Origin of the sequence: Rodentibacter genomosp. 1, from assembly GCF_001999285.1 — a bacterium.
Lineage (GTDB): Bacteria > Pseudomonadota > Gammaproteobacteria > Enterobacterales > Pasteurellaceae > Rodentibacter.
Window position 1 is genome coordinate 1 of record NZ_MLHN01000008.1, and the last position, 115,343, is coordinate 115,343.

121 protein-coding genes, 4 pseudogenes, 1 riboswitch and 1 other annotated feature (1 of these 127 running past the window's edge) are annotated in these 115,343 nt (G+C 41.8%); of the genes and pseudogenes, 94 read left to right on the plus strand and 31 right to left on the minus strand.

What is annotated here, in order from left to right; all coding sequences use genetic code 11:
• Window positions 1-159 precede the first annotated feature (159 nt).
• From BKK54_RS04090 to BKK54_RS04120, 7 genes are all read left to right on the plus strand, one after another.
• Entirely contained in the window at window positions 160-1,992 is a 1,833-nt protein-coding gene (locus BKK54_RS04090; RefSeq protein ID WP_077541776.1) for an ATP-binding protein, read from the plus strand.
• A gap of 102 nt (window positions 1,993-2,094) precedes the next feature.
• Window positions 2,095-3,948, plus strand: coding sequence for a tRNA(Met) cytidine acetyltransferase TmcA (locus BKK54_RS04095; protein WP_077541778.1), 1,854 nt, complete (start codon window positions 2,095-2,097; stop codon window positions 3,946-3,948).
• Window positions 3,945-4,124 carry a DUF5363 family protein gene (locus BKK54_RS04100; protein WP_077541780.1) on the plus strand — a complete coding sequence of 60 codons (180 nt, stop codon included), beginning with the start codon at window positions 3,945-3,947 and terminating at the stop codon, window positions 4,122-4,124. The genes BKK54_RS04095 and BKK54_RS04100 overlap by 4 nt, the downstream gene beginning before the upstream one ends.
• Window positions 4,125-4,214: 90 nt before the next feature.
• Window positions 4,215-7,655 carry a transcription-repair coupling factor gene (gene mfd / locus BKK54_RS04105; protein WP_077541782.1) on the plus strand — a complete coding sequence of 1,147 codons (3,441 nt, stop codon included), beginning with the start codon at window positions 4,215-4,217 and terminating at the stop codon, window positions 7,653-7,655.
• Between the two features lie 313 nt (window positions 7,656-7,968).
• Window positions 7,969-8,970, plus strand: coding sequence for an arabinose ABC transporter substrate-binding protein (locus BKK54_RS04110; protein ID WP_279626081.1), 1,002 nt, complete (start codon window positions 7,969-7,971; stop codon window positions 8,968-8,970).
• Between the two features lie 38 nt (window positions 8,971-9,008).
• On the plus strand, window positions 9,009-10,526 hold the full coding sequence (araG, locus tag BKK54_RS04115; RefSeq protein ID WP_077541783.1) for an L-arabinose ABC transporter ATP-binding protein AraG: 1,518 nt from the start codon (window positions 9,009-9,011) through the stop codon (window positions 10,524-10,526).
• 198 nt (window positions 10,527-10,724) lie between these two features.
• Entirely contained in the window at window positions 10,725-11,054 is a 330-nt protein-coding gene (locus BKK54_RS04120; RefSeq protein ID WP_077542048.1) for a phage protein Gp27 family protein, read from the plus strand.
• 168 nt (window positions 11,055-11,222) lie between these two features.
• Here the strand turns inward: BKK54_RS04120 and BKK54_RS12000 are convergent, their stop codons facing one another.
• Window positions 11,223-11,882, minus strand: a complete 660-nt coding sequence (locus BKK54_RS12000; protein ID WP_244153102.1) for a helix-turn-helix domain-containing protein — start codon at window positions 11,880-11,882, stop codon at window positions 11,223-11,225.
• 243 nt (window positions 11,883-12,125) lie between these two features.
• Here BKK54_RS12000 and BKK54_RS04130 point away from each other — a divergent pair, with 243 nt between their 5' ends.
• From BKK54_RS04130 to BKK54_RS04240, 25 genes and pseudogenes are all read left to right on the plus strand, one after another.
• Window positions 12,126-12,356 (plus strand): helix-turn-helix domain-containing protein, encoded by a 231-nt coding sequence (locus tag BKK54_RS04130; RefSeq protein WP_077541785.1) that lies wholly within the window; start codon window positions 12,126-12,128, stop codon window positions 12,354-12,356.
• Window positions 12,347-13,671, plus strand: a pseudogene (locus BKK54_RS04135) (transposase domain-containing protein); the annotation flags it as partial. The gene BKK54_RS04130 and the pseudogene BKK54_RS04135, both read left to right, overlap by 10 nt.
• A 126-nt stretch (window positions 13,672-13,797) precedes the next feature.
• Window positions 13,798-14,316 carry a Mu transposase C-terminal domain-containing protein gene (locus BKK54_RS12005; RefSeq protein ID WP_244153110.1) on the plus strand — a complete coding sequence of 173 codons (519 nt, stop codon included), beginning with the start codon at window positions 13,798-13,800 and terminating at the stop codon, window positions 14,314-14,316.
• A 64-nt stretch (window positions 14,317-14,380) separates the two neighbouring features.
• On the plus strand, window positions 14,381-15,298 hold the full coding sequence (locus BKK54_RS04140) for an AAA family ATPase (protein ID WP_077541787.1): 918 nt from the start codon (window positions 14,381-14,383) through the stop codon (window positions 15,296-15,298).
• 10 nt (window positions 15,299-15,308) lie between these two features.
• Entirely contained in the window at window positions 15,309-15,626 is a 318-nt protein-coding gene (locus BKK54_RS04145; RefSeq protein ID WP_077541789.1) for a hypothetical protein, read from the plus strand.
• A gap of 14 nt (window positions 15,627-15,640) precedes the next feature.
• On the plus strand, window positions 15,641-16,159 hold the full coding sequence (locus BKK54_RS04150; protein WP_077541791.1) for a host-nuclease inhibitor Gam family protein: 519 nt from the start codon (window positions 15,641-15,643) through the stop codon (window positions 16,157-16,159).
• On the plus strand, window positions 16,156-16,452 hold the full coding sequence (locus BKK54_RS04155) for a hypothetical protein (RefSeq protein ID WP_077541793.1): 297 nt from the start codon (window positions 16,156-16,158) through the stop codon (window positions 16,450-16,452). Before BKK54_RS04150 ends, BKK54_RS04155 begins: the two co-directional genes overlap by 4 nt.
• Before the next feature lie 178 nt (window positions 16,453-16,630).
• The gene (locus BKK54_RS04160) at window positions 16,631-16,843 is read left to right on the plus strand and encodes an ANR family transcriptional regulator (protein ID WP_077541795.1); all 213 of its coding nucleotides are present in this window, start codon (window positions 16,631-16,633) and stop codon (window positions 16,841-16,843) included.
• An 8-nt stretch (window positions 16,844-16,851) separates the two neighbouring features.
• Window positions 16,852-17,070, plus strand: coding sequence for a hypothetical protein (locus BKK54_RS04165; protein WP_077541797.1), 219 nt, complete (start codon window positions 16,852-16,854; stop codon window positions 17,068-17,070).
• 76 nt (window positions 17,071-17,146) lie between these two features.
• Window positions 17,147-17,380 (plus strand): hypothetical protein, encoded by a 234-nt coding sequence (locus BKK54_RS04170; RefSeq protein WP_077541799.1) that lies wholly within the window; start codon window positions 17,147-17,149, stop codon window positions 17,378-17,380.
• Window positions 17,380-17,937: a gp16 family protein gene (locus BKK54_RS04175; protein ID WP_077541801.1), complete on the plus strand. Its 558-nt coding sequence runs from the start codon at window positions 17,380-17,382 to the stop codon at window positions 17,935-17,937. The genes BKK54_RS04170 and BKK54_RS04175 overlap by 1 nt, the downstream gene beginning before the upstream one ends.
• The gene (locus BKK54_RS04180) at window positions 17,934-18,488 is read left to right on the plus strand and encodes a hypothetical protein (protein ID WP_077541803.1); all 555 of its coding nucleotides are present in this window, start codon (window positions 17,934-17,936) and stop codon (window positions 18,486-18,488) included. Before BKK54_RS04175 ends, BKK54_RS04180 begins: the two co-directional genes overlap by 4 nt.
• A gap of 203 nt (window positions 18,489-18,691) precedes the next feature.
• Window positions 18,692-19,126, plus strand: coding sequence for a Mor transcription activator family protein (locus BKK54_RS04185; RefSeq protein ID WP_077541805.1), 435 nt, complete (start codon window positions 18,692-18,694; stop codon window positions 19,124-19,126).
• Window positions 19,127-19,206: 80 nt separating this feature from the next.
• Entirely contained in the window at window positions 19,207-19,749 is a 543-nt protein-coding gene (locus tag BKK54_RS04190; RefSeq protein WP_077541807.1) for an N-acetylmuramoyl-L-alanine amidase, read from the plus strand.
• A 13-nt stretch (window positions 19,750-19,762) separates the two neighbouring features.
• Window positions 19,763-19,999 (plus strand): DUF2644 domain-containing protein, encoded by a 237-nt coding sequence (locus tag BKK54_RS04195; RefSeq protein ID WP_077541809.1) that lies wholly within the window; start codon window positions 19,763-19,765, stop codon window positions 19,997-19,999.
• On the plus strand, window positions 19,996-20,250 hold the full coding sequence (locus BKK54_RS04200; protein ID WP_077541811.1) for a DUF2681 domain-containing protein: 255 nt from the start codon (window positions 19,996-19,998) through the stop codon (window positions 20,248-20,250). The genes BKK54_RS04195 and BKK54_RS04200 overlap by 4 nt, the downstream gene beginning before the upstream one ends.
• A complete protein-coding gene (locus BKK54_RS12145) occupies window positions 20,243-20,368 on the plus strand; it encodes a hypothetical protein (RefSeq protein ID WP_279626082.1) in 126 nt (41 codons plus the stop codon). The genes BKK54_RS04200 and BKK54_RS12145 overlap by 8 nt, the downstream gene beginning before the upstream one ends.
• Window positions 20,368-20,574 carry a TraR/DksA family transcriptional regulator gene (locus BKK54_RS04205; protein WP_077542049.1) on the plus strand — a complete coding sequence of 69 codons (207 nt, stop codon included), beginning with the start codon at window positions 20,368-20,370 and terminating at the stop codon, window positions 20,572-20,574. Before BKK54_RS12145 ends, BKK54_RS04205 begins: the two co-directional genes overlap by 1 nt.
• Window positions 20,575-20,591: 17 nt before the next feature.
• Complete coding sequence (locus BKK54_RS04210; protein WP_244153104.1) at window positions 20,592-20,921, plus strand: DUF2730 domain-containing protein; 330 nt, start codon at window positions 20,592-20,594, stop codon at window positions 20,919-20,921.
• Window positions 20,922-20,926: 5 nt separating this feature from the next.
• Complete coding sequence (locus tag BKK54_RS04215; protein WP_077542050.1) at window positions 20,927-21,223, plus strand: VpaChn25_0724 family phage protein; 297 nt, start codon at window positions 20,927-20,929, stop codon at window positions 21,221-21,223.
• Window positions 21,224-21,256: 33 nt separating this feature from the next.
• On the plus strand, window positions 21,257-21,826 hold the full coding sequence (locus BKK54_RS04220) for a DUF3486 family protein (protein ID WP_077541815.1): 570 nt from the start codon (window positions 21,257-21,259) through the stop codon (window positions 21,824-21,826).
• Window positions 21,826-23,352 carry a terminase large subunit domain-containing protein gene (locus BKK54_RS04225; RefSeq protein WP_077541817.1) on the plus strand — a complete coding sequence of 509 codons (1,527 nt, stop codon included), beginning with the start codon at window positions 21,826-21,828 and terminating at the stop codon, window positions 23,350-23,352. The genes BKK54_RS04220 and BKK54_RS04225 overlap by 1 nt, the downstream gene beginning before the upstream one ends.
• Before the next feature lie 11 nt (window positions 23,353-23,363).
• Window positions 23,364-24,926 (plus strand): DUF935 domain-containing protein, encoded by a 1,563-nt coding sequence (locus BKK54_RS04230; RefSeq protein WP_077541819.1) that lies wholly within the window; start codon window positions 23,364-23,366, stop codon window positions 24,924-24,926.
• Window positions 24,913-26,253 (plus strand): phage head morphogenesis protein, encoded by a 1,341-nt coding sequence (locus BKK54_RS04235; RefSeq protein WP_077541821.1) that lies wholly within the window; start codon window positions 24,913-24,915, stop codon window positions 26,251-26,253. Before BKK54_RS04230 ends, BKK54_RS04235 begins: the two co-directional genes overlap by 14 nt.
• 157 nt (window positions 26,254-26,410) lie before the next feature.
• Complete coding sequence (locus tag BKK54_RS04240; protein ID WP_077541823.1) at window positions 26,411-26,614, plus strand: hypothetical protein; 204 nt, start codon at window positions 26,411-26,413, stop codon at window positions 26,612-26,614.
• Here BKK54_RS04240 and BKK54_RS11615 read toward each other — a convergent pair.
• Complete coding sequence (locus BKK54_RS11615) at window positions 26,571-26,774, minus strand: hypothetical protein (RefSeq protein ID WP_143541418.1); 204 nt, start codon at window positions 26,772-26,774, stop codon at window positions 26,571-26,573. The genes BKK54_RS04240 and BKK54_RS11615 overlap by 44 nt on opposite strands.
• A 46-nt stretch (window positions 26,775-26,820) precedes the next feature.
• Here BKK54_RS11615 and BKK54_RS04245 point away from each other — a divergent pair, with 46 nt between their 5' ends.
• The 27 genes and pseudogenes from BKK54_RS04245 (at window position 26,821) to araA (ending at window position 50,409) form a co-directional block, all read left to right on the plus strand.
• The gene (locus tag BKK54_RS04245; protein WP_077541825.1) at window positions 26,821-27,255 is read left to right on the plus strand and encodes a phage virion morphogenesis protein; all 435 of its coding nucleotides are present in this window, start codon (window positions 26,821-26,823) and stop codon (window positions 27,253-27,255) included.
• A 230-nt stretch (window positions 27,256-27,485) separates the two neighbouring features.
• Entirely contained in the window at window positions 27,486-28,553 is a 1,068-nt protein-coding gene (locus BKK54_RS04250; RefSeq protein ID WP_077541827.1) for a phage protease, read from the plus strand.
• Window positions 28,553-29,479, plus strand: coding sequence for a Mu-like prophage major head subunit gpT family protein (locus tag BKK54_RS04255; protein WP_077541829.1), 927 nt, complete (start codon window positions 28,553-28,555; stop codon window positions 29,477-29,479). Before BKK54_RS04250 ends, BKK54_RS04255 begins: the two co-directional genes overlap by 1 nt.
• An 84-nt stretch (window positions 29,480-29,563) precedes the next feature.
• Window positions 29,564-29,950 carry an HI1506-related protein gene (locus BKK54_RS04260; protein WP_077541831.1) on the plus strand — a complete coding sequence of 129 codons (387 nt, stop codon included), beginning with the start codon at window positions 29,564-29,566 and terminating at the stop codon, window positions 29,948-29,950.
• Window positions 29,951-29,952: 2 nt separating this feature from the next.
• Complete coding sequence (locus BKK54_RS04265; protein WP_143541419.1) at window positions 29,953-30,378, plus strand: gp436 family protein; 426 nt, start codon at window positions 29,953-29,955, stop codon at window positions 30,376-30,378.
• Entirely contained in the window at window positions 30,378-30,929 is a 552-nt protein-coding gene (locus BKK54_RS04270) for a DUF1834 family protein (protein ID WP_077541832.1), read from the plus strand. The genes BKK54_RS04265 and BKK54_RS04270 overlap by 1 nt, the downstream gene beginning before the upstream one ends.
• A gap of 12 nt (window positions 30,930-30,941) precedes the next feature.
• Window positions 30,942-31,133, plus strand: coding sequence for a DUF2635 domain-containing protein (locus tag BKK54_RS04275; protein ID WP_077541834.1), 192 nt, complete (start codon window positions 30,942-30,944; stop codon window positions 31,131-31,133).
• Window positions 31,133-32,596: a phage tail sheath subtilisin-like domain-containing protein gene (locus BKK54_RS04280; protein ID WP_077541836.1), complete on the plus strand. Its 1,464-nt coding sequence runs from the start codon at window positions 31,133-31,135 to the stop codon at window positions 32,594-32,596. Before BKK54_RS04275 ends, BKK54_RS04280 begins: the two co-directional genes overlap by 1 nt.
• 10 nt (window positions 32,597-32,606) lie before the next feature.
• Window positions 32,607-32,960 carry a phage tail tube protein gene (locus tag BKK54_RS04285; RefSeq protein WP_077541838.1) on the plus strand — a complete coding sequence of 118 codons (354 nt, stop codon included), beginning with the start codon at window positions 32,607-32,609 and terminating at the stop codon, window positions 32,958-32,960.
• A 10-nt stretch (window positions 32,961-32,970) separates the two neighbouring features.
• Window positions 32,971-33,354 carry a phage tail assembly protein gene (locus tag BKK54_RS04290; RefSeq protein WP_077541840.1) on the plus strand — a complete coding sequence of 128 codons (384 nt, stop codon included), beginning with the start codon at window positions 32,971-32,973 and terminating at the stop codon, window positions 33,352-33,354.
• An 80-nt stretch (window positions 33,355-33,434) separates the two neighbouring features.
• Window positions 33,435-35,320, plus strand: a pseudogene (locus BKK54_RS04295) (tape measure protein).
• A 3-nt stretch (window positions 35,321-35,323) separates the two neighbouring features.
• Window positions 35,324-36,688: a DNA circularization protein gene (locus tag BKK54_RS04300; RefSeq protein ID WP_077541842.1), complete on the plus strand. Its 1,365-nt coding sequence runs from the start codon at window positions 35,324-35,326 to the stop codon at window positions 36,686-36,688.
• On the plus strand, window positions 36,688-37,446 hold the full coding sequence (locus BKK54_RS04305; protein WP_077541844.1) for a phage baseplate assembly protein: 759 nt from the start codon (window positions 36,688-36,690) through the stop codon (window positions 37,444-37,446). The genes BKK54_RS04300 and BKK54_RS04305 overlap by 1 nt, the downstream gene beginning before the upstream one ends.
• A gap of 12 nt (window positions 37,447-37,458) precedes the next feature.
• The gene (locus tag BKK54_RS04310; RefSeq protein WP_077541846.1) at window positions 37,459-37,920 is read left to right on the plus strand and encodes a phage baseplate assembly protein; all 462 of its coding nucleotides are present in this window, start codon (window positions 37,459-37,461) and stop codon (window positions 37,918-37,920) included.
• A gap of 26 nt (window positions 37,921-37,946) precedes the next feature.
• A complete protein-coding gene (locus tag BKK54_RS04315; protein WP_077541849.1) occupies window positions 37,947-38,495 on the plus strand; it encodes a phage baseplate assembly protein V in 549 nt (182 codons plus the stop codon).
• 8 nt (window positions 38,496-38,503) lie between these two features.
• Window positions 38,504-38,911 carry a phage GP46 family protein gene (locus BKK54_RS04320; RefSeq protein ID WP_077541851.1) on the plus strand — a complete coding sequence of 136 codons (408 nt, stop codon included), beginning with the start codon at window positions 38,504-38,506 and terminating at the stop codon, window positions 38,909-38,911.
• On the plus strand, window positions 38,911-39,978 hold the full coding sequence (locus BKK54_RS04325) for a baseplate J/gp47 family protein (RefSeq protein WP_077541853.1): 1,068 nt from the start codon (window positions 38,911-38,913) through the stop codon (window positions 39,976-39,978). Before BKK54_RS04320 ends, BKK54_RS04325 begins: the two co-directional genes overlap by 1 nt.
• Entirely contained in the window at window positions 39,969-40,535 is a 567-nt protein-coding gene (locus tag BKK54_RS04330) for a putative phage tail protein (RefSeq protein ID WP_077541855.1), read from the plus strand. Before BKK54_RS04325 ends, BKK54_RS04330 begins: the two co-directional genes overlap by 10 nt.
• Entirely contained in the window at window positions 40,536-42,968 is a 2,433-nt protein-coding gene (locus BKK54_RS04335; RefSeq protein ID WP_077541857.1) for a phosphodiester glycosidase family protein, read from the plus strand.
• Window positions 42,958-43,545: a DUF4376 domain-containing protein gene (locus tag BKK54_RS04340; protein ID WP_158074611.1), complete on the plus strand. Its 588-nt coding sequence runs from the start codon at window positions 42,958-42,960 to the stop codon at window positions 43,543-43,545. The genes BKK54_RS04335 and BKK54_RS04340 overlap by 11 nt, the downstream gene beginning before the upstream one ends.
• Complete coding sequence (locus BKK54_RS04345) at window positions 43,538-43,972, plus strand: hypothetical protein (protein WP_077541861.1); 435 nt, start codon at window positions 43,538-43,540, stop codon at window positions 43,970-43,972. Before BKK54_RS04340 ends, BKK54_RS04345 begins: the two co-directional genes overlap by 8 nt.
• Before the next feature lie 133 nt (window positions 43,973-44,105).
• A complete protein-coding gene (locus BKK54_RS12260; protein ID WP_040596477.1) occupies window positions 44,106-44,225 on the plus strand; it encodes a Com family DNA-binding transcriptional regulator in 120 nt (39 codons plus the stop codon).
• A gap of 55 nt (window positions 44,226-44,280) precedes the next feature.
• Complete coding sequence (locus tag BKK54_RS04355) at window positions 44,281-45,126, plus strand: hypothetical protein (RefSeq protein ID WP_077541862.1); 846 nt, start codon at window positions 44,281-44,283, stop codon at window positions 45,124-45,126.
• 60 nt (window positions 45,127-45,186) lie between these two features.
• Window positions 45,187-46,185, plus strand: a complete 999-nt coding sequence (araH, locus tag BKK54_RS04360; RefSeq protein ID WP_279626085.1) for an L-arabinose ABC transporter permease AraH — start codon at window positions 45,187-45,189, stop codon at window positions 46,183-46,185.
• A 135-nt stretch (window positions 46,186-46,320) separates the two neighbouring features.
• The gene (araC, locus tag BKK54_RS04365) at window positions 46,321-47,178 is read left to right on the plus strand and encodes an arabinose operon transcriptional regulator AraC (protein WP_077541866.1); all 858 of its coding nucleotides are present in this window, start codon (window positions 46,321-46,323) and stop codon (window positions 47,176-47,178) included.
• A 132-nt stretch (window positions 47,179-47,310) separates the two neighbouring features.
• A complete protein-coding gene (locus BKK54_RS04370; RefSeq protein ID WP_077541868.1) occupies window positions 47,311-48,912 on the plus strand; it encodes a xylulokinase in 1,602 nt (533 codons plus the stop codon).
• Window positions 48,913-48,921: 9 nt separating this feature from the next.
• Window positions 48,922-50,409, plus strand: a complete 1,488-nt coding sequence (gene araA / locus BKK54_RS04375; protein ID WP_077541870.1) for an L-arabinose isomerase — start codon at window positions 48,922-48,924, stop codon at window positions 50,407-50,409.
• 68 nt (window positions 50,410-50,477) lie between these two features.
• Here araA and mnmC read toward each other — a convergent pair whose 3' ends face one another.
• Complete coding sequence (mnmC, locus tag BKK54_RS04380; RefSeq protein WP_077541872.1) at window positions 50,478-52,487, minus strand: bifunctional tRNA (5-methylaminomethyl-2-thiouridine)(34)-methyltransferase MnmD/FAD-dependent 5-carboxymethylaminomethyl-2-thiouridine(34) oxidoreductase MnmC; 2,010 nt, start codon at window positions 52,485-52,487, stop codon at window positions 50,478-50,480.
• A gap of 188 nt (window positions 52,488-52,675) precedes the next feature.
• Here mnmC and fabB point away from each other — a divergent pair, with 188 nt between their 5' ends.
• A complete protein-coding gene (fabB, locus tag BKK54_RS04385) occupies window positions 52,676-53,896 on the plus strand; it encodes a beta-ketoacyl-ACP synthase I (protein WP_077541874.1) in 1,221 nt (406 codons plus the stop codon).
• 135 nt (window positions 53,897-54,031) lie between these two features.
• On the opposite strand, the gene prlC is transcribed toward fabB, so the two are convergent.
• Complete coding sequence (gene prlC / locus BKK54_RS04390; protein WP_077541876.1) at window positions 54,032-56,071, minus strand: oligopeptidase A; 2,040 nt, start codon at window positions 56,069-56,071, stop codon at window positions 54,032-54,034.
• A gap of 115 nt (window positions 56,072-56,186) precedes the next feature.
• Here prlC and BKK54_RS04395 point away from each other — a divergent pair, with 115 nt between their 5' ends.
• Entirely contained in the window at window positions 56,187-56,591 is a 405-nt protein-coding gene (locus BKK54_RS04395; protein ID WP_077541878.1) for a YbaN family protein, read from the plus strand.
• On the plus strand, window positions 56,584-58,149 hold the full coding sequence (locus BKK54_RS04400; protein ID WP_077541879.1) for a peptide ABC transporter substrate-binding protein: 1,566 nt from the start codon (window positions 56,584-56,586) through the stop codon (window positions 58,147-58,149). Before BKK54_RS04395 ends, BKK54_RS04400 begins: the two co-directional genes overlap by 8 nt.
• 41 nt (window positions 58,150-58,190) lie before the next feature.
• Here BKK54_RS04400 and fur read toward each other — a convergent pair whose 3' ends face one another.
• The 3 genes from fur to BKK54_RS04415 all read right to left on the minus strand — a co-directional run bounded on the left by fur (window position 58,191) and on the right by BKK54_RS04415 (window position 60,075).
• Entirely contained in the window at window positions 58,191-58,643 is a 453-nt protein-coding gene (fur, locus tag BKK54_RS04405; protein WP_077541881.1) for a ferric iron uptake transcriptional regulator, read from the minus strand.
• Window positions 58,644-58,663: 20 nt separating this feature from the next.
• The gene (gene fldA, locus BKK54_RS04410) at window positions 58,664-59,188 is read right to left on the minus strand and encodes a flavodoxin FldA (protein WP_077541883.1); all 525 of its coding nucleotides are present in this window, start codon (window positions 59,186-59,188) and stop codon (window positions 58,664-58,666) included.
• A 101-nt stretch (window positions 59,189-59,289) separates the two neighbouring features.
• Window positions 59,290-60,075, minus strand: coding sequence for an alpha/beta fold hydrolase (locus BKK54_RS04415; RefSeq protein ID WP_077541885.1), 786 nt, complete (start codon window positions 60,073-60,075; stop codon window positions 59,290-59,292).
• Window positions 60,076-60,144: 69 nt separating this feature from the next.
• Between BKK54_RS04415 and seqA the strand changes: the two genes are divergently transcribed.
• From seqA to lpxM, 7 genes are read left to right on the plus strand one after another with little or no spacing between them, the layout of a single operon-like run.
• Complete coding sequence (gene seqA / locus BKK54_RS04420; RefSeq protein WP_077541887.1) at window positions 60,145-60,795, plus strand: replication initiation negative regulator SeqA; 651 nt, start codon at window positions 60,145-60,147, stop codon at window positions 60,793-60,795.
• Entirely contained in the window at window positions 60,764-62,161 is a 1,398-nt protein-coding gene (gene menE, locus BKK54_RS04425) for an o-succinylbenzoate--CoA ligase (RefSeq protein WP_077541889.1), read from the plus strand. Before seqA ends, menE begins: the two co-directional genes overlap by 32 nt.
• A 7-nt stretch (window positions 62,162-62,168) precedes the next feature.
• Entirely contained in the window at window positions 62,169-65,513 is a 3,345-nt protein-coding gene (mscK, locus tag BKK54_RS04430) for a mechanosensitive channel MscK (protein WP_077541891.1), read from the plus strand.
• A gap of 17 nt (window positions 65,514-65,530) precedes the next feature.
• On the plus strand, window positions 65,531-66,604 hold the full coding sequence (aroC, locus tag BKK54_RS04435; RefSeq protein WP_077541894.1) for a chorismate synthase: 1,074 nt from the start codon (window positions 65,531-65,533) through the stop codon (window positions 66,602-66,604).
• Window positions 66,605-66,617: 13 nt separating this feature from the next.
• Window positions 66,618-67,478, plus strand: a complete 861-nt coding sequence (gene mepA, locus BKK54_RS04440) for a penicillin-insensitive murein endopeptidase (protein ID WP_077541896.1) — start codon at window positions 66,618-66,620, stop codon at window positions 67,476-67,478.
• Between the two features lie 29 nt (window positions 67,479-67,507).
• Window positions 67,508-68,275 carry a TSUP family transporter gene (locus BKK54_RS04445; RefSeq protein WP_077541898.1) on the plus strand — a complete coding sequence of 256 codons (768 nt, stop codon included), beginning with the start codon at window positions 67,508-67,510 and terminating at the stop codon, window positions 68,273-68,275.
• Between the two features lie 30 nt (window positions 68,276-68,305).
• Window positions 68,306-69,262, plus strand: coding sequence for a lauroyl-Kdo(2)-lipid IV(A) myristoyltransferase (lpxM, locus tag BKK54_RS04450; protein ID WP_077541900.1), 957 nt, complete (start codon window positions 68,306-68,308; stop codon window positions 69,260-69,262).
• A gap of 97 nt (window positions 69,263-69,359) precedes the next feature.
• Here the strand turns inward: lpxM and BKK54_RS04455 are convergent, their stop codons facing one another.
• Window positions 69,360-69,803, minus strand: a complete 444-nt coding sequence (locus BKK54_RS04455) for a LexA family protein (RefSeq protein ID WP_077542052.1) — start codon at window positions 69,801-69,803, stop codon at window positions 69,360-69,362.
• Window positions 69,804-70,068: 265 nt separating this feature from the next.
• Between BKK54_RS04455 and sstT the strand changes: the two genes are divergently transcribed.
• From sstT to BKK54_RS04490, 7 genes and pseudogenes are all read left to right on the plus strand, one after another.
• Window positions 70,069-71,313, plus strand: a complete 1,245-nt coding sequence (gene sstT / locus BKK54_RS04460) for a serine/threonine transporter SstT (RefSeq protein ID WP_077541902.1) — start codon at window positions 70,069-70,071, stop codon at window positions 71,311-71,313.
• 119 nt (window positions 71,314-71,432) lie between these two features.
• Window positions 71,433-72,348, plus strand: a pseudogene (locus BKK54_RS04465) (SPFH domain-containing protein).
• Window positions 72,349-72,577: 229 nt separating this feature from the next.
• Complete coding sequence (locus tag BKK54_RS04470; RefSeq protein WP_077541904.1) at window positions 72,578-73,033, plus strand: NfeD family protein; 456 nt, start codon at window positions 72,578-72,580, stop codon at window positions 73,031-73,033.
• Complete coding sequence (locus tag BKK54_RS04475; RefSeq protein WP_077541906.1) at window positions 73,030-73,641, plus strand: NAD(P)H-dependent oxidoreductase; 612 nt, start codon at window positions 73,030-73,032, stop codon at window positions 73,639-73,641. The genes BKK54_RS04470 and BKK54_RS04475 overlap by 4 nt, the downstream gene beginning before the upstream one ends.
• Window positions 73,638-74,192, plus strand: coding sequence for a TorD/DmsD family molecular chaperone (locus tag BKK54_RS04480; RefSeq protein ID WP_077541908.1), 555 nt, complete (start codon window positions 73,638-73,640; stop codon window positions 74,190-74,192). Before BKK54_RS04475 ends, BKK54_RS04480 begins: the two co-directional genes overlap by 4 nt.
• 56 nt (window positions 74,193-74,248) lie before the next feature.
• Entirely contained in the window at window positions 74,249-74,536 is a 288-nt protein-coding gene (locus BKK54_RS04485) for a hypothetical protein (RefSeq protein ID WP_158074612.1), read from the plus strand.
• A gap of 91 nt (window positions 74,537-74,627) precedes the next feature.
• Window positions 74,628-75,635: a DUF1266 domain-containing protein gene (locus BKK54_RS04490; protein ID WP_158074613.1), complete on the plus strand. Its 1,008-nt coding sequence runs from the start codon at window positions 74,628-74,630 to the stop codon at window positions 75,633-75,635.
• A 44-nt stretch (window positions 75,636-75,679) separates the two neighbouring features.
• Here the strand turns inward: BKK54_RS04490 and BKK54_RS04495 are convergent, their stop codons facing one another.
• A complete protein-coding gene (locus BKK54_RS04495) occupies window positions 75,680-76,447 on the minus strand; it encodes a TOBE domain-containing protein (RefSeq protein ID WP_077541914.1) in 768 nt (255 codons plus the stop codon).
• Window positions 76,448-76,571: 124 nt separating this feature from the next.
• Here BKK54_RS04495 and modA point away from each other — a divergent pair, with 124 nt between their 5' ends.
• The 4 genes from modA to BKK54_RS04515 all read left to right on the plus strand — a co-directional run bounded on the left by modA (window position 76,572) and on the right by BKK54_RS04515 (window position 80,627).
• Window positions 76,572-77,336 (plus strand): molybdate ABC transporter substrate-binding protein, encoded by a 765-nt coding sequence (gene modA, locus BKK54_RS04500; RefSeq protein WP_077541916.1) that lies wholly within the window; start codon window positions 76,572-76,574, stop codon window positions 77,334-77,336.
• A gap of 90 nt (window positions 77,337-77,426) precedes the next feature.
• Complete coding sequence (gene modB, locus BKK54_RS04505) at window positions 77,427-78,155, plus strand: molybdate ABC transporter permease subunit (protein WP_077541918.1); 729 nt, start codon at window positions 77,427-77,429, stop codon at window positions 78,153-78,155.
• Window positions 78,142-79,197 carry a molybdenum ABC transporter ATP-binding protein ModC gene (gene modC, locus BKK54_RS04510; protein ID WP_077541920.1) on the plus strand — a complete coding sequence of 352 codons (1,056 nt, stop codon included), beginning with the start codon at window positions 78,142-78,144 and terminating at the stop codon, window positions 79,195-79,197. Before modB ends, modC begins: the two co-directional genes overlap by 14 nt.
• A gap of 101 nt (window positions 79,198-79,298) precedes the next feature.
• Window positions 79,299-80,627: an L-cystine transporter gene (locus BKK54_RS04515; RefSeq protein WP_077542053.1), complete on the plus strand. Its 1,329-nt coding sequence runs from the start codon at window positions 79,299-79,301 to the stop codon at window positions 80,625-80,627.
• 180 nt (window positions 80,628-80,807) lie between these two features.
• Here the strand turns inward: BKK54_RS04515 and rnb are convergent, their stop codons facing one another.
• The 6 genes from rnb to queC all read right to left on the minus strand — a co-directional run bounded on the left by rnb (window position 80,808) and on the right by queC (window position 86,340).
• Window positions 80,808-82,787, minus strand: coding sequence for an exoribonuclease II (gene rnb / locus BKK54_RS04520; protein ID WP_077541922.1), 1,980 nt, complete (start codon window positions 82,785-82,787; stop codon window positions 80,808-80,810).
• A gap of 63 nt (window positions 82,788-82,850) precedes the next feature.
• The gene (locus BKK54_RS04525; protein WP_077541924.1) at window positions 82,851-83,639 is read right to left on the minus strand and encodes an enoyl-ACP reductase FabI; all 789 of its coding nucleotides are present in this window, start codon (window positions 83,637-83,639) and stop codon (window positions 82,851-82,853) included.
• 92 nt (window positions 83,640-83,731) lie between these two features.
• Complete coding sequence (locus BKK54_RS04530; protein WP_077541926.1) at window positions 83,732-84,487, minus strand: Nif3-like dinuclear metal center hexameric protein; 756 nt, start codon at window positions 84,485-84,487, stop codon at window positions 83,732-83,734.
• A gap of 113 nt (window positions 84,488-84,600) precedes the next feature.
• Window positions 84,601-85,230: a 7-carboxy-7-deazaguanine synthase QueE gene (locus BKK54_RS04535; RefSeq protein WP_077541928.1), complete on the minus strand. Its 630-nt coding sequence runs from the start codon at window positions 85,228-85,230 to the stop codon at window positions 84,601-84,603.
• A gap of 5 nt (window positions 85,231-85,235) precedes the next feature.
• Window positions 85,236-85,661, minus strand: a complete 426-nt coding sequence (gene queD / locus BKK54_RS04540; RefSeq protein ID WP_077541930.1) for a 6-carboxytetrahydropterin synthase QueD — start codon at window positions 85,659-85,661, stop codon at window positions 85,236-85,238.
• Window positions 85,654-86,340, minus strand: coding sequence for a 7-cyano-7-deazaguanine synthase QueC (queC, locus tag BKK54_RS04545; RefSeq protein WP_077541932.1), 687 nt, complete (start codon window positions 86,338-86,340; stop codon window positions 85,654-85,656). Before queC ends, queD begins: the two co-directional genes overlap by 8 nt.
• A gap of 4 nt (window positions 86,341-86,344) precedes the next feature.
• A riboswitch (PreQ1 riboswitch) is annotated at window positions 86,345-86,389 on the minus strand.
• 168 nt (window positions 86,390-86,557) lie between these two features.
• Window positions 86,558-86,689: a sequence feature (His leader region), on the plus strand.
• A 36-nt stretch (window positions 86,690-86,725) separates the two neighbouring features.
• Between queC and hisG the strand changes: the two genes are divergently transcribed.
• The 12 genes and pseudogenes from hisG to BKK54_RS11620 all read left to right on the plus strand — a co-directional run bounded on the left by hisG (window position 86,726) and on the right by BKK54_RS11620 (window position 96,545).
• A complete protein-coding gene (gene hisG / locus BKK54_RS04550; RefSeq protein ID WP_077541934.1) occupies window positions 86,726-87,637 on the plus strand; it encodes an ATP phosphoribosyltransferase in 912 nt (303 codons plus the stop codon).
• Between the two features lie 95 nt (window positions 87,638-87,732).
• The gene (hisD, locus tag BKK54_RS04555) at window positions 87,733-89,019 is read left to right on the plus strand and encodes a histidinol dehydrogenase (RefSeq protein WP_077541936.1); all 1,287 of its coding nucleotides are present in this window, start codon (window positions 87,733-87,735) and stop codon (window positions 89,017-89,019) included.
• Window positions 89,020-89,130: 111 nt separating this feature from the next.
• Window positions 89,131-90,186 carry a histidinol-phosphate transaminase gene (gene hisC, locus BKK54_RS04560; RefSeq protein ID WP_077541938.1) on the plus strand — a complete coding sequence of 352 codons (1,056 nt, stop codon included), beginning with the start codon at window positions 89,131-89,133 and terminating at the stop codon, window positions 90,184-90,186.
• Between the two features lie 204 nt (window positions 90,187-90,390).
• A complete protein-coding gene (hisB, locus tag BKK54_RS04565) occupies window positions 90,391-91,479 on the plus strand; it encodes a bifunctional histidinol-phosphatase/imidazoleglycerol-phosphate dehydratase HisB (RefSeq protein WP_077541940.1) in 1,089 nt (362 codons plus the stop codon).
• Window positions 91,480-91,503: 24 nt separating this feature from the next.
• Window positions 91,504-92,349, plus strand: coding sequence for a DUF817 domain-containing protein (locus tag BKK54_RS04570; protein WP_077541942.1), 846 nt, complete (start codon window positions 91,504-91,506; stop codon window positions 92,347-92,349).
• A gap of 37 nt (window positions 92,350-92,386) precedes the next feature.
• Window positions 92,387-92,977 (plus strand): imidazole glycerol phosphate synthase subunit HisH, encoded by a 591-nt coding sequence (gene hisH / locus BKK54_RS04575; protein ID WP_077541944.1) that lies wholly within the window; start codon window positions 92,387-92,389, stop codon window positions 92,975-92,977.
• A gap of 121 nt (window positions 92,978-93,098) precedes the next feature.
• Window positions 93,099-93,542, plus strand: a pseudogene (locus BKK54_RS04580) (transposase).
• A gap of 71 nt (window positions 93,543-93,613) precedes the next feature.
• On the plus strand, window positions 93,614-94,363 hold the full coding sequence (gene hisA / locus BKK54_RS04585; RefSeq protein WP_077541946.1) for a 1-(5-phosphoribosyl)-5-[(5-phosphoribosylamino)methylideneamino]imidazole-4-carboxamide isomerase: 750 nt from the start codon (window positions 93,614-93,616) through the stop codon (window positions 94,361-94,363).
• Complete coding sequence (gene hisF / locus BKK54_RS04590) at window positions 94,345-95,118, plus strand: imidazole glycerol phosphate synthase subunit HisF (RefSeq protein ID WP_077541948.1); 774 nt, start codon at window positions 94,345-94,347, stop codon at window positions 95,116-95,118. The genes hisA and hisF overlap by 19 nt, the downstream gene beginning before the upstream one ends.
• A gap of 81 nt (window positions 95,119-95,199) precedes the next feature.
• Window positions 95,200-95,709 (plus strand): DUF2726 domain-containing protein, encoded by a 510-nt coding sequence (locus BKK54_RS04595; RefSeq protein ID WP_158074614.1) that lies wholly within the window; start codon window positions 95,200-95,202, stop codon window positions 95,707-95,709.
• Complete coding sequence (gene hisIE / locus BKK54_RS04600; RefSeq protein ID WP_077541950.1) at window positions 95,693-96,334, plus strand: bifunctional phosphoribosyl-AMP cyclohydrolase/phosphoribosyl-ATP diphosphatase HisIE; 642 nt, start codon at window positions 95,693-95,695, stop codon at window positions 96,332-96,334. The genes BKK54_RS04595 and hisIE overlap by 17 nt, the downstream gene beginning before the upstream one ends.
• A 67-nt stretch (window positions 96,335-96,401) precedes the next feature.
• Window positions 96,402-96,545 carry a hypothetical protein gene (locus BKK54_RS11620; protein WP_143541424.1) on the plus strand — a complete coding sequence of 48 codons (144 nt, stop codon included), beginning with the start codon at window positions 96,402-96,404 and terminating at the stop codon, window positions 96,543-96,545.
• 118 nt (window positions 96,546-96,663) lie between these two features.
• Here BKK54_RS11620 and BKK54_RS04605 read toward each other — a convergent pair whose 3' ends face one another.
• The 6 genes from BKK54_RS04605 to melR form a co-directional block, all read right to left on the minus strand.
• A complete protein-coding gene (locus BKK54_RS04605; RefSeq protein ID WP_077541952.1) occupies window positions 96,664-98,118 on the minus strand; it encodes a glycoside hydrolase family 32 protein in 1,455 nt (484 codons plus the stop codon).
• Between the two features lie 7 nt (window positions 98,119-98,125).
• Window positions 98,126-98,737, minus strand: a complete 612-nt coding sequence (locus tag BKK54_RS04610; protein ID WP_077541954.1) for a glutathione S-transferase N-terminal domain-containing protein — start codon at window positions 98,735-98,737, stop codon at window positions 98,126-98,128.
• Between the two features lie 65 nt (window positions 98,738-98,802).
• Window positions 98,803-99,729: an aminoimidazole riboside kinase gene (locus BKK54_RS04615; protein WP_077541956.1), complete on the minus strand. Its 927-nt coding sequence runs from the start codon at window positions 99,727-99,729 to the stop codon at window positions 98,803-98,805.
• A 138-nt stretch (window positions 99,730-99,867) separates the two neighbouring features.
• Window positions 99,868-101,055, minus strand: a complete 1,188-nt coding sequence (gene tyrS / locus BKK54_RS04620; RefSeq protein WP_077541957.1) for a tyrosine--tRNA ligase — start codon at window positions 101,053-101,055, stop codon at window positions 99,868-99,870.
• Window positions 101,056-101,276: 221 nt separating this feature from the next.
• The gene (gene sfsA, locus BKK54_RS04625) at window positions 101,277-101,993 is read right to left on the minus strand and encodes a DNA/RNA nuclease SfsA (protein WP_077541958.1); all 717 of its coding nucleotides are present in this window, start codon (window positions 101,991-101,993) and stop codon (window positions 101,277-101,279) included.
• A gap of 12 nt (window positions 101,994-102,005) precedes the next feature.
• Window positions 102,006-102,968: a transcriptional regulator MelR gene (gene melR, locus BKK54_RS04630; RefSeq protein WP_077541959.1), complete on the minus strand. Its 963-nt coding sequence runs from the start codon at window positions 102,966-102,968 to the stop codon at window positions 102,006-102,008.
• Between the two features lie 220 nt (window positions 102,969-103,188).
• Between melR and melB the strand changes: the two genes are divergently transcribed.
• Both melB and BKK54_RS04640 read left to right on the plus strand, forming a co-directional pair.
• Window positions 103,189-104,568 (plus strand): melibiose:sodium transporter MelB, encoded by a 1,380-nt coding sequence (melB, locus tag BKK54_RS04635; protein ID WP_077541960.1) that lies wholly within the window; start codon window positions 103,189-103,191, stop codon window positions 104,566-104,568.
• Window positions 104,569-104,578: 10 nt separating this feature from the next.
• Window positions 104,579-106,720, plus strand: coding sequence for an alpha-galactosidase (locus tag BKK54_RS04640; RefSeq protein WP_244153106.1), 2,142 nt, complete (start codon window positions 104,579-104,581; stop codon window positions 106,718-106,720).
• A gap of 53 nt (window positions 106,721-106,773) precedes the next feature.
• Here BKK54_RS04640 and yedF read toward each other — a convergent pair whose 3' ends face one another.
• The 10 genes from yedF to BKK54_RS04690 form a co-directional block, all read right to left on the minus strand.
• On the minus strand, window positions 106,774-107,043 hold the full coding sequence (gene yedF / locus BKK54_RS04645) for a sulfurtransferase-like selenium metabolism protein YedF (RefSeq protein WP_005696304.1): 270 nt from the start codon (window positions 107,041-107,043) through the stop codon (window positions 106,774-106,776).
• 32 nt (window positions 107,044-107,075) lie between these two features.
• Window positions 107,076-108,299 (minus strand): selenium metabolism membrane protein YedE/FdhT, encoded by a 1,224-nt coding sequence (gene yedE / locus BKK54_RS04650; RefSeq protein WP_077541962.1) that lies wholly within the window; start codon window positions 108,297-108,299, stop codon window positions 107,076-107,078.
• 356 nt (window positions 108,300-108,655) lie between these two features.
• Window positions 108,656-109,231, minus strand: a complete 576-nt coding sequence (locus BKK54_RS04655) for a lipoprotein HlpB (RefSeq protein WP_077541963.1) — start codon at window positions 109,229-109,231, stop codon at window positions 108,656-108,658.
• A 109-nt stretch (window positions 109,232-109,340) separates the two neighbouring features.
• Window positions 109,341-109,658: a c-type cytochrome gene (locus tag BKK54_RS04660; RefSeq protein ID WP_077541964.1), complete on the minus strand. Its 318-nt coding sequence runs from the start codon at window positions 109,656-109,658 to the stop codon at window positions 109,341-109,343.
• 18 nt (window positions 109,659-109,676) lie between these two features.
• Complete coding sequence (locus BKK54_RS04665) at window positions 109,677-110,159, minus strand: TlpA family protein disulfide reductase (RefSeq protein WP_077541965.1); 483 nt, start codon at window positions 110,157-110,159, stop codon at window positions 109,677-109,679.
• Window positions 110,149-110,820, minus strand: coding sequence for an ABC transporter ATP-binding protein (locus BKK54_RS04670; RefSeq protein ID WP_059365300.1), 672 nt, complete (start codon window positions 110,818-110,820; stop codon window positions 110,149-110,151). Before BKK54_RS04670 ends, BKK54_RS04665 begins: the two co-directional genes overlap by 11 nt.
• Before the next feature lie 51 nt (window positions 110,821-110,871).
• Window positions 110,872-112,005, minus strand: coding sequence for an ABC transporter permease (locus BKK54_RS04675; RefSeq protein ID WP_077541966.1), 1,134 nt, complete (start codon window positions 112,003-112,005; stop codon window positions 110,872-110,874).
• Complete coding sequence (locus BKK54_RS04680) at window positions 111,992-113,323, minus strand: ABC transporter permease (protein ID WP_077541967.1); 1,332 nt, start codon at window positions 113,321-113,323, stop codon at window positions 111,992-111,994. Before BKK54_RS04680 ends, BKK54_RS04675 begins: the two co-directional genes overlap by 14 nt.
• A 2-nt stretch (window positions 113,324-113,325) precedes the next feature.
• Window positions 113,326-114,732: a Fe-S-containing protein gene (locus BKK54_RS04685; protein WP_077541968.1), complete on the minus strand. Its 1,407-nt coding sequence runs from the start codon at window positions 114,730-114,732 to the stop codon at window positions 113,326-113,328.
• 115 nt (window positions 114,733-114,847) lie between these two features.
• Window positions 114,848-115,343, minus strand: partial view of an iron transporter gene (locus tag BKK54_RS04690; protein ID WP_077541969.1) — the 3' portion only. The gene runs 23 nt beyond the window's last position; only the last 496 of its 519 coding nucleotides appear in the window; the start codon falls outside the window, past its right edge — the gene reads right to left on this strand; the stop codon is at window positions 114,848-114,850.

Sequence of the window (115,343 nt, forward strand, 5' to 3'; positions counted from 1 at the left end):
ATTTTAACTCAGTCTTATAAACAGCGATTTTAATCAATCTTAAAAACCTCATTGAAATCGACCGCACTTTAATCTCCAATAGACATTGAATATTCGGTGATTTCTTATCCCTTCACCTATGTTAGAATACGACACAATTTTTCCTGTGATTAAAATTTTATGAGACATTTAAAATCTCTTGCTCAACGCTATATTGACTGGCTTATCCGTCTTGGACGGGTTAAATTTTCCTTACTTGGTGTTTTTTTATTAGCTGTTTTTGCTCTTTCTTTGCAAGTATTATTGAGTCTATTTATTATTGGGGATATCTACTGGATTGATATTGCTCGTTCAATTATTTTTGGATTAATGTCAGCTCCTTTTGTCATTTATTTTTTTGCAGTATTGGTTGAACGCCTTGAAACTTCCCGTAGTCAGCTTTCTCGTAGTGTTACTGAGCTTAAAAAAGAAGTTTCGGAACGTAAACAAACAGAGAATAAACTTTCTATTGCACTTGATAATTTGGAAGAAATTCATCGGGATAAAAGTAACTTAATGGCGACAATAAGCCATGAATTACGAACACCTTTAAATGGCATTATTGGGCTAAGTCGGATTCTCTTGGACGGAGATTTAACGCCAGAACAACAAAGTTATCTCAAAACAATTAATGTGAGTGCTGTCAATTTAGGGCATATTTTTAGTGATATTATTGATTTAAATAAACTGGATACTAAACGATTAGAATTAAACCTGCAACCTACCAATCTCAATGATCTTTTGAATGATATTCAAAATTTCACTGTGTTAATGGCAGAACCTAAAAATCTCAAATTTTCTTTAGAAATCTCATCAAATTTACCTGATTTACTTTATTTAGATAGTGCAAGATTAAGCCAAATTCTTTGGAATTTGATTGCTAACGCGGTGAAATTTACAGAAAAAGGAGAAATTAGACTGCACGTTTCTGCTTCAGAAAATGATACATATCATTTTAGTGTTTCTGATACAGGGAGCGGTATTGCTCAATCTGAATGGGATAACATTTTTAAAATGTATTATCAGGTGAAAGAAAATAAGAACCGTTCTTCAGGGAGTGGAATTGGACTTGCCATATCAAAAAACCTTGCATTATTAATGAAAGGGGATTTATGGGTTGAAAGCCAAATCGGAAAGGGTTCAACATTTTACCTGAATATACAGGCTAAGGAAGCGCATTCGGTAGATAGTCATACCTTTTCTCAACCATTGAATTTATCCGTTTTATTGGTTGAAGATATTGAGTTGAATGTTATCGTAGCGAAAAATGTGCTAGAAAAATTAGGACATTATGTTGATGTTGCAATGAATGGGAAAGAGGCGATTCAATTATTTGAACGAAATTTCTATGACATTGTTTTGCTTGATATTAAGTTACCGGATATGTCCGGTTTTGATATTGCGACACACTTACGCCAAAAATATGAAGAAGGGATTTATGATTTTCTCCCACCGCTTGTCGCATTTACAGCAAATGTAATGCAAGACGAAAAAGAGTATCAAGCGAGAGGAATGGATGGAGTACTGCGTAAACCGCTTGCACTGAATGAATTACAACAATGTTTTTATCATTTTTTTGGTGAGGACAATACAATTCATGCTTCTAGTGAGGATAAAAAAACAGAATTTCATCAATCATTAAATATGGAGTTAATTGGGTTATTAGGTAAAACACAAGTAGAGCAGAATTTAAGATTATTTAAACAGATGATGCCTATTTATCTACAAGAATTGAATAGGGCATTCACGACTTGTTTATCTGATTCTTCTATACAAAAAGACTTTGTAGATATTGCACACAAAATTAAAGGCGCCGCAGGCTCTGTTGGCTTAGTCACATTACAGCAACTTGCGGAGAAAATGCAATGTAGTCAGGAAGCAAACTGGAAAGATAAAATTGAAACTTGGCTCAATGAACTCAATACCCACTGGCGGACGAATGTAAAAGAGTTGGAAGATTATTTAAAGCTATAGAAAACGACCGCACTTTGAATGGAAAGTGCGGTCAAAATTTATCATATTTTGTCAGCCTTAAAATTTCGCTAAAATGCCCCGAAATAATGATAAGGATTGCTTATGCTAAATCGCCAATGCCAAGTGCTTATTTCTGATATGTTACCTGATTCTTTACCGCCACAAGTGCTAATTGTAGGGGAGCAGGGCGTTCACTTTTCTAAAGTAACAAATTTACTTGGGCAAGAATTTGAACATATTTTATTTGATGCCAGACATGGTATTCACTTAGAAGCTCTGGCTATTGCAGTCGGCACGCTAAAAATGGGGGGGACGTTCTGTTTAGTGCTTTCGGCGTGGGAAGATTTAGAAAAACGCCCTGATTTTGATAGCCTTCGTTGGAATAGTGGCACTTCTGTAATTAGAACGGCAAATTTTATTCATCATTTTAAACAATGTGTGGAACACCACCATTTTCCTATTTTGAGACAAGAAAGTGCGGTTAGTTTTCCGTCCGTTTTTCATTGTGAAGAAAAGGGCAAATCAGCCACGGTCGAACAGCAACAGATCCTTGAGCAAATCTTGCAACGGAAATGTGATCTGTATTTTCTTACGGCAAAACGCGGACGTGGAAAATCCGCCTTATTAGGGCTGCTTGTTAATCACATTGATACCCCGATTTATCTCACCGCGCCTAACAAAAATGCGGTCAATTCCTTGTATGATTTTGCAAAAGAAAGCGTTGAATTTATTGCACCGGATGAATTAAGCCAACGACTGCGACAAAATGCCGCATTTGCTGAAAATGCTTGGCTTTTGGTTGATGAGGCGGCGATGATTCCGTTGTCTTTGCTACAACAGTTTTCCCAATATTTTCGCCACATTGTTTTTAGTACAACTATTCATAGTTATGAGGGAACAGGGCGCGGCTTTGAATTAAAATTCAAACAAAAAATGCACCGTACTTTTCAACAATTTGAACTTTATCAACCTCTACGTTGGCAAAAAAATGATGTTCTTGAAGATTTCATTGAAGATCTTCTATTGCTGGAGGTTGAAGATAAATTTGAGCAAATTGCGTATAACCCGCAGGAAGAGGTTCAGATTGATGAAATCGCACAATCTCAACTTATCCGAGCACCTGAATTTTTTTATGGCTTGATGACCTTGGCACATTATCGCACTTCACCTATTGATTTACGCCGTTTGTTTGATGGTACAGGCCAACGTTTTTATTTGGCAAAATATCAACGACAGCTTATTGGTGCTATTTGGGCATTGGAAGAGGGTGGAATGGAAGATGAAACTCTGATTGAACAAATCCGACAAGGAACACGCCGTCCCAAAGGAAATCTTGTGCCACAATCTTTGTGTTTTCACGGCAATTTTCCCCAGGCTTGTAGTTTGAAATCTTTACGAATTTCCCGTATTGCCGTACAACCTCATTGGCAACAAAAAGGGATCGGGCAAAGACTGATTAGCTCAATAGATAATGCCAAGGTTGATTTTCTTTCCGTGAGTTTTGGTTATACGGAAGAATTAGCACATTTCTGGCAAAAGTGCGGTTTTATTTTGGTTCATTTAGGGGAGCATCAAGAAGCCAGTAGTGGTTGTTATTCAGCTATTGCTGTGAAAGGAATATCGGAAGAAGGTATAGCCTTTGTAAAAATTGCGCAGCGACAATTTCAACGTAATGTAGCGTTATCAACTCATCCTTTAGTTGAAACAATGTTACAGGGGGAAATTGATTGGATGCTTAATGAAGAAGATTGGCAAAGTTTAAAAAACTTTGCCTATTTTAACCGCACTCTATTTTCTTCAATGCCCGCCATTCAGCGTTTGTTAAGGGCGCAAAATAAAATCAATTTTCCACAACTTTCAAGCTATTTAACGAAAAAACAATTACCCTTTGACAAGAAAAAAAGCGTAGAATGTTTTCGTTTAGAAATTAAACAATACTTAGAGGAACTTTTATGACAACAGAAAAAACAGAGAAACCAAAAGGCTGGTTTAAACGGACATTGGAAAAGTACGATCATTTTCTAAAAACCTACGATCTTGATTCCCCTAGCTGCTGTGGTGTCCCCAAAATGCGCGAAGATGAAAACGGAAATTTATGTAAAGAAGACTCACTCTTTAAAAATAAAAAATAACCTGTTTTTTTATACAGATTCCAGCTTGAATCCCCTTTTTTAATTCAGTAAACTATGCGTCAATTTTTATCATAAATTGACGCATTATTCATGAAAACCTCTTTTTTCCAACTCGATATTCCTTCCACTCCGAATGACCATAAAATTTTAGGTAATGTCTTGCAAGGCGCTGATGCCCTTGCGATTAGCGAGATTGCCGAACAACACCAACATTTAACTGTCGTAGTCACACCCGATACCAGAAGTGCGGTTCGTTTATCCGGTATTTTATCAGAATTAAGCGAGCAAGAAGTGAAACTATTTCCTGATTGGGAAACGCTACCTTATGATACTTTTTCACCTCATCAAGATATTATTTCTTCCCGTCTAAGCGCGCTTTTTCATCTCCAAAATGCAAAAAAAGGCATTTTTTTGTTGCCGATTGCGACCTTAATGCAGCGCCTTTGCCCGCCGCAGTATTTACAACATAATGTTTTATTGATTAAAAAAGGTGATCGCATTGTTATTGATAAAATGCGTTTACAACTGGAATCAGCCGGTTATCGTGCCGTAGAGCAAGTGCTGGAGCATGGGGAATATGCCGTGCGGGGGGCATTGCTTGATCTTTTTCCGATGGGAAGTGCGGTGCCTTTTCGATTAGATTTTTTTGATGATGAAATTGACTCTATCCGCACTTTTGATGTGGATACGCAACGTACGCTGGATGAAATTCAATCCATTAATCTTCTGCCGGCACAGGAATTTCCAACGGATGACAAAGGGATTGAATTTTTCCGCACACAATTTAGAGAAACCTTTGGCGAAATTCGTCGTGATCCTGAACATATTTATCAGCAAATCAGTAAAGGTACGTTAATTTCCGGTATTGAATATTGGCAGCCGTTGTTTTTTGCAGAAATGGCAACCTTATTTGACTATCTTCCCCCCCAAACCTTGTTTGTGGATATGGAGGCAAATCAAGCACAAGGGGAGCGTTTTTATCAAGATGCAAAACAGCGTTATGAACAACGCAAAGTGGATCCAATGCGTCCTTTATTGCCACCGGAACGTTTGTGGTTAAATATTGATGAAGTAAATCGCCAATTGAAAGACTACCCGCGTATTACACTGAAAAATGAAAAAGTGCGGTCATCAGTGCGTCAGAAAAATTTACCTCTCACTTCATTGCCGACTATCACGATTCAATCACAACAAAAAGAACCTCTCGGGCAACTTCGTCAATTTATTGAACATTTTAACGGCAATATATTGTTTTCCGTGGAAACGGAAGGACGTCGGGAAACCTTGCTAGATCTGCTTCAACCACTAAAAATTAAGCCGAAACAAATTCAATCTCTCTCTCAAGCAGGGCAAGAAAAATTCAGTTTGCTCGTCAGTGCTTTTGAGCAAGGCTTTATTATCGAGGAATCTGCCCCCTTAGCTATTATTGGTGAAGCGAATTTACTGGGCGAAAGGGTACAACAGCGTCAGCGTGATAAGCGTAAAACCATTAATCCTGATACGCTTGTGCGGAATTTGGCTGAACTTAAAATCGGGCAACCGGTGGTACATTTGGATCATGGGGTCGGGCGTTATGGAGGTTTGGTAACCCTTGATGCCGGTGGAATTCAAGCAGAATATTTACTCCTGAATTATGCTAATGAATCTAAACTTTATGTGCCGGTAACTTCATTACATTTGATTAGTCGATATGTGGGCGGTTCCGATGAAAGTGCGCCGTTACATAAATTGGGTAACGAGGCTTGGGCGAAATCACGTCAAAAAGCCGCAGAAAAAATTCGTGATGTGGCGGCGGATCTATTGGATGTTTATGCACAACGTGAAGCGAAAAAAGGCTTTGCCTTTAAATATGATCGTGAAGAATTTCAACAATTTGCGGCAACCTTTCCTTTTGAAGAAACTCATGATCAAGAAATGGCGATTAATGCCGTGATTTCCGATATGTGTCAGCCAAAAGCGATGGATCGTTTAGTTTGTGGCGATGTAGGCTTTGGTAAAACAGAAGTAGCGATGCGAGCAGCATTTTTGGCGGTGATGAATCATAAACAAGTGGCGGTTTTAGTGCCTACGACATTGCTTGCCCAACAACATTATGAAAACTTTAAAGATCGTTTTGCCAATTTACCGGTGAATGTAGAAGTGCTATCGCGTTTTAAAACAGCGAAAGAACAAAAACAAATTCTGCAAAATTTGGCAGAAGGTAAAGTGGATATTTTGATCGGCACCCATAAACTGATTCAATCAGATGTGAAATTTCACGATCTTGGTTTGCTGATTATTGACGAAGAGCACCGTTTTGGCGTGGGGCAAAAAGAAAAAATTAAACAATTACGTGCCAATATCGATATTCTCACCCTCACGGCAACCCCGATCCCACGCACCCTTAATATGGCAATGAATGGTATTCGTGATCTCTCCATTATTTCCACACCGCCGGCCCGCCGTTTAAGCATTAAAACCTTCGTGCGTCAAAAAGATGATTTGGTCGTACGCGAAGCCATCTTGCGTGAAATTCTGCGTGGCGGACAGGTCTATTATTTACATAATGATGTGGCGAGTATTGAAAATACGGCAGAAAAATTGGCCGCACTTGTGCCGGAAGCTCGGGTGATTGTGGGACATGGACAAATGCGGGAGCGTGAACTAGAACGGGTGATGAGCGATTTTTATCACCAACATTACAATGTTTTGGTTTGCTCTACCATTATTGAAACGGGCATTGATGTTCCAACTGCCAATACTATTATCATCGAACGGGCGGATCATTTTGGTCTGGCACAATTACACCAACTGCGTGGTCGGGTAGGGCGTTCTCATCATCAAGCCTATGCCTATTTGCTGACGCCACCACCGAAAATGATGACAAAAGATGCGCAACGTCGCCTTGAAGCTTTGGAAAGTTTAGATAATCTTGGCGCGGGCTTTATTCTTGCCACTCATGATTTAGAAATTCGTGGTGCAGGGGAATTGTTGGGGAATGAACAAAGCGGACAAATTGAAACCATCGGTTTTTCCCTTTATATGGAATTGCTTGATGCGGCGGTGAAAGCCTTAAAAGAAGGACGTGAGCCGTCTTTAGAAGAATTAACCCGACAGCACGCTGAAATTGAACTGAGAGTTGCGGCATTATTACCGGATGAATATTTAGGCGATGTGAATATGCGTTTATCCTTCTACAAACGTATTGCCGCCGCCGAGACAAAACAAGAATTAGATGAATTAAAAGTCGAATTGATCGACCGTTTTGGCTTGTTACCGGAAGCAACAAAAAATTTACTGCAAATTGCCGAACTGCGTTTATTGATCGAGCCTTTAAAAGTACTTCGTATTGATGCCGGCACACAAGGGGGCTTTATTGAATTTTCACCGACAACACAAGTCGCACCAGAAAAATTTATTCAGCTTATTCAAAAAGAACCGATTGTTTATCGTTTTGACGAACCATTAAAATTTAAGTTTATGAAGGATCTTTCTGATAATAAAGTGCGGTTGGAATTTGTGGTAAATTTAATCAAGTTTTTAGTTGAGTAAGATTTTTTAACTGTTGTATTACATTTAAGAACTTAGCATTACAAAAATGACGCACTATTTTTATCGTGCGTCATTTTTTACTTCAGTTTTTCTTTTTGAATAAAAAGCACTATTTATAATTGAATTTATTTGTCAGGATGGATTTGCTGAATATATGGATTATTTTGCAATAAATTCATACTGTGATCCAGATCTCAGTTTAATCATTAATAAATAAAGTATTATGCAGTCATCGGACGGTAAGCTCGTTAAATAAGCTGTTTCGAAGGTGGTAACATTCATTTATTGGTGCATTTATATTGAGGATCTCGCGGTGAATAAACGAAATTTCTTAAAAACATTGATAGCTGTTTCGGTATTGGTTACGACTGGCTCTATCTCTATTTCCGGCCAGGCTGCGGAGACTACTAAGTTAGGCTTTTTGGTTAAACAGCCGGAAGAACCTTGGTTCCAAACAGAATGGGCATTTGCGGATAAAGCCGCCAAAGATCTTGGTGATGTTCAAATTATAAAAATGGCAATTCCTGACGGCGAAAAAACATTGAATGCTATAGATAATTTAGCAGCAAGCGGTGCAAAAGGTTTTGTTATTTGTACACCTGATCCTAAATTGGGACCGGCCATTATGGCAAAGGCGCGTTCTTATGATCTGAAAGTAATTACTGTTGATGATCAATTTTTAAATGCCGCTGGGGAACCTATGAATAATGTGCCGATTATCATGATGGCTGCAACGGAAATTGGTGAACGTCAAGGTTTAGAATTGTATAAAGAAATGCAAAAACGTGGTTGGAATGTCAATGAGACAGCAGTATTAGCTATCACCGCAGACGAATTGGATACTGCACGTCGCCGTACGGATGGATCTATTTCCGCGTTAATCAAAGCAGGCTTCCCTGAAAAACAAATCTATAAATCACCAACCAAAAGTAATGATATTCCGGGAGCGCTAGATGCCGCTAATGCCATGTTAGTACAGCACCCCGAAGTGAAAAATTGGTTAATTGTCGGGATGAATGATAATACCGTGTTAGGGGGCATTCGGGCTACGGAAGGACAGGGCTTTAAAGCTGAAAATGTTGTCGGTATCGGTATCAATGGGACGGATGCCGTGAGTGAACTTTCAAAGCCTAAGATGACCGGTTTTATCGGATCATTACTGCCAAGCCCCGATGTACACGGCTATCGTAGCACGGAAATGCTTTATAAATGGGTTAAAGAAGGGGTTGAGCCGCCAAAATATACACCAATTGGTGATCCTGTATTATTGACCCGAGAAAACTTTAAATTGGAACTGGAGAAAAAAGGGCTTTAATTGAATGTAATTAAAATATCAGTAAGGAGGAAATATTTATGCAAATTCCTTATTTAGAATTTGACCAAATTAGCAAATCTTTTCCTGGTGTTAAAGCATTACAAAATGTTTCGTTTAAATGTTATGAAGGAAAAGTACATGCCCTCATGGGGGAAAATGGTGCCGGTAAATCTACCTTACTGAAAATTTTAAGTGGTAATTATTTGCCGACGGAAGGGAAAATGCATATCGGGGGGCGCTCTCTTACATTTCGCACTACAAAAGATGCTTTACTCGCCGGAGTTGCCATTATTTATCAAGAATTAAATATCGTACCGGACATGACGGTTGCAGAAAATCTTTGTTTAGGGCAGCTCCCCCATTCTTTTGGGCTGGTTAATCGGAAAGAATTAGTCATCCGTACGCAAAAATACTTGGATAAATTAGCTTTAAATATTTCCCCAAATACTCCTTTGAGAGAACTTTCCATTGGTCAATGGCAAATGATTGAAATTGCAAAAGCATTGAGCCGAGGAGCGAAAATTATTGCGTTTGATGAACCGACTAGCAGCTTGTCTGCACCTGAAATCGAAAAGTTGTTTGCAGTGATTGAAGAATTGAAAGCAGAAGGAAAAGTTATTCTGTATGTTTCTCACCGAATGGAAGAAATTTTCCGTATTAGTGATGAAATTACCGTATTGAAAGACGGTCAATTTGTTGAAACATTTTCGGATCTGTCAAAGATTAATAATGACACGTTGGTACGTAGTATGGTTGGGCGTAATTTGGGCGATATTTATCATTATCGTTCAAGAGAAATTGGAAAAACACGGTTAAAACTGACCACTCTTTCAAGTAAAAAGTTGCCGGGAAATTTTAATCTTGAAGTGAAGGTGGGAGAGATTCTCGGATTATTTGGATTGGTTGGTGCCGGTCGTTCGGAGTTATTTAAAATTATTTTTGGTGCGGATCCGATGACTCAAGGAAATATTGAGTTAGACGGAAAAAGTATCAATATAACCTGCCCCAAAGATGCTATTGAGCAAGGCATAGTACTATGCCCAGAGGATCGAAAAAAAGAAGGAATTATTCCTTTGGCGAGCGTGGCAGAAAACATTAATTTAAGCGCAAGACGCTCCCATAATTTCTTTAAATTCATCATTAATGAATTTTGGGAAAAACAAAATGCAGAGAAACAATGCCGACAAATGAATGTGAAAACGCCTTCCATTAATCAACTTATTATGAATTTATCCGGTGGAAATCAACAAAAAGTCATTTTAGGGCGATGGTTGTCCGAGGATATTAAAGTACTCCTATTGGATGAGCCGACACGAGGTATTGATGTGGGAGCAAAATCCGAAATCTATGATCTGATTTTTAAACTGGCTGATGAAAAGATAGCAATCATTGTGATTTCAAGTGATTTACCTGAGGTTATCGGTTTATCCGATCGCATTGTGGTAATGAGAAATCGACAAATTACAGGTGTTGTAGAACGTGAAGAGGCAACGGAAGAGCGTGTTTTGAAACTTGCTATGGTGGAAGCCGATAGCATTGAAACCGGAGCTAAGTAATATAAGGAGAATTTTTATGACTTCAGCAACTTCTCAAACTCACAATATGAGCAGTGTAAAAACCCACTAAAACTAAGAAATAAAAAGAAACAATGGATTGGCGGAATTTTGTTGTAATAAACGGAATTAACTTGACCTTGAACAAAAATAAAAATGGAATATAATGGGATTGAGCGAAATAAAAAAAAGGGAAAGAAAATGGCAAGAAAATCGTTTATTACAGCTTTGCCGAAAGAAATAGTGGAAGCGTTGCACGAGCGAATCAGAGCGGCGGAATATGGTGACCATATGGCAATGGTGGAGTGGGTAAAGCAGCAAGGCTATCATGCTTCTAAATCGGCAATGTGCCGCTATACGTTGGAATTAAAGGCAAGAGATGGGTATGAGGGCGGAGCGGGGTCATTTAAGTTACACACCCAAATGCACAGCAAAGACAGCAACCTTGAAATGCTTTATAAAGAACTGGGTGAACTCGAATATCGCCGGCAAGAAATTTTAAACAGAATTCGGGATTTAATGGGAAAATAACCAAACACAGGGGCAACACGCCCCTTTTTTATTGCCCGAAATCCGGCAAAAAGCAAAACTGCGAAAAAATCTCCAAAAACCACTACTTGAGCCATTAAAACCACGAAAACGCACGGCACGTTTAAACGCGTTTAAATTTTGTTTAAATGGCGTTTAGCTGTGTTTAAATTAATCCCACTGCACTGTGTGGGCGTACCAGCGCACTTGCCCGATAATCATTGTAGGGTCGATTTGATCTGCGGTGAGATGAATCGGATGGTAGTCAGGGTTGTCCGATAGCACATAAAGCCCTTTAGGTAAGTCAAACTGCAAGCGACGAATGGTTAACCTATTATTGATACGCACCACATAAAGCCCTTCTTTAAGCCGCCACACGTCTTCTAACGTTGCCAGCCCACGTTTCACCTTGTCGTGGAAGAATAGCGTTATCAAAGCCCTATCACCCTTGTAAATAGTGCGTTCCATTGCATTATCTGGCATTTTGAAGAACGTGCTGTGCGCAATGCTTATCGCCATTTTTTTTAACCAATCCGTGCGGAAGTGGAAGTATTTTCGCATCACGCCGCTTTCTGTTACGGAGAGATCCGGTATTTGTTCAAACTCATCGCCCTTTTGAGTAAAGCCATCTTGGCTTACATCAAAGCCCAACGCCGCTTGCACGCTTGGCGGCATATCGCCCACATAATACTCAAACACTTTTCCTTTGACGCCTGTAATGCGTCTTCTTTGCCAATTTTCTAATTTAGCCTTTTTGGTAATTCCTTGAACAGTGGTAGGTAATCCCCCCACTCCTGTTAGTTCTTTTAATTCAAACCATTCTTGGATCATATCCACCCCTTTAGTTTTAATCTTGGATTAAAACTAAATTGAAAGAAGTTTTTACACTCAACCTATTGAAAATAAAGGGAATTAAAAGAGGTTGCATAAAAGCTCGAAAAAATAGTTTTAATCTCTTGTTGACTTTAGTTTTAATCTTGTATTAAACTCTAGATTAAACCAAAGGCTAACGCTAAGGATTTACACCAGAGTTTAACCTAAAGCAAGTTTGATTTAAATGTAGGAGTTTAATTTATGGCTAAAAAAGATTGGAGCAGAAAGCGAATTGTGTATGAGCTGCACGAGCGAAATATCACATTGCATTCGCTTTCTGTGAAATCGGGACTTGCCCCCTCCACGCTAAAAAATGCATTGCGGGTAAGTTATCCGAAAGGGGAAAAGATCATCGCTGAAGCGATTGGCGTGCCTCCTCAAGAAATTTGGGCAACACGCTATGCGGAACGGGAGAGCCGCTTATGTGGGTAGAACTGAAAGATATATTGGGAGTCGGTGGATTACCCAAAACTGTTGGGGGAATAACTAAAAAAGCTAAATTAGAGAATTGGGAGCGGAGACGAAAAGAAAGTCCAGTTGGAAAAGTATTTGAATACCACCTCCACAGCCTTCCCCCCGAAACCCAAAAGCAATTAAGGCTTAACGCCGCTTTGGCGGCAATGCCACCGCCTACAACGGCACAACCGATGGATGACCCCGAGCTGATTTATCGGCTCACCAGTGCCACCGACAAGGCAAGGGAAAAGGCGAAAAACAAAGCAGAAGCCTGTATGCAACTGCAAGCCTTTTTAGACCAAGGGTTCAATTATCAAGAGGCAGAAGCGGGGGCGGCAACCGCAAAAAACGTGTCGCAAGGTTCTTTAAAAAATTGGTATTACAAAGTGAAAGGCTACCCCGTCCACCTGTGGCAAGCGATTTTAGTGTCAGGCTCGGGCAAATCCGCCAAGCCCGGTAAAAAAGCCCACATCACCGAAGAAGCGTGGGACACCTTCCTTGCTGATTATCTCCGCCCTGAAAAGCCCGATTTACGAGCCAGTTACCGCCGCATTGAGGCAATGGCGAAAGAATACGGCTGGCAGATGGCAAGTTTTAAAACCTTCCAACGTCGCTTAATCAAAGAAGTGCCATACGAGGTGCTACTGCTTCAGCGAGAGGGCAAAAATGCGGTGGCGAAATTAGTGCCAGCGTTGCAACGCACGGTAAAAGATATTCTCGCAGGCGAATGGATCAACGGCGACGGTTATCAACACAACGTCTTTGTGAAATGGCACACGGGCGAGATTATCCGCCCAAAAACGTGGTTCTGGCAAGATGTGCGAACCCGCAAAATTCTTGCTTATCGCACCGCACTTTCGGAAAACACCGACAGCATACGTCACGCCTTAATGGACGTGATATTCCGCTACGGCATACCGAAAACCATCACGCTGGACAACACCCGAGCCGCAGCCAATAAAGCGATGACAGGCGGCGTAGCAAACCGCTACCGCTTTAAAGAAAACGAACTCGACCCGAAAGGCATTATGCCGATTTTAGGCATCGAAGTGCATTTCACTAGCGGCTTTATGGCGAAGGACACGGGCAAGCCAAGCCGATTGAACGCGCCTTCGGGCGAGGCGGCATAGGCGAGAAAGTGGATAAACGCCCCGAACTGTCGGGCTTCTACACGGGCAAAAACGTGCTAGAAAAACCCGACAACTACAACGGCGGTAAGGCTGGCGTGGAATATGACATCTTTCTGCAAGCCCTTGCAGCAGGCGTGAAAGAGTACAACGAACAACTGGAACGAGACACCGAACTTTGCCGAGGCAAGTTCAGTTTTGAACAGATTTGGGAACGGGATTACCACCCCACCAATATACGCCAAGCTACGCCAGAGCAGCTGCTGTTGCTGTTCTTGCAAGCGGAAACGGTGAGCATTAAACGTAACGGGGCATTCACCCTGAAAGCGGCAGGCAAACTGTACGGCTTAACCAACATTTACTGGGAGGAAAGTTTAATCGGCATCACCGATAAAAAAGTGGTGGCACGGTTCGACCCCGACAACCTACACGGCAATGTGTATGTGTACGACTTAGAAGGACGATACCTTGCCGAAGCGATTTGCCGAGAAGCGAAAGGCTTTGGCGACACAATCGCTTCTCGCGAGCAAGGCAGATTGTACAAGAAAGTGGTGAAATCGGCACAACAACAAGCCGAAGCCTTGCAGTTGTTAGACCAACACGAACTGGCAGCCCTCGCACCAAAAGTGGAGGTGCCAGAACCGATTGAAAAACGAGTGAAAGAAGTGCTGATTGAAGAAGAAGTGATCCACCAAAACCTCCGAATGAAAGTTCACAAAAAAGTGGAAATAGAAGAGGCAGAAGTGGAAGAAATCAGCGAATTTGAACAGGCATTTATGAATGCCGTCGCAATGAAACGCAAGATTTAAACGTAATTTAAACGTTTAAACGCCAATTTAAACATTTAAACGCACATTTAAACGAGGTTTAAAAATGAACTTAGTCAATCAAATCAAACAACACTTAACCGACAGCCAAATCACTCAAGCCCAGCTTGCCCGCGAAGCAGGCGTAAATGCAGGTGCATTGTCGGCATACCTTAACGACAACTATAAAGGCAACATTGCAGATGTGGAAGCAAAACTAACTGCTTACCTTGAGAAAAAAGCGGTGCAAGCCCGTGAGTTTGTAGAGGCACCAGCCTTTATCGAAACAGCGACTTCTCGTCAAATTTTCAAAACGCTGGAATTTGCTCAAATCGCCAACTGTATGGCGACCGTTTACGGCATGAGCGGGGTCGGTAAAACCAAAGCAATCCAAGAATTTGCCAAAAACCACGCTAACGTGTGGCTGGTAACCGCAAGCCCAAGCCGTTCAAGTTTAAGCGAAATTTTGTATGAAATCGCCCTTGAGCTAGGCATCAGCGATGCCCCACGTAGAAAAGGCACACTCTCACGCCTGATTGCTCGCAAAATCAAAGGCACAGAAGGCTTGCTGATTGTGGACGAAGCCGACCACCTTCCTTATGAGGCACTCGAAGAACTCCGTATTATGCAAGAAGAAGCCGGCATTGGCTTAGTGTTGGTAGGCAACGACAAAGTTTACACCCGCATGAAAGGTGGTATTAGCCCAAGTCACGAATATGCAAGATTGTGGAGCCGTGTGGCAAAAAACACCAGCATCCAGAAAACCAAAAAGGCAGACACACAGGCAGTTGCCGCAGCGTGGGGGTTAGAAACCGACGAAGATGCTTTAAAAGTGATGCAAAGCATTACCGAAACAGGCGGCGGCTTACGCATTTTAACCCAAACCTTGCGATTGGCAGCAATGGTGGCAAAAGGCTCAGGCAAGCTGATTGATGCCGACTTAATCATCAAAGCACGCCAAGAATTATTAGGCAAAAACGAATAAGGAAAACGGTATGAAAAAAATCTACAACGAAATGGCAGGCGAAATGATGATCCCTAAAAACGCCATTATTCACACTCAGCTAGCAATGCTTGAAATCGCCACCCTTGAATGCGAAGCACTAGGGCTTGAGGTGGAAACAGTGGAATGGTTCGACAACAGTCGCCCTCGCTTAGTGGTAAAAGACTGTGCCACCTTACGCCACTTAATGAAACAAAACAAAGCATTTAATTACGGCTCAGAAGTCAAAAACGGCACCCGTTTTTACCTCAACCAAATGATGCTCAAAGGCGTGAAAATCATTTGGAAATCCGATTCCCTTAAACATTAACCACAGGAGAAACTATGAAAAAACCAACCCGCACCAAATCAGCTACGCTCACTATTCGCGCCCAAAGTCGTGAAGAAACGGAGTTACTGATTAAAGAATTAGGTGATGCCCAGCGTGAACTGCAACGACTAACCACCGAGCAGAATGATGAAATCGGTGCCATTACCGAGCGTTATTCGCCTGCAATTCAATCGGCAAAAGAAGCAGTAGATATGCGACATAAAGCCATTCAAGCGTGGTGCGAAAGCCACCGTGATGAGCTGACCAAAAACGGAAAGCAAAAAACAGGCTATTTCAACACAGGCGAAGTGCAATGGCGACAAAGTCCACCAAGTGTGCGAGTTACCAAAGCTGATGAAGTGATTAAAAAACTACGGGCATTAGGCTTGACGCAATTTATCCGCACCAAAGAAGAAATCAACAAAGATGCGATTTTGTTAGACCCAGCCACCGCTTCTGCTGTATCGGGTATTGCGATTAAAGCAGGCGTGGAAGAATTTAACGTAAAACCATTTGAGCAGGAGGCGAGATGAGAAAGCCAAAACAAAAGCTCTGCACGATGCCGAATATCTGCCTATTTATGCTGATGATAAGCAGTATATCAGGCATGACATTGGTCTGGTTTTTCCCTGTTATCGATCAAGCACTAATTTGGAACTCCATCGTGTTTTTATGCTGGGTGGTTTATTTCGAGGTTCGTGGCTTAAAAGATTGGGGCGAACACAATCTTGAGCAATTAGTGAAGATGGCTGAAGTTTCCGCAGCAGCAGCTTACAAAATTAATCAACATGGTGGCAAAGTGATAATGAATGGTAAGGAGATGTAATGAGTGCCCCCGTAATTTGCTTAATCGTTGCCAGCGTACTATCGCTTATCGTGCTGTATTTAGAGCAAGACTAAAGCCTATTTAAAAGCCCTTTAAATCTCCCCTAACCCCTCTTTACAAAAGAGGGGGACGGATTGAGGGGCTTTCAAAATATGTTTTAACCCACAGGAGAAAACCGATGAAAACCAAACGACCATACGCCAAAAGCGTGGAAAACTTCAACCGATACCGCTTTTATGCGGAAAAAGCGGCAAAAGAAGAACAAGCCGGCAATTACAAAGAAGCCGAAACCCATTGGGATTTAGCAATGCTTTCTGCCAGCCCCGAAAACAAAGAATGGGCAATCCGCCGTCGTGATTTCTGCCAATGTATGCATCAACGTCCGTTTTAGGAGGAACAATGACAACCCAAACCTTAAATTTAGATGATGTTATGCGTGAAGTCGCTGATGTGATTAGCAATTTTGAACTGGTGCAATCTTGCGTATTAGACGGTGATATTGAAACGGCAAAAACAATGTATGCCAGAACATTAGAACAGGCAAAAAAATTCGGTCGCCGTTTAGCTTATAGTGAAATCAAAATGGAATTCGGAGCTGTGTTTGATCCGAATTGTTAAAGCAGATTTACAGCCTATTTTAACCGCACTTTGAGTAGGCTGAATAATGTGTTTTAAACTAAATAATGGAGTAAAAATGCTAAAAGAAAGTGATTTAATTGTAGATCATTATTACATAGCCAAAAATCCCAAAAAGATAAATGGATTTATTCCCAAGAGATGTATTATCAAGCTAGATAATAGTGAAGGGTATGTTGTTTATGTTGAATTAAAAGCACTTAAGAATGGAGCGAAAGGGACGCTAAAAACTGTATCTATTCCATCATTTTTAAGATGGGCAGGAAAAGATATAACAGGTAAGGAGCAATAATGACTGACAAAGCCAAACTAATCCAGCTGCTCCATATTGGCAAACAGCAGCTTAATATGGACGAATTCAGCTACCGCGAAATGGTCAAACGGCTGACCAATAAAACCAGCTCGACCAAATGCACTATCGTAGAGTTGCACAAAATCTTACATGAGCTGCAACAAAAAGGGGCTAAAGTAAAATGGTTCGCAAAACGCAGCACAAAACCGACCGCTTACAGCCCAGCCACAGGCGAGGTCAAAGTCAAAAGTGAAATTGCCCACAAAATCCGTGCTGTGTGGATTCAAATGGGCAAGCACGGCTTCTTGCGAGATGGCAGCGAAAAAGCCTTAAACACCTATATGCGTAAAGTGATGAACCAAGGCAAAACGGTGCTGGCGCTAAATGTCGGGGCGTTAAAAGGCGAGGAAGCCAGCCGATTTCTGGAAATCTTGAAAAAATGGCACAAGCGTGTAATGCTCAAAACCCTTGCTGAAAAATACGGCTGTATTGTGAGCAAAGAAACCAGCTATGATAAACTTTGTTTAGTCTTTCAACGCTATCAGGGGGTGGTATGAAATTATGCCGTTGCCCCATTTGCCACAGCGATATTCACTTGGAGGGTTTAATCGAAGACGATGCAGGGCGTGAACTGCTTGGCAAAATTAGCCAACTTACCCACGGTTGTGCACAACCGATGGTTGGTTACTTAGGCTTATTTAAGCCAGCCAAAAGTAACCTCAACAACGCCCGTGCGTTAAAAATTGTCAGCGATGTATTAGAACTTTACCCTTGCTCGTTGTTACTGGCACAGGCATTATCCGAAACGGTGGCAAGCCTGCGTAAAAAACGCCAACAAGCCTTGCAAGCGGGGCAAAAAATCGAACCGCTTACCAATCATAACTACCTCAAATCGGTGTATGAAACGCAAAAGCCGCACTTTGCTGTCATTCGCACCGATAAAAATCGGTCGGAAGCGGTCAAAGCCCAACAAGCGGAAGAGAAGAAAACGCAAGATGCGATTTTATACGTTGAACGTTTTGTACAACTCGGACAGGAAGAATTTGTGAAAAGCAGCCCCGAATATCAAATCTGGCTGCAACACAAACAGCAAAAACAAGCCCTTTAAACTCTCTTTAAACTTTCCCCAAGGCGGTTCACGCCGCCTTTTTTCTTGCCTTAAATCTCCCTTTTCAAACTTTTTTATTTTTCGCTAAGCCTTGCTATATCAGGCTTTAAGCCACTTTTTACCTTACGTTAAGAAAAATTGTGCTAGTGGGAAATTTTAGTTTTTGTACAATAGTCACATTGATAAATTGAATTGGGTACGCTATGTCGCAAACATTACAACAAACAGGCTTATTTGATGATGAACACGCCAATATTGGAGCGTTGTTCGACCATTTAGACCAAATTCCAAGTGTAGAATTAGAAAATCGCTGGCCGTCACTATTGGTGGAAGTCATAGATGTAATGCAAGCGGAGCTATTACGCCAAAATTTTGCAGAAGATAAAGCAAAAACGACCGCTTCCAAGCTCGTGGGCGTAATGGCACACTATTTTGGTGGCAAATCGTTTTATCTACCGGCCGGTGATAAAATCAAAGAAGCCTTGCGAGATGGACAAATTTACCAAGAATTTAACGGCAAGAACGTGCCGGAGCTTGTGAAAAAATATCGTTTGTCAGAAAGCACAATTTATGCGATCTTACGCCAACAACGTATGCTGCAGAGAAAGCGGCATCAAATGGATTTTAATTTTAGTTAGGTTTGATAATCCGCAAACACCACCTAAATACTTTTCCTCCTAAACTCCAGTTATCAAGGCAATGATAACTGGAGTTTTTTATGTCTTTACCTATCTACAAAATCATCGTGCATTGCTCGGCAACACGCAATGGCAAATCCCTTAAACAAGCTGGCAAAACTGCTGCACAAGTCATTGATGGCTGGCACAAAAAACGTGGCTTTAAACGTCAGCCTGCGGCACAACGTGCATTTAATCCACACCTATCCTCTATTGGTTATCACTTTGTGATTGACGTGGACGGCTTGGTCGAAAGTGGTCGTCAAGTGGGGGAAATTGGCGCACACGTTAAAGGACACAACCAAAACTCGGTAGGCATTTGCTTGGTCGGTGGCATTACCGCAAGTGGCAAAAACCACGCTGAATATACCGAAGCACAATGGCAATCACTGCATAAACTCTTGCGTGATTTAGAAGCATTCAACCCGGAAGCCCTTACTTATGGTCACCGTGATTTATCGCCCGACCTCAATGGCGATGGCACGATCACCCCAAATGAATGGCTGAAAGATTGCCCGTGTTTTGATGTGTGGGCGTGGCTGGATTCGGGAGAAGTGGTGAATGTAGAACACCTTTATAAATAAGGAGTAACAAGCAGTGCGATTTACAGAACTTTTTACCAATGCCGATGGGCGACTTTCTACCACCGCAAGCATTCAGTTTTGGGGTTTTATTGCAGCCACCGGCGTGCTGCTTTATTCCGTCTATTTAGACAAGCCCTATGTGCCTGAAATGTTCAGCACCTTTTTATTTGCGTGTGTAGGCACTGCTGCCACTAAAGGCGTGGCAAATGCTTTATCACGCCAACGAGAAAACAGGAGAGAAAGCGAATGATGCATTTAATTTTAGTAGGTGTGGGCGTGGTGACATTATGGGGCGGTTACTTGCTTTTCCGCCTACGTCAAAGCCGTAAACAGGCACAAGCCTTACAAAAGCAAAACGAACAGCTACAAGCCCAAAAAGCCGTAGCCGAAACCAAAGTGAAAAATTACCAAGTTAAACAGAAAAATGAAGAAAATCTTATTAGCCGTAGCCGTACTAGCCTGCTTGAACGGTTGTACAACGACGGCGACCTCCGTGATTAACCCAAGCTGTGCGGGCTTTAGCTTAATCAAAGCCAGTCGCCAAGATACCACCGAAACGCTCAGGCAGGTTGCCGTGCATAATGCTACCTACCGTCAAATTTGTGAGGGACAAGAGTAATGGCTGATGAATTAGATCGCACAAATGAGCGGGAAGAAGCCTTTTTGCAACAATGTCTTGCTCCACACCTTGATACTAAGCTCAGTGATGATGAAGTTGAAGCGATTGCAGAAGCTGGCAGACAATGTAGCGAATGTGGCTTACCTATTCCCAGCGCACGATTGCGTGCCAATCCTTACGCCCACCGTTGTGTGAGTTGTCAGTAAGATTGGGAGGACGGACGATGATTAGCGAATTTTGGGAATTTGTGCGAGCCAATTTTGGCGTAATTTCGACCATTATCGCCATTATTGCAGGGGCGTTTTGGCTCAAACTCGACAGCAAATACGCCAAAAAGCACGATTTAAGCCAGCTTGCCGAAATTGCCCGCAGTCACGATAACCGCTTGGCAACGCTTGAAAGCAAGGTGGAAAACCTCCCCACAGCGGTGGACGTGGAACGCCTTAAAACCTTGGTGACCGATGTAAAAGGCGATACCAAAGCCACCAGTCGCCAAGTAGACGCAATGAGCCACCAAATGGGCTTGTTATTAGAAGCAAAATTAAAGGAATGATGAAAATGTCGTTAAAAGATTTAATTAAACAAGACCAGCGTTTAGTGATTTTACGCTCGCTTGTTGACACAGGCTACGATGCCAACGAATCTATTTTAGATGATTGTCTTGCCCTTTACGGGCATAAAATCAGCCGTGATTTGGTGCGTAACCACCTCAACTGGCTAGAAGAACAAGACCTCGTGAAAATTGAACGCCTGGGTAACGGCTTTATGATTGCCAAAATTACCCAGCGTGGACTTGATGTGGCAAATGGCGAAGCTGTGGTTGATGGCGTAAAAAAGCCCTCCCCTAAAATTTAAGCTGAGTTTAAAGCCAATTTAAAGGAGGTTTAAATGAGTGAAAAAAACACCCGAGGGCGTGCCAGCAAGGTCGATTTACTACCACCGAATATCAAAACCACTCTCACAATGATGTTGCGAGATAAACAATACTCGCAAGCTGAAATCCTTGAGGAAATTAACAACATCATTGCAGACAGTGGCTTAGATGAATCAATGCAGCTTTCTAAAACGGGGCTAAATCGTTTTGCATCAAAAATGGAACGGTTCGGCAAAAAAATCCGCGAAGCCCGTGAAGTGGCAGAAGTGTGGACAAAGCAACTAGGCGAAGCCCCGCAAAGTGATATTGGCAAATTGTTGATGGAAGCGGTAAAAACAATGGCATTTGATTTAACCTTAAATGCCGATGAAGCTATTGCCAATGATCCTAAATTTTTAAATCAACTGGCTTTAATCGCCAACCGCATTGAGCAAGCCCAAAGCGTGAGCTATGAACGTGAACGTAAAGTGCGAAAAGAAGTCGCATTACAAGCCGCCGAAACCGCAGAAAAAGCCGTCGCACAAGCAGGACTTTCTGCCGATACCGTCGCACAAATCAAGCAACAAATTCTAGGAATTGCCTAATGCAAGCCTTACCCGACTTAATCCCCTTTGACCCAAACGCCTTACTGCTTGGCTATCAAAAACGCTGGGTGGCAGATACCAGTCAGCTCAAAATTGCCGAAAAATCCCGACGCACCGGTTTAACGTGGGCAGAAGCGGCTGATGACGTGATGATAGCGAGCCTTGCCAAATCGGAGGGCGGTTCAGATGTGTTTTATATCGGCTCGAACAAAGAGATGGCACGAGAATTTATTGATGCTTGTGCGATGTGGGCAGCCCAATTTAACCGTGCAGCCGGGCAAATCCAAGAAGAACTCTTTGAAGACGAAGACAAAGACATTCTCACCTATGTGATCTACTTTGCTTCAGGCTTTAAAATCAAAGCCCTTTCCTCCAACCCGAAAAACTTGCGCGGTATGCAAGGGGTGGTGTGCATTGATGAAGCGGCATTCCACGAAAAATTAGCCGAAGTGCTAAAAGCTGCCTTGGCACTCACGATGTGGGGTGCGAAAGTGCGGTTGATTTCCACCCATAATGGTGTGGATAACCTCTTCAATCAACTGATTCAAGACAGCCGTGCAGGTCGAAAAAGCTATTCGGTGCATACCATCACCCTTGATGATGCCTGTGCAGAAGGCTTATATCAGCGTATTTGCCAAGTCAGCAAACAGCCTTGGACGCCTGAAAAAGAAGCGGCGTGGAAAGCTGGTCTGTTGCGTGAAACCGCCACTGAAGACGATGCACTGGAAGAATACTACTGCGTGCCAAAAGCCAGTTCTGGGGCGTATATCCCACGCCCAATGATTGAGCGTGCAGCGACAGAAGGCAAGGTCAAACTGCGTTTTGAGTGCGACACCAAATTTATGGAATGGACAGAAGACGAACGCACGGTCATCACCAGTGAATTTTGCCTTACTCAATTACTACCGCACTTGCAAGCCTTCAACCCTGACCGCCGACACGCCTTTGGGGTGGACTTTGCCCGCAGTGCCGACTTGAGTGTGTATGCCGTTTGTGCCGTGCAACCCGACACCGCCCGGCATTTTGAACTGACACTTGAAATCAAAAACTGTCCGTACAACCAGCAAAAGCAAATAATGCTGTTTATGTTAGCAAACCTGCCTCGTTTTATTGGAGCCGCATTCGATGCCACGGGGAATGGTGGCTATTTAGCAGAGGCGGCACTTATTCGCTATGGTAGCAGTATGATCGAAGCCGTGCAGTTAAATGATAAGTGGTATCGGGAATGGATGCCGAAATATAAAGCCTTGTATGAATCGGGCTATATTCAAATTCCGAAAGATGAAGAGATCATCTTAGACCACGGGCATATTCAGGTAATTAACGGCGTGCCGAAAATTGACAAATCACGCTCAAAAGACAAATCGGGCAAACGCCACGGCGATAGTGCGGTGGCGTATTGTATGGCGGTGCGTGCGAGTTATATGACAGGCGGTGAAATTGATTTCATTCCACTGCCTGACAAACATTCCGACCGCAACAATGATGAATTTGATGACTTAATGTCCAGCGATTGGGACTGGTAAGGACAAGCCAAATGCAAAGTAAAATTTTAGATATTCACGGCAACCCATTCCGCTTTGAAGCCGATATGCAAACCGAAAGCGAAAGCCGGTTAATGCCGCTGCAATACCATTACAGCGACCACCCGGCCAGTGGGCTAACCCCTGCCAAAGCTGCACGCATTCTGCGAGCAGCCGAGCAAGGCGATTTAGTCGCACAAGCAGAGCTTGCCGAAGATATGGAGGAAAAAGATACCCATATTTTATCAGAACTGGGCAAACGCCGTGGGGCAATTACCGCTGTGGATTGGCAAATTAAGCCCCCACGCAATGCCACACCTGAAGAACAACGTGATGCGGAAATGCTGCAAGAAATGCTGGAAGATGCCGTATGGTTAGACGATTGCATTTTTGATGCCACCGATGCCATTTTAAAAGGCTTATCTTGCCAAGAAATTGAGTGGGAACAAAATTTAGTCGGTGGCTTGAAGTTGATAAAAAACGTGCATTGGCGTGACCCGGCGTGGTTTATGACCCCCGCTTATCAACGTAACAGCCTTCGCCTGCGTGATGGCACGCTTGAGGGTGCAGAAATGCAACAGTTCGGCTGGGTGAAACACGTTGCACGAGCCAAAACAGGCTATTTAAGCCGTATTGGGTTAGTTCGCACTTTAGTCTGGCCGTTCATCTTTAAAAACTATTCCGTGCGTGATTTTGCCGAGTTTTTAGAAATCTACGGCTTACCACTGCGTTTGGGCAAATACCCCGAAGGGGCAACCGACAAGGAAAAACAAACCCTACTGCGTGCGGTAATGAGTATCGGACACAACGCTGGTGGGATTATTCCGCGTGGTATGGAACTCGAATTTGAAAAAGCGGCAGACGGCTCAGACAGCACCTTTATGGCAATGATTGAGTGGGCAGAAAAATCAGCCAGCAAAGCCATTTTAGGCGGCACGCTCACCAGCCAAGCAGATGGGGCAACAAGCACCAACGCCCTTGGCAATGTGCATAATGATGTGCGGTTAGAAATTCGCAATGCCGACCTAAAACGCCTTGCAGCCACACTCACCCGTGACTTGGTGTATCCGCTCTATGCCTTAAATTGCAAATCGTTCAACGACGCACGCCGAATTCCACGTTTTGAATTTGATGTGGCAGAAAGTGAGGATTTAAACGCCTTTGCTGACGGACTAAATAAATTGGTGGATATTGGCTTCCGTATTCCGAAACAGTGGGCGCACGATAAATTGCAAGTGCCAATCGCAGCGGAAAACGAGGAAGTGTTGGCAAAATCTTTCCAAAATCCGACCGCTTATATGCACGGCAAAACAGACGGTAAAATGGCAGTATTATCGGTGCAACCCGACCCCGAAGATCTACTGGATAACTTAGAACCCACAGCAGAAGATTATCAAGCCGTTATCGACCCACTATTAAAACCAGTGGTCGAAGCCTTGCAAAAAGGCGGTTATGAGTTCGCCCAAGAAAAACTGGCAACCCTTTATGCCGAAATGAACGATGAAGGGCTGGAAACCTTGCTCACCCGCGCCATTTTTGTCAGCGATTTATTAGGACGAGCCAATGCCAAACGATAACACGCAAGAAGAAAGCAATGCCATTGATATGGGCTATGTGCTACGCCTAGAGCCAAAACTAGCTGTCGATTACCTCAAATCGAAAGGCGTGAATATCACTTGGAACTGGCACGAGCAGTTAGAATCTGCCCACGCCCGAGCTTTTACCGTGGCAAAAGCCACCAAAGCGGAAGTGTTAGACACCATTCGCTGGGCAACTGAAAAAGCCATTAGCGAAGGCACGCCTGAACGGGTTTACATTAAAGAGCTTGAACCGATGCTCAAAGTCTTGGGCTGGTGGGGCAAAGCGGTGGACGAAAACGGCAACACGGTGCAACTCGGCAGCCCACGCCGTTTACGCACTATTTTACGCACTAATAAATCCACTGCTTACCACGCAGCACGCTACGTCCAGCAAATGAAAAATGTGGACGAACAACCCTACTGGCGTTATGTGGCAGTGAAAGATAGTCGCACTCGCACTAGCCACCTTGCCTTGCACGGTAAAATTTATCGTGCAGACGATCCGATTTGGCAGACGATGTATCCGCCCAATGATTGGGGCTGTCGTTGCCGAGTGGAAGCCTTAAGCGAATTTGCCGTAAAAAGCCGAGGTTTTACTATCTCCAGCAGTCAAGGCGAAATTGAAACCGAAGAAGCGGTGGCAGGCATTGACAAGGAAACAGGCGAAGAAATCCGCACCAAGGTCAGCAAAATCAAAACCGACCAAGGCGAAATGAAAGTTGGTGCAGGTTGGAATTACAATGTGGGGTCAGCTGCATTTGGCACGGATATTGCCGTACTGCGTAAATTGCAACAGGTCAAGAACCGAGAATTGAGACAGCAGACGATTCAGGCGATAAACAATAGCGAAGCACGGCATAAAGCCTTTGCGGATTGGGTTTTTGCCCATCTTGGCAAACGTGGGGCGAGTGAGCGGTATATTTCGGCGGGTATCATTTCTCCAGATATTGCAGAAAAAGTCACACAGTTTTCCGATGGTAAAAAGTATTCTGAACGTATTTTGGTAATGACAGAAAAAAACCTAGCTCACGCTAATAGTGATAAACACCATAAATCGGGCGTAGGTTTAACCGCAGAAGAATACGCTCAAATTTCTCGTATTATTGCAAACCCAAGCCTTGTCATATGGGATATGCAAACAGGTAATTTGATTTATTTTAATCAAGATAGAACAATTAAAGTTATGGTTGATGCACCAGGCAAACTGAAAAAAACGCGTGAAAAACTTGACGCGATTATCAATGCTTATAGACAAAAAGATTTCGCTGATATTAAAGCCGCTATTAAAGGTGGGAACTATAAAATCATTCTGGGAGAATTATAAAATAGGGTAGCCTATTTGCTACCCTATCTATCGTGTGGTGGGGGTCGAACGCCACAGTGATAGGAATTATTCCTATTGGTTTACCATTAACCGACACACTATCTTTGAATGAGAATATGCTTTTATTGTGACAAAGTCAAACAAAACAGGAGGAAATATGATTGAATTTGATGCGAGTAAATTTCGTGGAATGCACGTTGGCTTTTTAACCCCAGAACAAAAAGCTGAAATCTGTGATGATTTACGTTTTAATTTACGAAATACCACAGATCCAGCTTTTACTTTACGCTCTTATTTAGAAGCCTTGTATTTATTGGCTATTTACCCTGAGAGCGAAGCAGATAGTCCAGATGTGGAGTAAGCTGTTTTTCTCTGATTTGCTCAGACAGAGCGACAAGTAAATCAGCTAGATATTCTGCTTGTTTTGAGGGTTCTGAGAAAACAGGAAGAAGATTGGCGTTTTGGCTTAATTGTGCAACAAGCCAAAATGCTAATGTTTCCGAATTTTGTTTATTTATCATTTGGATTTCCTTTTAAATTACGGGCAACCTTACCCAAGGCTATTATATGCATTTAGATTACAAATTTGACACCCGCGAAATTCAGAACAAATTTAACCGCTTGGCAAAGGTAATGGACGGTCGGGATATTACCCACAAGGTGGCGGGCGTATTACGTCAAGAAGCGGAAAAAGCCTTTGACCAAGAAAAAACGCCCGAGGGCGAAAGCTGGGAGGTTTTAAACGAAGATTACAAAAAACGCCGAGACGCGGCAGGACACACGGGCAAAATGTTGCAGATTACGGGCGATTTGGTAACAAGCCTCAATATCGACTATGGCGACAGCTTTGCGGTGATCGGTGCATCTGAACCTTACGGGCAATACCACCAAATGGGCACAGAGAAAATGCCTGCCCGTCCATTCTTAGGGTTAGGCAAAGACGGTATCGACGAAATTAAAGCGATTTTAAATCGAGAGTTGTCGAAATTAACCCAAGAATAGGCTAAAATCGCAAATATCGCCACAGAGCCACGCTAAGGGCGTTTGAAAATCAATTTATATCATTTTACGTCTCAAAAAATTTAAACTCGCTTAAACGCATTTAAACGGCATTTAAACGCTATTCTGATTTAAAGCTTTCTTAAATTCTCCACCGCTGATCCTTCAGCGGTTTTTTATTAGTCTAGTCCACCGCAAACTCCCCTGTTTCTGCTTTCAGCCAAAATAGCCTTATGAAAGCAAAAAGAACCCCTTTAGCGGTACTCACCGCCCAACTCACCAGCCCCGACGGTTGGCAGCAACTGTTACCTAAAGGCGAATTTCGCTCACGGGACGGTTCGCCCAAAGACGTAGCGCACTGGTACATCGACGAAACCATAGCGCAAACGCTTATCGAAAAAGCCCGTGGGCTTAAGCAAGATTTGCTGGTTGATTACGATCACGAAACCATACTCAAAGCCAAAAACGGCATTGATGCAGGCAACGTGGTCGCCGCTGGCTGGTTTAACGCCGATGAAATCAAATGGTTTGATGATGACGAACGCCAAGGGCTTTACATTAAGCCACGCTGGACACCGAAAGCCTATCAACAAATCAAAGACGGGGAATTTGCTTATCTGAGTGCTGTGTTTCCTTACGATGACAACGGCACGCCTCTTGAACTCCGAATGGCAGCCCTAACCAATGACCCGGGTATTACTGGTATGCAACGGTTAGCCGTGCTTTCGGCAACCCTTAACCCACAGGAGAACGTCAAAATGCCTGAATCCTTACGCAAATTACTGGCAAAACTGGGTGTAGAAATCGCAGAAGGTGTAGAGCTAACCGAAGAGCAAGCCAACACCGCTTTAAATGCCCTTGAAACCTTACAAACCGACAAAACCAAAGCCGATGAGCAAGTGGCAACTTTAAGTGCAAAAAATACTGAAGTGGATCTTTCCCAATATGTGCCAAAAGCGACTTATGACGCGGTAATGAGCCAAGTGGCGGTGTTATCAGCAAAAACCGATGATGTAGAAATCGACAACCACATTTCCAAAGCCCGTAACGAAGGGCGTGCAGTGGAAGCCGAAGTGGAATACCTCAAACAATTTGGCAAACAACAAGGTGTGGCAGCTTTGTCTGCAATGTTGGAAAAACGCCCACAAATTGCCGTGCTATCAGCGCAACAAACCCAAACCACCAAGGTGGAAAAGCACGTTGAAAAAGGCACAGCGGTGTTAAGTGCTGCCGATAAAGAAGCAGCAAAATTATTGGGTATTTCTGAACAAGATTACGCAAAAGAACTGGAGGCGAAATAATGGCAAATGTCACCCCTGATCTCGTCAAAGCCCTGTTTGTCGGCTTTGGCAAAAACTTTAAAGACGGCTTGGCAAAAGCTCCAAGCCAATATACCGAAATCGCCACCTTGGTGAAATCGACCACGGCAAGCAACACCTATGCGTGGCTCGGTCAAATGCCAGGGCTAACCGAATGGATTGGTGAACGTACTTTAACTGCGATTCAAAGTCACGGTTATTCAATCACCAATAAAAAATGGGCAAATGGCGTAGAAATTCAACGCACCGACATCGAAGACGACAACGTGGGCGTATATAGTCCGCTCATTGAAGAACTCGGTCGTTCCGCAGGTGAAAAAGCCGATGAACTCGTGTTTGGCGCATTAACCGCAGGCTTTAAAACCGCTTGCTATGACGGACAATACTTCTTCGACACCGACCACCCTGTAGGCGCAAACGTGGACGGCACCAACCCGAAATCGGTCAGCAATATCACCGATGACGGCGCGGGAGTCACCGAAGCTGAAGCGTGGTACTTGTTAGACTGCTCACGCAGCTTAAAACCGATTATCTACCAAGAACGTAAAGCCCCAACACCGGCACAGATTACCGATGCCAACGATGAAAAAGTCTTTATGAAAGACGTGTTTACCTACGGTGTCGATTCTCGCTCGAACGTGGGCTACGGCTTCTGGCAAATGGCACACGCGGTGAAAGGTAAACTCACAGCTGAGAACCTCTGGAAAGCCATTGAAGCGATGCGTGCCGTGCGTGGTGATGGCGACAAACGCTTGGCAATTCGTCCAACCCACATTGTGGTGCCACCGTCATTAGAACAAGCGGCAACCAAATTACTTGAACGTGAATTGCGTGCCGAAGACGGTGTAGCAGTCGATAACGAGTTTAAACGTATGAACCTCAAATTGATTGTGGGCGATTACCTCTAAACTCACCTGTAAGCGGTCGATTTCGGCAAAACTTTTGCAAAATTGACCGCACTTTAAACCTGATTTAAAGAGGATTTAAATGCGATGGATAAAACATTTTGTGTTGTGGTGCAAAACCGCATTAAAGAAGGCTATCGCCGTGCTGGTTTCAGTTTCCACCTTGGGGACAATTCGCTTGCAACTGTGTCGGCAAGCCATCTCGCCCAGCTTAAAGCAGACCCACGCTTGGTGGTACAAATCACCGAAACAGGCAGTCAAGATAGTGGCGAAGGGTTATCAAAAGAGCCTGCGAGTGGTGACGAACAGAAACAACTTCGTACTGAGCCACCACCAGCCGATTTAAACAGCTTCACGGCGGAACAACTCAAAGCGCAACTGACAGAACAAGGCATTGCGTTTAAGAAAAGTGCCACTAAAGCGGAATTGATTGCGTTATTTGCTCCCGCCGATGGTGGAAAAAGCGAGGCATAACCATGGTGCTATATGCCAACCGCGAAAGCCTGATTAAGCGTTACACCCTCAAGGTGCTAGAGCAAATAGCTTGGCTACCCGAAGCACAAACGCTAGACGAAGCCAAGGTGCAAGAAGCCTTGGAAGATGCCAGCCAAACCATTGACAGCTATTTGGGCGGTCGTTATGCGTTGCCTCTCAAAACCGTGCCAGCCGTGTTAGAATGCCATTGTTGTTACATTGCCCGTTATTTCCTTGAGAAAAACCGTGCCACTGACCAAGCCCGTCAGGACTATGAAGACACGCTCCGCTTTTTAGAAAAAGTTGCCAGTGGTGCGATTTCGCTCGGTTTATCCGACGATGACGAAACGGTGGAAAGCGAAAACGGGGCGATGATGGAAAGTGCCGGCAGCGTATGGGGACGTAACAACTCAAAAGGGTTTATCTAATGAGTGTGATTGCTGAAACCAACGAGGAACTGCTTGCCAAAATCAACGCCCTGTGTGGTGATTATCTGCGGGAAGTCGATACTCACCCGGGGCAATGGGACGATAGCTCGGTGCGTCGTTTAGTGCGTAATCCGCCAGCGGTGTATGTGGCGTGGCTCGGGCAACAGCCCAACAATAACCCTCACACCGTCACCGCCCGTTGGGGCGTGTTTGTGGTGGCTGAGGTACTCAACGGGCAACGGCGCAATGCGGTGGGCATTTACCAAATCGTGGAAACCCTCACCGCAGGGCTACATAAACAACGCATTGCACCCAGCGGAATGTTTGAACTGCAAACGGTGCAAAACCTCTGGTCGGATACCCAAAGCGGAATGGGGGTTGCGGTTTATGGTATGTACTTCAACGCTGTGCAACCTCTGCCGGATATGACAAGCGATGACACCTTGTGTGATTTCAAGATTTACGATCACACCTTCAACCAAGACAAAGATGAACACACGATTGACGGCAAAACCCGTTTAACGGTCGAGCTGCCCACCCAATCGGATTAAACAGGGGGCAAAATGCCAACATTTAAAATTAAGCCCAAAGCAGGGTTGCTGATTCGAGACCCAGAGACCTTTGAGCTGTTAAGCGAAAGCGGTGAAGAGAAGCCAAAAATCAGCTACTGGCTCAATCATCTTAAAAATGGCGACGTGGAACTGGTGAATGATACCACCACAAAAGCCAAAAATAGCAACAAGGAGCAAGCCTAATGTCGATTTCCTTCAATGATATTCCGTCCGCCTTGCGTGTGCCGCTCACTTATATTGAGTTTGACAATACCAAAGCCGTCAGCGGTACACCCACTGCCTTGCACAAAGTGTTGATGTTAGGCACAAAACTTGCCACAGGCACTGCCAAAGCTGGCGAAGCCGTACGTGTGTCTGCTTATGCACAGGCGAAAAGCTTATTTGGTCGTGGCTCACAGCTTGCCGAAATGGTGAAAACCTTTAAAGCCCACAATAGCGAGCTGGATTTATGGGTACTCCCTCTTGATGAATCCTCAAGTGGGGCAAAAGCCGCAGGCTCGGTCAAAATCACCGGCACAGCCACCCAATCAGGCACATTTAGCCTAATGATTGCAGGTAACAATTACAAAACTGCGGTAATCAGTGGTGATACTGCCGAAACCATTGCGGGAAAATTGCAAAAATTGGTTGAAGCCGACCAAGATGTGCCCGTGGTGCCAACCTTATCGGGCAGTACCATTACTCTCACTTGTCGCTTTAAAGGCGACTCAGGAAACGATGTGGATCTTCGCTGCAACTACTACTCGGGCGAATCCTTCCCGGAAGGGATTTCGGCAACCATTACCGAAATGAACGGCGGTTCGGTCAATCCTGATATGTCTGTGGCGATGACAGGCTTTGGTGCGGAATGGTGGAACTACATTATCAACCCATTCACCGATACGGAAAGCCTGAACCTGTTGCGCACGGAATTAGTGAAACGTTGGGGGCCATTAAAACAGATTGATGGTATCTGCTTTATGGCAAAACGTGGCACACACGCAGAACTCACGACCTTTGCAGAACAGCGCAACGATTACTTATTCAGCGTAATGGCAACCCATAAAGTACCGCAACCCGCCTACCTTTGGGCAGCGGCTTATGCCGCGGTGGTGGCAGGTTCTTTATCCATCGACCCTGCTCGCCCTGTGCAAACCTTGGTGATGGATTTATTACCGCCTGCAATGAGTGACCGTTGGGATTTATCCGAGCGTAACACCTTACTTTATAGCGGCGTGAGTACTTATACCGTAAACGCAGGCAGCCAACCGCAAGTGGAAGCAGCGATTACGATGTATCGTAAGAACGCTTTTGGCGATAACGACGAAAGCTATCTCTATGTGGAAACCATTGCTACCTTGAGTTATTTACGCTATGCCATTCGCACTCGAATTTCGCAAAAATTCCCACGCCATAAATTGGCAAACGATGGCACCCGCGTAAGCCCTGGGCAAGCGATTGTGACCCCGAAGGTGATCCGTAATGAATTGCTGGCACTTTTCACCGAATTAGAGTTCACTGGCTTGGTGGAAAACTTCGATGAATTCAACCGCACTTTATTAGTGGAACGAGATAGCAATAACCCGTGCCGCGTGAATGTGTTATCCAACGAAAACTTGGTAAACCAATTCCGCATTTATGCACACGCCATTCAGTTTATTTTGTAAGGAGTGAGAGATGGCAACACAATTTCAAGGGACGGCTATTATCCGTGTAAACGGGAAAGAATATCCGTCTGACAATGATGGCACGCTCACCCCAGGCGGCAAAGAGCGTGAAACGGTAAAAGGCTCCCGTGTGTATGGCTATTCTGAAAAGCCGACCGAAGCAATGGTAGAAGTGACAGTGTTTAACTGTGCCGAAACCGATGTAATGGCGCTACAAAACGTGACCAACGCCACGGTGGAGTTTGAAACCGATATTGGGCAGGTGTACTTGTTACCGGGCGCCTGGACTGTGGAAGCCGGCACCTTGAGTGCCGACGGTAAAATCAAGCTAAAAATGGCTGCTATTGAATGTAAACGTGTGTAGGGGAAACAAGATGAAAGTAATGCTACAAACAGGCTTAATGTTTGGCGAAGAAGCGCAGTTAGAAGTCACGATGCGTGAACCCACCACCGGTGATTTACTTGATGCCGAAATGGCGGCAGAACGTTTAGTGATGACCCCCGAAGGCGAGGCGGTACTAGCCAAATCCCCTGCGTTATTCGGTTATGAACTGCTCCGCCGTCAAATTGCTTCAGTGGGCAAAATTAACGGCCCGATTTCGATGCGCCAATTGCGTTCGCTCACGACCGAAGATTTAAACCGCATCAGCCTTTATGCGCAAAGCTGGGAGGCAGCCAAAGCAGAACAGGTGGTCTCGCGGGGGCGATTGGATACGGCAGATCAGGAAACTGGAAAAGACCTGTCTGCTGTTAGCTAAGCATTATCAGTGCAACCCTGCGTGGTTGCTTTCTCAACCTATCTTTAACTTACCACGCTATATTGGCTACATAGGAGGCAATGATGGCAAATAACTCTACCTCGTTTTTTGTCAATCTAGCGGGCAACGTCTCACAACAAGCGGCACGATTTGGCAATTCAATTGCCAATATGGCAAACAAAAATGTGAGCAGCCTTAACAAGGTCAGTCGTGCTATTTCTGCCGTATCCAAGGGCTTTAATGGACTTGGGAACATCACTATCCCCATCGTGGGTGTCGGTGTAGCTGCCGGCACGGCGATGGTGGGTAAATCTATGCTCCGCACCGCTGCCGATTTCGAGATGGCAAAAATCCGAATGAAGCAGACCTTTGGTGAGCAAGGCGAAGCCGCTGATGCGTGGCTGAAAAAATTCGCTACCGATACCCCGATGGCATTTGCCGACACCCAAGATGCAATGATGCGCTTAAAAACCGCAGGTATTGACCCGATGGGCGGTGCATTGCAAGCCTTAGTGGACTATAACGCCAAAGTGGGGGGCGATAAAGCCAACCTTGATGGCTATATTTCTGCAATCAGTAAAGGTTTCATCAAAGGCAAGCTTTCAATGGAGGAGATCAACCCTTTACTAGAACGTAACGTCAAAGTATTTGAAATCCTTGCCAAGGAAACGGGCGGCAAATACACCGCCGACCAAATGCAGAGAATGTTACAGGAAGGCAAACTCGGGCGTAAATCTATCCACGCCTTGTTGCGTGGTATGGGGCGAGATGCCGCAGGTGCAGCCAAAGAGCAGATGAAAACCTGGGACGGTTTGGTATCTAACCTTGAAGATACTTGGACATCGATGCAGGCACGCTTTATGGAACACGGAGCATTTGATGCCTTGAAAAGGGAGTTAGGCGACTTTGTTGAGTGGTTAAACGAGAAAATTGATGATGGCACGCTTGATGAATTTGCGAAAACCGTCAGCGATACGCTGATTGAAGCCCTAAAAGACCTCAAGGAAATGGCAAAAGACGTGAAGCCTATTTTGGAGCGTATCGGCTCGGTAATGAGCTGGATCTCTGAAAAAGCAGGCGGTTATGGCAATCTTGCTAAATTTATGGGGGCATTATATGTCGGCAACAAATTCTGGCGTAGCGAAAAAGTACGAACCGTTGCAGGCTGGAGCTGGTCGGCAGGTAAATGGGGTGCCAATAAGCTATTCCGCCGAAAAAAGGCGGTGCAGGTGGCTTGGCTGATGGTGTGGCGGGTGCGTTGGGGGCAACTGCAGGCGTTACCCCTGTTTATGTGACCAATTTCCCGATGGGTTTTGGTAGCAGCGGTGGTTATGGTTACGATGCCATCGAAGATGGGCGTGATAAAGACAAGAAAAGCAAAAAGAAAAACAAAACACCGAAAACGAAACGAGGACGTGGTGGCGTGCGTTCCCCTGTTGCTGCGGTGGCTACTTCCGCTACTGTGCCTAAGGTTGCACCACCTGTTGCAACCCCATCGGGTGGCGTGGGGCGTTCCGTTGGCAATGGCGTGAAATCTGTAGGGCGTGGCGCTTCAAAAGCCGTCCCTTACTTAGGCACAGGCTTGGCAGTGGCAGAAGGTGTTACGGTATTGATGGACGATACCACCGACACCAAAGAGAAATCAGAGGCGATTGGTTCTATCGCAGGTGCAACTGCAGGGGCGATTGTAGGGCAAGCCCTGATTCCAATTCCCGTGGTAGGGGCGGCAGTCGGTTCTTATGTAGGAGGTTGGTTGGGCGAATGGCTAGGCTCCGAGGTGGGCGAATATCTTTCAGACCCAGAGCCGATTAAAAACGAGCTGAACGGTAAAATCCAAGTGGAAGTAAAAGCCTCCGACCAACTGATTGCCACTGCAACACAAGCCAAAATGCAAACCAACCAGCAACGAGATCAGGTTGAAATGGCAGTACAAATGGGTACCTTAGGCTTTGGGGGAATGTGGTAGCGTATGGCAAAAATAACGGGTAAAGGCAGCTTCCGCGGCGTGCCTTTTTTAATCGAAGAAGAACAAGGTTTAGACGGCGGTCGGCGTATTGTCTCACACGAATATCCGTTGCGAGATAACGGCTTAACCGAAGATATGGGTAAACGCCTGCGTCGTTATCAAGTCGGCTGCTTAGTGATTGGCGACGACCATTTAGACCAAGCAGAAAAGCTGATTGAGGCATTAGAAGCCAGCGGTGCAGGCACACTCAAACACCCGTATTTCGGCACGATTGAAGTGCGGGTAGATGATTACCGTGCTAAGCATTCAACCTCGCATCAGCGTGTTACTCGCTTTGATATTACCTTTCTGCCAGCGGAAGAAAGCAATGCCCCCGAAATTGCTGAAGATACCGCCTATTCGGTGTTGTCGGAATATAGTGCCACCTTAGATGGGATTGCCAGTGAATTTGCTGAAATGGTGGAAGATGTATCGGGCTTTATTGAGTCGATGGTAGATAACCCACTTTTCCGGTTGGCGGATACCACGGCAGCCTTTATTGAGAATATTTTCGATGGCGTGGCGAATACGGTGAGTGGTTTAACCGAGGTGAAAGATAAAGCCTTATCTATTAAAAACCGTTTGAGTAATTTGTTGCTTACGCCCAAAGTATTGGCAAGGGAATTGCAAGATTTAACCAAGTTAAATGTGCGAAGTGCGGTCAATTCGCAACGCCAATTTGTGCAGCATATTGTGATCACCGATTCCATCAGCGCAGCCTTGGGCGATTTAACAGCAAGCAAAAACGAAATTACCAAAAGCACCCTTGATGAGATGGTGACAGCGAAAATCAACAACGTGGCAGAAGCGGATATTTTATCCCGTCAGTTCCGAAACTTGCACGAACAAGAAATTTTTGATGCCTTGATGAATAAAACTACTTTCTTGCTGAAACGCTTGGTGCTTTCCACCCTTGCGGTGGAATATGGCAAGGCGATTTCTGATGCAGTGACCGAATCCGTGGCACAGAAAACCGTCACGGAAGAAACTATTGCCACTTTGATTGAATCGAAGGCAGACGTGCAACGCTATATTGCTGAAGTTGATGAGCAATTGGAAGCGGTGATTTTAGACAATGCCGATGCAGAGCAATGGGAAAGTTACACCGCCCTTGAGCAATATCGCCTGACCTTAATGCGAGATTTGCAAATTCGTGGGGAACGATTGGCAAATGCCCGTGAAGTCAAGCTCAACGACACTTACCCAGCCATTTTGCTGGAATATCAGCACACGGGCAATGCGAAAACGTGGAAGCGGTTAGCATTGCGTAATGGTATCTCACACCCACTTTTCTGCTTAGGTGGAACCACTTTAGAGGTGTTGCAATAATGAGCGAAACCAACAATCAAACCAATAACCAAGTAAACAAGATTGAGCTTTATCTCAACGGTAAAATTTTTTCGGGTTGGAAAAGCCTTAACGTGCAACGCTCGCTCGAATCAATGAGCGGTCGTTTTGATTTAGGCATTGCGGTACGTCCTGAAGATGATGTGTCAGTGTTAGCCACTGGTTCTGCCCTTGTATTAAAAATGGGTGGGCAAACGGTGATCACGGGCTTTTTGGACGAACTCAAGCAAAGCATCGGTGGGCAAGATAAAACCATCACCATTAGCGGTCGAGATAAAACCTGCGACTTGGTGGACTGTGCCATTGTGCATCATTCTTATCAGTTTAAAAACCAAACCGCAAAGCAGATTGCCGAAGCCATTTGTAAACCGTTTGGCATTAGTGTGGTGTGGCAGGTGCAAACGCCTGAAGCCAACGAACGAATCCCTGTGTGGCAGGTAGAGCCAGGCGAAACTGCATTTGATAACTTAAGCAAAATTGCTCGCCACAAAGGCGTATTAGTGACCAGCGATGTGGACGGCAATTTGTTGTTTACAGAGCCAAGCAGCAAACAAGTGGGCAATTTAACTTTGGGCGAAAATTTGTTGGAATTGGAACAAACCGACAGCTGGTTGGAACGCTTTTCGCTTTACCGTGTGATTGGCGATGCCGAACAAGGTGGCGCTAAAGGCGATACCAAAACCAAGAACAAAGGGGCGAAAGGCGAAACCACGGTTGCCGATGATATTTACGGAGACTAATGAGGACAAACAATGAGTGCAAGCGGTTTAAAAGTTGAAGTAAATGACGAAGCGATCAATCGTTATCGCCCGATGATTATTATCGCCGATGACAATATGACAGGCTCAAGCGGTTATCAGCGTGCCGACTGGGAACGCAAACGCCGTCAAGCCGAAGGACAAAAAGCCACAGCACGGGTGCAAGGTTGGTTTAAGCCTGATGGCACCTTGTGGCTGCCGAATGAATTAGTGGTACTTGACGCCCCCGCATTGGGGATACACAAAGCAGAACGGCTGATTATTGATTGCACCTACACGCTGGACGAAAACGGCACCATTACCGAAATGACCCTAATGCACCGTGATGCCTTTGATGAGCCAGCCGATGACACTTTAGATGATGTGAAAGATGGCAAAGGCAAGAAAGGCAAATCGAAAAAGGCGAAAAAATCCAGCAAGGATAACGTTACCGAATTTTCAGATTTTGTGGAATAAATTTAAATGCCATTTAAAGAGGATTTATGCAGGCTTTAAATCGTATGCTTGCCCCGATTAAACGAGGGTTACAACTGTTAGTCAGCCGTGCGGTGGTTTCGGTGGTCAATGATGCCTATGCACGCCAAAATTTACAACTACGGCTACAATCAGACGAAGTCGCCGATGATGTAGAACGCTTTCAAAATTATGGGCATTACTCTGTGCCAAAAGCAGGCGAAGCCATTGTGGTATCGGTCGGTGGTAAGCGTTCGCACTTGGTTGCGGTGGTGGTTGATGATAAAAGTGTTCGCCCCGCTGGCTTGCAGGCAGGCGATTCGGTGTTGTATCATTTAGAAGGCCACCAACTTCTTCTCACCGAAAATGGCGAAGCCATTCTCTCCTGTAAAAAATTCACGATTGAAACTGAAACCCTTGACTGCAAAGCCCGGTCGGTTACGTTTGATAGTCTGCAAACAACGTTCAAAGGCAATGTTGATATTATGGGAACATCAACAGCAACCGACCACAAGTCAAGCGGAATCAGTGCAAAAGACCACGACCACGAACAACGTGTGGGTAAACCTGTTCCGTAAGGAGCAGTATGTCAGATTTAGCCTTAACGTGGCACGATAGCGAAGGCGACTTAGTGTTAGGCACTGAGTCGCTTTTGCTTGATGATACCCTTACCAACGCCATTATCATTAGCCTGTTCACCGATTTGCGTGTCGAAGGTGAACGTGGCTGGTGGGGCGATTCCTTTAATGGCGGCTATCAAACAGGCTCCAAACTTTGGACGTTAAGCCGCTCCAAGCAACTTACTGAGGTGCTTGATGATGCACAACTCTACGCCACTCAAGCCTTGCAATGGCTGGTTGATGATGGCGTGGTGCAACGCTATCAAGTAACCGCTTCCAACCCTAAACCGTCGGTCTTGTTGTTAGATATTCTTGTGGTGTTGCCCGATGGCAGCACCGAGCAACGCACTTTTAGTGCTAACTGGAGTCTCTGATGGCATTTAATACCCCGACACTCTCAAGCCTGATTAAACAAGGTGAGCAGCAGTTTCAATATCGTTTCCCAACACTTAAACGCAACAATGTGATCACGGTGATTAACCGTATTTGTGCTGCATTAAGCGCGGGCGAACATATGCACCTTGATTGGCTTGCTCGTCAAATTATCCCTACCACCGCTGAAGAAAATTATTTGGTTGAATACTGCCTTTACAAAGGCATTGTACGCAAACAAGCCTCAACTGCCACGGGCTGGGTGACCATTACCGCAGCAAATGAAGCAACAATCCCAGAAGGCACGGTATTTGAAGACGCCAACAGCGGACTGACCTTTATTGCTACTCAAGACACGGTGGTAAAAGCGGGTCAATCCGATATTGCCGTGAAATGCGAAACTGTGGGGGCGGCAGGCAATTTGAAAGCGGGCGAGAGCCTCTCACTCACCACTGCTATTTTGGGCGTATTGCCTAACGCAACAGTAAAAGCAATGAGCGGCGGTGCGGATATTGAATCCCTCTCACGCCTATTGGCTCGCTTGATTTATCGGGTGCAAAATCCGCCCGCAAATGGCGCACCGCACGACTATGTGCGCTGGGCAACCGAAGTATCGGGTGTTACCCGTGCTTGGTGTTTTGAGCGTTACTTAGGCGGTGGCTCGGTGGGGGTGGCATTTGCTTGTGATGACCGAGAAGATATTTTACCCACAAGCGAAGATATTGCCCGCGTGCGTGCTTATATCACGGGGCATAAGAATGAAGCCACAGGACAATTTGAAGGAATGCCTGCTAACGTAGAGCTTTATGTGTTTGCGCCACAGTTTCAAGCGGTCAATTTTAAGATCCGTCTTGCACCTGATACACCAACGTTACGCCAAGCCGTACGCAAAAGCCTTGCGGCATACCTTGCCAACGCAGGAGTGGGCGCATTGCTTTATCTCTCACAAATTCGTGCGACCGTCTCCAATACCGCAGGCGAGGTAGATAACAGTGTGATGTATCCGACTGCCGATGTGCAACTGCTTACCGATAACATTGCAACGCTAGGGGAAATCGAATGGCTATGACCCATCAGCAGTATTTAGATGCTGCGGTGAAATTGCTTCCTGTAGGGCTTGCCTGGAAACGTGCCTTAAATAGCAACTTGGCGAAGGTGCTGGCGGTGCGGTGCGATCAACTGGTCGAAGTCAACGGCAAAGCCCACACACTGATTAAAGAACGAATGCCAGGGCAAGCCACGCTATTGCTTGAAGAATGGGAAAGTTTTTTTGGACTGCCTGAAGCAGGGCGACAAATTGAGGGCAAAAGCATTGCCGAGCGACAAGCACAGGTAAAAGAAAAAGAGGAAGAACTCGGCTCAAGCAGCAAAATCTACCTTGAAGAAGCGGCAAAGCGAGCAGGTTATCAAATTGAGATTGTGAACTACTATCCTCACCACGGTTTGCGAGATTGCTTATACCCTCTCTATGAATATGAAAACGCTTGGCGCATTTTTATCTACACAGAAAAGCTGCCGACCAAGCCGACCGAAGCAGTCGATAAAAACGAAGAGCTACAACAAATTTTAAAACGTTACTGCAACGCCGATATTGAAATGGTGTTTATTTATAAGGATAGGGCTTAAATGTACGCATTAGACAATAAATCGGGCATTGAACAGATGCCTGAAATCCCTGAAGTATTTAGTAAAAATCCACTTTGGTTTACCGAAGGACGTGATGGTAACGCCCCAAGTTACCCAGGTGCGCACTGGTTTAACATTGTGCAAGCCGAGCTTTTGAATGTATTGAAAGAAGCAGGCATTGAGCCAGAGAAAGCCGATTTAACCCAGTTGGCACAAGCGTTTCGTGTTATGGCAGGTCAAGTGGACTCTATCGCCGCTTTGCGTGAATTTGAGCCCGTGCGTGATCGTCAGATGGTGTACGTCAAAGGCTACTACGCCAACAGCACCAAAGGCGGAGGGTATTTTGTGGCGGATTTGACCGATACGGCGAGTGCGGATAATGGCGGGACGGTGATTGTGACGGCAAACGGTAACCGCTGGAAACGTATTCTTGGACACACCTTAGGCTTAGAACAATTCGGTGCAATCGGAGATGGAGAGTCAGACGACACGCAAGCCATCAAAAACGCTTTGCAAGCTGCATATGATACAGGTTGTTTATTGCATATAAGTAACAACACTTATCTGATTTCGGAATCTTTAGAATTTAAACGTCATTTTTCGATTGCAACAAGCGTTGTTTTTAAAGCGCCTGAAAATCCACGAGATGTGGCAGCTAGTGTCAATTTATATTTTTCTCGCCCTTGTCATCTTGAGCGAGTACGATTTATTTACGTCAATGTCTATTTATCTGGACAAGGGACAGAAGATTTAATTCATCACCCAACCATTGTTAAAATGTGTACGTTTAACGATAGTAAGTTGGTAATTGGTTCAGAGCATTCTATTACGCAACATTATGAAATTGCTTTCAACCATTTCAATACAACTAAAAGCCGTTTCTTTGATGCGATTGCTGTAAAAAACTGTAACCACGTCAAAATTGTACACAATAACATTCAAGAGTATGGTACGGGTATTTTTATTCGTCCGACACGCTCATTTGCGGCACAACATATCAAAATTGAAAATAATGCCATTCAGTCAGTAATGCGCCCGATTTACTTGGTCGGCACATCAATGCACCGCTTAGCAAATGTATCAGTGGTTGGCAATACCGTCACCCGTAGCTTGCGAGATAAAACTGCCGCTGTACAGGCACTCTATGTTTCTTATTGCTGTGGCTTGTATGTTGAGCGCAACACGCTTACTTCATTTGGTGATGTCATTAAAATTGATGCCTGCATTGACTCAGTCATCACTCAAAATAAAACTCAATGTTTAGATATTTATGCAGGCATTCGGGTGTTAGGTTGTGTTGCGACTCGTATTTTGGCTAACACATTCTATAACTGGGAGCCATTATCCTATGGTGTGTTGGTGCTGGATAACAAAACCAATACAAGCGTTAGAAAAAACCTCTATGGTTCTTATGATTTAACGGTGCGGGACAATTTTTTCTATGTAAATAATCGTGGGTTAAAAATCGAAAACACAACACTTGCAGATATTAAAAACAACAAGTTTTATGCGTTAAAAACGCCTGATGCTGATGCACGATTACTAACTTTTTCCAAAAGTGCCACGTTCTGCAATGAATCAGACAATTTATTTTTTGCACCTGACGGCACAGCTTTAAGATACACCAAAACGTTATCCGCTGGCACAGTACACGCAACAACCACTAAAAAAACGACTATCTCCGAGCCTATTATTACTGAGTCAGATGTGGAATTAAATAGGGCAAAAAGCTATGTGGTGACGTTTGAATTAGGACACGTCACAGATTTAAAACAACACGCGGGGGCATTCAAAACGATGTCTCAATGGATGCAAGGTAGCTCAGCTGCTCTTGCTTTCAACGCCTCGGCGTGGAATACCTCCACAAGAAAAACCGCCGATATTGTGGTTGATGGTTTTATTAATGATACCTATGGCATTGAGAATGTATGGTGGGCGAAATCTTGCTTATTTATAGATAAATTTAACGTGCTTTCTTGCCGTGATTTTACTGCGAATACCGCAGCAAGCGTGCCTTTTATGTTAGGCACTGCGGCGATGGCTGAAATGGCGTGGCAAACGGCGGTTTTCCGCTCTCCGCTGATTGTTGATGGGAATTTATACGACCCACTTAGCACAGGCATTATCAGCCAAAATGGTTACGAGCGGGATATTTCTGCACGCACGGCATTAGGACAAAAAGAGGACGGCACTTATGTGTTATTAGTGGTTGATGGCAGAACAGGCGAACGTGGCTGCACAATGAAGCAAGCCGCGGAAAAGCTATTAAGACTAGATTGCGTAAATGCATTTAACCTTGATGGTGGCGGTTCCGTAACGCTTTGGTATAAAGGGCAAATTATCAACGCACCAAGTGATGATAAGGGCGAGCGAGAAGTGCCATCAATCTTTTATGTACAAGGCGAAACTCAAGGAGAAGCAAATGTACTTTGATATTGACCGCAACAGCTTTTTGATTGAAGGGGTTGATGAAATCCCAAGTAATGCTATTAAAGTCGATGATGCACAGGCCGAAGAAATAATGCGACAACTAGAACAAGGTGCAACTATTTCTATCAACAATGGGCAACTTAAAATCACTACAAATACTTATCAGCTGAATGCATCAAAAAATGAACGGATTGAAGAAGAGCGTGAGCAAATCCGCCAAGCAATCAACGCCAAGCGAGACCAAACCGATGCAAGCGGTGTGTTTGTGGCACAAATTGGCAAATGGGTTGATTCGGACGATAAGGCTTACCAAAACATTTTAGGTTTTAAAGCCAGTCTTGACCTGCTCGGCGATATGGAGATTGAGTGGACGTGGGCAGATAATACTAGCAGCACTATCAACCGCCAAACGTTAGCCGTGATTGTGGGCGCATTGCTGCAAGCCAAACAAGCCAACCACGCCAACGCCATTAAGCATAAAGAGGCTGTGATGTTGGTTGATAATCCGTTGGAGTATGACTACTCAACTGGCTGGACTAAAACCTATGTGGATTATGTTGCTGAGGTTAGCAATGAGTAAAGTTTATCTAGCAATGTACAAAGCCAAAGGCAACTGGGTGGATAAGGTTATCCGACTATTTACAGGTAAACCGTATTCACACTGCGAGCTTGCGGTGGCAAATGGCGATAAATATCTCTGCTACTCAAGCTCGCCCCGTGACGGTGGTGTACGTGTAAAAACAATGCGACTACCAACGGATAAGTGGGATTTAATCCCGGTACACACAGATTCAGATATTGTGGACTTTTTTCAGCGCACTGGTGGCAAAAAATACGATTTTATCGGGGCAATTGGTTGCGTGTTACCGGTCCGACAAAAGGCTAGTCGCTATTACTGCTCGGAGTGGTGTTATGAGGCAATTTGGGGCGTAGCACCGAAAAAGGCGTTAAGCCCGAATAAACTAGCTGAGTTGATAAAAGGAGGGTTTACCTCGCACAAAGTTTAAAAGACGGCGATAATAACGGCACGGCAATGCGCGTTATTACCAGCTACGCAGAACATGCCTGCATATAGCCATACGCCGCCTACCTTGCGCAAGGCGGGCGGATTGTAACAAATCTTTTAATTATGGAGAATATATGCAGTCAATTAAAACAATCCGTTGCACATTTTGTAACAAATTATTGGCGAAAGTGGGTACAGTTGTTTATTTAGAAATCAAATGCCCACGTTGCAAAGTCATTAACTTTACTAAATAACTTTATTTGAGTGTCAGAATACCTTGAGTATCAGAACGCCATAGAAGGAAAAACTATGGCAAACAAAAAAACTTTTAAACAAGCCCCGCTACCGTTTATCGGGCAAAAAAGAATGTTTTTGAAACACGTGGAAATTGTGTTAAACAAACACATTGATGGAGAAGGTGAAGGTTGGACGATTGTGGACGTATTTGGTGGCAGTGGTTTATTAAGCCATACAGCCAAACAACTAAAGCCAAAAGCAACTGTAATTTATAACGATTTTGATGGCTACACCGAGCGATTAAATCACATTGACGACATCAACCGATTACGCCAAATTATCTTCAATTACTTACACGGTATTATACCAAAAAATGGACGATTAAGCAAAGAAATTAAAGCGGAAATCATCAATAAAATCAATAATTTCAATGGTTATAAAGACCTAAACTGTTTAGCTTCTTGGTTATTATTTTCTGGTCAGCAAGTTGGCAGTGTTGAGGCGTTATTTGCCAAAGATTTTTGGAATTGTGTGCGTCAAAGCGATTACCCAACGGCTGAGGGCTATTTAGATGGTATTGAAGTTATAAGTGAGTCGTTCCACAAGCTAATCCCACGCTATCAAAATCAAGAAAAGGTATTATTACTACTTGATCCGCCTTACTTATGTACGCGTCAAGAGAGTTATAAACAAGCTACTTACTTTGATTTGATTGATTTTCTACGCTTAATCAATCTAACCAAACCTCCTTATATCTTCTTCAGCAGCACGAAAAGCGAATTTATCCGATATTTGAACTATATGCAGGAGAGTAAAATCAATAACTGGGAGACATTTGAGGGTTACGAGCGAATTACGGTTAAAGCATCTACTTCCAAAGATGGGGTTTATGAGGATAATATGATTTATAAATTCTAAATTTAAACACTCTTTAAATCCCGTTTAAACATACAAATGAGCCATTAAAACAACGAAAAAATCTCAAGGTTTTATTTTCGCAGTTTTAATGGCTTTTTTTCGCAGTTTTTTTGGCTCGCTACAAGCAGATTTAATAAAATTTGGAATGCCTATGGTATGTTGTTAATTTTTGCTGTTATTTTTATTTCTGCTTGTTTATTTATTCCCAATTTTGCAACTGTTATTAATATGAAAGGTTTAGGGCTAGCCATTTCAATGAGCGGTATGGTTGCTTGCGGTATGTTATTTTGTCTTGCTGCCGGTGAAATTGATTTATCTGTCGCTTCTGTAATTGCGTGCGCTGGTGTTGTCACTGCAACAGTGATTAATCTTACTCAAAGTGTCACGTTAGGTGTTTTGTCAGGCGTTTCACTAGGAGCTTTAATCGGTTTAATAAATGGTTTTGTTATTGCGAAATTAAAAATTAATTCCTTAATTACAACATTGGCAAGTATGCAAATTGCACGTGGCTTCGGTTATATTATTTCTGACGGTAAAGCAGTAGGTATTACAAAAGAAGAATTTTTTGAATTGGGATATCAAAATTTATTTGGAATTCCCCTACCAATTCTATTTACCGTTATTTGTGTTGCTATCTTTGGTTTTTTATTAAGTAAAACTACCTACGGACGTAATACTTTGGCAATCGGTGGTAATGAGGAAGCGGCACGATTAGCCGGCATTAATGTAGATCGCACGAAATTAATTATTTTTGTTGTATCCGGAGCAATTTCTGCGCTAGCCGGTGTTATTCTTGCTGCTAGAATGACAAGCGGACAACCCATGACTTCCATTGGTTTTGAATTAGTGGCAATTTCAGCTTGCGTACTTGGCGGCGTATCTTTGAACGGTGGCGTAGCTAAAATTTCATTTATCATAGCAGGAGTATTAATTCTAGGTACCATTGAAAATGCGATGAATTTATTAAATATCTCGCCGTTTTCTCAATATGTTGTAAGAGGTCTGATTCTATTAATTGCCGTCATATTTGATAGATACAAACAGAAACTAATAAAGTAAAAATGTGAATAGGCAATAATGCGGATGGTTTATTCTCCGCATTTTGCTTTATCTTCATCTGTATTATATCTATGTTGATGAACTAATTTTTGTTAGAACAATACCTTAAGTAGTATGTGCAATTTAAAAGATAGTATGAAAATAAGAAATAAAAATAATGTTCAACAGAATCCATTATTACCCGGCTATAACTTTAACGCCTATTTAGTTGCCGGTTGTACACCGATTGAAGAAAATAGTGAGTTGGATTTTACGATTAACCGTCCTCATGGAATGAGGGGATATATCATTAATCTCACAACAAAAGGAGAGGGGCGAATATTTCAAGGGAAAGAGGCATTTCATTGCCAAGTCAGGGATTTGCTTTTATTTCCGCCAAATGCTGTTCATTATTACCATCGAGCCAATAATTCGCCAAGTTGGCACCATCAATGGATTTATTTTCGCCCGAGAGCATTTTGGCTGGATTGGGTTAAATGGACTGATACGGTTAATAATGTAGGAAGACTGACCATTCCCGATGAACAACGCTATCAAGAGATTCTCTCTTTATTTTTACAGATTGAAGCGGAATATAATTCTGATGATCCACTTTCGGAAGCTATCTCAATGTGTTTGTTGGAACAGTTATTAATTCGTTGTTTTCGATTTGACCCGGCAAATAAACAAAGAATGCTTGATCCCCGAATACTCGAAACTTGCCATTTTATTTCCGATAATATTGATAAAAACTATACGATTAATGAAATAGCCAAGCAGGCTTGTATGTCCACCTCTCGACTCACCCACTTATTTGCCCAGCAAATTGGCACAAGTATCGTAAAATGGCGGGAAGAGCAAAGAATGATTAAAGCAAAACATTTATTACATGCTTCCGGTGAACCGATTTATCATATTGCCCGCCAACTAGGTTATGATGATCAACTCTATTTTTCACGGATCTTTAAACGTTACACAGGTTTAAGCCCTTCTAGCTTTCGGGATTCAAGATAAAATTTGATCGAGTTCTCATATTTTCTTATGCGACTGTTTTGTCCATATTTGTAGCCTATCATTGTCTAACAATTAATAAAAAAAATCATTAATCTACTTCTAATCCATTTAAGGAATTTAAAGGAGGTAGTAATGAAAAAGACTAAACAAATAATTGAAGAGGGCAATGTTTCTATCGGTATTGAATTCGGTTCAACAAGGATTAAATCGGTTTTAATCGATACCAAAGGAAATATTTTAGCCAAAGGTGAATTTGAATGGGAAAATCATCTTATTGATGGTATTTGGACTTATCCCCAAGAAGAAATTTGGCAAGGATTACAACAGGCTTATGCTACGCTCTCTGCATCCGTAAAAAAACAATACGATACCGTTATTAGTCGTGCGAAAGCAATTGGCATTAGTGGCATGATGCATGGTTATATGCCATTCGATAAAGAAGGTAATCAGCTAACCTTTTTCCGCACATGGCGCAATAATATTACATCAAAATCCTCTGAAAAACTGACCGCACTTTTTCAATATAACATTCCACAACGTTGGAGTATTTCCCATCTATATCAAGCCATTTTAAATAAAGAGGAGCATGTACCGAATATTGATTTTTTAACAACGTTAGCAGGTTACATTCATTGGAAATTAACCGATGAGAAAGTCTTAGGCGTTGGTGAGGCTTCCGGGATGTTTCCTATTGATATTCAAACGCATGATTTTAATCAAAAGATGTTAGATCAATTTGAGCGGCTTATTGATGAATTAGATTATCCCTGGACGATTCGTCATATTTTACCCAAAGTAGTCAATGCCGGAGGCTATGCCGGTGTATTGACGGAATCCGGTGCTAAATTGATTGATCCAAGTGGTAGGTTACAAGCAGGCATTCCGCTTTGCCCGCCGGAAGGGGATGCCGGGACTGGTATGGTGGCAACTAACAGTATTAAGGAAAAAAGCGGAAATATTTCAGCGGGAACATCGGCTTTTGCCATGATTGTATTGGAAAAGGCACTATCAAAAGTATATGAACAATTAGATATGGTGATGACACCAAACGGTAAATTAGTTGCAATGGCACATGCTAATAATTGTACATCGGATATTAATGCTTGGGTTAGCTTATTCGGTGAATGTCTTGCTACGTTTGGGGTAAATATCAGTCAATCTAAACTTTATGAAACGCTATTTACAAAGGCGTTAGAAGGTGAGAATAACTGTGGAAATTTGCTTGCTTATGGCTTTTATTCCGGGGAACACGGTGTTGGCTTAAATGAAGGATGCCCGATGTTCTTACATCCGATGAAGGCAAATTTTAATTTAGCCAATTTCATTCGAGTTCATCTTTATACCGCCTTTGGTGCAATGAAGCTTGGCATGGATATTTTATTGCAACAGGAACAGGTCAAAATCCAACAAATTTTAGCCCACGGCGGTATTTTTAAAACAAAAGGTGTCGCCCAAAAAATTTTGGCTTCTGCACTCAATGTCCCTATTGCTGTAACAGAATCGGCGACTGAAGGGGGCGCATGGGGAATTGCATTATTAGCCAACTATCTTTCATATAATCATAAACCTCTTGAAACCTATTTAGACGAGGATATTTTTGGTGATTGCAATAAAGATATTGTTTATCCGGATATTGAGATGATGCAAGGTTATAACGTATTCATTAAACGTTATTCTCAGGGGCTTTCTATTGTTCAAGAAGCCATTAATACAAAAATTGTAACGATATCATAGGAGATTATTATGGAATTTATCAAAAATCTGGAAGTTTGGTTTGTTGTGGGTAGTCAACATTTATATGGTAATGACGCATTACAGCAGGTGAAACAAAATGCAGAGCAAATCACCGAGCATTTGAATCAACAAAATCCATTTATCAACATTAAGCTAAAAGAATTGGCTACTTCACCGGAAGAAATTTTATCAATTTGCCAAGCGGCGAATAACCAAGATCACTGCGTCGGAATTATTGCATGGATGCATACGTTTTCTCCTGCCAAAATGTGGATTGCCGGTTTAACTCAGTTAAATAAACCATTATTACAATTTCATACTCAATTTAATCAATTGATTCCTTGGAATGAGATTGACATGGATTACATGAATCTTCATCAAACCGCACATGGTGATCGTGAATTTGGTTTCTTATTATCCCGTTTACGTAAAGCTAGAACCATTGTTGTGGGACACTGGAAAAATGCGACTGTGCTAGAAAAAATTAATCGCTGGCAACGTGTTTTAGCCGCAATTTATGATCAAAAAAATTTACGTATTGCGCGTTTTGGCGACAATATGCGGCAAGTTGCTGTAACTGAAGGAGATAAAGTTGAAGCTCAAATTAAATTTGGTTATAGCGTTAACGGCTATGGTGTTTATCAATTGGTTGAAAGCATTAATACGGTTACGGATGAAGATGCAGAGGCATTGGTTAAAGAATACGAAAAAGAATACCGAATCAGTGCTAAATTACAAAAAAATGGTGAAAAACGCACCGCACTTTTTGATACAGCGAAAATTGAATTGGGTCTAAAACGTTTCTTAGATAGCGGTGGTTTCAAAGCCTTTACGGATACATTTGAAAATCTACATAACATGAAACAATTACCGGGATTGCCGGTGCAACGTTTAATGCAACAAGGCTATGGATTTGGTGCTGAAGGAGACTGGAAAACCGCAGCGTTGGTTCGGGCAATAAAAGTAATGGGGTATGGATTGCCAGAAGGCAGTTCCTTTATGGAAGATTATACCTACCATTTAGCCGAAAATAATGAAGTGGTACTTGGTGCACATATGTTGGAAGTTTGTCCTTCCATTACTGATGATAAGCCTTTTTTAGAGATAAAATCGCTTGGCATTGGCGGAAAAGAAGATCCAACCCGTTTGATTTTTACTGCAAAAACGGGGCGTGCGGTAAATGCAACCATTGTAGATATGGGAAATCGATTCCGTATGGTTGTCGCTGATTTGGATGTCGTGGAAAAACCACAAGAAATGCCTAAATTGCCGGTTGGACACGCTTTTTGGCAGCTTAAGCCTAATTTTGATATAGGGACTCAAGCTTGGATTTTAGCCGGCGGGGCGCACCATAGTGCATTTAGTTTAGATGTGGATGCCGATATGTTACGCATGTTTGCAGAATATTTTGAGATTGAATTTATTCATATCAATGACAATACAGATCTTTCTCAATTAAAAAATGAGTTGCGTTGGAATGAATTAAGTTACAAATAATTTTTTGTTCCTGTTTTCTTAAAAGAAATCCTATCTCCCATTTGGGATATAGGATTTTTTGAAAAACATTATTTCACTTCCGAACCCTTCAACCATTTTCTCACCCAAGCACGATTGGCGGATAAGTTTTGCATAATCTCTTCTCCTAAAGGCAAAGGTTCGCCATAGATGAGCGAGGCCAGCGTTTCGCCGAGCAGAGGGGCGGAGGTGAGACCTCGTGATCCTAGTGCGGCGGACAGAAAAAGATTCGGAAAATTGACCGCACTTTGAATAGCTTGTTTGCGGCGGCGGAGGTTAAAAAGATTCTGATAATTTTCACATTGTTGGGTGAAATTCGGTACGTTTCCTACCATAGGAGCAAGATCCCGTACGGAGCAACGAATCCCAACTCTCGCAAGATTGCTTGAGGTATCAACCTCTTGTGTCCAACTTTGTGCAATATTTTGCTGCAGTTTTTGTTGGTTTTCCTGTTGTTCCTGTTCGCTAAAGGTGCGATCCGTATTATCACGAATATGGCTTGCGCCAATACAGTGGCTGGTTTTGGCGTGATCGACAGGGGTAAGATAGCCATCGTAGCAAAGCACGGATTTTAATTTTCGTAAATTTTCACCGGTGGGAATTTGGCTGACTTGCCCTCGAATCGGGTAAAGGGGGAGTTTTTCCGTTTGAGAAAAATCGGTAATTTTATAGCCGTTGGCGAGAATGACGACTTCGTGTTCTATGACTTCGTGATGGGTGTTGATCAGCTGCCAACCTTGTTCCGTTTGCGAAAGTGCGGTAATTTTTTGCGAAGTTTTGATTTTCACACCGCATTTTTCAAGTAGCGAAAAGGTGTTTTGCACAAATTGACGGGGCGCAAGCCATCCGCCTTGAGCAATAAATCCCCCTCCGCAAGAAAGAGGCAACCCCACTTTTTCGCTTAATGCCTCCGCATCCAGCATTTCAAAGATTTCATTAGGCAAACCCAATTGAGAAATCTTTTCTAATTTGGCCGCACTTTTTTCGTTATAGGCACATAATGCTACGCCACAAAATTCGTGTTCAAATTCAATGCCTTGTTTCATTGCCCAATCAAGCAATTGTTTGCCATAGGAAAAAGCGTGAAGGTAAAAATGGATGGTGAGAGGATTATCATCGCTGAGCTGCGGATAAAACGCCCCCTGTTTATTGCCGGAAGCATTGAGTGCAGGTTGTTCATCTTCACAATAAAGGGTAATTTTCGCCCCTCGTTTGAGCAATGAAATAGCGGTGCATAATGAGGCGATCCCTCCGCCAATAATGGCAATATCTTGTTTTTCCATCTTTGCCGATTGAGGAAGATACCAAGGGGCGGAAAGTGCTGTCGGTTTTGGCTGGTTTTTTTGTCCGCTCAAACATTCCCGTTTTTTACCAAATCCTTTACGTTTGCTTACCTCAAACCCTACGAATTCTAACCCTTTTCTGACCGCACTTGCTGCTGTGAAGGTAGCGAATGTACCGTTAGGTTTGGTGAAGCGATACATTTGGTTGTATAAGTTTTCATTCCACATATCCGGATTTTTACTAGGCGCAAAACCGTCTAAAAACCAAGCATCAATGCCTTCGTTCATATAATCGCCAAGTCGCGGTAAATTGTCCTTCACATCACCAAACCATAAATCAAGGGTGGTTTCATCAAAATGAATGCGTTGACAGCCTTTAATCGGTGAGCGCCAGTAGCATTGCAAATGTTGGCTTAATTCGACAAATTGCGGATATGCCGAATGGGCTTGCTGAAGAGCGGTCGGTTTTAGCGGATATTTTTCAAAAGAAATAAAATAGAGGCGTTTGAGAGGTGCATTGACATATTTTTTGCGAAATTCTCGAAATAATTGGATAGTGGTAAAAAAATTTAACCCTGTACCAAAACCGGTTTCTGCAATGGTGAAGTGAGTATGTTGATGATCTTGCCAACGTTCCCATAATTGATTGCCCTGTAAAAATACATAATCCGTTTCTGCCAATCCATCGTAATTGGAAAAATAAACATCATCAAATTGGTTGGAAACGGGGGTATGTTGTTCATTAAAATGAATGTCTGCATACTGAACGGCGAGCATTTTTATTCCTTTCTTGCATTATTGAATTGACTTATAATAACGGAATTTTCCGGCTTATTGAAATTTGTTGGCGGTATGAATTTTACAGTCTCTAACTGGTCGAACAAATGAATTATTACTTGAAATATTTTTATTTCGTAGTAGTTTTGAGCCGTTATTTTGACATATGAAACAAAAAGGAAGAAGCAATGAGAAGAGCTGTCATTACAGGCTTTGGTATTATTTCCAGTATCGGTAACAATAAACAGGAAGTGCTTGCATCATTAAAAGCAGGAAAATCGGGTATTGAAATTGTGCCTGAATTTGTTGAGATGAAAATGCGTAGTCATGTTGCAGGCACGATTAAATTAGATCCAAGTGAACATATTGATCGTAAAGTATATCGTTTTATGGGTGATGCGGCAGCTTATGCTTATCTTTCCATGCGTGAGGCCATTGAAGATGCGGGGTTAACGGAAGAACAGGTTTCCAATGATCGTACAGGTTTAGTCATTGGGGCAGGAACAGGATCGGCACATAATCAATTAATTGCTTGCGATGCGGCACGTGGTCCTCGTGGTGTGAAGGCAATAGGGCCTTATGCCGTAACGAAAACCATGGCATCAAGTGTTTCTGCCTGTCTTGCAACGCCTTATAAAATTCGTGGCGTAAACTATTCTATCAGCTCTGCTTGTGCGACGTCGGCACATTGTATTGGACATGCTGTTGAGTTAATTCAGTTAGGAAAACAAGATATTGTCTTTGCAGGTGGTGCGGAAGAGTTATCTTGGGAATGTGCGACCGAGTTTGATGCAATGGGAGCGGTTTCTACCAAATACAATGATACGCCGGAAAAAGCCTCCCGTGCTTACGATGCGAACCGTGATGGCTTCGTGATTGCCGGTGGTGGTGCTGTTGTTGTAGTGGAAGAATTAGAACACGCCCTTGCTCGCGGTGCAAAAATTTATGCGGAAATCGTGGGTTATGGCGCGACTTCGGATGGCTATGATATGGTTGCACCAAGCGGTGAAGGGGCAGAACGTTGTATGAAACAAGCGATGGCGACAGTGGATACCCCAATTGATTACATTAATGTTCACGGCACTTCAACACCGGTTGGGGACGTGAAAGAATTGGGGGCAATCAAAAATGTGTTTGGTGCTAATGTGCCGGCAATTTCATCGACAAAATCTATGACCGGCCACTCTTTAGGTGCAGCAGGCGCTCACGAAGCCATTTATACCTTATTAATGTTGGATAATGATTTTATTGCGCCAAGCATTAATATTGAAACCTTAGATGAAGCGGCGGAAGGTTGCAATATTGTGACCGAAACGAGAGAAAATGCCGGTTTGCAAACGGTGATGTCAAATAGCTTCGGTTTTGGTGGTACGAATGCGACGCTAATCTTTAAACGTTACAATGGTTAATCGAGTGTACCAATAATAAAAAGAAAAATCGCACGGTAGCAATATCGTGCGATTTTTTTATGGGTAAAATGCACTGAAAAATGACCGCACTTTATCTATAAAAAAGCCCTGAATTTTCAGGGCTTTTGATTATGCTTAATTAGCGATACCTTTGTGTCTTAACAGGGCATCTAACTGGGGTTCACGCCCACGGAAACGTTTGAAAAGTTCCATTGGTTCTTCTGAACCGCCACGGGTTAAGATTTCGTCCAAGAAAGATTTTCCGGTAATTGGGTTAAAGATACCTTCTTCTTCAAAGCGTGAGTAGGCGTCGGCGGAGAGCACTTCTGCCCATAAGTAGCTGTAATAGCCTGCAGCATAGCCGCCTGCGAAAATATGGCTGAAGCTATGCGGTGTTCTTGCCCAATCAACCCCTTTAATGACCGCAACCTGTGATTTCACTGCTTTGAGGGTATCAAGAATTTGATTCATTTTTTCCGGATCAAACGTGTGATGTAAACGGAAATCGAAAATGCCAAATTCCAGTTGGCGTAAAACAAACATGGCAGCTTGGAAGTTTTTTGCTTTCAATAGTTGTACTAATTTTTCTTTTGGCAAAGGTTCGCCCGTTTCGTAGTGACAGGAAATAAATGCCAGTGCCTCTTCTTCCCAGCACCAATTTTCCATAAATTGGCTTGGTAATTCCACCGCATCCCAAGACACGCCGTTAATGCCAGCCACATCAGATACATCAATTTGTGTGAGCATATGGTGAATACCATGACCAAATTCGTGGAAAAGGGTGGTGACTTCATCGTGGGTAAATAATGCCGGTTTATCGCCAATAGGCGCATTAAAGTTACAAGTTAAATATGCCACCGGTGTTTGAATAGAACCATCAAGTTTACGTTTTCTGCCGACACAATCATCCATCCAAGCACCGCCACGTTTGTTTTCTCGGGCATAAAGGTCGAGATAAAAACTACCACGTAACTGATCGTTTTCATCAATAAGATCAAAGAAACGTACATCTTTGTGCCACGTATCCACAGCAAAACGTTCTACCGCACGGATGTTGAAAATACGTTTAATCAGTTCAAATAAACCGGATAGCACACGATCTTCAGGGAAATAAGGACGTAGTTCTTCATCATTGATGGTGTAGAGATGTTGTTTTTGCTTTTCGCTGTAGAAAGCGATATCCCAAGGTTCAAGTTCTGTGACACCAAATTCTTTTTCGCAGTAGGCTTTGAGTTCAGCCAATTCTTTTTCACCCTGTGGTTTGGCGCGTTTCGCCAAATTATCTAAGAAATCCAGCACTTGTTGTGGATTTTCCGCCATTTTAGTTGCAAGGGAAAGTTCGGTGTAAGTATTAAAACCGAGTAATTTCGCCAATTCTACACGCAAGGTGAGAATTTCTTCCATGATTTTACTGTTATCCCATTTGCCGGCATTAGGGCCTTGCTCTGATGCACGAGTGGTGTAAGCACGGTACATTTCTTCACGTAGTGCTTGGTTTTCACAGTAAGTCATGAGCGGTAAATAGCTTGGAATTTCAAGGGTAAAACGGTAGCCTTTTAAACCTTTACTTTCGGCAGATTGTTTTGCCGCTTGCAATGAAGATTCAGGCAGTCCTTTTAGTTCTGTTTCATTTTCAATCACCTTTTCCCAGCCCATTGTTGCATCAAGCACATTATTGCTGAATTGAGAACTGAGTTCGGATAATCTTGCTGAAATTTCACCATAGCGTTTTTGTTTTTCTTCCGATAAAGCAATACCGGAAAGATCAAAATCCCGTAAGGCATTTTCAATTGCCTTTTTTTGAGCCACGGAATAAGCGGCAAATTCAGGACTGTTTTTGAGTGCTAAATACGCATTATAAAGCCCTTTGTGCTGACCCACCCAGGTGCTGTATTCAGAAAGCAGAGGCAAGCAAGCCTGATAGGCTTCGCGTAACTCAGGACTGTTTTTTACTGAATTTAAATGGGAAACCGGCGACCAAGCACGACTGAGACGATCGCTTACTTCCGTTAAAGGTAAAATGAAATTTTCCCAAGTAAAGTGCGGTTGATTTAACACCTGTTCTATTGTATCACGGCAATCTTGGATAAGTGTTTTAACAGCAGGTTGAATGTGTTCCGGTTTGATTTGTGAGAAAGGCGGCAAGCCTTGAATGTTAAGTAATGGATTTGACATAATGATTTCCTTTTTGAAAACTGTTTCTTATGTGACGGCAGATTCTATAATATCAAGGTTGAAAAATCTAAAAAATCGGTAATAATGGCTCGCCTTTAAACAATTTAGGAACATTATGAAGTACATTTATATTTTATTAGGGCTTCTTTCCCTTGTGCTCGGTATTGTGGGGATTTTTCTTCCGATTTTACCTACTACGCCATTTCTTTTATTGACATTATTTTTCTTTGCGAAAGGTTCTAAGCGTTTGGAAACTTGGTTTCTTGGTACGTCTATCTATCAAAAACATTTGAAGTCTTTTAATGAACGCCGAGCGATGACGAAAAAAACAAAGCGTTCAATTTTAACATTTGCAACGTTAATATTACTAATCGGCTTCTATTTTACGCCTAGTCTGATAGGACGCAGTGTTATTGTTGTCTTGATTATTGTGAAATATTGGTTCTTCTTCTTTTGGGTTAAAACTGAAGAGGAAACTAAAATGAAAGATACACAGAAAGATGATATAAAAAATGAATAGTGCTTTATTAACAGGCTTAAAAAGTGCGGTTGTTTTCTCTGTTATTTTAGCTTTGAATGGCTGTGATAAGCTAAATAGCCAAAAATCTAATCAAGATCAAGTTGTCTCTTCTGTTTTAAAAGAAGAGCACTCTCTACAAAAAAATACAGAATATGATCGTGAGAAACTGACACGTGGAATGAAATATCAACCCATTTTAGATCCGTGGCAAGTGAAAGAGATGGAACAAATTTCTTTAATTCGTGATCTTTTTGAAGGATTAACAGCTTATGATGCACAAGGTCATATTGTATCGGGGGCGGCAGAAAGTTGGGAAACGAAAGATAATAAAAATTGGAAGTTTGTTTTACGTGAAGGGTTGGTATGGTCGAATGGGATGCCTCTAACTGCGCAAGATTTTGTGCTTTCTTGGCAAGCGCTTTCTCAATCTGAAAGCCCGCTGAGATTTTATTTATTGTATTTAAATTTGAAAGAGGCGAAAGCCGTATTAGAGAAAAAATTGCCATCTGAAAGTCTTGGCATTGTAGCTAAAAACGACCGCACTTTGTTGATCTCATTGGATAAACCTACGCCTTATTTACCTGAAATGTTGGCGCATATTGCCTTATTGCCACGATATCATGACTCAAATCTATGGGTATCAAACGGTGCTTATCGTCTTTCATCACATGATGAAAACGGGGTACATTTAATTAAAAATTCACAGTATTGGCAAAAAGAGCTAGTCTCATTTAAAACCGTGGATTATGTGCTTTATAACACAACCCCAATGTCGAAATTAGATGTGCTTTGGTCACCTGTTCAAACAACAGAGAATATTCAATACTTTCCTCAATTATGTGGCTATTTCTACGAATTTAACTTGCGAGAGGAAAAGTTAAAGAATCCTTTGATAAGAAAGGCGATTGTTTCATTGCTGTCTGTCACAGGTATCACGGATAATGAAATGCCTAATGCGATTCCGAGTTCTTACTTTTTACCAAAAGCAATGTTACATGGGATAGATTCTCGTTGGGAACCCGTGGTGGCGGAGCCGTTGTTAGCACAAGCTCGTATTACAGAGAAACAGCCATTGGTTTTGCAGATAAGTTATGATGATACATTCGTTCATCGAAACATTGCGAACCGTCTAGCTCGTCAGCTATCGGAATCAGATTTGTTACGTATTGAAAACCATGAGATGAGCTGGCAGGCTTTACAAGAAAAGCGTACGAAAGGTGAGTTCCAACTAATTCGTTCGGGCTGGTGTGGTGATTTTAACCATCCGGCAGCATTTTTAGGACTGTTTTATTCAAAAAGCCCCGATAATAAGAGCGGATATTCCAATCAACAATATGATCAGCTGTTTGAACAGGCATTAAAAAGTACATCAGAAAAAGAGCGGTCGGAAATTTACTTAAAATTAAGTGAAATTATTCAGCAAGAAAATTTGGTTCTTCCAATATTCCAATACACTACACCGGTTTATATTTCCTCTTCTTTAATGGGCTGGCAAAAGAATCCGGTTGGGACGATTTATAGTAAAGATTTATGGCGAAAAGTGAATATCGCTCAATAGTAAAATACCCGCTTCATATGAAAGCGGGCACTTTTTACAGACTATTTTTTATCATCTTTCTTTGTAATTTCTTCGCATTTTTCTATATCGCTACATTTTCCATAAAGATATAGGCTGTGAGCTTTTAATTTTATGCCATATTGTTCGCTAATTTCTTTTTGACGTTGCTCAATGAGATTATCGGAAAACTCAAAGACTTTACCACAGTCTTCACAAATAATGTGATCATGGTGTTCCGTCGGAGCAAGTTCAAAAACTGATTTATTTCCTTCAAAATTGTGGCGAATTAAAATATGTGCTTCATCAAATTGATTCAGTACACGATAAACGGTAGCAAGACCAATATCGCTACCTTGTTCTAATAAAATTTTATATACATCTTCTGCAGAAAAATGTTCGTTTTTGTGACTTTGCATTAAAGCTAAAATAGTCAAACGAGGCTCGGTAATTTTTAACCCGGCTTTTTTGAGCAATTTAATATTTTCTTCAGACATAAAGTTTCCTTTCATGATAGTTAAGCGAGCTCGGCTACACACATTTCTTCATAAATTTGTTTACACCATTTTTCCACGCGTTCAGCGGTGAGTTCAGGCTGGCGATCTTCATCAATACACAAACCGATAAAGGTTCCATCTTCTAAGAGTGCCTTAGAGGCTTCAAAAGTATAGTTTTCAGTCGGCCAGTTGCCCACAACGATAGCCCCTCGAGGTTCGACAATATCACGTACTGTACCAATTGCATCGCAGAAATAATCAGCGTAGTCTTCTTGGTCACCACAGCCGAAAATTGCGACTAATTTATCAGTAAAATCGATTTCTTCTAAGGTTGGGAAAAAATCATCCCAATCCGCTTGGGCTTCACCATAGTACCAAGTTGGAATCCCGAAAAGTAAAAAATCGTAGGCTTCAATATCCTCTTTTGAGGTTTTGGCGATATCACGAATATCTACTAATTCACTGCCTAACTGTTTTTGAATCATTTTTGCGATATTCTCGGTATTGCCTGTATCGCTGCCATAAAATAGACCCACTACTGCCATTTTTCTTTCCTTTAAATAAATACTTAATCACTATAAAACTTAGGGGCAAAGCCCTGCGAGTTGGGCGAACTATAGCATAAATCAATTCTCATTTGAATCAATTAATTCTTATTTAAAAATCGATTGATTGCTCGGATAACAAAGTCTGGTTTTTCAGCATGAACCCAGTGTCCACAGCCGTTTATCGTGAATGATGTCGCATGAGGAAATTGTACCAAAATAGTGTCGGTGTTTTCCGGTTTTATATAGGCTGAATTGCCTCCTCGAATAAATAGAGTGGGGATAGACACCTCCACATTTTGCCAATCCATTAAATGATGATATTGGTTAAAAAGCGCACTTAAGTTAAAACGAAAAAATTCAGGTGAAGTGGGATCAAAAGATTTCAGCATAAATTGTACAACGGCAGGATCTTGAATATTTTTTTCCAAAATGGGTTTGGCTTCTTGGCGATTTTGTGGTGCAGCATTTTTTACAGCGAATAAACCTTGAAATACATCTTGATGCCCGTTATGTCCATAGATGATAGGCGCAATATCAATGACGATCAATTTTTCTACAATCTCGGCATGAAGTGCGGTCAATTTCATGGCCGTTTTCCCACCCATAGAATGGCCGATCAGAATCACTTTATCTAACTTAAGATGTTGAATAAGTGCGAATACGTCTCTTGCCATCAGTTCGTAATTCATTGAGTCTGAATGAAAACTTTGTCCGTGATTGCGGAGATCAATCCGTAAAATATTGTAATCATCACTAAAGGCTCGGGCGATAACACCAAGGTTATTCATATCGCCAAATAAACCGTGGATGAACACTAAGGTAGGATGTTTACTTACTTGTTTTGGTTGATGAAATTGATAGTTTAATAATTGAGAGCTTGGCATAATTTTCGCGTGAGAATTCGTTGAGAAATCGTTATAATGGCAAGAATTTTAGCAAAGGGAGAAATAAAAATGAAGATTATTGAAGTTGATGAAGAGTTATACCAATACATTGCAAAACAAACCCAGTCTATTGGTGAAAGTGCTTCCGATATTCTTCGCCGTTTGCTGAATTTACCTGCAAATCCAAGCCGTACCTTGGATTTTGTTTCCTTTGATGAAACAAATAAAAGTGCGGTTAAATCTGATGTTGTTTTACCCAAAGAGATGAAACAGGCTAATGTACCTCAAATCCAGCCTGAGCCGACATCGAAAGATCTAACACAGTTGAAAACAGCGAGAAAACAGTCGGAGACAGCGATTAGCCGGATCTCAGATAATGTTCGTGCTTTATTAAGTTCTTCAGAATTTAAGGAAGAAACAAAAGCTGTTGTGCGTTTTTTAGCGGTTTTACGCGTGCTTTACCGCACCAATCCGGAAAGTTTTGCACAGGCGACAGAATCCTTACAAGGTCGTACCCGTGTTTACTTTGCACGTGATGAAGCAACATTGTTAATGGCGGGGAATCATACCAAGCCGAAACAAATTCCGGATACGCCCTATTGGGTTATAACTAATACGAATAGTGGTCGGAAAATGTTGATGTTAGAGGGGGCGATGCAATCCATGGATTTGCCGGAAAGCTTGATTGATGAAGTGCGAACCTATTTTGTCAGTAACTAAATTTTTTCCTTGGCAACGACTTGCCAATACACTTCAATACCGAGATAAAATCGCCTTGCGTTCATCGCAGGGTGATGTTTTTACTTGGGGAGAGATTAGGGAAAAGATCGATCAAACAGCGGTATTTTTACAATCTCGGGGGCTGACATCAGAAAGTGCAGTTGCTTTTTGTAGCAAAAATACTGAATCGATCCTTTTTCTTTATCTTGCAACAATTCAGATTGGTGCCAAAATTCTGGGGTTAAATCCTGCATTTCCAAAAGATAAAATTAATGAATTATGCCGTGAATACGACATTGATTTATGTTTATTTGATGAGGATTTATTGGATATTCCTGATGGACATTCATCGGTAGAATTTCCTCAGGCTGATTTTTTTCGCCCGGCAACTATGACCTTGACATCAGGATCGAGTGGATTGCCTAAGGCGGTCGTGCATCATATTCAATCGCATTTGGATAATGCTCGTGGCGTGTGTCAATTAATGCACTTTGATTCATCGCAATCTTGGTTATTGTCATTACCTTTATATCACGTTTCAGGGCAGGGGATTGTTTGGCGTTGGTTACTTTGTGGTGGGGAATTACATTTTCCACAAAGCGATTTTTATCAATCATTATTACAAACAACCCATGTGTCATTAGTGCCAACACAGCTTCAACGTTTGCTTGATTATCTCGTTCAGCACCCCCAATCCCATTTTAAAACCTGCCATATCTTATTAGGTGGGGCGCATATTCCACTAACGTTGACTCAATCAATTCGTGCATATGGTATCCAAGCTTACAGCGGATATGGTATGACGGAAATGGCATCAACAATTTGTGCTAAATTGTCGGATCATTTACCCGGTGTTGGGCAACCACTTTTAGGACGTGAATTTCAACTGGTGAATGAGGAAATTTGGTTGAAAGGTGCAGGGCTGGCATTAGGTTATTGGAAGATGGGGGAAATTATTCCTCTCACGAATCAACAAGGTTGGCTACAAACAAAAGATAAGGGGATTTGGCAAAATAATGAATTAGTCGTTGTGGGGCGTTTAGATAATATGTTCATTTCCGGTGGCGAAAATATTCAGCCGGAAGAAATTGAAGGTGTGATATTGCAATCAAATTGGGTGAAACAAGTATTTGTTTTGCCAAAAAAGGATTCAGAGTTTGGCGCAAGACCGATTGCTGTCCTTGAATTTTATGAACACTTCACGGAAAGTGCGGTCGAAAAACTACGCATTTTTTTACAAGAACATTTAGCACGATTTAAGCAACCGATCGCTTATTATCCATTGCCTCAAAATTTACAATCGGGGGCAATTAAAATTTCCCGTAAGGTGCTGACTCAATGGTTTAGCACAGAAAACTATGAATAGGAAGAATATGAAATTACCACGTTTTTTAACCGCACTTTCTGTAAGCCTTGTAATGGGATTGGCTTTGCCTCATTCTGTTATGGCGGAACAGGCAAAATCTTCGCCAACTGAGCAAAGTTTAAAATTGGATTTGGAGGCAGCACAAAAAATTGATGATGCGGAGCTTAAAAAAGCACGCATTGAGCAATTGCAAACCTCTCTTGATTTGCTAGAGCAAATTCAAACACAGCAAAAAACGAATGACACACTCGATGATACGCTTAATCAAGCCGATGCGGAAATTCAAAAAAATAATACGGATTTACAGAACCTTAAGAAAAATTTAGGGCAGGAGAAACCTGATAATTATAAGGAAACCTCATTAGATAATTTACAGGAAACACTGAGTAAACTTAGTGCCCAACAGCAAGATACTCAAAGCGAGTTAAATGCTGCGAATGCCTTGGTGGCGGGACAGAGTGCTGTGTCAGAACGAGCACAAACTGCATTGGCGGATAATTTAAAACGTAGCCAAACGTTAAATCAGAAACTTTCCGATAGTTCGTTAGATAGTGTATTACAACAGCAATACCAGCTGGAATTACAGCTGATTGAACTTAAAAATAATTATAGTCAAACGTTGTTAAAAAACAGTGATCAGCTTTCCTTACTTTATCAAAGCCGTTATGACTTATTGAGTGTGAAACAGCAACTTCAGCAACAGCAAATTGCGGCAGTACAAGAGGCGATTAATCAAAAAAATCTTGAACAAACGCAAGATAAAGTGGAACAGGCTCAACAACAGCAGCAAAGTGCGGTTAAAAATGATTATATTCAGAAAGTATTGGAGCTTAATGCTCAGTTAAGTCAATTTTTATTAGAACAGACGGAAAAAACAAATACCTTAACGCAAGATGAGCTTAGAATGCGTAATGTGTTAGATAATTTGACACAAACGCAACGCACCATTAATGAGCAAATTAGTGCGTTACAAGGGACATTAGTGCTTTCTCGTATTATTCAACAACAGAAACAAAAATTACCCACTAATCTAAATATTCAAGGTTTATCAAAGCAAATAGCAGATTTACGTGTACAGATTTTTGATATTACGCAACGTCGTAATGAGCTGTATGATCTTGATACTTATATTAAAAAAGTTGAGTCGGATGAAAACCAAACTTTTACGGCAGCGGAAAAAACACAGTTAATAACTTTATTAACCGAACGCCGTAAAATGGGTTCAGATCTCATTAAGTCATTAAATAACCAACTCAATTTAGCGATTTCTTTAGAATTAACCCAGCAACAAATTACACAAATTAGTGATCAAATTGGATCAAAATTGGAGCAGCAAAGTTTTTGGGTGAAAAGTAACAATCCGATTAATTTGAGTTGGTTGGAAATGTTGCCAAAATCGTTAAGTGCACAGTTTAACGGAATGGTAAAGCATTTAGGATTTCCCACTAATTATGACAATTTACCTTCTCTATTGACTTATGCATTTATCCTTTTAGTCATTGGCGGTGCAATTTTTAAATTCAAACCAAGAATTAAACAACGCTTGGCGATGATTAACGGTGAAATCAATACGCTTCGATCCGATACACAATGGCATACGCCGATGGCGTTGATATTAACTGTTTTGTTAAATTTGTCCGGCACACTTTGGTTTTTAGCAATCTGCCAATTAATTGGATTTTTCTTCTTTCGTAATCCGCAAGAATTCTGGGATTGGTCATTCCGAATGGCCGGTTATTGGTGGTTCTTTAATGTATGGTTCGCAATTTTTCGTCCAAATGGTATTTTTGTACGTCATTTTGGTTTTGCCCAAGAGGATGCGGAAAAGTTTCGCGGTGTGGTAAAACGGATTATCATTGCCGTTGTTCTGCTATTAAATACCTCGGTATTTAGCAATGTGATGGATAATGGGTTAGCCAACGATGTTTTAGGCGAATTAAATACAATTGCATCGCTTATTTTTTGTGTTGTGATTATTGCGCCTCGTTTTAATCGAGCGTTGCGTGCTTATGAAGAACACCAGTCACAACATAATAATGTCATTGTAAAAGTAATCCAAATCTTGTTACAGATCACGCCAATTGGATTTATTATCTTAGTGGCATTAGGCTACTACTATACGGTGTTGAATTTAATTCAACATCTTATTAGTTCCTATATTGCTTGGTGTGTTTGGTTTATTTTACGTCATGTAATTTATCGGGGAATTACAGTATCTTCGCGCCGTTTGGCTCATCGTCGCTTAATTGAAAAACAGAAACAAAAAGCAGAAGAATTTAACGATGGTTCACCTTCAGATGATGTGGTTGTGATGACTGATCAAGAGGAAGGATTAGCGTTAAATGAAGTTAGAAGCCAGTTATTACGTTTTGCCGATCTCTTTATTTGGACGGCGCTATTTGCAATTTTCTACTTTGTATGGTCGGATCTCATTACCGTAGCAAGCTACCTACGTGATATTACATTATGGAAACAGGTTTCTGTTGTTGATGGCGCAAATGTGACAGAAAGTATCACGCTCTTCAATTTACTGGTCGCGATGATCATTGTCGTGATTACTTATGTTTTGGTACGAAATATTTCCGGTATTTTAGAAGTGATGCTTTTCTCTCGTCTGAAATTATCGCAAGGTACGCCCTACACGATTACGACATTATTAACTTATACCATCATTGCGATTGGTGGGGCGTGGGCATTTGCTACGCTAGGGATGTCTTGGTCAAAATTACAATGGTTATTTGCCGCACTTTCCGTGGGGCTTGGTTTTGGTATGCAGGAAATTTTTGCAAACTTTGTTTCCGGTATTATCTTATTATTTGAACGCCCGATTCGAGTCGGGGATACTGTGACAATCAACGGGGTGAGTGGAACGGTTGCAAAAATCCGTATTCGTGCGATTACTTTGATTGATTTTGATCGTAAAGAAGTGATCGTACCAAATAAATCTTTTGTGACCGGTCAGGTAATTAACTGGGCGCTTTCCAGTACGATGACCCGCTTGGTTGTGACGGTTGGAGTCGCTTACGGTTCAGATTTAGAGTTAGTGAAAAAATTACTCCTCCAAGCGGCAAATGAGCAACCGGCCGTATTAAAAGATCCTGAACCGAGAGCGCTATTTTTGTCCTTTGGTGCAAGCACATTGGATCACGAATTACGTGTTTATGTGGGGCAAATATCCGATCGAACCAATACAACGGATGGGCTTAATCGCCGTATCAATGAACTCTTTGCTGAAAATAATATTGATATTGCGTTCAATCAGCTTGATGTCTTTATTAAAAATAATGATACCGGTGAAGAAATTCCGTTCGTTGATGTTAATGCAACAACATTATCTAAGAAAAAGTCGTAGAGTATGAGAGGTAAAATATGGCAGGTAATACAATAGGACAACTTTTCCGTGTAACAACTTTTGGCGAATCTCATGGTATTGCACTCGGTTGTATTGTAGATGGTGTCCCACCTAATATGACGCTGTCTGAAGCGGATATTCAGCCTGATTTAGATCGCCGTAAACCCGGTACATCTCGTTATACCACGGCACGTCGGGAAGCAGATGAAGTGCAAATTTTATCCGGTGTATTTGAAGGAAAAACCACCGGTACAAGCATTGGAATGATCATTAAAAATGCGGATCAGCGTTCTCAAGATTATGGTGAAATTAAAGATCGTTTCCGTCCCGGACACGCCGATTTTACTTATCAACAAAAATACGGCATTCGTGATTATCGTGGTGGCGGACGTTCTTCCGCACGTGAAACGGCTATGAGGGTCGCAGCCGGGGCGATTGCGAAAAAATACCTGAGGGAACAATTTGGCATTGAAGTACGGGGGTTTTTAAGTCAAATCGGCGAGGTGAAAATTGCACCACAAACGGTTGGGAAAATTAATTGGGAAACTGTGGAGAGTAACCCTTTCTTTTGCCCTGATGAAAGTGCGGTTGAAAAATTTGATGAATTAATCCGAGCGCTGAAAAAAGAAGGGGATTCCATCGGTGCGAAACTCACGGTGATTGCTGAAAATGTGCCGGTTGGTTTAGGTGAACCTGTATTTGATCGCTTGGATGCCGATTTGGCTCATGCCTTGATGGGAATTAATGCCGTGAAAGGCGTAGAAATTGGCGATGGCTTTGCGGTGGTGGGACAGCGTGGTAGTCAGCATCGTGACGAAATAACACCAAATGGTTTTGAGAGTAATCACGCAGGCGGTATTTTGGGCGGGATTAGCTCCGGTCAGCCGATTATTGCCACCATTGCATTGAAACCGACTTCAAGCATTACGATCCCCGGACGTTCTGTGAACCTTGATGGCGAAGCAGTGGAGGTGGTGACAAAGGGTCGCCATGATCCTTGCGTGGGAATTCGTGCCGTACCTATTGCGGAAGCGATGGTTGCCATTGTGTTATTGGATCACTTATTACGTTTTAAGGCACAATGTAAGTAGTAAGGCGAGTGAAATGAATAAAATCGTATTAAAAACTTCGATTATTTTAACCGCACTTTTTTCTTTAAGCGTGCAGTCTTCTCCTCAAGATTGGCAGCAAATTAAACGCCCTATTCCCAGTGAGAACGGAAAGGCACAGCCAATTGGAAGTTATTCTAACGGTTGTATTATTGGGGCTGAAGCTTTACCGGCTAAGGGTGATGGCTATCAAGTTATCCGAATGAATCGTAACCGCTATTATGGCCATCCTGAGATGATTAAATATCTCAAACGTTTGGGGGAAAGGGTGAAAGCAGCAGGATTACCAACAATGCTTGTAGGGGATATTGCTATGCCGGGCGGAGGGCGTTTCCTGACCGGACACGCTAGCCATCAAATGGGATTAGATGCGGATATTTGGTTACGCATGGGCGAAATGTCCGATGCAGATGCATTAAATTCAGATGGGAAGGGCTTGTTAGTGGTTGATAGAAAAGCACAACGGGTTGATGAGCGGGTATGGAATCATCACCATGCAACATTGATTAAGCTTGCGGCTCAGGATCATGGCGTGACCCGTATTTTTGTAAATCCGGCAATTAAGCTTAAATTATGTCAAACAGCAGGTAATGATCGTAGTTGGTTACACAAAATTCGTCCTTGGTTTGGGCATGATTCACATTTTCATGTCCGTTTAAAATGTCCTGCAGAGGCTGTTCATTGTGAAGATCAAGCACCGGTTCCGTCTGGTGATGGGTGTGGTGATGAACTTTATTCTTGGTTTGAACCTGCAAAACCAAGTACGGGCTCAAATAAGCCAAAAGTTTTACCGCCTGAACCCTTTTTATGCCAACAAATATTGACTTCGCCAAATCGAAGTGAATGGTTAGAATAATTTTATAGGCAAATCATAGAGTGCATGGTATGGAATTGGGCGTTGATATTTTAGCAATATTATTTGTTGTGGCATTTGTTGCCGCATTTATTGATGCGATTGCAGGCGGAGGCGGCTTGATTACCATTCCAGCCCTGCTTATGACGGGGATGCCACCGGCTGTGGCATTGGGGACAAATAAATTACAAGCGATGGGAGGCGCATTTTCTGCCAGTCTCTATTTTTTACGTAAAAGAGCGGTCAATTTACGGGAAGTTTGGTTTATCCTACTCTGTGTTTTCATCGGATCGGCTTTAGGCACAATCTTGATTCAATTGCTTGATGTCTCAGTTTTTAAGAAAATTTTGCCATTTTTAATTTTAGCAATTGGATTGTATTTTCTCTTTACGCCTAAATTGGGAGATAAAGATCGCAAACAACGTTTAACTTATGTGGTTTTTGGTTTTGCCATTAGCCCATTTTTAGGTTTCTATGACGGCTTTTTCGGACCGGGAACGGGCTCTATTATGGGCTTGGCGTGTATTACATTGTTAGGTTTCAATATTGCTAAAGCGACAGCCCATGCGAAGGTGATGAACTTTACCTCGAACCTTGCTTCTTTCTTGCTTTTCTTAGCCGGTGGACAAATTTTGTGGATTGTAGGAATCGTGATGATGGTGGGAGGCATGATTGGGGCAAATTTGGGCGCTAAAATGGTGATGACAAAAGGTAAAACGCTTATTCGCCCTATGGTAGTCGTTATGTCGTTTTTGATGACAGTAAAAATGGCATACGATCAAGGTTGGTTTAATATTTAAAGTGCGGTTAATTCCGCCATTGTTTTTAGTATGACAGATTCTCAGCAAAATATTCGTTTAACTGCACGAGTGGGCTATGAACCGCACTTTTCGTGGTCGTATTTAAAACCAAAATATTGGGGTATTTGGTTAGGTATTTTCCTTTTGCTTTTATTAGCATTTATACCATTTCGTTTGCGCGATAAATTTGCAGCAAAATTAGGTGTATGGATTGGGCATAAGGCAAAGAAACAGCGTAAGCGTGCTCAAATTAATTTGAGCTATTGTTTTCCGAAGTGGACAGAACAGCAGCGAGAGCACGTTATTGATGAAATGTTTGCCGTAGTCGCACAAGTGATGTTTGGCATTGGTGAAATTGCTGTTCGTTCTAAAAAACATTTGCAAAAACGCAGTGAATTTATTGGTATTGAGCATATCCGAAATGCAAAGGAGGCGGGCAATAACATTATTTTAATGGTACCGCACGGCTGGGCGATTGATGCTTCCGGTATTATTCTACATACACATGGAATGCCTATGACTTCTATGTATAACCCACATCGTAATCCTTTAGTGGATTGGTTGTGGACAATCGTCCGCCAGCGTTTTGGCGGAAAAATGCACGCCCGTCAAAATGGAATTAAGCCTTTTTTGACGAGTGTCCGTCAAGGAGAAATGGGCTATTATTTGCCCGATGAAGATTTTGGTGCAGAACAAAGTGTATTTGTTGATTTTTTTGCTACTTATAAAGCAACCCTACCGGGGCTAAATAAAATGGCAAAACTTGCTAAAGCCGTTGTGATTCCAATGTTTCCTCGCTATAACGCCAAAAGCGGTAGGTATGAAATAGAAATTCACTCTGCCATGGCGCTGAGTGATGAACCTGAAAAATCAGCTCGGGCAATGAATGAAGAAATTGAATCTTTTGTCACCCCAACCCCAGAACAATATGTTTGGATTTTACAATTATTAAGAACACGTAAAGATGGTGATGATCTTTATGATTAGTTGATGTAACAAGAGTGCGGTCAGTTTTAACCGCACTTTTTCTAGGGACTGTGGGGGGTATCGGTATTAGTGACAAAAAATTGCTACATAGCTTAGATTAAGCTGAGAATTCTAGAGTATGACGTTTTGGCTGAATTTGGTGGATTGTATTTGTTACGGTTCCAATAATCGGTAGTGACGCCCAATCTTTCGTTTTGATATTTTGCATTTGAGAATCCAAAGCCATAAAAATAAATTCATCATGATGAGTAATAAACTCATAGAGATGAAATTCATTTTCACTTTCTAGTACAACAAGATCACCAACAGAAATACGATCATTTTTTTCAACAATCAGCATATCACCTTGTTCAATCCCCCAAGCAAGCATATTGGGATTCGTTACACGAATAAAGCAAGTTTGTTGTGGACGCTTGATACAATAGAGATTTAAATCAAGTTTTTTACTGAATTTTGATCTTTTTTCAATATCGTTAAAGAATGGCATTGGATGATAAGAAAACGTCATCTTATTTTGGGTAACGGTATTTGCGTAGTTCATCATCTTGTTTTTCCTTGGTTAAGTCATGGTTTTTTGTACAGGTAAAATATACTGTTGTTCTATACAGGTTGTCAACACTGGATAGAAAAAATTTTTTTATTAAGCAAAATTTTAGAAAAAATATAATGAATAGCTAGAAATGATGAACCCATGACAAAAAATGAAAGAAAAGGTTTTCTTTTAGATAGAATTTAAGCTATCTTTAGTTTGCTTAGGTGGATCAGCCATGATCTGAAGTTTAACCATACTTTTATTTAAATTTATTATGAATACATCACGTTTATTTCATTTTCTTTTTCAAGGTAGTTTAGTCAAACGAATTGCCATTGGTCTTATCCTCGGGATCCTCATTGCGTTAGTTAACCCAAGCATTGAACAAACATTTGGTTTCGATCTTGCATCAAATATTGGTGTGTTAGGGCAAATTTTTGTCAAAGCACTTCGAGCCGTTGCGCCAATTTTGATTTTCTTCCTCGTTATGGCTGCATTGGCGAATAAAAAGGTTGGCTCAAAGAGTAATATGAAAGAGATTATTGTGCTTTATCTTTTGGGGACATTCTTAGCTGCATTAGCCGCTGTGATTGCGAGTATGCTTTTTCCTTCAGAAGTGGCATTATCGGTAAAAGAAGATGTGACTTCCGCGCCACAATCTGTTGCTCAGGTATTATTAACCTTGGTGCTTAATGTGGTCGATAACCCATTAAATGCGATTTTTAAAGCCAACTTTATTGGTGTATTGGCTTGGTCAATCGGGTTGGGATTGGCACTTCGCCATGCCTCTGACACAACAAAACAAGTGGTGGCAGATTTTGCAGAGGGCATTTCTAAAATTGTCCACGTTATTATTTCGTTTGCGCCTTTTGGGGTCTTTGGTTTGGTTTCAGAAACCTTATCTGATAAGGGGTTAGCAGCTTTAGGCGGTTATATTCATTTACTAGCGGTCTTAATTGGTGCAATGCTCTTTACTGCATTTGTTCTTAATCCGATTTTAGTTTACTGGAAAATTCGCCAGAATCCGTATCCATTGGTTTGGACTTGTGTGCGTGAAAGTGGTGTAACGGCATTTTTCACCCGCAGCTCTGCGGCAAACATTCCGGTCAATATTGGTTTAGCTAAACGTTTAAATCTTGATGAAGAAACCTATTCAGTGGCAATTCCATTGGGTGCGAATATCAATATGGCGGGTGCCGCTATTACTATTACCGTATTAACTTTAGCAGCGGTGCATACGCTAGGTATAGAAGTTTCCTTTGTCAGCGCGGTGGTATTAAGTGTGGTTGCGGCTCTCTGTGCTTGCGGTGCATCAGGTGTTGCCGGTGGCTCTTTACTACTTATCCCATTAGCCTGTAGCTTATTCGGTATTTCTGATGATGTAGCAGCGCAAATGATTGGTGTCGGTTTTGTAATCGGTATTTTGCAAGATTCGACCGAAACCGCATTGAATTCATCAACCGATGTTTTATTTACAGCAGCAGTATGTATGGAAGAAGAGCGTAAAAATAACGCATAATTCAATTTTTATAAGGCGGGCGAAAATCCGCCTTTATTTTTCTGGCTTAGATTTCGCTATACAAAGTGCGGTCTAGTTTGTTAGACTTTTTTCGTTTAAAACCAGATGGAGAACATCAAATGGATGGATTAACCCTAGCGACATTCGTCTTTCTTGCGCTCATTATTGTTATCTTATTTTCAACGATTAAAACTGTCCCACAGGGATATAAATTGGACGATTGAACGTTTTGGGCGGTATACACGCACATTAATGCCGGGTTTGAATATCGTTGTGCCTTTTGTGGATCGTGTCGGTCGCAAAATTAATATGATGGAACAAGTGTTGGATATTCCTTCACAAGAAGTCATTTCTAAAGATAATGCCAATGTTGCTATTGATGCGGTGTGCTTTGTCCAAGTCATTGATGCACGCAGTGCCGCTTATGAAGTGAATCATCTTGAACAAGCGATTATTAATTTAACCATGACAAATATTCGTACCGTACTCGGATCTATGGAATTGGACGAAATGCTATCACAACGTGATTCCATTAACGGTCGTTTGCTTGCGATTGTTGATGAAGCAACGAATCCGTGGGGGATCAAAGTAACCCGTATTGAAATTCGTGATGTTCGTCCGCCTCGTGAATTGCTCGATTCCATGAATGCGCAAATGAAAGCCGAACGGAATAAACGTGCGGAAGTGTTAGAAGCCGAGGGGATTCGACAAGCGGAAATTTTACGGGCAGAAGGGGAAAAACAAGCACGTATTTTAAAAGCTGAAGGGGAACGCCAAGAAGCTTTCTTGCAGGCGGAAGCCCGAGAACGTGCCGCAGAGGCGGAGGCAAAGGCTACACAAATGGTTTCTGAAGCCATCGCAAGTGGTGATACCAAAGCGATCAATTATTTCATTGCACAAAAATACACGGAAGCTTTAAAAGAAATTGGTGGTGCACAAAATAGCAAGGTGGTACTAATGCCGTTAGAAGCAGGCAACTTAATCGGTTCTGTGGCAGGTATTGCGGAATTATTAAAAGGCGATAAAAAAGTTTAAACGTTAATTTTCGATACTATGTAGAAAGTGCATTAAAATAAAAATTTCAAAGATAGGTAGGGACACACCGAGAGTGTCCGTTATAAAATCAAATTATTTCATTCGGACACATTGAGTGTGTCCCTACAAGCTAATCCAAAAAACAGATTTGTGCAACTGCTACATAATATCGTTAACTTTTCAAAGTGCAGTTGAAATTGACTGCACTTTTTCCATCAGAGGAGGCAATATGGCAGAATGGTTGACCGCATGGACATTATGGCATTGGTTGGTTTTAGGTTTTGTATTATTGATTGCTGAAGTGGTCGCTCCCGGCGTATTTTTACTTTGGTGGGGCTTGGCCGCTTTAGTCACAGCACTTGTGCAATTTCTTTTTCCTGCTTTTTCGCTAGTCGGATTAGCGATTTTTTATGGCGTTTTAGCTTGTATTTTATCGTTCGCTTGGTGGAAATATCAGCATAATAAAGATCGTCAGGATCAGGCTAAAACCTCCTTAAATCAGCGTGATCATGCGATGGTTGGTAAGCAGGGTATCGTGCAGGAAATCGCTATAAACGGTATTGGACGTGGTGCGTTTGGCGATACCACTTGGCGTATTCAAGGCGAACATCTCGCCATGAATGATCTTGTAAAAGTTGTGCGTGTGGAAGGTATCACGCTGATTGTTGAAAAGGTAACAGAATGAATCATCTTATTATTTTTGCACATCCGAATTCTAAAGGTAGCTTTGGGCGGGCAGTGGCGGATTGTGTGGCGAAAACCAGCCAAACCCTTGGCGTGGAAACCCAATTTCGTGATCTCTATACCTTGGATTTTAATCCGATCATTTCTTTTGAAGAGCTAAAAGCCGTGAATAGTGGCATTCTTCCCGAAGAAGTGAAATATGAACATGACCTGATTCGCCAAGCGGATTTAATCACCCTTGTTTACCCCCTTTGGTGGATGGGGTTTCCAGCGATTTTAAAGGGCTATTTAGATAGGGTGTTAAGCCATGGATTTGCTTATAAAACCGAAAATGGAGAATCCGTTGGTTTGCTGAAAGGGAAGCAAATGCAACAATTCATCACGCTTGGTAGTAATGTGGAGAAGTATAAAGAATTTGGTATTGATAAATCCCTTGATCATTGCCTCGTGAATGGTTTGTTTAATTACTGTGGCATTGAAAATGTGACCTATGAGTTATTTGGCGATCTTCATTTAATTGATGATGCAGCGCGCCGTGCAATGCTTGATGTCGTTGAGCAAAAAACACAGGAAAAATTGACCGCACTTTTAAATGGAAAAGTAGTATGAGTACTGAAAAAACACTGAATAATTTTTCTTTAGTTAGCCGTTTATTTGGCAATTTATTTTATCGTGCTCCGACCGATCCGGGACTTGCCGGTGTTTTTGATTGGTTGCAACAAAAAGGCTTAAACCAAGTGTGGGCGTTAGACGCGGATAAGGAAAGTCAAGCCGCGTTAGGTAATCTCCAGTTAAAAATTGACCTTACCTTGTTAAATGAAGAATACCAAAAATTGTTTGGATCGGAAGATCATGTCACTACAGCAATTTCAGCTTATGATATTGATTTAGCGGATTTTATCGCTTTTCGTAATGAACGCGGTATGCCGGAACTGGAAAGTGCGGATCATTTTGCGTTACTTTTGCTAACGGCTTCTTGGTTAGAAGATAATGTTGATTCCATTTCTGCCCAGCGAGCGCTTTTTGAAGCTTTTTTATTGCCTTGCGCTGCAAAATTTCTCACTCAAGTAGAAACCTATGCTACTTTGCCGTTTTATCGTTCTTTAGCCTATTTAACCCGTGAAATTTTAGCGGCGATGGCGGATGAGTTGGAAGAATAATGATGACTAAGTGGAAAAAAGTCTTTGCTTTTATACCGCTCTTTCTTTGGACGGTAATGGTTCTATTTTTATATTTCTATATGATTATTGAAAATGGGGATAAGCATGATGGGGAAGCCTATATCGCTTATTTCCTTTTGCTTTTTTACCTGACTTTTCCCTTTGGTTCTTTTGTCTTTGTTGTTTTTTCCCTCTTCGGTTTTGGTGGCAACAGTTCCTTTAATCCGGTTGTGGCTGGGCTAATGGGCATTGTTGCTATCGGTGCTTTTTATTTCCAATGGTATGTGCTTTGCCCGAAGTTATGGCGTTATTTTTGTAAGAAATTAAAACGAAATAAAAAATGATTGTTTAATAAATATTCAATTACACTGAAAATGCTTTGCTTTGTAGAATAAATATAATGTTTATTTAATGTTTAATCAAAATAAGGAAAATATGATGAGCATTGCATCAGAATTAAAATCTCAGGATTTAAAAAAGGGAAGAGTTTCGCAAGCAAAAGGTGTGGTCTTAGTGTTACTTAGCGTGGCACTCATTGCTAACACGTTTTTAAATATTGTTCCGCTTTCCGGAGAAGCATGGATCTTATGGAGTGGCATTGTTTTATTAGCCCTTTTTGGCTTAGGCAAATTATTTATGGGCTGGGTGCATATTTCTGCGGTGAAGCAAAAAATCGGCGAGCCATTTTTTGGCTTATTAACCATGCCGGAACCTAAAGTACCATTACAGAATGACGAAGAAAAATATGCATTTTTAGTGTATGGTTTTTATGAAAGCTCACAGGTTTTGCAAGATGATGGCGAGGGTGTATTGAAAAAAGATCCTCTTATTCGTCCTGAAAAGGAAGTGAAGTATAGCGATGCACTTGCCCTAAATGATTTCTATGGTATTTATAATGAGGCGGAGTCAACGGTAAAATCTTCCCTTTCCACCGCTTGGGATATTAACAGCGCAGAAGAGGCTCGAGAAACCATTAGCGGATTATGGAACGGTGCGCTTGAAGGAGCGGATACGGCAATCATGGCTTATCCACACGCTGAGGATTTAATTCAATCATTGAAAGAAGTGGGCTTTGATATAAAAGGAATTGATGCGGCGAAAATTAATGTTTCTGGTTTCGATTTGGTTCGCACAATTTGGATAGCGCGTAATAGTTATGTTGCTGGTTATATTGAGGCGGATGAAGTGCGTGCCATTTCCCGTAATGTGGCAGAGTTTACCGCAGCAAATTATGCCAACTGGAATGAATTGGGCTATTCCTACCTAGTGAGCTACCTCGCATGGTTATATGATGCCAAACCGAGCTTGGCATACAACATGTTGCAAGAGCGTGTTTATGCTGTTTCTCAATATATTTCCTCGCCGCATAGTCCGCTTGCCGGCACATCGTTGGATGAATTAAGAACCTATTTTGATTCACTTCCTGATAATGAAGAAAACTAAAAAAACAAACGGCTGATATTCAGCCGTTTTTTCTTATCAAAAATTTATTCTAATGTCGCCAAAATAATTTGTTCCGGATCGATATGCAACCAAATTTGTTGATCAATTTGCCATTGATTTGGTTGAGTGATTGTTGCACAAAATTCCATTCCGCTATCATCGAAAATTAAAATGGATTCTTCCTCATTGAGTGATTTGATGGTCACGGGAAATTGATTTGTTTGATTTTCCAAAGGCTGTGTCGTCATTTTCACCCAAGGTGCTTTACACATCAGCATCACTTCTTTTTCTGTCATTAATTTTAAACGTGAGGCACTTTTTGTAGTAATAGAGACTTGTAAGAGGACGGGTAATCCCTCAACCTTTACATCTACAATATAACGAGAATCCATCATTCGTTGACGTTCCACTTTGCCGAAGAATTGATTGCGTGCGCTACTTTGTAAAGAAAAGCGTGCAGTGGCGGTAAGTAGGCTATCGAGAGGTATGGATTCATCTTGTAAAATTTTGAAGGCATGCTCTTGGGTTTTCTCTAATAAATCATAAAGTTGGAGTAAGCGCTTGGCATAATTTGTTAAAACCGTACCACCTCCATTTTTTCCCCCTGTATTGCGTTCGAGTAACGGGCTAGGGCTGAGTTTATTCATTGCCTCAAGATGATCCCATGCACTTTTGTAACTGACTTTGGCATTTTTTGCCGCTTGATTTATTGAACCGCATTGCTGAATTTCTTTGAGTAAGCTAACCCGTTTGGGATCAATAAAAAGCATTTGTTGCAGTTTTATCGTGAGTAAAATTTCAGTATTTTTCATAAGGATTCCTTTTATAACAACGGAGCGTTATATATTTTATGATAAAACCAAATTTTCACGTATCGCTATTTTTTATTTCGATATATAATTTAGTAGATAATGATGTTTAACATAGGAGAAAATGATGAAAAAATTAACTAAAATTTCAACCGCACTTTTTGTTGTTGGCTTAAGTGTTTCTTCGATGAGTTCAGCGAAAGTCACCGTCTTTGCTGCTGCCTCAATGACCGATGCGTTGCAGCAGATTGCAGCAGATTATGCGAAACAAAACCCTAAAAATGAGGTCGTGTTTTCTTTTGCTTCCTCTTCAACCTTGGCAAAACAAGTAGAAGAGGGTGCTCCTGCGGATATTTTTGTTTCAGCCAGTAACAAATGGATGAAATATCTTTCTGAGAAAAATTTAACGGTGAAAGAAACGGAAAAAACCTTGGCGGGGAATGAATTAGTATTAATTGCTCCGCTGAAAAGTGCGGTCGATGCTGTGGAGATTTCCAAAGGTGAGTGGCTGGATGCCTTAAAAGATAGTTATTTATCCGTTGGCGATCCTGCACATGTGCCGGCAGGACAATATGCGGAAGAAGCTTTAACTAAACTGAATTTGTGGGATAAGGTTAAAGAGCGTTTAGCTCGAGTAAAAGATGTTCGTGGCGCGTTAGCTTTGGTGGAACGGGCTGAAACCCCCTATGGAATTGTGTATAGTACCGATGCGAAAGTGAGCCAAAAAGTGAAAACGGTGGGCGTATTTCCTGCGGAGAGTTATAAACCGGTGGTGTACCCGATGGCTCTTTTAAAAGAGCATGACAATGCAGATTCACGTGATTTCTTAAAATATCTTGGCTCTGATGACGCGAAAAAAGTGTTAGAAAGTTACGGTTTCTCCGTGAAATAAATTGAATGAAAGAAAGGGCAAGGTTTTGCCCTTTTTGTTAAAATCCTATGACTCTTTAAGAAAAATATTCGTGTGATAAGGAAACACAGTTTGCCTACTCAATTTCTTTCTCTATTTAATCTCAGTCCCTTAGAAATCAACGCCATTCGCCTGAGTTTAAGTGTGGCGTTTAATGCGATGCTTTGGAGTTTACCTCTGGCGGTTTTCGTTGCGTGGCTTCTCGCACGTAAAAATTTTTATGGTAAATCCTTAGTGAGTGGCATTATTCATTTGCCTTTGGTGTTGCCGCCTGTTGTGATCGGCTATTTATTGCTGGTAGCAATGGGGAGAAATGGGGTTATCGGACGGTATCTTTATCAATGGTTTGGCGTGTCTTTTGGGTTTAGTTGGAAAGGGGCGGTACTTGCCTCTGCGGTGGTGGCTTTTCCTTTAGTCGTTCGGGCGATTCGTCTTTCCCTTGAAAATATTGATGTGCGGCTTGAACAGGCAGCACAAACCTTGGGTGCCTCTCCATGGCGTGTTTTTTTTACGATCACCTTTCCTCTTTCTCTGCCGGGCGTATTAGCCGGATTGATATTAGGCTTTGCCCGTTCATTAGGAGAATTTGGCGCAACCATTACTTTTGTTTCCAATATTGACGGTGAAACTCAAACTATTCCTCTTGCGATGTACTCTTTCATTCAAACACCGGGAGCCGAAGCGCAAACAGCACGTTTGTGTATATTTGCAATTATACTTTCATTCATTTCATTACTTGCCTCAGAATGGCTGGGTAAACGTATGCAGAAACAATTAGGGCAGGGCAATGTTGCAAATTAATATTAAGAAACAACTAGGAAAATTAGCGTTAGAGGCAAATTTGCAACTTCCTATTCAAGGGGTGACGGCTATTTTCGGTTTATCCGGTGCGGGGAAAACTGCTTTAATTAATTTAGTAAGCGGGCTAACAAAGCCTGATGAAGGGTTTATTCGATTAAATGACCGCACTTTGGTTGACACTGAAACGCAACAAAACGTGCCTATTCATTTGCGTAAAATCGGTTATGTATTTCAAGATGCCCGCTTATTTCCTCATTACACAGTGAAAGGCAATTTATGTTATGGCGTGAAAAATGTTTCAAAAGAGGAATTTGATTATATTGTCGAATTACTTGGCATTAATCATTTACTGAAACGTTACCCGCTCACCCTTTCCGGGGGGGAAAAACAGCGTGTTGCCATTGGACGTGCATTACTCACCGATCCGGAAATATTATTGATGGATGAACCTCTTTCAGCCTTGGATTTACCCCGTAAACGGGAATTAATGCACTATTTAGAACGGCTTTCTCAAGAAATTCATATTCCCATTTTATATGTCACACACAGTTTAGAGGAATTATTACGACTCGCAGATCGGGTAGTATTAATGGAAAATGGGAAAGTCAGAGCCTGTGATTCAGTGGAACGAATTTGGAACAGTACGATTTTCGCCCCTTGGAAAGGGGAAAATGAACAGAGTAGCGTTTTAGCCTTACCCGTGCATTTGCATCATCCGCCTTATAAAATGACCGCACTTTCACTTGGCGGACAATCACTTTGGATTCATCAAATGAATGCGGGAGTGGGAGACTTTGTTCGCATTTGTATTTATAGCTCCGATGTGTCAATCGCCTTGCAGAAACCGCAACAAACCAGTATTCGCAATATTTTATGTGGTCAAATTGAACAAATTGATATACAGGATTCTCGTGTGGATATTGCGGTATTAATTGAAGGGCATAAGATTTGGGTAAGTATCAGCAAATGGGCACAAAATGAATTACGCTTTAGGGTGGGTATGAATGCCTATCTACAAATTAAAGCGGTTTCCGTCGTTTAAAACGATATTCCATAAAATTATAAGCTATAACAAAAAACGATTAGATCTTTTATTCGGAAGTCTATCTAATATTGCCACCGAATTTATTGGAGAATATGAATATGTTATTTCTTACTTTAGCCATTTTTGCACTGATTCTTGTGCTGTTAGGCTATCTTTACAAAAAAACACAAAAATTGGGACAAACGGTTTTTATTGGGTTAGTTCTTGGTTTAGGTTTTGGCGCATTGCTACAAAACATTGGTGATGAAGGAACGATTAAAACCGCATTAGATTGGATTAATCTTGTAGGTGGCGGCTATGTTCGTTTATTACAAATGATCGTGATGCCATTGGTCTTTGTTTCAATTTTATCGGCAATTACCCGATTAAATGAAGCTCGTTCTTTAGGGAAAATCAGTTTTAGCGTGCTTTCCGTATTACTTGTCACTACTGCAATTGCTGCGTTTATCGGTATTATTATGGTACAAATATTCGGTTTAACGGCAGAAGGCTTAGTTGCCGGTGAACGTGAGCTTGCAGCCCAAACCCGAGTATTAGGTCGTGCGGATCAAATTAATGCCTTAAGTGTGCCGGCAATGCTACTTTCTTTCATTCCAAAGAATCCTTTTGCTGAATTAACGGGGGCAAATCCAACTTCAATTATTAGTGTGGTGATTTTCTCTGCATTTTTAGGCGTAGCGGCGTTGAGTTTGCGTAAAGAAAATCAAGAATTGGGTGATCGCATTGCACAAGGTGTGGAAACACTTAATAAATTAGTGGCTCGTTTAGTGCGTTTTGTGATTCGTTTAACGCCTTATGGGGTATTTGCCTTGATGATTAAAGTGGGGGCAACTTCAAAATGGGCGGATATTTTGAATCTAGGAAGTTTTATTATCTCTTCCTATATTGCTATCTTCTTGATGTTTGTTGTTCACGGCTTATTACTTTTCTTATCCGGTATTAGTCCGATTCAGTATTATAAAAAAGTGATGCCGACATTGAGTTTTGCCTTTAGCTCTCGTTCAAGTGCTGCAACTATTCCACTTAATATTGAAACGCAAACGGATAAGCTTGGCAATAATCCGGCTATAGCCAATTTCTCAGCGACCTTTGGGGCGACAATTGGGCAAAATGGTTGTGCGGGGATTTATCCAGCGATGTTAGCGGTTATGATTGCACCTACGGTAGGTATCGATCCTTTTACGGTGAGTTATATTGCCACACTTGTTTTAGTGGTGGCGATTTCTTCTTTTGGTATTGCCGGTGTGGGCGGTGGTGCAACCTTTGCTGCGATCGTAGTGCTTTCAACCTTAGGCTTACCGCTTGAATTAGTCGGTTTATTGATTTCAATCGAACCGCTTATTGATATGGGACGTACCGCATTAAATGTAAACGGTGCAATGACAGCGGGAACATTAAGCAGTAAATGGTTGAAATTAAAAGAATAAATAATTTACCCGATAGGGTAACCACGACACAAAGATGAGTTTACTATTTACTAGTGGGGGCACACTGAGGGTGTCCGTTATATGCTACATATTGGGACAAGCATGGTCTCCCTGAATTCCCCTTTTTGTAGTGATAAATAATGTTGTAAAAAATGGCGTTGAAAAACGCCATTTTTTATGCTAGATCACCACGGAACCAACAATACTCCGTGTAGCTTCTTTCACTTCCGTGAGTTTCACCCGAACAATATCCCCGATTTTATAGATACGCTCACCTTTAATGTAGAGGGCGAGTTCATCGGTATTTACTTGGATTTCCTCTTTATTATTATGAAGGGTAGAGGCTGGAATAAACATTGAGGCACCATTTTCTAACAATTGAACCCGTAGTCCTCCCCGCATAATATCTTGCACTTCAGCATCAAATTCTGCATTTTCAGCTACTTTATCGACAAGATAGCGACAATATAACCAATCGGCAATATCACGCTCTACCAATCGATTTTGGCGGCGGGCTTCTTGTAAGCGTGCTAATACTTCGTCTTGTGGTTTTTGGCAAGACTGCTGTGTGAGTACGGCTTTGATTAAGCGGTGATTCACCATATCGGAATATTTACGAATGGGTGATGTCCAGGTGGCATATCCTGCCAAACCCAGACCAAAGTGCGGTGCTAATTCAGCCTTAAATTCAGCAAAGGTTAAATAGCGACGCAGGCGTAATTCAAGATAATCGCCTTCAATCGGTTCGATATCGTGGCGCATTTGGCAATAGCCATTCAGCGTTGATAAATTTTCCGTAGAATAACGCTCATTAAGTTCTGCTTGATTTTCTTCGTTAGCCAGATTTGCCATTAAGAAATGGTGGGCGTTTTCCAAGAATTTTTTATCAAAACCGCTATGAGTGTTGAAAATACCGGTTTGAGCCTGCTCATTTAAGAATTGTGCCGCACAAATATTCGCAATAATCATCGATTCTTCTACAATTTGATTTGCAATGCGGCGGTGTTCCGCTTTGATCTCTTGTACTTTACCATTTTCAGCCAGTACAAAAGAATAATCCGGTTTTTCTTTGAATAATAGAGAATGGGTTTTACGCCAGTTGATCCGTGCTAATGTAAATTGGTGTAAGCGATGAATTTGCTCGGTAATTTCAGTGGTTTCCGGTTGCCACGCATTGGGTATTTGTTCTAAATAATCAGAAACTTTGTTATAGGCAAGTTTGGCTTTTGATTGTATATAAGCGGAAACAAAATACGGTTTTGCCGTGATATTGCCCTGTAAATCCGTTTCAATATAGCAAACAAGGGCAGGGCGGGTTTCATTTGCCATTAATGAGCAGAGTTCATCGGAAAGCTCACGCGGCAACATGGGGATATTAAAACCGGGGAGATAATTGGTGAAACAACGTTGCTTCGCATCTTTTTCGATTTGTGAATCAAGCGCGATATAAGCTGTTGGGTCGGCAATGGCGACCACGAGTTTCCAACCGATTTGCTCACCATTTTGCTCAACAGGCTCAATGTAGAGCGCATCATCCATATCTTGTGTGCTTTCACTGTCAATGGTAACAAAATGAAGTGCAGTCAAATCTTCACGCGTTTGTTGATCAAGCATTTCATAATGCTCGGCACCTTGTACCGGATAACGCGATTGTTCGTGACGGGCAAGTGTGACCCACCAAGGTGCAAATTCGTCATCTGCACGGCAGATAAATTGGTTAATCGTGGCATAGAAAAAGCGATCATCACGCAAGGGGTGGGTTTTCAGACTAGCAACAACCCAATCGCCTTCTTGCAATTCTTCTTTTACAGACTTGGCTTGTTGTGCACCAATAGGCTGATTAATGCTTGGGTGATCGACCAACACTTGTAATTTCTTGTCTTTATTGAACCGCACTTTGGCAATAAAACGGGTCAGCATAGGTTCGATCAAAGATTCCGGTTCGGCTTGTTCTTTATCTCCTTGTTTTTCAATCGTGGCGGTAATTTTGTCGCCGTGCATCACTTTTTTCATTGCAGGCGGCGCAATAAAATAAGTTTTTTTATCACATTCTAAAAAGCCATAGGCTTTGTCGGTGCTTTTCACTACACCTTCTACACGCTCTTTGCTTTCGTGAATTTGTTGTTTGAGTTGTGCGAGTAATGGATTGTCTTGGAACATAGTTATATTTCAAAAAAGAGAAAAGGCAGACAATAAGTCTGCCCAAAATAAATGAGACGAAAATTATTCTTCGCCTAATTCGCCCATTGCGGTGATACTAAAACCGGCATCAACGTGAACGATTTCACCGGTAATACCTGAGGCGAGATCAGAACATAAAAACGCAGCGGAATTACCCACATCCTGAATGGTTACTGTACGGCGTAATGCGGCAGTTTTCTCAAAAGCAGAAAGCATTTTCTTGAAGTTTTTAATGCCTGATGCAGCTAAGGTGCGGATTGGACCTGCAGAAATCGCATTAACACGGATACCGTCTTTACCTAAATCCGCAGCCATTACACGAGTTGCCGCTTCTAATGAGGCTTTTGCCAAACACATGACATTGTAGTTAGGAATAGCACGTTCTGCCCCTAAATAAGAAAGGGTTAATAATGCAGCATTTGGATTTAAATAAGGGCGTGCGGCTTGCGCCATTGCCACAAAGCTATATGCGCTGATATCGTGAGCAATACGGTAGCCCTCACGGGTTGCGGCATTGACATAATCACCGTCCAATTGATCACCCGGCGCAAAGGCAATGGCGTGCACGAAACCGTCAAATTTATCCCAGTGTTTACTTAATTCGGCAAAGCAGTTTTGGATACTTTCATCGGTTGCCACATCTAAAGGAAGTACAATATCAGAACCAAATTCTTTGGCAAATTCTTCTACGCGCGGTTGTAATTTTTCGTTGAGATAAGTGAAAGCAAGTTCCGCACCTTGTTCTTTCATTGATTTTGCAATCCCGTAAGCAATGGAACGATTGCTTGCGAGACCGGTGACTAAAATTCGTTTACCTGTTAAGAAACCCATATTTTTTCCTATTGGTTGAATGAAAAATTGTGTGAATTATACCTGTTTTGCCTATTTTGAGCAATGAAGCGGCTTTTGGTTGAACCAGTATATTACGCCGGATTATCAATATCCTTAAACTCCACATCAAAGCCATATTCTTTTGCCAGCCATTCGCCGAGAGCCTTGATACCGTAGCGTTCGGTGGCGTGGTGACCGGCGGCAAAAAAGTGAATGCCTTGCTCTCTGGCGGAATGAATGGTTTGTTCGGAAACTTCTCCGGTGATAAACGCATCACAACCTTGTGCTGCAGCTAGGTCGATGTAACCCTGTCCCCCTCCTGTGCAGATACCGATTTTGCGTATAAAGTGCGGTCCGTTTTCGGTACAAATTAACGGTTTACGTTGAAGAACTTGTTCAATACGGGCGGCAAATTCTTCTGCTGTTATTGGTTTGTTAAATTCTCCCCAAACGGGAATACTTGTCGGGGTATTTTCTAACGGTTGTAAATTTTCAATACCGAGTAGTTTGGCAAGTTGTGCATTATTGCCAAGTTCAGGATGTACGTCCAATGGCAAATGATAGCCATATAAATTGATATCATTGACTAATAAGGTTTTGATTCGTTTACCTTTCATTCCTCGAATGCAAGGATTTTCGCTTTTCCAAAAATATCCGTGATGTACCAGCAAGGCGTCGGCTTGTTGTTCAACCGCATAATCAATTAAGGCTTGGCTGGCGGTTACACCCGTGATGATTTTTTTTATGGCTGTTTTGCCTTCTACTTGTAAGCCGTTCGGGGCATAGTCGGAAATTTGATTTGAATTGAGCGTTTGGTTGAGAAGTTGTTCAAGTTCAAGATTATTCATAAATAAAAGAGAAATGGGAAAACGATGGCGTATAGTACGAAATTAAAAAAAAAATGGCTAGTGCAAAAAGTTTGTTGGAAATATTGTACTAGCCCTGTTTTACTACTTATTTTTTATTCAATGCCCACTAGTTTATGAGTCTGTAAACTTAATTGCCATTTGGGCTTATTCGTGCGCTGATTAAGTTTGCCTAACTGAGTGATGGTTTCCAGTAAATTCATTTTGCCGTCGATCTCACAAGGGGAGAGATAATAGTGTTGTGCACGGATTTTTTGTTCTATCAGTTCACAAAAAGGTAAGACATTTTCATCTGCTACAACGCGTACTTCATCGGCAGATTCAATGCAACGTTGCTCGTATTTGTACATATAAAGACGCTTTGGACTGGTGGCAATATAGTCGATTTGTGGCGGAATTGCTTTTAAGCCGTTGGTTTCAATGGCGAGAAAATAGCCGTCTGCTTTGAATTGGTCGAGTAGCAATTCAATTTTGGGCACAATGGTGGGTTCGCCACCGGTGATGATAATATTCTTCGCGGAAAACGACCGCACTTTTGCCAAAATTTGTGAAGCAGACCAGCGTTCAAATTGATTATAAGGCGTATCGCACCAAGGGCAGGCGAGATTACATTTACCAAAACGAACAAAAATGCTGGGCATACCCGTATTGAAGCCTTCCCCTTGCAGGCTTTCAAAAATTTCCACAATATTAAAGTGCGGGTCAAAATTTGTGAGTTTTTCCACCGCACTTACTCCGAATATTCACAAAATGACGTTGGGGTTTCCCATAAACGAATTGCCGAAACAGCGAGTTTTTCATCATATTTCAAACGGTTGAAAATGAATCGTGCCATTTCTTCAGCAGTCGTGCGAAAAGGTACGGCAAAGGTTTTTGAATTTAATTCCTGCAATAATGCGGAGATTTTACTTTCCCGTTCACTGGTTTGATCGTAAATAAAGGCGTGATCCATGGGATCTAAAATGGCTTTTTTCACGGTATTTTTTAAATCGGAAAAATCCATTACCATGGCTTTTTTCGCCCCATTTTCGTGCAAGTCGCCGGTGATTTCCACTTGTAATTTGTAAGTGTGTCCATGCAGGTTTTGGCATTTACCATCGTGATTATCTAATAAATGCGCCATATCAAAACTGAATTCTTTGGAGATTTTAAACATTTTTTTCACCGCTCTTTTGTCGCAAATATTGTTGTAACCCTTTGTTGCGCAATTCACAACTCGGACAGCTGCCACAACCGCCTTCCACACCCTCATAACAAGTATGGGAATGCTGTTGAACGTAATCTAACACACCTAATTCATCAGCAAGTTGCCAAGTTTGGGCTTTAGTAAGATACATTAAAGGCGTTTTAATATTGAATTGATAATCCATGGCAAGATTGAGTGTTACATTCATCGACTTGACGAATACATCACGGCAATCGGGATAGCCGCTAAAGTCTGTTTCACATACCCCAGTGATGATGTCTTGAATCCCTTGTCCCTTTGCGTAAATTGCCGCATAAAGTAAAAATAAGGCATTTCGACCATCGACAAAGGTGTTTGGCAGTTCGTTGTTTTTTTGTTTGATTTTAGTTTGTTGATCTATTAAAGCGTTATGGGTAATGGCTTTTATAATGGAGGTATCCACTAAGGTTTGTTTTATGCCAAGATCTTGAGCTATCCACTGTGCTTTTTCTAGTTCAATGGCGTGTCGCTGACCATATTGAAAGGTGATGGTTTCAACATTTTCTTTGCCGTAATCGGCTATGGCTTGAAATAAACAGGTGGTGGAATCTTGCCCGCCGGAAAAGATCACAACTGCTTTTCGGTTGTGATTGGGATTTGAAATATTCATGATTATATACCTAGTTTTTTTGTGTAGGAGGTTTGCGAACTACAAATTTGAGTGGCGCATTTTAGAGAGTGTATTGAATTTTATCAAGTGATCTTAATTTTTTGACACAAATTGAAAAATATTCAAAATAATGCTTGCATAAAGTGTTATTTTAAGCATAAACTCAAAGGCAACTGATTTAAGAGGAATTTAATATGAAAATGAACCGCACTTACCGCCATCACCACCATACCTGAATATCTTTCAGGCATGTTTGTGTGGCTGGAAGATATAAAAATATCTTCCGAGTGCGATAACATCATAACAGAACCAAAACCCCTCGGAAGGAAACTTTCGAGGGGTTTTTTAGTTTATTTAAACTTCACAAAAAAAGCAGGAAAACAACATGACAAACACAACTTACTCATCAAATCGTTTACGCATTGCTTTACAAAAGAAAGGGCGCTTAAGCCAAGATTGTGCCGCACTTCTTAAACAGTGTGGCGTGAAAATTAACTGGAATGAACAGCGTTTGATTGCCTATGCGGAAAATATGCCGATTGAAATTCTGCGTGTGCGTGATGACGATATTCCGGGATTGATTTTCGACGGTGTGGTCGATCTCGGTATTCTCGGTGAAAATGTGCTTGAAGAGGAAGAACTTGGACGTCTTGCCATGGGAGAGTTTGTGCAATATAAAAAACTCCGCCAGCTTGATTTTGGTGGTTGCCGACTTTCACTCGCTATTGATCGTGACCGTGATTATCAAGACGTGAAGGATCTCGCTAATACTCGTATTGCTACCTCTTATCCGAATCTGCTTAAACGCTATATGACAGAACAAAATGTGCCATTTAAAAGTTGCTTACTGAATGGTTCTGTGGAGGTTGCACCTAGTGCGGGGATTGCCAATGCAATTTGCGATTTAGTCTCATCGGGGGCGACCCTTGAAGCGAACGGGTTAAAAGAGGTGGAAGTGATTTACCGCTCTAAAGCCTGTTTAATTCAGCGCTCAGAATCTCTACCAACGGAAAAACAAATTCTTGTTGATAAACTACTCACCCGTATTCAAGGCGTGCAACAAGCTGCTGAATCAAAATATATTATGCTTCACGCTCCCAAAAATAAACTCAAAGAAATTACCGCACTTTTACCGGGAGTAGAAAACCCAACTATTTTGCCCCTAGCACAGAATACGAACCAAGTGGCGATGCATGTGGTTAGCCAAGAAAACCTGTTTTGGGAAACCATGGAACAACTTAAGGCGATTGGTGCAAGCTCAATTTTGGTGTTACCGATTGAGAAAATGATGGCGTAGTACGTTACTTTTCTTTGCGTTGCTAAAGAAAGTAACGAAATAAAGACGGCAAAGAAGGGAATAAAAAACATAGAAAATATTTTGGGAATAACACGATGCAAACACTTATTTGGAACAATTTAAAAACTTCGGAAAAAATGACCGCACTTTCCCGCCCGGCGCAAAAAGTGGGAGAAAGTATTAAACAAGCGGTGGACGTTATCCGTGAAAATGTGGCACAGAATGGCGATGGCGCTTTGTTTGAATTGGCGGAGAAGTTTGACAAGGTAACCTTGCAAAAACTCACCGTATCAAAGGAAGAGATTGCGGCGGCAAGCGGTCGAATTTCGCCAGAACTTTGCCAAGCCATTCAACAGGCAAAAGCGAATATTGAAACCTTCCATCAGGCACAACAAAATCAAGAAATTGACATAGAAACCCAGCCCGGTGTGCGTTGCCAAGTGCTGACCCGCCCGATTGAACGGGTTGGACTGTATATCCCCGGTGGTTCAGCCCCACTGTTTTCCACCGTGTTAATGCTTGCCGTGCCGGCAAAAATTGCGGGCTGCAAAAAAATTGTGCTTTGTTCACCACCGCCGATCGCCGATGAAATTCTTTACACCGCTCACCTTTGTGGCGTGGAAACCATTTATGCCGTAGGTGGTGCACAGGCTATTTTTGCCATAGCACAAGGCACAGAAACGGTGGCGAAAGTGGATAAAATATTCGGACCGGGCAATGCCTTTGTTACCGAAGCCAAACGCCAAGTAATGCAACGTGGCACGGCGATTGATATGCCCGCAGGGCCTTCAGAGGTATTGGTGATTGCTGATGAATTTGCTGATCCTGATTTTGTCGCCAGTGACCTACTTTCCCAAGCAGAACATGGAGCAGATAGCCAAGTGATTTTAGTCACTAACAGTGAAACCTTAGCAAAATTGACCGCACTTTCTATTGAAAAACAGCTTGCAAACTTACCACGAAAACAAACTGCTAGCCAAGCTCTCGCTCATAGTCGAATATTGATTGCGGAAAGCATAGAACAAGCGGTTGAAATCAGTAATGATTATGCTCCCGAGCATTTGGTCGTACAAACGCAAAATGCTCGCGAATTATTGCCATTTCTAGACAACGCAGGCTCAATTTTCTTAGGTGCGTTCTCACCTGAAAGTATGGGCGATTACGCGAGTGGCACAAACCATGTTCTACCCACCTATGGCTATACCCGCACTTATTCCAGCTTAGGCTTGGCGGATTTCTGCAAACGAATGACGGTACAAGAACTCACCCCACAAGGTTTCCAAGCCCTTGCTCCAACAGTGATGGCAATGGCAAGCGCTGAACAGCTTGAGGCGCACAGACAAGCAGTGGAAGTACGGTTGGAGAAGTTGAAAGATCAATAAGAGAAGCGAAAAGACAATATGTAAAAATGCAAAGTTTCTGCGGATCGCCCTGTTACATTCTATGATTTCTGTTAGAAATTAAATTAATATTTTTCCTATAAGGTAAACACAATGAACATCAATAACTTATCCCGAAAAAACATTCAAGTACTCACCCCGTATCAATCTGCAAGGCGATTAGGGGGAAAGGGCGATATTTGGCTAAATGCGAATGAATACCCGATTTCGCCAAACTTTGATTTAACCGACCGCACTTTTAACCGCTATCCCGAACCTCAACCGCAGGCAGTAGTGGAAGGCTATGCCGCCTATGCAGGCGTATCGCCTGATAATGTGCTGGTGAGTCGGGGCGGTGATGAAAGCATTGAACTGATTATCCGTGCATTCTGTGAAGCAGATGATGCCATTTTATACTGCCCACCTACCTATGGAATGTACGCAGTGAGTGCCGAAACCTGTGGCATTGCCTGTAAAACCGTTCCGTTGACGGCAGATTTTCAACTGAATTTGGCGGAAATTGAACGACAATTAGATGGTGTGAAAGTGGTATTTGTTTGCAGTCCAAATAACCCAACGGGCAATTTGCTCAATCGGGCGGATTTGCTCGAACTTTTGCAGATGACTGCAGGGCGTGCGATTGTGGTGGTGGACGAAGCCTATATCGAATTTTGCCCTGAGGCAACAATGATGACAGCGCTGGCAAATTATCCGCATTTGGCGATTATCCGCACCCTTTCCAAAGCCTTTGCCTTGGCAGGGCTACGCTGCGGTTTCACCCTTGCTAATGCGGAATTGATCCAAGTCTTACAAAAAGTGATCGCGCCCTATCCCTTGCCTGTGCCGGTGTCGGATATTGCTGTTCAAGCCTTGCAACCACAAGGGCTAACCCAAATGCAACGCAGCGTTGCCGAACTTCTCACTAATCGTGCCGATTTGCAAAAAAAACTTGAAAACCTACCGCTTGTGGAGGTGGTTTACCCTAGCGAAGCCAACTATCTTTTGGTGAAATTTAAAGACGGGCAAAAAGTATTTCGCTCACTTTGGGAACAGGGGATTATTCTAAGAGATCAGCATAAAGCATTGAATTTAAAAGATTGTGTGAGGATTACTGTGGGGACGAAAGAGGAGAATGATAAGGTATTGGAGGCGATTGAAACAATAAAATGATACCGATCCCCTCGCCCGCTTGCGGGAGAGGGAGGAGAAATCCGTAGGATTTCGGAGGGAGAGGGGAATGATAAAATCTCTGTAAAAAATGACCGCACTTCCCCTCTCTCTGACGAAAATTGCCGAACGCAATTTCCGTCTGTCTCTCCCCCGCAAGCGGGTGAGAGGATTGATAACCACAGCAAAACATATAAGGAAAAAATGATGCAACCTACCCTTTTTATCGACCGTGATGGCACATTGATTGATGAACCGAAAACCGATTTCCAAATCGACAGCTTGGAAAAACTCAAATTTGAACCGAACGTGATACCAGCATTGCTAAAACTGCAAAAACGCTACCGCTTGGTGATGGTGAGTAATCAAGATGGCTTGGGGACGGCATCTTTCCCACAAGCAGATTTTGACAAGCCGCACAATGCAATGATGGCGTTGTTTAGCTCGCAAGGGATTGAATTTGATGAAGTGCTGATTTGCCCGCACAAGCCCGAAGATCAGTGTGCGTGCCGCAAGCCGAAAACCAAACTGTTGCAAAAATATATCGACAGAAATTTATTCGATCCTGACCGCTCTTTTGTGATTGGCGACCGTGCCACCGATGTACAATTAGCCGAAAATCTGGGGATTCGAGCGTTGCAATATCACCCAGAAAAACTGAACTGGGATCTGATTACGGAAAAATTGTTAGGCGAAGCGGTAACGAATATTGGCGACCGCCTGCCACGCTATGCGATGGTTGAACGCAAAACCAAAGAAACGGACATCAAAGTGCAAGTGTGGCTGGACGAAACAGGTGTGAACGAAATCCGCACTGGCGTGGGCTTTTTCGACCATATGCTTGACCAAATCGCCACCCACGGCGGTTTCCGTATGAACATTTCTTGCAAAGGCGATTTGTGGATTGACGAACATCACACTGTAGAAGATACGGCACTGGCACTCGGCACAGCGTTAAAACAAGCCATTGGTGACAAACGAGGTATTGCCCGCTTTGGTTTTGTACTGCCAATGGACGAATGTAAAGCCCAATGTGCGTTGGATTTATCGGGTCGCCCGTTTATTAAATTCAAAGCAGAATTTAAACGGGATAAAGTTGGCGATTTTAGCACCGAATTGACCGAACATTTTTTCCAATCTATCGCTTTCACCATGCTTGCCACCCTACACATCAAAGCCAAAGGCGATAACGACCACCACAAAATCGAAAGTTTGTTTAAAGTGTTTGGGAGAACCTTAAGACAGGCGATTAGGATTGAGGGGGAGGAGTTGCCGAGTAGTAAGGGTATTCTTTAATAGTAGTTCTGGAAATATCATAAAATGCTAAATAAACTAGATTATTGGCTTGTACATCATCCACTTAATCCTGAACTTCTAGGGATAAAACGCTTTATGGTGGAATTTTGGTTTTTCGGGTTAAAAGAAGCGAGAGCTTGTCTTTTTGCTGGGCTATTTTTTATCGTGATGTTTGCAATACCGAAAACAGGGTTATGGGGTATTCCCCGTTACGATGTTTTACTAATTTTTGCCATCTTAGTACAAGCGGTAATGTTTTGGACAAAATTGGAAACTTTAGATGAAATAAAATCAATCACACTATTTCACCTAGTTGGATTTGCCCTAGAATACTTTAAAACATCAAGCAGTATTCAGTCTTGGACTTATCCTGATTTTGCCTATACCAAAATTGGTGGTGTACCTTTATTCACGGGGTTTATGTATGCCGCTGTTGGTAGCTACATTATCCAAGCGTGGCGATTGTTTGATTTGAAAGTCAAAAGCCATCCGCCTTATAGGCTTTCAGCTTTAGTGGCTGTGTTGATTTATCTCAACTTTTTTACGCACCATTATATTGGCGATTATCGATGGTATTTAGCTGCTTTTGCAATGGGGTTATATGCACGTACTTATGTTTATTTTACCCCTTACGACCGCAAACGTCGTATGTCACTATTGCTTGCTTTTGCGTTAATCGGCTTTTTTATTTGGTTGGCAGAGAATATCGGAACATTTATCGGTATTTGGCAATATCCTAACCAAATGGGAGCTTGGACGACCGTACATTTAGGTAAATGGGGGGCTTGGTCATTACTGATTGTAATGACGTTTACCATTGTGGCAAATTTAAAACATATTAAACAAACTATTCAGGTTTCTAGGGATTGATACCCATAAAATAGTAAGAATAGCAAGGAATAATATAATGAAATTAGTCATCATCGACACAGCTTGTGCCAATCTTTCTTCCGTCAAATTCGCTTTTGACCGATTGGGCTATGTGGCTGAGATCACAAGTGATCTCAATAAAATTAAAGCTGCCGATAAGCTGATTCTGCCCGGGGTAGGAACGGCAGTGGCCGCAATGAAAAACTTACAGGAGCGAGGGTTGATTGAGGTGATCCGAAATCTCACTCAACCCGTGTTGGGCATTTGCTTGGGTATGCAGCTAATGACCGCTTTTTCCGAAGAAGGTAAGGTGAATACCCTGAACCTAATGCCAAGCCAAACGGTGTTAATCCCTGATACAGGTTTGCCGTTGCCCCATATGGGCTGGAATAATGTGCGTTATGTAGAAGGTTGCCCACTGTTTGACGGCATTGAGCAAAATAGCCATTTCTATTTTGTGCATAGCTATGCGGTTAGCCCGAATGATAACACCATCGCCACCTGTCATTATGGTGTAGATTTTTCTGCAGCCATTGCCAAAGGCAATTTTTACGGTGTGCAATTCCACCCTGAACGCTCGGGTAAGAATGGGGCGTTGTTGTTACGGAATTTTGTGGAAAAAATCTAGTTTTGTGATCTGGCTCGAAAAGTTGGAATGGTGTAGTTGCACGTTTTTTCCTCCTAGGGTAACTAGTTACCCTAGGTTAAGCATAATTCTATCCTGTTAGGGTGGTAATTAGAGAGAAAAAATGAGTTATACATGTTTGTTTTACCATATTATTTTTCGGACAAAATATGGGATTTATGAGATTAATGAAGAAAATGAGCAAATTCTGTATCGTTATATTTTGGGATTTATAAAAAATCATCGGTCTATTTTATATAGAATTAACGTAATGCCTGATCATCTTCATTTATTTGTGCAATTACATCAAACGGTTTCTGTTGCTGAATTTGTGCGTAAATTAAAGAAAGCAACGCATTTATTTAAAGATTTATTTCCTCATTTTACAGAATGATCTGTGGGATATTATGCGTTAAGTTATGGTGAATTAGAGAAAGAAAAGATCATCAATTATATAAAAAATCAAAAAGTGCATCACCAAACCACTGATTTTAGAAATGAGATGATTAGTTTATTTCAGAATGAAGTAATCAAATTTGATTCTACATTTTTTGAAGACAACGTATAACTGTCCTAAAAGAGCAGAATAATGTTTAACCGAGGGGAATTTATTACCCTAGGTATATAGTAGGAGAACATATGCAAACCTCATACATTATCCCCGCCCTTGACTTAATTGATGGTCAGGTGGTGCGGTTATATCAGGGGGATTACGCCCAAAAAACCTTGTATAGCGATAATCCCGTGGCACAATTTCAGGATTACGTGCGTCAGGGGGCAAAACAGCTTCATTTGGTGGATTTAACAGGGGCGAAAGACCCGGCTCAACGCCAAACTAAGCTGATTGGTGAAATTATCGCGCAAGTCCAATGCCCAATCCAAGTTGGTGGCGGTATTCGCTCAGAGCAAGATGTGGCAGATTTATTGGCAGTCGGCGCAAATCGTGTCGTGATTGGCTCAACGGCAGTGAAAGATCGTGCAATGGTAAAAGGTTGGTTTGAGCGATATGGGGCGGATAAATTCGTCCTTGCTTTAGATATTAATATTGATGCAAGCGGTCAGAAAATCATTGCGATTAGCGGTTGGCAAGAGACCAGCGGAGTATCCCTTGAAGAATTGATCGAAGAATACCAAGCGGTTGGTTTACAACACGTGTTATGCACCGATATTTCACGAGACGGTACGCTTACCGGTTCAAACGTTTCCCTTTACCGTGAAATTTGTGCAGCTTTCCCCGAGATTCAATTTCAATCTTCAGGTGGGATCGGATCGCTTTCCGATATTGAGGCGTTAAAAGGTACAGGCGTAGCAGGCGTGATTGTCGGGCGAGCCTTATTGGAAGGAAAAGTTAATCTAGAGGAGGCTATTCAATGTTGGCAAAACGGATAATTCCTTGTTTAGATGTGAAAGATGGGCAGGTAGTAAAAGGCGTGCAATTCCGCAACCACGAAATTATCGGCGACATCGTACCGCTTGCACAACGTTATGCGGAAGAAGGGGCAGACGAGCTGGTGTTTTATGACATTACGGCTTCATCAGATGGTCGTACAGTGGATAAAAGCTGGGTGGAGCGTGTCGCCCAAGTGATTGATATTCCGTTTTGTGTGGCAGGTGGTATCAAGAAAGTAGAAGATGCTGAAAAACTGTTTGCCTTTGGGGCAGATAAAATCTCAATCAATTCCCCCGCACTTGCCGATCCTGCTCTGATTTCCAGATTGGCGGATCGCTTTGGGGTGCAGGCGATCGTAGTGGGGATCGATAGTTGGTTTGAAGCAAAGAGCGGCAAATACTGGGTTAATCAATACACTGGCGATGAAAAGCGTACTCGTCAAACCAACTGGCAACTCCTTGATTGGGTGCAAGAAGTGCAAAAATATGGGGCTGGCGAAATTGTGCTGAATATGATGAACCAAGATGGCGTAAGAAAGGGTTACGATCTAGAACAGCTTAAAAAAGTACGGTCGGTTTGTAAGGTGCCTTTAATTGCCTCTGGCGGTGCAGGGGAAATGTCTCATTTCTGTGAGGCATTTATTGAAGCAAACGTGGACGGTGCGTTGGCGGCAAGCGTGTTTCATAAGCAAATTATTCAGCTCGAGGAGCTAAAATGTTATCTTGCGGCTGAAGGCATCTCAGTGAGAACCTGATTTATGTGACTTTTTCAGAAATTTAGAGCAGGGGGACAATTGAATAGGCTATTTGAATTAGAAATTATTCTATTAGTGGTTATGTTGATTATGATCACTGTGTTGAGATTCATTAAAATAAGGGATAGAAAATATAAATATCCTGATTCAAAAAATAGTTTATCGTTAATTTCAAGTGCTAATTTTTTCACAAAACCTCTAATGAATAGATCGGAATATAAGTTATTTCAACAAGTGAATAATTTATTGAATCAGCGATTTAAGCCTTACGGTTTTAGATTGTTTTCTCAGGTCTCAATGGGTGAATTTTTAGGCTGTGAAAATGATAAACATTTTAGTTTGATCAATAGTAAACGGGTTGATTTTTTAATTATTGATCGTCAGGGTAAACCTCTTATTGTGATTGAATATCAAGGTAGGGGACATTTTCAAGAAAATGCAGTGGAACGTGACGCAATTAAGAAAGAGGCCTGTAGGCAAGCTGGGGTTAATTATCTTGATATACCCGCTCACTATGATCAGATTTATATTGAAATTATTGCGAATCAATTAAAAAAATATTTAGAGATAAAAAATGAAAAATATAATTAACTGGCAGAAAATTAATGATTTACTCCCTGTTATTATTCAGCACGTTTATACAAACGAAGTATTAATGCTCGGTTATATGAACCCTGAAGCCTTAGAAAAAACCTTAAATGAAAAGCGGGTAACTTTTTATTCACGCACTAAGCAACGATTATGGACGAAGGGGGAAACCTCAGGCAATTTTCTCAATGTGGTAGATATGAGCCTTGATTGTGATAATGATACTTTGCTTATTTTGGTAAATCCGGTCGGGGCAACTTGCCATACGGGCGAGGAGAGTTGTTTTCATCGGTTTGAAAAGCAAGCTGTTGAAAATTGGACATGGTTTGCAAAATTAGAACGTGATCTTTTAGCACGAAAAACTGCAGATCCTGAGCATTCTTATACGGCAAAACTTCATGCTAAAGGCACGAAAAAAATAGCCCAAAAGGTTGGAGAGGAAGGGGTTGAAACAGCCTTAGCCGCAATGGAGAAAGATTCTGAAGAACTTGTTAGTGAAGTGGCAGATTTGGTTTATCACTTAACGGTGTTGTTGCACCACCAAGAGCTGGAATGGCGTGATGTGATCGCAAAATTGCAAGAACGCCATCAAGGAATTGGTCTGCATCCGGAAGGTTCAAATAAATAAGCTGTCGAAGCATCTACGTTATGTTACAATCCACGCCGGTGTTAATTGAAGTAAAAAGGCAAATATTATGAAAAAATTACTACTCGTTGTTATTGGTGCATTGATCATTTCAGCTTGTGCGAATAAAGATGTGTATTTCAATGGATCGGAAGGTTCTCACTCAGGTATGAAATTTGACAAAGACACCCGTCATTGGGGAGTAAATCGTTAATTCTATCTTTCAAAGTGCGGTCAGAATTGACCGCACTTTTTCTTTAACGAGGCATGATGTGTTATGTCTTGCAAAAGTTAATTTTCCCTTCGGGTATTTTCAACATTGCAGCGTTTTGTTAAATATATTGAATTGGTTTTGGATAACCAATTTCAGTGGTTAATGCTCGATCTGCGATCACCATATCTTCACGCTTTTCAATAAAGAATCTTGAGGTCATGGCTTTTTCACCATCATTTAAGAAAATTTCTACAATTGAACGATCAAAGAAAATTTCTACGGTGCGAAGTTCATGGATTTCACAATAGCGTTGCTCACCAAATGTCCTCATTAATTCCGTTTGTGCCGACTGACTGCGATCCAAACAAACTAAGCCATTTTCATAGGATAAGGTCAGTGTTTCACCTTTTTCATTGGTGAAGAAAGACAAGTTGAACGGCTGATTTTCTGCATCAAATTTTAAATAGGTACGATCTAAATGTTCAATCCTGGTTTTTTCTTGCAGGGATTGTGTGGAAAGTGCGGTCATATTTTCATAAATTTTAGCAATAGGACGTTGATATAAGCGATTATTTTCAATACGCACTTCTCGTGGCAGGGTGAGAGCAGAATGCCATTTGAATTTATCTGTTGGGTAAGTTAAATCCGGTAAGCCAATCCAGCCAAACATGATGGTATTTGCTTTATTTTCTAAACCGGCAAAGGTTTGAGGGGCATAGAAATCAAAACCTTGATCGAGTTCAGCGATATGTTCAGCTTCTAGTACATTGCCTGTTAATTGCCCCATTGCATAAGTCGCATGATAGTTATTTTGGAATTGATAGTCTTCACGATCTTTACCTTGTGGCGACCAAATAAAAATATCTTTATCCGCTAATTTTAGTAAGTCCGGACATTCCCACATAAATACATTGTGATTATTAAAGGCTGGAATAGACAGTTCACCAATTAAGCGTGGTGTATCGTCTAAGTGATCCATTTCAAAAATAATTGCTGTACCGGTAAGATTTTCCCGTTGTGCACCACAAACAAAACGAATTTTCCCTTCTTTTGTTAAATAAGGTTTGGGATCGCGTACATGTTCTGTATAACCTTTTGGGGCCCATTCGATTAATGGGCGTTTGCTAAGTAATCTGCCATATAAATCAAAAATTGCTAGATTTTGATAAGGCACACGTTGATTATCCGTTGTGCGGCGAGTATTGCCGGTGTAGAACATGGCTAATTTATCGCCGACTTTTAATGCACCGCCGGAATAACAACCATGGGATTCAAATAATTCACAAGGAATTAAATTATCGGCGGTTTGGTAAGTTTGGAAATCATGGGTGATGAAATGTTTCCAATGTTTCATACCATGTATGGCATCGAAAGGAAACCATTGATAAAAAAGGTGATATTTTTCGCCATCAAAAATAAGTCCATTCGGATCGTTTAGCAGTCCGGTGGGGGGCGCAAGATGATAAGTCGGGTAGAAATATTTATCACTCTCGACTGTTTTACGTATCGTATCAAGTTCACCTTGTTCTGCTGCAAGAATACTTTTGTATTTGCCGTTATTGAAAATAATCATTGTTGTCCTATTTTGGGTAAGTTTCATTTAAACAAGTATAGCGAGCGTTCATTTTCTCCGCCCATGATTTTAATGATCCCATAAGGGAATGTTTTGTGGCGTAGGTCCAATCATTACGGAAGAGTAGAAAATCAATCGCACAGACTGCATTGAGCGTACCGATATTGAGCGCTTCACCGAATAAATCAATGGATTTTTGAATCGCGATGAGACTTTGTTCCGTTCGTTGGAAAATTTGTTGATGGCGTTCTAGCCACCATTCAGACTGAGGGCGTAGGCGTTTTTCCGGTATAACGGATATTTCATTTTCTAAAATCCCATCGGCTAAATAATGTAAGCAAAGAATTTGCCAACGTTGCTCCCCTTCGTCATAAAGTGAAGGTTGTGAACCTAAATGATCGAGATATTCTGCAATTAGCGAACTGTTATATAACCATTCACCATTTGCCATTTGAAGTGCAGGTAAACGCCCAAGAGGGTTGGCTTGGTTATGTGGGGAATGTTTATCCATTCCACTTGTTGCTTGTAATAATTCAATTTGATTTTGTAATTGGTGATAAGAAATGACACTGCGTACTTTTCGAGCATAGGGGCTGGAATCGGAATACCATAGTTTCATAAAATACCTTCATTTATGACCGCACTTAATGGAAAGGTGTGTGAAATAAATTCACACACTTTGGATTAATTTGCCAAAAATTCAGCCAATTGTGATTTATTTGGCAAAGCAGACATTGCACCTTTTGCTGTTGTTGCCAATGCGCCGCAAGCATTCGCTTGTCGTATAATTTTCACCAACACATCATTGTCTTTCCAATTTGGGTGTTGAGAAAGACCGGCTAATAATCCGCCGACAAAGGCATCGCCCGCTCCGGTGGTATCAACGGGTTTTAACGCTTTGCCCACAACGACATCTTTTTTTCCGGCAAGATGGTATAAAGCCCCGTCTTTTCCTAGGGTGACGATAATGAGTTTTTCTGGATAAAGTGCGGTGATTTTTTCAAAGGCTTTATCAAGGCTGTCGCTATCGGTTAAAAGTGTAAGCTCTTCTTCGGAGAATTTTAATACATCTGCTAACGCCACGGCATCCATCACAACTCTTTTCATTTCCTCTAGGCTAGACCATAAAGATTCTCGTAAATTGGGATCGAAAGAGAAGAACCCGCCCGCCACTTTAATGCGGCGGATTGCTTCAAAGGTCGCCTCACGAGAGGGATTATTAATCAAGGCGATAGAACAACAGTGTAGCCATTCACCACTTTGAAAAGGAGGCAAATCGGTTGTTTGTAAGAATTGATCTGCACTTGGATTGACCATAAACGTGAAACTGCGTTCACCATTATCCAATCCGACCACCACAGTTGAGGTGCGGTGTTGTGGATCTAGAATCATATGTGTGGTATCTACATTTTCAGCGTTTAAGGTATCTTGCATAAATTGCCCGAGGGGATCTTTTCCTACTCGACCAATAAAAGCACTTTCGCTCCCTAAACGAGCAACGCCCACCGCAACATTTGCCGGTGCACCGCCTGCACAACGTAAGTAATGATTTTCGCCGTCAGGAATGAGGTCCACCACGGCATCACCGGTTACCCAAATTTTTTGACTCATCGTATTTCCTCTTTCTAATGAAGCGCCTCTTATTATCCATTGGATAGGAAATGGATTTTTCAGCACTTACTCATATAATTTATCTTAAAAAATAACCGCACTTTTAAGCCAAGCGCGGTCAGTTTTGCTGTGTTTTGATTATTCTACTGTTACACGTGCAAATTTTCGTTTACCCACTTGGTAAACATTTGTGCCTGTTGGCGCGTTTTCTTTGACATTATCAATTTTTTCACCATTGATTTTTACGCCACCTTGCTGTGCAGAACGAATCGCTTCAGAAGTGGAGGGTACTAAACCTGCTTCTTTTAATAATGTCGCTAAACCTATTTCAGCATTAAAGGTAAATTCAGGCATTTCATCCGGCATTGCGCCTTTTTGGAAACGGTTGATAAATTCTTGTTCTGCCGCATTGGCCGCTGCTTCATCGTGGAAACGGGCAATTAATTCTTTCGCCAGTAAAATTTTCACATCACGAGGATTTTTGCCATTTTTCACATCGACTTTTAATTGCTCAATTTCAGTTAATGGACGGAATGAAAGCAAATTGTACCAATCCCACATTAACTCATCGGAAATAGACATGACTTTGCCGAACATATCATTTGGCACATCTGTCACACCGATATAGTTTCCAAGGGATTTTGACATTTTTTTCTCTCCGTCTAAGCCCACAAGTAACGGCATGGTGATAGCCACTTGCGGTTTTTTACCGGCTGATTTTTGTAATTCACGACCCACTAATAAATTGAATTTTTGATCCGTACCGCCAAGTTCCACATCGGCATCAAGAGCCACGGAATCATGCCCCTGTAATAGGGGATAAATAAATTCATGAATCGCAATGGGTTGGTTATTGGTAAAGCGTTTTTTGAAATCATCACGCTCAAGCATACGGGCAACGGTGTAATTGCTCGCAAGGCGAATCATCCCTTCCGTACCTAATTGACCCAACCATTCGGAATTGAAAACGATTTTGGTTTTTTGTGGATCAAGAATTTTGAAAATTTGTTCTTTATAGGTTTCCGCATTGCGTAATACATCTTCACGACTAAGGGGAGGGCGGGTAGTGTTTTTTCCAGAAGGATCGCCCACCATACCGGTAAAATCACCGATTAAGAAATAAACATCGTGACCGAATTGTTGAAATTGGCGTAGTTTATTGAGCACAACGGTATGCCCTAAGTGAATATCCGGTGCAGTAGGATCGGCACCTAATTTTACTTTTAACGGACGATTTTCTTTGAGTTTTTCAATTAAATCTGCTTCAGAAAGAATTTCATCAGTGCCACGTTTAAGCTCTGAGAGAACAGTATTAATATCAGTCATTGTTTATTTCCTAATTATCATTTTGAAGTGCTTTATTATAGGGAATCTAAAAGATTTGTGAATAAAAAAAAAGCCTATTTGTGGGGAAATAGGCGGGAATGTTGGAGTGATTATCGCTGAGTGTTTTTTATGAAACCAGCTTGTTGTTATTGGAATGATTAGATGATAATTGTTATCAATAATGTTGTCAATAACTAAATGAAAATAATTATCAAATTTTATTATTTCATATAAGGCACAGATTCTGTCAATGAAAGTGCGGTAGGAATCCCCCCTGAAATTTTAAATTCACCGGCGTAAGCATAAGCTTCTACGCCTTGTTCTATCGCATCTTTTAACAATTTATCATACTCGGGATCGATATATTCAGCGATTTTAAAACGATCAAATCCATTATGCAGACCGGCAAACAGTACTACGGCACGATGTCCTTGTTTTTTCATTGCCAATAATTCTCGTACGTGTTTTTGCCCTCGGGTCGTAACGGCATCGGGGAACATTCCAAGGCTGCCTTTCACTAATGTGATAGATTTCACTTCTACATAGCAATCGGGCAGACCTTCGCCTTTGAGTAAGAAATCAATACGGCTATTTTCTTCCCCGTATTTGACTTCAGGATAAAATTCATCGTACATCGGTAACTCTTTAATTTGTTTATTTTGTAATGCTTCAAATACCAGTTGATTAGAGCGATGGGTGTTAATACAGCATAGTTGTCCGTTAGCCAGTTGGGTCAGTTCCCATGAATGGGGATATTTTCTTGTCTGACTATCGGAATGGGAATACCAAACGGTATCCCCTTTCTCTCCACAGCCTGTCATTGCCCCAGTGTTGGCACAGTGAATCGTCATTACTTCGCCATTAGGTAACTCTATATCGGCAAGGAAACGTTTGTAGCGGCGAATGAGTTTTGCAGATTGGAGTGCTGGAAGTTGCATAATATTCCTTATTTAAAGTGCGGTTGAAATGTCATGAGTTTTTTGAATGAACCGGTGATTTGACAGATTTCCGCGTATTTTTTTGCGGTAATTCATCGGAGAAAATCCGGTATATTTTTGGAAATTTTCATAAAAGCGGCTCAATGAATTAAACCCTGCCGTCATTGATACATCAAGCATGGTTTTATCGGTATCGCTAAGTAGGGCTTTAGCATGGTTAATGCGCATCATTGTAATGTATTGCTTAATAGTTAATTGCATTGCACGTTGAAATAGCCCCATGGCGTAGTTAGCATTTAATCCAACAGCATCGGCTACTTGTGAAACGGTCAAGGCTTGATTGAAATGGCTACCAATGTAATTAAGCATTTGGATGACATAATATTGTGTATGACGGGAAGAATGGCTGTGTATGTTGTTTCCATACTGGGTTTTGAGTAAAAGTTCCCAACCATCAAGCTCTAAACGTTTTAGTAATAACTGTACTTCACTGTAAACTAAATGATGGCGGTTATTGTCATTTTTGGTGAGCTCATTTTGCCAACGTGTGATTTCAAAAGCACTGGCGAGCGCAGGACTGTTAGATTGAATTACCACGCCATGCGTAATATGGGTAACAAGTTTATCCGGTAGCTGCCAAGAAAGAAATTGGTGAACGGGAATGTCAATCACCGCCATTTCTGTACAGTTTCTGCGATTGACTAAGCTATGAGGAATGGATGCCCAGAATACGGCAATATGATTTTGCTTAATTGTGATGAGTGAACCGTTATAAAAATATTCAATATCGCCGTTAAAGGGAATATTGATTTCAATATGTCCGTGCCAATGATGTGCCGGCATATTCACAGGTGGTTGCCAGAGTTTTACCCGTAGTGACTGATTTTCTAGGGGTAAGGAAAGCGGACTGGTCGTTTTACTTCCAAGAGAATTTTCCGGATCAAAATAATCCAAAACAATATCTTCATGTTCCATACATCACCAATTAAGTACCATAGGAGAGCGTTGAAATTATAGCTAATTTTTTCGTTAATTCCTATTTTCTTATAGAATTTTCCTAAAAACTCATTTTTTTATACGTAAATCTCAAAAAATGAGGTTTCAGGAATTTTGTATGAGAAAACAATATAGGAAAACTATTTTTCTTTTGCCATGATAAGTGCCTATCAAAAAAGTTATCACTAAGGAGCTTATTATGAGTTTGTCAATGAAAACCAAAATCAGTTTTGGTTTAGGTGCTTATGGCAAGGATTTTGCTATTGGCATTGTGTATATGTATTTAATGTATTACTACACGGATGTACTGGGTGTATCCGGTGCCATTGTAGGTAGTATTTTCATGGTGGCTCGGGTGTGGGACGCATTAAATGATCCCATTATGGGATGGATTGTGAATAATACGCGATCACGTTGGGGAAAATTTAAACCTTGGATCTTGATTGGAACAATTCTCAACTCAATCTCACTTTTCTCCCTTTTCTGTGCGGATTATTTCTCCGGTACCGCACTTATTCTTTACATTGCGATAACTTATATTTTTTGGGGAATGACATACACGCTAATGGATATTCCATTTTGGTCGCTCACACCAACACTCACCCTCGATCAACGGGAACGTGAAGCGCTTGTACCTTATCCCCGTTTTTTTGCCAGCCTTGCCGGTTTTGTGACGGCCGGTGTATGTATGCCATTTGTCGATGCTGTAGGCGGCGATGATAAAGGTTTTGGCTTTAGAATGTTTACTTTGATAATTATTGCTTTCTTTGTGGCGTCAACCATTATTACTTTGGTCAATGTCAAAGAAAAATATTCTTCCGATTCCATAGAAAGCAGTGAATCACAGCAGAAAGTTCCGCTTAAAACCTTGGTATCACTCATTCCACGTAATGACCAACTTTCAAGTTTGCTTGTTATGGCACTTTGCTACAACATTGCGGGTAATATCATTTCAGGTTTCGCCATTTATTATTTCACCTATGTGGTGGGCGATAAGGAAATGTTCCCATACTATATGTCTTATGCCGGCATTGCGAATCTTGCTATTATCATTCTCTTCGCTCGTTTGGCGAAATTTTTCTCACGTCGAACTTTATGGATCACCATTTCAGTCAGCTCCATTATTAGTTGTGCTATTTTGGCTTATACCGGTCTTGCTAATTATCACAGTATTTTCTTGATTATCCTTGCCGGTATTTTTATGCAAATCGGTAGTGCCTTGTTTTGGACATTACAAGTGATTATGGTGGCGGATACCGTTGATTACGGCGAATATAAACTCGGTATTCGTTCCGAAAGTATTGCCTATGCGGTGCAAACCATGGTGGTAAAAGCCGGCTCTGCTGTTTCTGCTTTGTTAATTGGTGTGTTATTGACAGTGATTGATTATGTACCGAATGAAGCTCAAAGCGAATCAACCTTGTTTTATATGAAAGTGATTATGATAGGGTTACCAATTTTCTTCTATCTCATTAAATTATTCGTCTATTTTCGTTATTACAAACTTCATGGTGATTTACTCGCAAAAGTTAATATCACCCTATTAGATAAATATCGTAAAGTTGAAACAAAATATTAACAGGAGCAATATGATGAGTTCACAATTAATTCGCTTACAAAGTAAAGAAACAGACTTAATTTTACGTACAGAACCGGCAGAGATCCTCTATTTTGGTCAACGCCTTGAATTAGATGAAATCACCGAAGCGGATGTGATGAGCATTGAACGTGGTGTAGCAAACGGGAGCCTCGATATAGATATTCCCATTACTCTTGCCGCGGAAAATGGCAGGGGCTATTTCGGAGTTTCCGGTATAGAGGGGCATCGTAATGGTTATGATTGGGCGCCAGTGTTTGTCACCAAAAATATCACAAAAACTGACCGCACTTTAGTGTTGGACATGGAAGATTCCATTGCAAAATTGGGCTTTAAGGCAGAGATTGAAGCTGATGAAAATGGCGTGTTTAAATTCCGTCATACTTTAACTAACTTAGGCGAGGACAAATTTACCGTAAATCGTCTCGCGGTTACCTTGCCGGTACCTGAATATGCCGATGAAGTATTAAGTTTCTACGGGCGTTGGTGTCGTGAATTACACGAGAATCGTATTTCACTCAAACATGGAGCCTTTACCCAAGAAAATCGTCACGGACGTACCTCCCATGAATATGCGCCGAATCTGATTTTGGGGACACCTCATTTTAGCCAGCAACAGGGTAAAGTGTGGGGATTCCATCTTGCTTGGTCGGGAAATCATCGTATTCGTGCTGATGTATTGATCGATGGTCGCCGTTTCGCTCAATTGGAAAATCTTTATTTCCCGGGAGAAATTCAGCTTAAACAAGGTGAAAGTCATAGTACGCCTTGGGTCTATGCGGTGTATTCGGATGAGGGATTGAATGGAATGTCACGTCAATTTCACAATCATGTCCGCCAACATATTTTACATTTTGCTTATCCTGTGCGTCCGGTACATTTGAATATTTGGGAAGGGGTAACCTTTGATCATCATCCTAAGCACATTATTGCAATGGCGGAGAAAGCGGCGGAAATGGGCGTGGAACGCTTTATTATTGATGATGGTTGGTTTATTGGGCGTAATGATGATTTTGGCGGTTTAGGCGATTGGTATTTAGACGAAGAAAAATATCCGAACGGTTTAAATGAAGTCATTAATGCCGTGAAAAAACTCGGTATGCAATTTGGTATTTGGGTGGAATTGGAAATGATCAACAAACCGACCAAACTTTACCAAGCACATCCGGATTGGTTATTACAATTAGAGGGGTATGAGCAACCGGAAGAACGCCATCAATATGTATTGGATCTCACTAAACAGGAAGTCTTTGATTATTTGTTAGAGCGTATGGATTGGTTACTTGGTAATCACGAGATTGATTACATCAAATGGGATCACAACCGCCGCCTTGTTCAACCGGGAAGCGAAGGTCGAGCTGCGGTGGTGGCGCAAACCAAAGCCGCTTATCGTTTATTTGACGAATTACAAAAACGCTATCCGCACGTTGAAATCGAAAGTTGTTCATCAGGTGGGGCACGTATTGACTATGAAATCTTAAAACGTTCACAACGTTTTTGGTCATCGGATAACATTGACGCTTACACCCGCCAACAGATTCACCGTGGTATGAGCTATTTTTATCCACCTGAAGTTATGGGGGCACACATTGGCGGTTCGCCTTGCCAAACGACGCATCGCCGTTTTTCTATTGATTATCGTGGTTTGACGGCATTATTTGGGCATATGGGGGTAGAGCTTGATCCGGTGAAAGAAAGCCAGGAAGAACGAGCCGGTTTTGCGAAATGTATCGCTTTACATAAGCAGCTTCGTCCATTACTGCATAATGGTGATGGATTCCGTCTTGATTATCATGATGATAAGACCCTAATTCATGGCGTGGTGGCAAAAGATAAATCACAAGCCGTAGTCCTTGTAAGCCAACTTGATATGCCGGATTACAAGCAAATGGGTAAACTTCGCTTGCCATATTTGCAAAATAATGCAACTTATCAAGTGAATGTTCTTGCGATTCCTGATTACATCCGTGAAGGGAATGCAGGGCATTTAATGAAAGTTTTCCCACAATGGTTGCGTGATTGTTTTGATGGTAAAACTTTCACGATCCGCAGTGAATGGCTTGCCAATGCGGGTTTAACCATTCCTGTGTTAGATCCACAAAGTGCGATGTTACTTGAATTTAGAAAGGTATAGATAATGAAAAGTGCGGTCAATTTTGACCGCACTTTTTTGTGCTTAAGAAATTTTTATCGTTGAATTAAATATCTCAACTTTGTGCCATCTTGTTCAACGCTAAGGAGTGTATAACCATGGTTTTTGGTATCCACCGGAATATTGTTGATGGATTGGGCACAATCACTTAATAATTCCAGAATCTCGCCTTTTTGTAATTGTGGCATGGTTTCAAGCATCACAATTGCCGGATAAGGGCAAGGCTCGCCTAAGGTGTCAAGGGTGTAATCCGGAGTGATGTCTTTCGGATCTTTATCTAATTTTTGAACAACGGTAAATGCCATAATAATTCCTTTTGTTGATGAATGAATAAGAATTAACAACCACAAGATGGTTGTGTCGTTGCTGCAATTTTTGCCTTGGCTTTTGCGAGGAAACTGCGTTGCCACCAAACCACGGCAATTAAGCAAAGGATCAATAGAGCATAGTTTACTAATAATCCGCCTATCGGGCCGAAAGATTTAAGTAGGTTCAATTTTTCGTAATCTAAGGCAAGAGCAGGGGCGATATCATCCCAAGCATAGGCAAGATAAGTGGAACCGATGACATTGCCTAGCCCTACCCACATAAAGTGAACTTGCCCTTCCATTGAACGATACATCCAACCGGTTTCGCAGCCGCCGGCTAGTACAATACCAAAGCCGAATAATAATCCACCGATAATCGCATTTGGGCCAGCCCACATGATTTTGGGTGAAACGCCTAACTGGATGTAAGAGAAAACACCAATTGTTCCCACCATAATGCCGAAAATAATCGCTTTTGCCATATAAGCACGGCCGGTTACCCATAAATCACGGAAAGCGGAGGTAAAGCAAATTTGTGCGCGTTCAATTAATAAACCGAATGCTAAGCCGCAAAACATAGCGAAACCTAATTTTATGGAGTGGGTCATTACATAAAGTGAGGCGATGAGATAGGCAAAGAAAATCACCATACCTATCCAAAAACGGCGGGAAGCTTGCTTGGGATCGGTTTCTTTTAATTTTGCTGCCCCTTTCTTGAGTTCTAGTTTGACACGAAATATTGGGAGTAAGGTGAATTTTACGCCAAAATAAGTGCCAATTGCTGTGGCGATAGTGAAGAACCAAGCATGAATAGAAAATTGAGGAATACCGGTGAAAAGTGAGGCAAGGTTACAGCCCATGGCAAGACGGGCACCAAAGCCGGCTAATGCACCGCCGATTAGAGCTTGAACAATACGGCGTTTATGGGGTTGATTGCGCCATTTTACGTTATTTGCCCATAGCGCAGCGGAAATACAGCCGGCGAACATTCCTAGAATCATCACACCGTCAATACGGCTAAAAATGGTTCCTTCCATTCCGATAATTTTATAATAGCTCCATTCGCTCACATCTACTCCTAGGGCTTGTAAGGCGTGTCCACCCCAGCGAGTGAATTCTCCCGTTACCGCCCAGTAAGTACCTGTTATACCGAAATAATAGGCTGAAAGTAAACCTGCTGCGATCACGGCTGCGACAGGATTCCAATATTTAATAAGATAGTTTTGTTTGAATTGTTGCCAAATCTCTAACATAAGTTCTTAAATCCTTAAGAAAGTTAATGATTTGCAAGCAGAGGTATATGATGAAAAATAGAATTGAGAATCCAATCAGATTTGTTCATTTCCTATACACAAACTTGCGATATATGAATGAATATGCTGTTAAAGCGCTGAGAGTATAAACAAAAACATGAGGGAAAACAATGTGCCGGATGAGTTATATTCGAATGAATCGGAAAACACCATTTGGCATATTTAGAAACTCATATGATTTATTGAATAAACAAGAATGACTTCAATATTAGACCGACAGTAATGTAAGTTGGAATTTAAAATACTGTCGGTAGAATGCGTGAGAAAATTAATTTTCGTTACCTGAGTAAGTAAGATTATTTTACAGCCGGTGCTTCTGTGCTAGAGGCATCTGATTGAACAGGAGCTGGATTAAATTTAGCTTCAATTTGTGCGCCAAGTTCCGCTAAAGCTTGCATTTTGTTTTGCAATTCCACCGCTTTTTCAGCGTAGGCTTTTTGATCCGCTTCGGTTTTCACGTTTGCTTGAGCAACCAATAATTGGCTCGCAAGTGTCAATACTTCTTTGGTTTGATTTTTTGCGTTGCCAATTAAATCAGATTTCACATCAAGCGCATCTAAACTCGCAATGCTGGCTTGAACATTTTTATTAAACGCTTCAATGGCGGCTTTGGCTTTATTTTCATCTTTCGTTTCAGCGGCAGCATTTAATTCCTGTTGCAGTTTTTGCTGATTTTGAGCTTGTAGCGCACCTTGTTCTTGGTTCCAAGCAATTAATTTTTCGTAATCTGCTTTTTCTTGCGCTTCCACACTCATCGCCGGTGCTGTTGTTTCAGCCGGTTTATGGGTATCTGCCGTTTTGTCTGCCTTATCACAAGCAGTTAAAAATAAAGCAAATAACGCAGTTGCAGTAATTTTTGCTAATTTGTTCATAAAAAATTATCCTTTAAGTTGAAGATTAAAAAGTATTTCTTGGATAATAAAATCCACGAATCCCTGAGACTGTTTATTTTCAGATTAGTTTAAAAAATTTTCAATAAATTTATTTTAGTGTAGGGACAAACTCAGATAAGCCTTTGATTTCTTCTTCGGTTAAACGCTGTTTTGCCGGATTGCCGGCGCCGATAATATTTCCCTTTTTACGCTCAAAAAGTGCGGTTGAAATTTCCTCTGTTTTTAATTGATTGATGATTTTCGATTCGCCCATTGCCGCTTTCTCGCCTTTTTTCCCGTGACAAGTGGCGCAGGAGCGTTTGTAAATTTTTTCTGCTTTGATGAAAACAGGATGATTAGCGGTCTCGGCTTGAGCAAAAAAAGTAATACAGAGCAAGCCTGCGAGAAATAAATGAAGCCCTTTCATTGATGATCCTTTTAACTGTTATTTTTTGAATAATTTATCCAATTCTTGCTGAGGAATTTTACCTTCAAATTTAGCTTGAATATAGCCTTTATCATCAATGATAAAAGAAGTCGGCGTACCCACTAATTGATATCGCTCGGCGGTGATTTTCATTTGATCTTTAATCACCGACTGGGTGAGTTGGTGTTTGGCAACTACGGCATTGGTGTCCATATTTTCACCATCAACATTGATGGCGATGAGTTGGACTTTATTTGGATAGGCCTCATTAAGTTGCTCGAATGTTTTTAGTTCCGCCATACAATGACCGCAGGTTTCCGACCAAAAGGTGAGTAATCGGGTGCCTTGCCAATCTTTTAAGTTTACTTGCTTACCTTGTAGATCATAGGCAGCAAGTTCCGGTGCAGCGTTACCGAGAGTTGCTTTTTCTTCTTTACAAGAAACGGTGCTGAAAATGACCGCACTTAAGCAGAGTGATTTGAGTAAAAGTTTAATGTTCATTTCGTTCTTCCCGTAAAAACTTACCGTGTTGAAGATAAATGGTACGATCAGTGAGTTCGCCCAGTTCCGGATTATGGGTCACCATGACAATGGTTCTCCCTTGGCGGTTTAATTCTTGTAATAAGTCTAAGATTAATGCCTCATTTTTTTCGTCCAAATTACCGGTGGGTTCATCAGCAAAAATAACAGGGGGCTGATTGACAAGGGCACGAGCAATGCAAACTCGCTGTTGTTCGCCGCCGGAAAGTTGGCTTGGTCTGTGATCCATACGATGTCCTAATCCCACTTGTTCTAATACGGCTTTTGCCGCCGCTTCGTCAATGACACTATGATAATGTTGAGCGAGCATGACATTTTCAAGGGCGGTTAAATAGGGAATCAAATGGAATTGTTGAAACACCAAGCCGATTTTCTCCGCACGAAAACGTTGGCGACCGATTTCATCTAATTGGGCGGCGTCAATACCGGCTAAAATAACATTCCCTTCACTGGCGGTGTCCAGCCCGGTGAGAATGTTCATCAAGGTCGTTTTACCTGAGCCGGAGGCGCCCATAATGGCAACAAATTCGCCCTGTTTAATTTGAATATTAATATCTTCAAGTGCGGTCACTTGACCGAAGCGTTTATATAAATGTTTTGTTTCAATAACAAATTGAGTCATAGCTTTCTCTTTTATTTTGTTAGGCGGTTTTTCTCAATCCATGCCTTAGATTTATTCACCTTTTAATACATTCGCTGTCTGAATACTTAATGCACGACGTGTTGGTAGGATAACGGCGATAAATGCGACCAACAAGGAGAGCATAATAGTGATAGGGAAGACAGGTAAACGCATATCAATGTAAGATTTAAAGACCGTTAAGCCTAAAATCTGAGCGAGTAAATAACCAAATATTAATCCGACTAAAATGGCACAGACGGCAATAATAAGAATTTCTGTACAGATTTGCTTAATAATATCCGACTGTTTTGCCCCTAATGCTTTTTGTAGGGCAAATTCTTTGGCTCGTTCGCCGACAATCGCGATCAATGTGGTGTTCACACAAAGTGTAGCCAACACTAAAATCACTAAAGATATGAGTCCCATTAGCCCTTTGATTTTATCTAAAATTTGTCCTTCCGAGGCGGAAACCTTACGGATCGGGCGGGCGGTGAGATCTTGATATTGTTGCATAATATTTTCTGCAAACTGATCGACTTGCCCTAGTTCATTTCTGACATTCAGTAGCGCATTGTTGGCAAACCCTTCTTTTTCCAGCCAATTCTGTGCAAAATCAAGATTGACGATGAGCATATTATCTGTGGCGTCACCGGCTTCTACAATGGCTTTAATGGCGAATTGATGTTTTTCTACCGCATTTTTTGACAGTTGTAGTTTATCGCCGATTTTTAAATTGAGACGTTCGGCAAGAGTTTTACCAATCATGGCATTGCGATCATCAAAATTCACATTAATAGCAGAACCACTAATTTGCCAATAGGGGGCTAAAATCCGCATATCTTCAAATCGAACGCCCATAATAACGATTTTTTCCAATTCACTGCGTGTTACGCCGTAAAGATAAGGGCTGGCGGCGGTGATTAATCCCTGTGGCGCTTGTTGCAAAATTTCATCAATTTGACTCACAGAAACCATTTCGCCTTTTGTCGAACCAATATAGAAATTGGCACCAAAGGTTCGAAGTTCTTGGCTCATTTTGGTATTTATATCGAAATAAACGGCCGCCATGGCGGTAACAATGCCTGCTCCCACCGTTAAGGCCGTGAAAATAATCATTACCCGTTGTACACGCAGACGCAGTGCACGGAAAATTAATCGCCAAAACATACTGTTATTGTCTGCCATAAAGCACCTCAACGGGATAAAGTTTGGCAATACGATGTGCGGGGAACCAAGTTCCAATCAGGGCAATGAATATTGACAGTACCAGTACGCAAGGGATCACGATCCAAGCAAAACTGAGCGGTACGCCAAAAAGTGTGAAACTAATAAATTTTGCCAAGCCCCAACCGGCTAAACATCCCAAGATACCGCCAATCAATGCACTTAATACGGCTTCGCAATAAAACAGCAGAACGATCTGCCATTGGTAAGCGCCCAAGGCTTTCATTAAACCGATTTCTTTACTTCGCTCAATGATGCTGGAACTCATCAGCGAGGCAATACCCATTGCTGCTGCAATTAATGCCGCAAGCGTGACGACTGAGAGTAATAACTGAATTTTGCTGATGACCACACCCTCGGAGGCGGCAACTTGCCAAATAGGGCGAACAATCGCACCGGAAATGGCTTCTTCCAGTTGATGGGAGATCGAAGAGACATAAGCGGTGCAGTACCAACGGTCATACTCTTCCGCGTCAAGGGCATCAGTATTAGCACGGGCTTTACGGGAGAGGGTATTTTCCGGTACGGTGAGGGCGGACACTTTCACCGATTGGACTTTACCTTCTAAACCAAGTAGGGTTTGGGCGGCACTTAACGGCATAATAAGCTGATTATCTTCCGTTCCGCCTGTGGTTAAAATACCTTGAATTTTGACCGCACGTTGAGCGGAAAACTCTTTTTCTTGATAGCTTAAATGAAGTGTATCGCCAATTTTCCAGCCGTTCATTTTGGCAAGCTGCGTGCCTACAAGAACAGGAATAATTTCACCGAAATTGTCATTTTCATCATTTACCCAGTTGCCTTGCACCTGCCAATAGGGGCTGATAATACGTTGCCCGGTGTGATAATCTTCTTCATCGGGAATCGCAATGTTGTGATCGAAAAAGGTGCCTAGAATTGAAACGGAGTCCGAAAGTGCGGTCGATTTTTCCGCTGTTTTTATTACATTAACGGTTGCCGTTAATTGAGGGGCAAAGCCGACAATATTATTACGCCAGAAAATATCTTTAATGTTCGGCAGCTCTTTTTCATCAATAAAATCTTGACCGGAAAGGGCGATATTCGTATTGAGTTCATCCGGTAAGGCAGCATTACTTGCCGGTTCAATCAAAATATTCGCGCCGTAAGATTTTAGTTCTTTTGCCATTTTATCGCCAATATCTATAGAAACGGCGAGCAAGGCGGAGACTAAACCGGCTGCCAAGAAAATGGTCACAATGGCTAATAATTTTCGCTTAATACCAAAACGCCAAGATTGAAATAACATTCTCACTAACATTGTTATTCCTCTTCTCCATTTTCATTGCTGAGGTATTTTTCAGGGTTATTGCGGAACAGTTCAAGATTTTCTTCATTTTCAAAGAAGTAAGTACGGTTCTCAAAGCTGTATTTATGTTCCGTTTGGGTGTTTTTTAATTTTTTACCACTAATCGGATCTTGCACCTCGATTTCTACGATAGTGCTGAATAAATTAAGCCCGTCTTCCAAGGAGGTGCGGTGAATAATAAGCTCATTTTCCGTTTGTTGCCAATCTTCAATCGGTACGGGATTACATCCCCCCGGTTTGCCAATAGACGGAATGAACATATGGACGCCACACCCTACGCAGACGACTTGATTACCTTGCATCACATAACCTTGATCGCCGCATAATAAACAGGCATCAAACACGGCGGCAAGGCTGAGCTTATTCGGTTGGCGGTTAATAATAAAAAAGCGTACGGCTTTGCCATCGTCTGCGATCCAAACAAATCGGTGTAGTTTTCCGTCTTTTACTTGTTCAATCGGGATACGGACTTGTTGTGCTTGATCAAGCGTAACGGGTACGGCTTCGGAAAGTTGCGGCGGGCGTGAAGCTACTTGTTCCCAATAAAGTTGGCTTGCACCAATAAAAATTATTGCCAATGTTCCCCAATTAATCAGACGTTTTGATACTTGCACCAATGCCAATTTTTTGCGTTTTTCGGTAGGATCTTGTTCAATTTTGGCTTGGAAAGTCCGTTTAACATGAGTTTGAAAGATGAAAATGCTTAGGTTTATGAACATAACCACGAGGCAGATAACATTAAACCAAGTCGTGACAGCCCCTGATTTTGCGGCAAAACTTAACCGCACTTTGGTGAGTTCAATTAGCTGTAATTTCATAAAAATAAGTAATAATTCGCCCGCCAGTGGTATCACTAAGACGAACCAAAGCATAAAACTCAGCGCAAAAAGTGCGGTGGATTTTCCTTTTGTTTTTTGCTGTTGTTTAAGTAAGAAGTAGAGCCATGTTGATATGGCAAAAGATAAAATGACACCAAAAATAACCGCACTTAAATTCAAAATAAAATCAGTATTAATAATATCTGTATTGGTAAGCGCGGTGATATTGGGATCTTTTGCCCAAGTCGCACCTGCAATCAGCATTAAGATAAATTGCCAACAAAGGGCTAGTTTGGTTGAATTTGTCCATTGACTGAGGGCAAAAAGTAAGAAGGAGATTATAAAAATAATGGTAAGAACAAGATTGGCTACTTGGCTATTTGGCAGCCCAAGACGCAGTATAACACCGCTTATTAATCCAAAAAGACTCAGCCAAATGATCGTTTTTACAGAGGGTACAGCGGGTTTTATTGCCCAAGAGGCGCCGAGTAAAATTGAAATAGGTAAGAGCGATTGAAGCAGAAAAACGAAAAAGTAAGTCATAAGTTAAAAAATATCATCGTGATAAAATATGTTGGCACAACATATTATTTTGTTAAATATCTATGAAGCATAGATTTGTGCGTGAATATAAACTATTCACGCACGTTGCAAAGGATTATTTAATCCCTGTGAATTTGAATTCATAATTCACATCGAAAGGTTTCCACCAACGACCTACGCCAGTTTCACTATCTGTGTGACGGTGTAAACCTGCTTTTGATGGTGGATCAATATGATAGGTTAATTTGTAGTTGCCCACTCCCATCATTTTTACGTTTGCACCATAATGTGGGCCGTCACCGGCAACCATTGGCATAAATGTCCCTTCTTGTTTTTCGCCCGTATCGGTATTGACTAAGGTGTAATTGATTGTGAGATAAGGCATCCATTCGCCGTCACCAAATCCGTTTTTATTACCTTTCACTGCGTGGATATCCGCTTCTAAGTGAATATCGGATTTTGCAGCTGGTAAGCCCATGCCACGAGGTTCCATATCAATGGGTTTCAGATAAACGGCAGCAATTTCCATATCATTCATTGTCACGGCTTCGCCGATTGGATATTCGGTAAAGGCTTGTGCGCTTGCGGCAAATAAACCGGCGGTAAGTGCG

Coding starts and splice junctions, on each gene's coding strand:
- BKK54_RS04255 (WP_077541829.1), top strand. CDS start 28,553: ATGGCAAATGTCACCCCTGATCTCGTCAAAGCCCTGTTTGTCGGCTTT.
- BKK54_RS11620 (WP_143541424.1), top strand. CDS start 96,402: ATGAAAAAATTACTACTCGTTGTTATTGGTGCATTGATCATTTCAGCT.
- BKK54_RS04325 (WP_077541853.1), top strand. CDS start 38,911: ATGGCATTTAATACCCCGACACTCTCAAGCCTGATTAAACAAGGTGAG.
- BKK54_RS04605 (WP_077541952.1), bottom strand. CDS start 98,118: ATGATTATTTTCAATAACGGCAAATACAAAAGTATTCTTGCAGCAGAA.
- BKK54_RS04300 (WP_077541842.1), top strand. CDS start 35,324: ATGGCAAAAATAACGGGTAAAGGCAGCTTCCGCGGCGTGCCTTTTTTA.
- BKK54_RS11615 (WP_143541418.1), bottom strand. CDS start 26,774: ATGATAAATAAACAAAATTCGGAAACATTAGCATTTTGGCTTGTTGCA.
- mfd (WP_077541782.1), top strand. CDS start 4,215: ATGAAAACCTCTTTTTTCCAACTCGATATTCCTTCCACTCCGAATGAC.
- BKK54_RS04220 (WP_077541815.1), top strand. CDS start 21,257: ATGAGTGAAAAAAACACCCGAGGGCGTGCCAGCAAGGTCGATTTACTA.
- BKK54_RS04290 (WP_077541840.1), top strand. CDS start 32,971: ATGAAAGTAATGCTACAAACAGGCTTAATGTTTGGCGAAGAAGCGCAG.
- BKK54_RS04160 (WP_077541795.1), top strand. CDS start 16,631: ATGAAAACCAAACGACCATACGCCAAAAGCGTGGAAAACTTCAACCGA.
- modA (WP_077541916.1), top strand. CDS start 76,572: ATGAAAAAATTAACTAAAATTTCAACCGCACTTTTTGTTGTTGGCTTA.
- tyrS (WP_077541957.1), bottom strand. CDS start 101,055: ATGACTGATATTAATACTGTTCTCTCAGAGCTTAAACGTGGCACTGAT.
- BKK54_RS04490 (WP_158074613.1), top strand. CDS start 74,628: ATGATGAGCATTGCATCAGAATTAAAATCTCAGGATTTAAAAAAGGGA.
- BKK54_RS04235 (WP_077541821.1), top strand. CDS start 24,913: ATGCCAAACGATAACACGCAAGAAGAAAGCAATGCCATTGATATGGGC.
- BKK54_RS12260 (WP_040596477.1), top strand. CDS start 44,106: ATGCAGTCAATTAAAACAATCCGTTGCACATTTTGTAACAAATTATTG.
- seqA (WP_077541887.1), top strand. CDS start 60,145: ATGAAGATTATTGAAGTTGATGAAGAGTTATACCAATACATTGCAAAA.
- BKK54_RS04270 (WP_077541832.1), top strand. CDS start 30,378: ATGAGTGTGATTGCTGAAACCAACGAGGAACTGCTTGCCAAAATCAAC.
- BKK54_RS04670 (WP_059365300.1), bottom strand. CDS start 110,820: ATGACTCAATTTGTTATTGAAACAAAACATTTATATAAACGCTTCGGT.
- yedE (WP_077541962.1), bottom strand. CDS start 108,299: ATGTTAGAGATTTGGCAACAATTCAAACAAAACTATCTTATTAAATAT.
- melB (WP_077541960.1), top strand. CDS start 103,189: ATGAGTTTGTCAATGAAAACCAAAATCAGTTTTGGTTTAGGTGCTTAT.
- BKK54_RS04200 (WP_077541811.1), top strand. CDS start 19,996: ATGATGCATTTAATTTTAGTAGGTGTGGGCGTGGTGACATTATGGGGC.
- BKK54_RS04525 (WP_077541924.1), bottom strand. CDS start 83,639: ATGGGTTTCTTAACAGGTAAACGAATTTTAGTCACCGGTCTCGCAAGC.
- hisF (WP_077541948.1), top strand. CDS start 94,345: ATGTTGGCAAAACGGATAATTCCTTGTTTAGATGTGAAAGATGGGCAG.
- rnb (WP_077541922.1), bottom strand. CDS start 82,787: ATGTTCCAAGACAATCCATTACTCGCACAACTCAAACAACAAATTCAC.
- BKK54_RS04675 (WP_077541966.1), bottom strand. CDS start 112,005: ATGGCAGACAATAACAGTATGTTTTGGCGATTAATTTTCCGTGCACTG.
- BKK54_RS04595 (WP_158074614.1), top strand. CDS start 95,200: ATGTTGATTATGATCACTGTGTTGAGATTCATTAAAATAAGGGATAGA.
- BKK54_RS04165 (WP_077541797.1), top strand. CDS start 16,852: ATGACAACCCAAACCTTAAATTTAGATGATGTTATGCGTGAAGTCGCT.
- modC (WP_077541920.1), top strand. CDS start 78,142: ATGTTGCAAATTAATATTAAGAAACAACTAGGAAAATTAGCGTTAGAG.
- BKK54_RS04445 (WP_077541898.1), top strand. CDS start 67,508: ATGGAATTGGGCGTTGATATTTTAGCAATATTATTTGTTGTGGCATTT.
- BKK54_RS04615 (WP_077541956.1), bottom strand. CDS start 99,729: ATGAGTCAAAAAATTTGGGTAACCGGTGATGCCGTGGTGGACCTCATT.
- BKK54_RS12000 (WP_244153102.1), bottom strand. CDS start 11,882: ATGATCCAAGAATGGTTTGAATTAAAAGAACTAACAGGAGTGGGGGGA.
- hisIE (WP_077541950.1), top strand. CDS start 95,693: ATGAAAAATATAATTAACTGGCAGAAAATTAATGATTTACTCCCTGTT.
- BKK54_RS04275 (WP_077541834.1), top strand. CDS start 30,942: ATGCCAACATTTAAAATTAAGCCCAAAGCAGGGTTGCTGATTCGAGAC.
- BKK54_RS04330 (WP_077541855.1), top strand. CDS start 39,969: ATGGCTATGACCCATCAGCAGTATTTAGATGCTGCGGTGAAATTGCTT.
- BKK54_RS04155 (WP_077541793.1), top strand. CDS start 16,156: ATGAGAAAGCCAAAACAAAAGCTCTGCACGATGCCGAATATCTGCCTA.
- BKK54_RS04310 (WP_077541846.1), top strand. CDS start 37,459: ATGAGTGCAAGCGGTTTAAAAGTTGAAGTAAATGACGAAGCGATCAAT.
- mnmC (WP_077541872.1), bottom strand. CDS start 52,487: ATGCTCGCCGTTCAGTATGCAGACATTCATTTTAATGAACAACATACC.
- araA (WP_077541870.1), top strand. CDS start 48,922: ATGGAATTTATCAAAAATCTGGAAGTTTGGTTTGTTGTGGGTAGTCAA.
- BKK54_RS04340 (WP_158074611.1), top strand. CDS start 42,958: ATGTACTTTGATATTGACCGCAACAGCTTTTTGATTGAAGGGGTTGAT.
- BKK54_RS04455 (WP_077542052.1), bottom strand. CDS start 69,803: ATGAACTACGCAAATACCGTTACCCAAAATAAGATGACGTTTTCTTAT.
- BKK54_RS04655 (WP_077541963.1), bottom strand. CDS start 109,231: ATGAACAAATTAGCAAAAATTACTGCAACTGCGTTATTTGCTTTATTT.
- BKK54_RS04315 (WP_077541849.1), top strand. CDS start 37,947: ATGCAGGCTTTAAATCGTATGCTTGCCCCGATTAAACGAGGGTTACAA.
- BKK54_RS04210 (WP_244153104.1), top strand. CDS start 20,592: ATGATTAGCGAATTTTGGGAATTTGTGCGAGCCAATTTTGGCGTAATT.
- aroC (WP_077541894.1), top strand. CDS start 65,531: ATGGCAGGTAATACAATAGGACAACTTTTCCGTGTAACAACTTTTGGC.
- BKK54_RS04095 (WP_077541778.1), top strand. CDS start 2,095: ATGCTAAATCGCCAATGCCAAGTGCTTATTTCTGATATGTTACCTGAT.
- BKK54_RS04225 (WP_077541817.1), top strand. CDS start 21,826: ATGCAAGCCTTACCCGACTTAATCCCCTTTGACCCAAACGCCTTACTG.
- BKK54_RS04205 (WP_077542049.1), top strand. CDS start 20,368: ATGGCTGATGAATTAGATCGCACAAATGAGCGGGAAGAAGCCTTTTTG.
- fldA (WP_077541883.1), bottom strand. CDS start 59,188: ATGGCAGTAGTGGGTCTATTTTATGGCAGCGATACAGGCAATACCGAG.
- BKK54_RS04685 (WP_077541968.1), bottom strand. CDS start 114,732: ATGACTTACTTTTTCGTTTTTCTGCTTCAATCGCTCTTACCTATTTCA.
- queD (WP_077541930.1), bottom strand. CDS start 85,661: ATGTTTAAAATCTCCAAAGAATTCAGTTTTGATATGGCGCATTTATTA.
- BKK54_RS04370 (WP_077541868.1), top strand. CDS start 47,311: ATGAAAAAGACTAAACAAATAATTGAAGAGGGCAATGTTTCTATCGGT.
- fabB (WP_077541874.1), top strand. CDS start 52,676: ATGAGAAGAGCTGTCATTACAGGCTTTGGTATTATTTCCAGTATCGGT.
- mepA (WP_077541896.1), top strand. CDS start 66,618: ATGAATAAAATCGTATTAAAAACTTCGATTATTTTAACCGCACTTTTT.
- BKK54_RS04400 (WP_077541879.1), top strand. CDS start 56,584: ATGAATAGTGCTTTATTAACAGGCTTAAAAAGTGCGGTTGTTTTCTCT.
- hisA (WP_077541946.1), top strand. CDS start 93,614: ATGCAAACCTCATACATTATCCCCGCCCTTGACTTAATTGATGGTCAG.
- BKK54_RS04345 (WP_077541861.1), top strand. CDS start 43,538: ATGAGTAAAGTTTATCTAGCAATGTACAAAGCCAAAGGCAACTGGGTG.
- BKK54_RS04245 (WP_077541825.1), top strand. CDS start 26,821: ATGCATTTAGATTACAAATTTGACACCCGCGAAATTCAGAACAAATTT.
- BKK54_RS04140 (WP_077541787.1), top strand. CDS start 14,381: ATGAACTTAGTCAATCAAATCAAACAACACTTAACCGACAGCCAAATC.
- BKK54_RS04660 (WP_077541964.1), bottom strand. CDS start 109,658: ATGAAAGGGCTTCATTTATTTCTCGCAGGCTTGCTCTGTATTACTTTT.
- hisG (WP_077541934.1), top strand. CDS start 86,726: ATGACAAACACAACTTACTCATCAAATCGTTTACGCATTGCTTTACAA.
- BKK54_RS04680 (WP_077541967.1), bottom strand. CDS start 113,323: ATGTTAGTGAGAATGTTATTTCAATCTTGGCGTTTTGGTATTAAGCGA.
- BKK54_RS04120 (WP_077542048.1), top strand. CDS start 10,725: ATGGCAAGAAAATCGTTTATTACAGCTTTGCCGAAAGAAATAGTGGAA.
- araG (WP_077541783.1), top strand. CDS start 9,009: ATGCAAATTCCTTATTTAGAATTTGACCAAATTAGCAAATCTTTTCCT.
- BKK54_RS04530 (WP_077541926.1), bottom strand. CDS start 84,487: ATGAATAATCTTGAACTTGAACAACTTCTCAACCAAACGCTCAATTCA.
- BKK54_RS04170 (WP_077541799.1), top strand. CDS start 17,147: ATGCTAAAAGAAAGTGATTTAATTGTAGATCATTATTACATAGCCAAA.
- BKK54_RS04250 (WP_077541827.1), top strand. CDS start 27,486: ATGAAAGCAAAAAGAACCCCTTTAGCGGTACTCACCGCCCAACTCACC.
- BKK54_RS04515 (WP_077542053.1), top strand. CDS start 79,299: ATGTTATTTCTTACTTTAGCCATTTTTGCACTGATTCTTGTGCTGTTA.
- BKK54_RS04355 (WP_077541862.1), top strand. CDS start 44,281: ATGGCAAACAAAAAAACTTTTAAACAAGCCCCGCTACCGTTTATCGGG.
- BKK54_RS04480 (WP_077541908.1), top strand. CDS start 73,638: ATGAGTACTGAAAAAACACTGAATAATTTTTCTTTAGTTAGCCGTTTA.
- BKK54_RS04395 (WP_077541878.1), top strand. CDS start 56,187: ATGAAGTACATTTATATTTTATTAGGGCTTCTTTCCCTTGTGCTCGGT.
- BKK54_RS04285 (WP_077541838.1), top strand. CDS start 32,607: ATGGCAACACAATTTCAAGGGACGGCTATTATCCGTGTAAACGGGAAA.
- BKK54_RS04570 (WP_077541942.1), top strand. CDS start 91,504: ATGCTAAATAAACTAGATTATTGGCTTGTACATCATCCACTTAATCCT.
- BKK54_RS04145 (WP_077541789.1), top strand. CDS start 15,309: ATGAAAAAAATCTACAACGAAATGGCAGGCGAAATGATGATCCCTAAA.
- mscK (WP_077541891.1), top strand. CDS start 62,169: ATGAAATTACCACGTTTTTTAACCGCACTTTCTGTAAGCCTTGTAATG.
- BKK54_RS04215 (WP_077542050.1), top strand. CDS start 20,927: ATGTCGTTAAAAGATTTAATTAAACAAGACCAGCGTTTAGTGATTTTA.
- BKK54_RS04260 (WP_077541831.1), top strand. CDS start 29,564: ATGGATAAAACATTTTGTGTTGTGGTGCAAAACCGCATTAAAGAAGGC.
- melR (WP_077541959.1), bottom strand. CDS start 102,968: ATGGAACATGAAGATATTGTTTTGGATTATTTTGATCCGGAAAATTCT.
- BKK54_RS04665 (WP_077541965.1), bottom strand. CDS start 110,159: ATGAACATTAAACTTTTACTCAAATCACTCTGCTTAAGTGCGGTCATT.
- BKK54_RS04100 (WP_077541780.1), top strand. CDS start 3,945: ATGACAACAGAAAAAACAGAGAAACCAAAAGGCTGGTTTAAACGGACA.
- hisD (WP_077541936.1), top strand. CDS start 87,733: ATGCAAACACTTATTTGGAACAATTTAAAAACTTCGGAAAAAATGACC.
- yedF (WP_005696304.1), bottom strand. CDS start 107,043: ATGGCATTTACCGTTGTTCAAAAATTAGATAAAGATCCGAAAGACATC.
- BKK54_RS04150 (WP_077541791.1), top strand. CDS start 15,641: ATGAAAAAACCAACCCGCACCAAATCAGCTACGCTCACTATTCGCGCC.
- BKK54_RS04185 (WP_077541805.1), top strand. CDS start 18,692: ATGTCGCAAACATTACAACAAACAGGCTTATTTGATGATGAACACGCC.
- BKK54_RS04475 (WP_077541906.1), top strand. CDS start 73,030: ATGAATCATCTTATTATTTTTGCACATCCGAATTCTAAAGGTAGCTTT.
- BKK54_RS04495 (WP_077541914.1), bottom strand. CDS start 76,447: ATGAAAAATACTGAAATTTTACTCACGATAAAACTGCAACAAATGCTT.
- BKK54_RS04230 (WP_077541819.1), top strand. CDS start 23,364: ATGCAAAGTAAAATTTTAGATATTCACGGCAACCCATTCCGCTTTGAA.
- BKK54_RS04130 (WP_077541785.1), top strand. CDS start 12,126: ATGGCTAAAAAAGATTGGAGCAGAAAGCGAATTGTGTATGAGCTGCAC.
- BKK54_RS04470 (WP_077541904.1), top strand. CDS start 72,578: ATGGCAGAATGGTTGACCGCATGGACATTATGGCATTGGTTGGTTTTA.
- menE (WP_077541889.1), top strand. CDS start 60,764: ATGAAGTGCGAACCTATTTTGTCAGTAACTAAATTTTTTCCTTGGCAA.
- hisB (WP_077541940.1), top strand. CDS start 90,391: ATGCAACCTACCCTTTTTATCGACCGTGATGGCACATTGATTGATGAA.
- BKK54_RS04240 (WP_077541823.1), top strand. CDS start 26,411: ATGATTGAATTTGATGCGAGTAAATTTCGTGGAATGCACGTTGGCTTT.
- sfsA (WP_077541958.1), bottom strand. CDS start 101,993: ATGCAACTTCCAGCACTCCAATCTGCAAAACTCATTCGCCGCTACAAA.
- BKK54_RS04180 (WP_077541803.1), top strand. CDS start 17,934: ATGAAATTATGCCGTTGCCCCATTTGCCACAGCGATATTCACTTGGAG.
- BKK54_RS04335 (WP_077541857.1), top strand. CDS start 40,536: ATGTACGCATTAGACAATAAATCGGGCATTGAACAGATGCCTGAAATC.
- BKK54_RS04175 (WP_077541801.1), top strand. CDS start 17,380: ATGACTGACAAAGCCAAACTAATCCAGCTGCTCCATATTGGCAAACAG.
- BKK54_RS04305 (WP_077541844.1), top strand. CDS start 36,688: ATGAGCGAAACCAACAATCAAACCAATAACCAAGTAAACAAGATTGAG.
- BKK54_RS04415 (WP_077541885.1), bottom strand. CDS start 60,075: ATGCCAAGCTCTCAATTATTAAACTATCAATTTCATCAACCAAAACAA.
- BKK54_RS04640 (WP_244153106.1), top strand. CDS start 104,579: ATGATGAGTTCACAATTAATTCGCTTACAAAGTAAAGAAACAGACTTA.
- BKK54_RS04320 (WP_077541851.1), top strand. CDS start 38,504: ATGTCAGATTTAGCCTTAACGTGGCACGATAGCGAAGGCGACTTAGTG.
- BKK54_RS04090 (WP_077541776.1), top strand. CDS start 160: ATGAGACATTTAAAATCTCTTGCTCAACGCTATATTGACTGGCTTATC.
- BKK54_RS04610 (WP_077541954.1), bottom strand. CDS start 98,737: ATGAAACTATGGTATTCCGATTCCAGCCCCTATGCTCGAAAAGTACGC.
- BKK54_RS04485 (WP_158074612.1), top strand. CDS start 74,249: ATGGTTCTATTTTTATATTTCTATATGATTATTGAAAATGGGGATAAG.
- fur (WP_077541881.1), bottom strand. CDS start 58,643: ATGTCTGAAGAAAATATTAAATTGCTCAAAAAAGCCGGGTTAAAAATT.
- hisC (WP_077541938.1), top strand. CDS start 89,131: ATGAACATCAATAACTTATCCCGAAAAAACATTCAAGTACTCACCCCG.
- BKK54_RS04190 (WP_077541807.1), top strand. CDS start 19,207: ATGTCTTTACCTATCTACAAAATCATCGTGCATTGCTCGGCAACACGC.
- queC (WP_077541932.1), bottom strand. CDS start 86,340: ATGAATATTTCAAATCCCAATCACAACCGAAAAGCAGTTGTGATCTTT.
- sstT (WP_077541902.1), top strand. CDS start 70,069: ATGAATACATCACGTTTATTTCATTTTCTTTTTCAAGGTAGTTTAGTC.
- araC (WP_077541866.1), top strand. CDS start 46,321: ATGAAAATAAGAAATAAAAATAATGTTCAACAGAATCCATTATTACCC.
- hisH (WP_077541944.1), top strand. CDS start 92,387: ATGAAATTAGTCATCATCGACACAGCTTGTGCCAATCTTTCTTCCGTC.
- BKK54_RS04280 (WP_077541836.1), top strand. CDS start 31,133: ATGTCGATTTCCTTCAATGATATTCCGTCCGCCTTGCGTGTGCCGCTC.
- BKK54_RS04265 (WP_143541419.1), top strand. CDS start 29,953: ATGGTGCTATATGCCAACCGCGAAAGCCTGATTAAGCGTTACACCCTC.
- prlC (WP_077541876.1), bottom strand. CDS start 56,071: ATGTCAAATCCATTACTTAACATTCAAGGCTTGCCGCCTTTCTCACAA.
- lpxM (WP_077541900.1), top strand. CDS start 68,306: ATGACAGATTCTCAGCAAAATATTCGTTTAACTGCACGAGTGGGCTAT.